This window comes from Ferrimicrobium sp., assembly GCF_027364955.1.
Classification (GTDB): Bacteria; Actinomycetota; Acidimicrobiia; order Acidimicrobiales; family Acidimicrobiaceae; genus Ferrimicrobium.
Map to the genome: position 1 here is coordinate 1 of NZ_DAHXOI010000002.1, position 115,343 is coordinate 115,343.

At 57.9% G+C, this 115,343-nt stretch carries 114 protein-coding genes and 2 tRNA genes (1 of these 116 running past the window's edge); 30 read left to right on the forward strand and 86 right to left on the reverse strand.

Features of this window, described 5'->3' with window-relative positions:
- Window positions 1-228: 228 nt before the first annotated feature.
- Window positions 229-2,391 (reverse strand): ATP-dependent DNA helicase RecG, encoded by a 2,163-nt coding sequence (gene recG / locus M7Q83_RS01770; RefSeq protein WP_298334753.1) that lies wholly within the window; start codon window positions 2,389-2,391, stop codon window positions 229-231.
- A 324-nt stretch (window positions 2,392-2,715) separates the two neighbouring features.
- A complete protein-coding gene (locus M7Q83_RS01775; protein ID WP_298334755.1) occupies window positions 2,716-4,344 on the reverse strand; it encodes a DAK2 domain-containing protein in 1,629 nt (542 codons plus the stop codon).
- Window positions 4,345-4,417: 73 nt separating this feature from the next.
- Here M7Q83_RS01775 and rpmB point away from each other — a divergent pair, with 73 nt between their 5' ends.
- On the forward strand, window positions 4,418-4,606 hold the full coding sequence (gene rpmB, locus M7Q83_RS01780) for a 50S ribosomal protein L28 (protein WP_308464465.1): 189 nt from the start codon (window positions 4,418-4,420) through the stop codon (window positions 4,604-4,606).
- Between the two features lie 7 nt (window positions 4,607-4,613).
- Window positions 4,614-5,606: a ferrochelatase gene (locus M7Q83_RS01785; RefSeq protein WP_298334757.1), complete on the forward strand. Its 993-nt coding sequence runs from the start codon at window positions 4,614-4,616 to the stop codon at window positions 5,604-5,606.
- Between the two features lie 341 nt (window positions 5,607-5,947).
- Here M7Q83_RS01785 and M7Q83_RS01790 read toward each other — a convergent pair whose 3' ends face one another.
- Window positions 5,948-7,729, reverse strand: a complete 1,782-nt coding sequence (locus tag M7Q83_RS01790; RefSeq protein ID WP_298334759.1) for a phosphoenolpyruvate carboxykinase (GTP) — start codon at window positions 7,727-7,729, stop codon at window positions 5,948-5,950.
- A gap of 153 nt (window positions 7,730-7,882) precedes the next feature.
- Between M7Q83_RS01790 and thiL the strand changes: the two genes are divergently transcribed.
- The 3 genes from thiL (at window position 7,883) to M7Q83_RS01805 (ending at window position 9,950) form a co-directional block, all read left to right on the forward strand.
- Window positions 7,883-8,788, forward strand: coding sequence for a thiamine-phosphate kinase (gene thiL, locus M7Q83_RS01795; RefSeq protein ID WP_298334761.1), 906 nt, complete (start codon window positions 7,883-7,885; stop codon window positions 8,786-8,788).
- Window positions 8,789-8,895: 107 nt separating this feature from the next.
- Window positions 8,896-9,195, forward strand: a complete 300-nt coding sequence (locus M7Q83_RS01800; RefSeq protein WP_298334763.1) for a hypothetical protein — start codon at window positions 8,896-8,898, stop codon at window positions 9,193-9,195.
- Between the two features lie 134 nt (window positions 9,196-9,329).
- Window positions 9,330-9,950, forward strand: coding sequence for a hypothetical protein (locus tag M7Q83_RS01805; protein ID WP_298334765.1), 621 nt, complete (start codon window positions 9,330-9,332; stop codon window positions 9,948-9,950).
- Between the two features lie 110 nt (window positions 9,951-10,060).
- On the opposite strand, the gene M7Q83_RS01810 is transcribed toward M7Q83_RS01805, so the two are convergent.
- The 6 genes from M7Q83_RS01810 to M7Q83_RS01835 all read right to left on the reverse strand — a co-directional run bounded on the left by M7Q83_RS01810 (window position 10,061) and on the right by M7Q83_RS01835 (window position 14,924).
- Window positions 10,061-10,594, reverse strand: a complete 534-nt coding sequence (locus M7Q83_RS01810) for an HNH endonuclease (RefSeq protein ID WP_366525277.1) — start codon at window positions 10,592-10,594, stop codon at window positions 10,061-10,063.
- Window positions 10,595-11,007: 413 nt separating this feature from the next.
- Window positions 11,008-12,270 carry an acyl-CoA dehydrogenase family protein gene (locus tag M7Q83_RS01815; RefSeq protein WP_298334769.1) on the reverse strand — a complete coding sequence of 421 codons (1,263 nt, stop codon included), beginning with the start codon at window positions 12,268-12,270 and terminating at the stop codon, window positions 11,008-11,010.
- 66 nt (window positions 12,271-12,336) lie between these two features.
- The gene (locus M7Q83_RS01820) at window positions 12,337-12,693 is read right to left on the reverse strand and encodes a DUF3040 domain-containing protein (RefSeq protein ID WP_298334772.1); all 357 of its coding nucleotides are present in this window, start codon (window positions 12,691-12,693) and stop codon (window positions 12,337-12,339) included.
- Window positions 12,694-12,831: 138 nt separating this feature from the next.
- Entirely contained in the window at window positions 12,832-13,191 is a 360-nt protein-coding gene (locus M7Q83_RS01825; protein ID WP_298334774.1) for a hypothetical protein, read from the reverse strand.
- Window positions 13,192-13,896 carry a PIG-L deacetylase family protein gene (locus tag M7Q83_RS01830; RefSeq protein WP_298334776.1) on the reverse strand — a complete coding sequence of 235 codons (705 nt, stop codon included), beginning with the start codon at window positions 13,894-13,896 and terminating at the stop codon, window positions 13,192-13,194.
- Window positions 13,897-13,910: 14 nt separating this feature from the next.
- Window positions 13,911-14,924, reverse strand: a complete 1,014-nt coding sequence (locus tag M7Q83_RS01835) for a threonine aldolase family protein (RefSeq protein WP_298335161.1) — start codon at window positions 14,922-14,924, stop codon at window positions 13,911-13,913.
- A 59-nt stretch (window positions 14,925-14,983) separates the two neighbouring features.
- Here M7Q83_RS01835 and M7Q83_RS01840 point away from each other — a divergent pair, with 59 nt between their 5' ends.
- Window positions 14,984-15,769 carry an inositol monophosphatase family protein gene (locus M7Q83_RS01840; protein ID WP_298334778.1) on the forward strand — a complete coding sequence of 262 codons (786 nt, stop codon included), beginning with the start codon at window positions 14,984-14,986 and terminating at the stop codon, window positions 15,767-15,769.
- 243 nt (window positions 15,770-16,012) lie between these two features.
- On the opposite strand, the gene M7Q83_RS01845 is transcribed toward M7Q83_RS01840, so the two are convergent.
- Both M7Q83_RS01845 and nrdR read right to left on the reverse strand, forming a co-directional pair.
- Window positions 16,013-16,456 carry an SRPBCC family protein gene (locus M7Q83_RS01845; protein ID WP_298334780.1) on the reverse strand — a complete coding sequence of 148 codons (444 nt, stop codon included), beginning with the start codon at window positions 16,454-16,456 and terminating at the stop codon, window positions 16,013-16,015.
- Window positions 16,453-16,941 carry a transcriptional regulator NrdR gene (gene nrdR, locus M7Q83_RS01850; protein ID WP_298334782.1) on the reverse strand — a complete coding sequence of 163 codons (489 nt, stop codon included), beginning with the start codon at window positions 16,939-16,941 and terminating at the stop codon, window positions 16,453-16,455. Before nrdR ends, M7Q83_RS01845 begins: the two co-directional genes overlap by 4 nt.
- A 124-nt stretch (window positions 16,942-17,065) precedes the next feature.
- Here nrdR and lexA point away from each other — a divergent pair, with 124 nt between their 5' ends.
- A complete protein-coding gene (gene lexA / locus M7Q83_RS01855) occupies window positions 17,066-17,680 on the forward strand; it encodes a transcriptional repressor LexA (RefSeq protein ID WP_298334784.1) in 615 nt (204 codons plus the stop codon).
- Window positions 17,681-17,770: 90 nt separating this feature from the next.
- Here lexA and dapE read toward each other — a convergent pair whose 3' ends face one another.
- Genes dapE through miaA form a run of 5 tightly spaced genes read right to left on the reverse strand, consistent with a single transcriptional unit; the run spans window position 17,771 to window position 24,263 of the window.
- On the reverse strand, window positions 17,771-18,823 hold the full coding sequence (gene dapE, locus M7Q83_RS01860; RefSeq protein WP_298334786.1) for a succinyl-diaminopimelate desuccinylase: 1,053 nt from the start codon (window positions 18,821-18,823) through the stop codon (window positions 17,771-17,773).
- Window positions 18,820-19,644 carry a 2,3,4,5-tetrahydropyridine-2,6-dicarboxylate N-succinyltransferase gene (locus M7Q83_RS01865; protein WP_298334788.1) on the reverse strand — a complete coding sequence of 275 codons (825 nt, stop codon included), beginning with the start codon at window positions 19,642-19,644 and terminating at the stop codon, window positions 18,820-18,822. The genes dapE and M7Q83_RS01865 overlap by 4 nt, the downstream gene beginning before the upstream one ends.
- A 20-nt stretch (window positions 19,645-19,664) precedes the next feature.
- On the reverse strand, window positions 19,665-20,768 hold the full coding sequence (locus tag M7Q83_RS01870) for an aminotransferase class I/II-fold pyridoxal phosphate-dependent enzyme (RefSeq protein ID WP_298334790.1): 1,104 nt from the start codon (window positions 20,766-20,768) through the stop codon (window positions 19,665-19,667).
- A gap of 55 nt (window positions 20,769-20,823) precedes the next feature.
- Window positions 20,824-22,146 carry a GTPase HflX gene (hflX, locus tag M7Q83_RS01875; RefSeq protein ID WP_298334792.1) on the reverse strand — a complete coding sequence of 441 codons (1,323 nt, stop codon included), beginning with the start codon at window positions 22,144-22,146 and terminating at the stop codon, window positions 20,824-20,826.
- A complete protein-coding gene (gene miaA, locus M7Q83_RS01880; protein ID WP_298334794.1) occupies window positions 22,143-24,263 on the reverse strand; it encodes a tRNA (adenosine(37)-N6)-dimethylallyltransferase MiaA in 2,121 nt (706 codons plus the stop codon). Before miaA ends, hflX begins: the two co-directional genes overlap by 4 nt.
- Window positions 24,264-24,442: 179 nt before the next feature.
- Here miaA and M7Q83_RS01885 point away from each other — a divergent pair, with 179 nt between their 5' ends.
- Together M7Q83_RS01885 and menC are read left to right on the forward strand one after the other, a co-directional pair.
- Window positions 24,443-25,981: an aldehyde dehydrogenase family protein gene (locus tag M7Q83_RS01885; RefSeq protein ID WP_298334796.1), complete on the forward strand. Its 1,539-nt coding sequence runs from the start codon at window positions 24,443-24,445 to the stop codon at window positions 25,979-25,981.
- Window positions 25,978-27,090 carry an o-succinylbenzoate synthase gene (gene menC, locus M7Q83_RS01890; protein ID WP_298334798.1) on the forward strand — a complete coding sequence of 371 codons (1,113 nt, stop codon included), beginning with the start codon at window positions 25,978-25,980 and terminating at the stop codon, window positions 27,088-27,090. The genes M7Q83_RS01885 and menC overlap by 4 nt, the downstream gene beginning before the upstream one ends.
- Before the next feature lie 191 nt (window positions 27,091-27,281).
- Here menC and M7Q83_RS01895 read toward each other — a convergent pair whose 3' ends face one another.
- Both M7Q83_RS01895 and M7Q83_RS01900 read right to left on the reverse strand, forming a co-directional pair.
- Window positions 27,282-27,563: a 4a-hydroxytetrahydrobiopterin dehydratase gene (locus tag M7Q83_RS01895; protein ID WP_298334800.1), complete on the reverse strand. Its 282-nt coding sequence runs from the start codon at window positions 27,561-27,563 to the stop codon at window positions 27,282-27,284.
- A 68-nt stretch (window positions 27,564-27,631) separates the two neighbouring features.
- On the reverse strand, window positions 27,632-27,805 hold the full coding sequence (locus M7Q83_RS01900) for a hypothetical protein (RefSeq protein ID WP_298334802.1): 174 nt from the start codon (window positions 27,803-27,805) through the stop codon (window positions 27,632-27,634).
- Window positions 27,806-27,957: 152 nt separating this feature from the next.
- On the opposite strand from M7Q83_RS01900, the gene M7Q83_RS01905 reads away from it, so the two are divergent.
- Window positions 27,958-29,514, forward strand: a complete 1,557-nt coding sequence (locus M7Q83_RS01905) for a methyl-accepting chemotaxis protein (RefSeq protein ID WP_298334804.1) — start codon at window positions 27,958-27,960, stop codon at window positions 29,512-29,514.
- 60 nt (window positions 29,515-29,574) lie between these two features.
- Here the strand turns inward: M7Q83_RS01905 and M7Q83_RS01910 are convergent, their stop codons facing one another.
- The 30 genes from M7Q83_RS01910 to M7Q83_RS02050 all read right to left on the reverse strand — a co-directional run bounded on the left by M7Q83_RS01910 (window position 29,575) and on the right by M7Q83_RS02050 (window position 64,512).
- Window positions 29,575-30,993, reverse strand: coding sequence for a MiaB/RimO family radical SAM methylthiotransferase (locus M7Q83_RS01910; RefSeq protein ID WP_298334806.1), 1,419 nt, complete (start codon window positions 30,991-30,993; stop codon window positions 29,575-29,577).
- A gap of 421 nt (window positions 30,994-31,414) precedes the next feature.
- Window positions 31,415-32,467: a recombinase RecA gene (recA, locus tag M7Q83_RS01915; RefSeq protein ID WP_298334808.1), complete on the reverse strand. Its 1,053-nt coding sequence runs from the start codon at window positions 32,465-32,467 to the stop codon at window positions 31,415-31,417.
- Window positions 32,468-32,587: 120 nt separating this feature from the next.
- Entirely contained in the window at window positions 32,588-33,859 is a 1,272-nt protein-coding gene (locus M7Q83_RS01920; protein WP_298334810.1) for a competence/damage-inducible protein A, read from the reverse strand.
- Window positions 33,860-33,865: 6 nt separating this feature from the next.
- Complete coding sequence (locus M7Q83_RS01925; protein WP_298334812.1) at window positions 33,866-34,426, reverse strand: CDP-alcohol phosphatidyltransferase family protein; 561 nt, start codon at window positions 34,424-34,426, stop codon at window positions 33,866-33,868.
- Between the two features lie 50 nt (window positions 34,427-34,476).
- The gene (locus M7Q83_RS01930) at window positions 34,477-35,349 is read right to left on the reverse strand and encodes a hypothetical protein (protein WP_298334814.1); all 873 of its coding nucleotides are present in this window, start codon (window positions 35,347-35,349) and stop codon (window positions 34,477-34,479) included.
- A gap of 18 nt (window positions 35,350-35,367) precedes the next feature.
- Complete coding sequence (locus M7Q83_RS01935) at window positions 35,368-36,633, reverse strand: hypothetical protein (RefSeq protein ID WP_298334816.1); 1,266 nt, start codon at window positions 36,631-36,633, stop codon at window positions 35,368-35,370.
- A 169-nt stretch (window positions 36,634-36,802) separates the two neighbouring features.
- Window positions 36,803-39,061, reverse strand: a complete 2,259-nt coding sequence (locus M7Q83_RS01940; RefSeq protein ID WP_298334818.1) for a DNA translocase FtsK — start codon at window positions 39,059-39,061, stop codon at window positions 36,803-36,805.
- Complete coding sequence (locus M7Q83_RS01945) at window positions 39,062-40,729, reverse strand: ribonuclease J (protein WP_298334820.1); 1,668 nt, start codon at window positions 40,727-40,729, stop codon at window positions 39,062-39,064.
- A complete protein-coding gene (gene dapA / locus M7Q83_RS01950) occupies window positions 40,722-41,633 on the reverse strand; it encodes a 4-hydroxy-tetrahydrodipicolinate synthase (protein WP_298334822.1) in 912 nt (303 codons plus the stop codon). The genes M7Q83_RS01945 and dapA overlap by 8 nt, the downstream gene beginning before the upstream one ends.
- 69 nt (window positions 41,634-41,702) lie before the next feature.
- On the reverse strand, window positions 41,703-42,506 hold the full coding sequence (gene dapB, locus M7Q83_RS01955; protein WP_298334824.1) for a 4-hydroxy-tetrahydrodipicolinate reductase: 804 nt from the start codon (window positions 42,504-42,506) through the stop codon (window positions 41,703-41,705).
- A gap of 241 nt (window positions 42,507-42,747) precedes the next feature.
- Window positions 42,748-45,051 carry a polyribonucleotide nucleotidyltransferase gene (locus M7Q83_RS01960; RefSeq protein WP_298334826.1) on the reverse strand — a complete coding sequence of 768 codons (2,304 nt, stop codon included), beginning with the start codon at window positions 45,049-45,051 and terminating at the stop codon, window positions 42,748-42,750.
- Between the two features lie 42 nt (window positions 45,052-45,093).
- Window positions 45,094-45,351, reverse strand: coding sequence for a 30S ribosomal protein S15 (gene rpsO / locus M7Q83_RS01965; protein ID WP_298210495.1), 258 nt, complete (start codon window positions 45,349-45,351; stop codon window positions 45,094-45,096).
- Window positions 45,352-45,428: 77 nt separating this feature from the next.
- A complete protein-coding gene (gene ribF / locus M7Q83_RS01970; protein WP_298334828.1) occupies window positions 45,429-46,421 on the reverse strand; it encodes a riboflavin biosynthesis protein RibF in 993 nt (330 codons plus the stop codon).
- On the reverse strand, window positions 46,418-47,347 hold the full coding sequence (gene truB / locus M7Q83_RS01975; RefSeq protein ID WP_298334830.1) for a tRNA pseudouridine(55) synthase TruB: 930 nt from the start codon (window positions 47,345-47,347) through the stop codon (window positions 46,418-46,420). Before truB ends, ribF begins: the two co-directional genes overlap by 4 nt.
- On the reverse strand, window positions 47,328-47,684 hold the full coding sequence (locus tag M7Q83_RS01980) for a ribosome-binding factor A (protein WP_298334832.1): 357 nt from the start codon (window positions 47,682-47,684) through the stop codon (window positions 47,328-47,330). The genes truB and M7Q83_RS01980 overlap by 20 nt, the downstream gene beginning before the upstream one ends.
- Before the next feature lie 7 nt (window positions 47,685-47,691).
- Window positions 47,692-50,394 (reverse strand): translation initiation factor IF-2, encoded by a 2,703-nt coding sequence (gene infB / locus M7Q83_RS01985; RefSeq protein WP_298334834.1) that lies wholly within the window; start codon window positions 50,392-50,394, stop codon window positions 47,692-47,694.
- Between the two features lie 78 nt (window positions 50,395-50,472).
- On the reverse strand, window positions 50,473-50,730 hold the full coding sequence (locus M7Q83_RS14150) for a DUF448 domain-containing protein (protein WP_366526352.1): 258 nt from the start codon (window positions 50,728-50,730) through the stop codon (window positions 50,473-50,475).
- A 2-nt stretch (window positions 50,731-50,732) separates the two neighbouring features.
- Entirely contained in the window at window positions 50,733-51,908 is a 1,176-nt protein-coding gene (gene nusA / locus M7Q83_RS01990; RefSeq protein WP_298334836.1) for a transcription termination factor NusA, read from the reverse strand.
- Entirely contained in the window at window positions 51,898-52,389 is a 492-nt protein-coding gene (locus tag M7Q83_RS01995; protein ID WP_298334838.1) for a hypothetical protein, read from the reverse strand. Before M7Q83_RS01995 ends, nusA begins: the two co-directional genes overlap by 11 nt.
- 97 nt (window positions 52,390-52,486) lie before the next feature.
- Complete coding sequence (locus M7Q83_RS02000; RefSeq protein WP_298334840.1) at window positions 52,487-54,205, reverse strand: proline--tRNA ligase; 1,719 nt, start codon at window positions 54,203-54,205, stop codon at window positions 52,487-52,489.
- Between the two features lie 33 nt (window positions 54,206-54,238).
- Window positions 54,239-55,357, reverse strand: a complete 1,119-nt coding sequence (gene ispG, locus M7Q83_RS02005) for a flavodoxin-dependent (E)-4-hydroxy-3-methylbut-2-enyl-diphosphate synthase (protein WP_298334842.1) — start codon at window positions 55,355-55,357, stop codon at window positions 54,239-54,241.
- A gap of 23 nt (window positions 55,358-55,380) precedes the next feature.
- The gene (locus M7Q83_RS02010; protein ID WP_298334844.1) at window positions 55,381-56,703 is read right to left on the reverse strand and encodes a M50 family metallopeptidase; all 1,323 of its coding nucleotides are present in this window, start codon (window positions 56,701-56,703) and stop codon (window positions 55,381-55,383) included.
- Entirely contained in the window at window positions 56,696-57,850 is a 1,155-nt protein-coding gene (gene dxr / locus M7Q83_RS02015; protein WP_298334846.1) for a 1-deoxy-D-xylulose-5-phosphate reductoisomerase, read from the reverse strand. The genes M7Q83_RS02010 and dxr overlap by 8 nt, the downstream gene beginning before the upstream one ends.
- Before the next feature lie 17 nt (window positions 57,851-57,867).
- Window positions 57,868-59,652: a phosphatidate cytidylyltransferase gene (locus M7Q83_RS02020; protein WP_298334848.1), complete on the reverse strand. Its 1,785-nt coding sequence runs from the start codon at window positions 59,650-59,652 to the stop codon at window positions 57,868-57,870.
- A 14-nt stretch (window positions 59,653-59,666) separates the two neighbouring features.
- Window positions 59,667-60,239 carry a ribosome recycling factor gene (frr, locus tag M7Q83_RS02025; protein WP_298334850.1) on the reverse strand — a complete coding sequence of 191 codons (573 nt, stop codon included), beginning with the start codon at window positions 60,237-60,239 and terminating at the stop codon, window positions 59,667-59,669.
- Window positions 60,239-60,961 (reverse strand): UMP kinase, encoded by a 723-nt coding sequence (pyrH, locus tag M7Q83_RS02030; protein ID WP_366526361.1) that lies wholly within the window; start codon window positions 60,959-60,961, stop codon window positions 60,239-60,241. The genes frr and pyrH overlap by 1 nt, the downstream gene beginning before the upstream one ends.
- Window positions 60,962-60,974: 13 nt before the next feature.
- Window positions 60,975-61,772 (reverse strand): translation elongation factor Ts, encoded by a 798-nt coding sequence (gene tsf, locus M7Q83_RS02035; protein WP_298334853.1) that lies wholly within the window; start codon window positions 61,770-61,772, stop codon window positions 60,975-60,977.
- Between the two features lie 47 nt (window positions 61,773-61,819).
- Window positions 61,820-62,557, reverse strand: coding sequence for a 30S ribosomal protein S2 (gene rpsB, locus M7Q83_RS02040; RefSeq protein ID WP_298334855.1), 738 nt, complete (start codon window positions 62,555-62,557; stop codon window positions 61,820-61,822).
- Between the two features lie 318 nt (window positions 62,558-62,875).
- Entirely contained in the window at window positions 62,876-63,637 is a 762-nt protein-coding gene (gene whiG, locus M7Q83_RS02045; RefSeq protein WP_298334857.1) for an RNA polymerase sigma factor WhiG, read from the reverse strand.
- Between the two features lie 8 nt (window positions 63,638-63,645).
- A complete protein-coding gene (locus tag M7Q83_RS02050; RefSeq protein WP_298334859.1) occupies window positions 63,646-64,512 on the reverse strand; it encodes a tyrosine-type recombinase/integrase in 867 nt (288 codons plus the stop codon).
- A gap of 115 nt (window positions 64,513-64,627) precedes the next feature.
- On the opposite strand from M7Q83_RS02050, the gene M7Q83_RS02055 reads away from it, so the two are divergent.
- The gene (locus M7Q83_RS02055) at window positions 64,628-65,395 is read left to right on the forward strand and encodes a hypothetical protein (protein ID WP_298334861.1); all 768 of its coding nucleotides are present in this window, start codon (window positions 64,628-64,630) and stop codon (window positions 65,393-65,395) included.
- An 85-nt stretch (window positions 65,396-65,480) separates the two neighbouring features.
- On the opposite strand, the gene M7Q83_RS02060 is transcribed toward M7Q83_RS02055, so the two are convergent.
- A complete protein-coding gene (locus tag M7Q83_RS02060) occupies window positions 65,481-66,860 on the reverse strand; it encodes an NAD-dependent malic enzyme (RefSeq protein ID WP_366526353.1) in 1,380 nt (459 codons plus the stop codon).
- 115 nt (window positions 66,861-66,975) lie between these two features.
- Here M7Q83_RS02060 and M7Q83_RS02065 point away from each other — a divergent pair, with 115 nt between their 5' ends.
- Window positions 66,976-68,139: a DMT family transporter gene (locus tag M7Q83_RS02065; RefSeq protein WP_298334865.1), complete on the forward strand. Its 1,164-nt coding sequence runs from the start codon at window positions 66,976-66,978 to the stop codon at window positions 68,137-68,139.
- Window positions 68,140-68,189: 50 nt separating this feature from the next.
- Here M7Q83_RS02065 and M7Q83_RS02070 read toward each other — a convergent pair whose 3' ends face one another.
- From M7Q83_RS02070 to M7Q83_RS02105, 8 genes are all read right to left on the reverse strand, one after another.
- Window positions 68,190-68,618 (reverse strand): PaaI family thioesterase, encoded by a 429-nt coding sequence (locus tag M7Q83_RS02070; RefSeq protein WP_298334867.1) that lies wholly within the window; start codon window positions 68,616-68,618, stop codon window positions 68,190-68,192.
- 234 nt (window positions 68,619-68,852) lie between these two features.
- The gene (locus tag M7Q83_RS02075; protein ID WP_298334869.1) at window positions 68,853-70,370 is read right to left on the reverse strand and encodes an MFS transporter; all 1,518 of its coding nucleotides are present in this window, start codon (window positions 70,368-70,370) and stop codon (window positions 68,853-68,855) included.
- Between the two features lie 4 nt (window positions 70,371-70,374).
- Window positions 70,375-70,845: a hypothetical protein gene (locus M7Q83_RS02080; protein ID WP_298334871.1), complete on the reverse strand. Its 471-nt coding sequence runs from the start codon at window positions 70,843-70,845 to the stop codon at window positions 70,375-70,377.
- Between the two features lie 575 nt (window positions 70,846-71,420).
- Window positions 71,421-72,206, reverse strand: a complete 786-nt coding sequence (locus M7Q83_RS02085) for an SDR family NAD(P)-dependent oxidoreductase (RefSeq protein ID WP_298334873.1) — start codon at window positions 72,204-72,206, stop codon at window positions 71,421-71,423.
- A gap of 693 nt (window positions 72,207-72,899) precedes the next feature.
- On the reverse strand, window positions 72,900-74,507 hold the full coding sequence (locus M7Q83_RS02090) for a peptide chain release factor 3 (protein ID WP_298334875.1): 1,608 nt from the start codon (window positions 74,505-74,507) through the stop codon (window positions 72,900-72,902).
- A 287-nt stretch (window positions 74,508-74,794) separates the two neighbouring features.
- The gene (locus M7Q83_RS02095; protein WP_298334877.1) at window positions 74,795-76,441 is read right to left on the reverse strand and encodes an APC family permease; all 1,647 of its coding nucleotides are present in this window, start codon (window positions 76,439-76,441) and stop codon (window positions 74,795-74,797) included.
- 536 nt (window positions 76,442-76,977) lie between these two features.
- Window positions 76,978-77,664 (reverse strand): nucleotidyl transferase AbiEii/AbiGii toxin family protein, encoded by a 687-nt coding sequence (locus tag M7Q83_RS02100; RefSeq protein ID WP_298334879.1) that lies wholly within the window; start codon window positions 77,662-77,664, stop codon window positions 76,978-76,980.
- Window positions 77,657-77,962 (reverse strand): hypothetical protein, encoded by a 306-nt coding sequence (locus M7Q83_RS02105; RefSeq protein ID WP_298334881.1) that lies wholly within the window; start codon window positions 77,960-77,962, stop codon window positions 77,657-77,659. Before M7Q83_RS02105 ends, M7Q83_RS02100 begins: the two co-directional genes overlap by 8 nt.
- Before the next feature lie 922 nt (window positions 77,963-78,884).
- Between M7Q83_RS02105 and M7Q83_RS02110 the strand changes: the two genes are divergently transcribed.
- From M7Q83_RS02110 to M7Q83_RS14160, 4 genes are all read left to right on the forward strand, one after another.
- Window positions 78,885-79,163, forward strand: a complete 279-nt coding sequence (locus M7Q83_RS02110; protein ID WP_298334883.1) for a type II toxin-antitoxin system prevent-host-death family antitoxin — start codon at window positions 78,885-78,887, stop codon at window positions 79,161-79,163.
- The gene (locus M7Q83_RS02115) at window positions 79,160-79,552 is read left to right on the forward strand and encodes a type II toxin-antitoxin system VapC family toxin (RefSeq protein WP_298334885.1); all 393 of its coding nucleotides are present in this window, start codon (window positions 79,160-79,162) and stop codon (window positions 79,550-79,552) included. Before M7Q83_RS02110 ends, M7Q83_RS02115 begins: the two co-directional genes overlap by 4 nt.
- Before the next feature lie 568 nt (window positions 79,553-80,120).
- Window positions 80,121-80,453 (forward strand): type II toxin-antitoxin system PemK/MazF family toxin, encoded by a 333-nt coding sequence (locus tag M7Q83_RS14155; RefSeq protein WP_366526354.1) that lies wholly within the window; start codon window positions 80,121-80,123, stop codon window positions 80,451-80,453.
- 504 nt (window positions 80,454-80,957) lie between these two features.
- Window positions 80,958-81,206 carry a DUF1778 domain-containing protein gene (locus tag M7Q83_RS14160; protein WP_366526355.1) on the forward strand — a complete coding sequence of 83 codons (249 nt, stop codon included), beginning with the start codon at window positions 80,958-80,960 and terminating at the stop codon, window positions 81,204-81,206.
- 266 nt (window positions 81,207-81,472) lie between these two features.
- On the opposite strand, the gene M7Q83_RS02120 is transcribed toward M7Q83_RS14160, so the two are convergent.
- Together M7Q83_RS02120 and M7Q83_RS02125 are read right to left on the reverse strand one after the other, a co-directional pair.
- Complete coding sequence (locus tag M7Q83_RS02120) at window positions 81,473-81,676, reverse strand: hypothetical protein (protein WP_298334886.1); 204 nt, start codon at window positions 81,674-81,676, stop codon at window positions 81,473-81,475.
- A 637-nt stretch (window positions 81,677-82,313) separates the two neighbouring features.
- A tRNA-Val gene (locus M7Q83_RS02125) sits at window positions 82,314-82,396 on the reverse strand.
- Between the two features lie 298 nt (window positions 82,397-82,694).
- On the opposite strand from M7Q83_RS02125, the gene M7Q83_RS02130 reads away from it, so the two are divergent.
- The 4 genes from M7Q83_RS02130 (at window position 82,695) to M7Q83_RS02140 (ending at window position 84,656) form a co-directional block, all read left to right on the forward strand.
- Window positions 82,695-82,946, forward strand: a complete 252-nt coding sequence (locus M7Q83_RS02130) for a DUF433 domain-containing protein (protein WP_298334887.1) — start codon at window positions 82,695-82,697, stop codon at window positions 82,944-82,946.
- Window positions 82,946-83,320 (forward strand): DUF5615 family PIN-like protein, encoded by a 375-nt coding sequence (locus tag M7Q83_RS14165; RefSeq protein ID WP_366526356.1) that lies wholly within the window; start codon window positions 82,946-82,948, stop codon window positions 83,318-83,320. The genes M7Q83_RS02130 and M7Q83_RS14165 overlap by 1 nt, the downstream gene beginning before the upstream one ends.
- A 668-nt stretch (window positions 83,321-83,988) precedes the next feature.
- Window positions 83,989-84,267, forward strand: a complete 279-nt coding sequence (locus M7Q83_RS02135; protein WP_298334883.1) for a type II toxin-antitoxin system prevent-host-death family antitoxin — start codon at window positions 83,989-83,991, stop codon at window positions 84,265-84,267.
- On the forward strand, window positions 84,264-84,656 hold the full coding sequence (locus M7Q83_RS02140; protein WP_298334888.1) for a type II toxin-antitoxin system VapC family toxin: 393 nt from the start codon (window positions 84,264-84,266) through the stop codon (window positions 84,654-84,656). Before M7Q83_RS02135 ends, M7Q83_RS02140 begins: the two co-directional genes overlap by 4 nt.
- A 323-nt stretch (window positions 84,657-84,979) precedes the next feature.
- On the opposite strand, the gene M7Q83_RS02145 is transcribed toward M7Q83_RS02140, so the two are convergent.
- On the reverse strand, window positions 84,980-85,150 hold the full coding sequence (locus M7Q83_RS02145; RefSeq protein WP_298334889.1) for a hypothetical protein: 171 nt from the start codon (window positions 85,148-85,150) through the stop codon (window positions 84,980-84,982).
- A 157-nt stretch (window positions 85,151-85,307) separates the two neighbouring features.
- Here M7Q83_RS02145 and M7Q83_RS02150 point away from each other — a divergent pair, with 157 nt between their 5' ends.
- Entirely contained in the window at window positions 85,308-85,511 is a 204-nt protein-coding gene (locus M7Q83_RS02150) for a hypothetical protein (protein WP_298334891.1), read from the forward strand.
- The gene (locus tag M7Q83_RS02155) at window positions 85,504-85,917 is read left to right on the forward strand and encodes a type II toxin-antitoxin system VapC family toxin (protein WP_298334893.1); all 414 of its coding nucleotides are present in this window, start codon (window positions 85,504-85,506) and stop codon (window positions 85,915-85,917) included. Before M7Q83_RS02150 ends, M7Q83_RS02155 begins: the two co-directional genes overlap by 8 nt.
- A gap of 482 nt (window positions 85,918-86,399) precedes the next feature.
- On the opposite strand, the gene M7Q83_RS14170 is transcribed toward M7Q83_RS02155, so the two are convergent.
- The 8 genes from M7Q83_RS14170 to M7Q83_RS02190 form a co-directional block, all read right to left on the reverse strand.
- Window positions 86,400-86,741, reverse strand: coding sequence for a DUF5615 family PIN-like protein (locus tag M7Q83_RS14170; RefSeq protein ID WP_366526357.1), 342 nt, complete (start codon window positions 86,739-86,741; stop codon window positions 86,400-86,402).
- Window positions 86,738-86,962, reverse strand: a complete 225-nt coding sequence (locus tag M7Q83_RS02160) for a DUF433 domain-containing protein (RefSeq protein WP_366526362.1) — start codon at window positions 86,960-86,962, stop codon at window positions 86,738-86,740. Before M7Q83_RS02160 ends, M7Q83_RS14170 begins: the two co-directional genes overlap by 4 nt.
- A 221-nt stretch (window positions 86,963-87,183) precedes the next feature.
- On the reverse strand, window positions 87,184-87,429 hold the full coding sequence (locus tag M7Q83_RS02165) for a hypothetical protein (protein WP_298334895.1): 246 nt from the start codon (window positions 87,427-87,429) through the stop codon (window positions 87,184-87,186).
- Window positions 87,430-87,509: 80 nt separating this feature from the next.
- Window positions 87,510-87,586 (reverse strand) — tRNA-Val (locus M7Q83_RS02170).
- Window positions 87,587-87,602: 16 nt separating this feature from the next.
- Window positions 87,603-88,361, reverse strand: coding sequence for an inositol monophosphatase (locus tag M7Q83_RS02175; protein ID WP_298334898.1), 759 nt, complete (start codon window positions 88,359-88,361; stop codon window positions 87,603-87,605).
- A gap of 37 nt (window positions 88,362-88,398) precedes the next feature.
- A complete protein-coding gene (locus M7Q83_RS02180; protein ID WP_298334900.1) occupies window positions 88,399-89,058 on the reverse strand; it encodes a hypothetical protein in 660 nt (219 codons plus the stop codon).
- A gap of 166 nt (window positions 89,059-89,224) precedes the next feature.
- Window positions 89,225-90,046 (reverse strand): HAD family hydrolase, encoded by an 822-nt coding sequence (locus tag M7Q83_RS02185; RefSeq protein ID WP_298334902.1) that lies wholly within the window; start codon window positions 90,044-90,046, stop codon window positions 89,225-89,227.
- Entirely contained in the window at window positions 90,027-90,824 is a 798-nt protein-coding gene (locus M7Q83_RS02190; RefSeq protein ID WP_298334904.1) for an oxygenase MpaB family protein, read from the reverse strand. The genes M7Q83_RS02185 and M7Q83_RS02190 overlap by 20 nt, the downstream gene beginning before the upstream one ends.
- Before the next feature lie 68 nt (window positions 90,825-90,892).
- Between M7Q83_RS02190 and M7Q83_RS02195 the strand changes: the two genes are divergently transcribed.
- Genes M7Q83_RS02195 through M7Q83_RS02205 form a run of 3 tightly spaced genes read left to right on the forward strand, consistent with a single transcriptional unit; the run spans window position 90,893 to window position 94,200 of the window.
- Window positions 90,893-91,321, forward strand: coding sequence for a hypothetical protein (locus M7Q83_RS02195; protein ID WP_298334906.1), 429 nt, complete (start codon window positions 90,893-90,895; stop codon window positions 91,319-91,321).
- Between the two features lie 57 nt (window positions 91,322-91,378).
- A complete protein-coding gene (locus M7Q83_RS02200) occupies window positions 91,379-93,844 on the forward strand; it encodes a penicillin acylase family protein (RefSeq protein ID WP_298334908.1) in 2,466 nt (821 codons plus the stop codon).
- Window positions 93,841-94,200 (forward strand): hypothetical protein, encoded by a 360-nt coding sequence (locus M7Q83_RS02205; RefSeq protein WP_298334910.1) that lies wholly within the window; start codon window positions 93,841-93,843, stop codon window positions 94,198-94,200. Before M7Q83_RS02200 ends, M7Q83_RS02205 begins: the two co-directional genes overlap by 4 nt.
- Window positions 94,201-94,212: 12 nt before the next feature.
- On the opposite strand, the gene M7Q83_RS02210 is transcribed toward M7Q83_RS02205, so the two are convergent.
- The 6 genes from M7Q83_RS02210 to M7Q83_RS02235 all read right to left on the reverse strand — a co-directional run bounded on the left by M7Q83_RS02210 (window position 94,213) and on the right by M7Q83_RS02235 (window position 98,878).
- Window positions 94,213-95,067: a YihY/virulence factor BrkB family protein gene (locus M7Q83_RS02210; protein WP_298334912.1), complete on the reverse strand. Its 855-nt coding sequence runs from the start codon at window positions 95,065-95,067 to the stop codon at window positions 94,213-94,215.
- Window positions 95,068-95,092: 25 nt separating this feature from the next.
- The gene (locus M7Q83_RS02215; RefSeq protein WP_298334914.1) at window positions 95,093-95,329 is read right to left on the reverse strand and encodes a hypothetical protein; all 237 of its coding nucleotides are present in this window, start codon (window positions 95,327-95,329) and stop codon (window positions 95,093-95,095) included.
- A 12-nt stretch (window positions 95,330-95,341) separates the two neighbouring features.
- On the reverse strand, window positions 95,342-96,055 hold the full coding sequence (locus M7Q83_RS02220; RefSeq protein WP_298334916.1) for a hypothetical protein: 714 nt from the start codon (window positions 96,053-96,055) through the stop codon (window positions 95,342-95,344).
- A gap of 11 nt (window positions 96,056-96,066) precedes the next feature.
- Entirely contained in the window at window positions 96,067-96,819 is a 753-nt protein-coding gene (locus M7Q83_RS02225) for an HAD family hydrolase (protein WP_298334919.1), read from the reverse strand.
- Window positions 96,820-96,848: 29 nt separating this feature from the next.
- Window positions 96,849-98,024, reverse strand: a complete 1,176-nt coding sequence (locus M7Q83_RS02230) for a DEAD/DEAH box helicase (RefSeq protein ID WP_298334921.1) — start codon at window positions 98,022-98,024, stop codon at window positions 96,849-96,851.
- Between the two features lie 161 nt (window positions 98,025-98,185).
- Window positions 98,186-98,878, reverse strand: coding sequence for a gamma-glutamyl-gamma-aminobutyrate hydrolase family protein (locus M7Q83_RS02235; protein ID WP_298334923.1), 693 nt, complete (start codon window positions 98,876-98,878; stop codon window positions 98,186-98,188).
- A gap of 396 nt (window positions 98,879-99,274) precedes the next feature.
- Here M7Q83_RS02235 and M7Q83_RS02240 point away from each other — a divergent pair, with 396 nt between their 5' ends.
- The 3 genes from M7Q83_RS02240 to M7Q83_RS02250 all read left to right on the forward strand — a co-directional run bounded on the left by M7Q83_RS02240 (window position 99,275) and on the right by M7Q83_RS02250 (window position 103,002).
- The gene (locus M7Q83_RS02240; protein WP_298334925.1) at window positions 99,275-100,045 is read left to right on the forward strand and encodes a DedA family protein; all 771 of its coding nucleotides are present in this window, start codon (window positions 99,275-99,277) and stop codon (window positions 100,043-100,045) included.
- Between the two features lie 503 nt (window positions 100,046-100,548).
- Window positions 100,549-102,174, forward strand: a complete 1,626-nt coding sequence (locus M7Q83_RS02245) for a N,N-dimethylformamidase beta subunit family domain-containing protein (RefSeq protein WP_298334928.1) — start codon at window positions 100,549-100,551, stop codon at window positions 102,172-102,174.
- A gap of 48 nt (window positions 102,175-102,222) precedes the next feature.
- Entirely contained in the window at window positions 102,223-103,002 is a 780-nt protein-coding gene (locus M7Q83_RS02250) for a methyltransferase domain-containing protein (protein ID WP_298334930.1), read from the forward strand.
- Here the strand turns inward: M7Q83_RS02250 and M7Q83_RS02255 are convergent.
- The 10 genes from M7Q83_RS02255 to M7Q83_RS02300 form a co-directional block, all read right to left on the reverse strand.
- Window positions 102,999-103,967: a potassium channel protein gene (locus tag M7Q83_RS02255; protein ID WP_298334932.1), complete on the reverse strand. Its 969-nt coding sequence runs from the start codon at window positions 103,965-103,967 to the stop codon at window positions 102,999-103,001. The two genes, M7Q83_RS02250 and M7Q83_RS02255, sit on opposite strands and share 4 nt — an antisense overlap.
- A 58-nt stretch (window positions 103,968-104,025) precedes the next feature.
- The gene (locus tag M7Q83_RS02260) at window positions 104,026-105,240 is read right to left on the reverse strand and encodes a TraM recognition domain-containing protein (protein ID WP_298334934.1); all 1,215 of its coding nucleotides are present in this window, start codon (window positions 105,238-105,240) and stop codon (window positions 104,026-104,028) included.
- A 6-nt stretch (window positions 105,241-105,246) separates the two neighbouring features.
- Window positions 105,247-106,377 (reverse strand): CaiB/BaiF CoA-transferase family protein, encoded by a 1,131-nt coding sequence (locus M7Q83_RS02265; RefSeq protein WP_298334935.1) that lies wholly within the window; start codon window positions 106,375-106,377, stop codon window positions 105,247-105,249.
- Window positions 106,378-106,380: 3 nt separating this feature from the next.
- Complete coding sequence (locus tag M7Q83_RS02270) at window positions 106,381-107,223, reverse strand: alpha/beta hydrolase (protein ID WP_298334938.1); 843 nt, start codon at window positions 107,221-107,223, stop codon at window positions 106,381-106,383.
- Between the two features lie 10 nt (window positions 107,224-107,233).
- Complete coding sequence (locus M7Q83_RS02275; protein WP_298334940.1) at window positions 107,234-108,037, reverse strand: class I SAM-dependent methyltransferase; 804 nt, start codon at window positions 108,035-108,037, stop codon at window positions 107,234-107,236.
- Window positions 108,037-108,729, reverse strand: coding sequence for a PH domain-containing protein (locus tag M7Q83_RS02280; protein ID WP_298334942.1), 693 nt, complete (start codon window positions 108,727-108,729; stop codon window positions 108,037-108,039). Before M7Q83_RS02280 ends, M7Q83_RS02275 begins: the two co-directional genes overlap by 1 nt.
- A 10-nt stretch (window positions 108,730-108,739) precedes the next feature.
- Window positions 108,740-109,849, reverse strand: coding sequence for a hypothetical protein (locus M7Q83_RS02285; protein WP_298334944.1), 1,110 nt, complete (start codon window positions 109,847-109,849; stop codon window positions 108,740-108,742).
- 237 nt (window positions 109,850-110,086) lie between these two features.
- Window positions 110,087-111,676 carry a Mur ligase family protein gene (locus M7Q83_RS02290; RefSeq protein WP_298334946.1) on the reverse strand — a complete coding sequence of 530 codons (1,590 nt, stop codon included), beginning with the start codon at window positions 111,674-111,676 and terminating at the stop codon, window positions 110,087-110,089.
- A gap of 21 nt (window positions 111,677-111,697) precedes the next feature.
- Window positions 111,698-112,480, reverse strand: a complete 783-nt coding sequence (locus M7Q83_RS02295) for an alpha/beta hydrolase (protein ID WP_298334948.1) — start codon at window positions 112,478-112,480, stop codon at window positions 111,698-111,700.
- 15 nt (window positions 112,481-112,495) lie between these two features.
- Window positions 112,496-112,693, reverse strand: coding sequence for a hypothetical protein (locus M7Q83_RS02300; RefSeq protein ID WP_298334950.1), 198 nt, complete (start codon window positions 112,691-112,693; stop codon window positions 112,496-112,498).
- A gap of 262 nt (window positions 112,694-112,955) precedes the next feature.
- On the opposite strand from M7Q83_RS02300, the gene M7Q83_RS02305 reads away from it, so the two are divergent.
- A complete protein-coding gene (locus M7Q83_RS02305; RefSeq protein WP_298334952.1) occupies window positions 112,956-113,180 on the forward strand; it encodes a hypothetical protein in 225 nt (74 codons plus the stop codon).
- A gap of 75 nt (window positions 113,181-113,255) precedes the next feature.
- The gene (locus M7Q83_RS02310) at window positions 113,256-113,588 is read left to right on the forward strand and encodes a hypothetical protein (protein ID WP_298334953.1); all 333 of its coding nucleotides are present in this window, start codon (window positions 113,256-113,258) and stop codon (window positions 113,586-113,588) included.
- A 173-nt stretch (window positions 113,589-113,761) separates the two neighbouring features.
- On the opposite strand, the gene M7Q83_RS02315 is transcribed toward M7Q83_RS02310, so the two are convergent.
- Window positions 113,762-115,012, reverse strand: a complete 1,251-nt coding sequence (locus M7Q83_RS02315; protein ID WP_298334955.1) for a ribonuclease D — start codon at window positions 115,010-115,012, stop codon at window positions 113,762-113,764.
- 20 nt (window positions 115,013-115,032) lie between these two features.
- A protein-coding gene (locus M7Q83_RS02320; protein ID WP_298334957.1) for a flavin reductase crosses the window boundary here: on the reverse strand, window positions 115,033-115,343 show its 3' portion. The gene runs 208 nt beyond the window's last position; only the last 311 of its 519 coding nucleotides appear in the window; the start codon falls outside the window, past its right edge; its stop codon occupies window positions 115,033-115,035.

Here is a 115,343-nt window from a genome sequence, read left to right on the forward strand (position 1 = left end):
ACTTGCCGGCTTTAAATCTATTCCAGGCCGCTCTGTACTTGATCCCATTCTTAGCGGCGTATTCCGAAAGTTTCATACTATCAGTATAGTACGGTTCGCCATAAACATTCCACAAATCGCCACATAATTATACTACTAGTTCAAACACACCTCGCCAGACCCAAACGCTCTGGCCGAAGTGACACGATATCTAGGGGTACATTCGGATGCTCAAAGACGGTGGGCCATCTAGCTCCTGAGCAGAAAATCAGCCTCGTCCTCTCCAAAAAGCGCCTGCATCATCGCGCGCAGGCGTGGGTGTCGTTCAAGTGTTCGATCCTCGGCGATGATCGCACGGGCATGCTGGCGCGCCTCGAGCACCAGCTCCCGATCCTGGCTTAGCGAGGCAACCTTCAGATCGGTCCGGCCAGCCTGTCGCCCACCCAACACCGTTCCCTCTCCCCGTAACGCAAGATCGACCTCCGCAAGGGCGAAACCATCCTCGCTTGCCACCAACGCACCAATCCTTGCTCGTGCCACCTCACTATCGGCCTCCGACAAGAGACAACAGAAAGACTGCTCGGCTCCGCGTCCCACGCGGCCCCGGAGCTGGTGAAGTTGGGCTATCCCAAACCGATCCGCATCCTCGATGATCATGACCGTAGCATTCGGGATATCGACGCCCACCTCGATCACCGTTGTCGCCACCAACACATCGATCTCTCGACCCCGGAAGGCGGTCATCACCTCCTCCTTGGCCTTGGAGGGCATCTTGCCATGGATCAACCCCAGCCGTAGGCCCGCGAGTTCCGCCTCTTGGAGGCGTTCAAATTCATCAGTTACGGCTCTGACCTGCAGCTTGGTACTCTCATCAACCACTGGGCACACAACGTACCCCTGGTGACCGAGATCCACCTGTTGTCGTAGGAGTGCGAAGGTCTCAGCCACCTCAAGCGGCGATCGCGCCCACCGTGTCTCGATCGGACGGCGCCCCGGAGGCAGCCCTTCGATGATGGAGACATCCAAGTCACCGTAGACGGTCATGGCGGCGGTACGAGGAATTGGTGTCGCCGTCATCACCAAGGTGTCGGGTGAGCTACCCTGTTGAGCGGTTACCCGATCAGTCAATGCTGAACGCTGCTCGACGCCGAAACGATGTTGTTCATCAACAACCACAAGCCCCAACGAAGCGAACTGGAGCTCATCGTTGAAAAGAGCATGCGTGCCGATCACGATATCAAGACTGCCATCACGAAGTTGACCAAGAAGTTTGCGGCGACGAGCAGCTGGCGTGGATCCGGTCAACAAGTCAATCGAGACTGGCCGAGGGATCCCCGCAAAGAGGCGACCGGTCGAGGCATCAGGAGTCTTGGTCTCGGCGATCAGCGACGTGATCGACCGGTAGTGTTGCTCAGCGAGTACCTCAGTCGGTGCAACGAGCACCGACTGGTGGCCACTCTGGACCGCAAAGAGCATCGCCACCACCGAGACCAGCGTCTTTCCTGACCCCACATCTCCCTGCAACAGGCGATGCATCGCCCGATCAGAGCTCATGTCCTTGGCAATCTCCCCAATGGCGCTCAACTGGCCCACGGTGAGCTCGTAGGGAAGACCGGCGAGGAACTCCTCGACGAGACGAGCCTCGCCCGGCACCAATGGATGCGCATCATGCACTGTCGCAACCGCAGCCGCTTCACGCTCCGCACGCATCTGCGCTAACTTGAGCTGCAGCAGAAAGAGTTCGTCAAAAGCCACGCGTCGGCGTGCTGCTTGTCGGGCAGCCTCGTTGGCGGGAAAGTGCAGCTGCCAAAAGGCTTGATAGACGTCATACATACCGAGATAGCCACGCAACGAAGGGGGGAGCACATCCACAAACTCTGAATAGGTCGAGAATACCTGTGCTATGGCGCGGGCGATATCGGCCGAGGTCAGGCCGGAGGCCTCTCGGAGCGAATACAGCCCAACAATCGCACCGGTCTTATCCCCGATCGGATCAACCAGCGGGTTTGTCATCTGTCGACGACGCCGAAACAGCTCAACTCGCCCGAATACCGCGACCTCACCGTCGATCGATGCAAGCTGCTTCGCCCGGTAGGGTTGGCCAAAGAAGGTGAGGGTGACTTTGCCCGACGTATCCACCAACTGCGCCTCCACCAGCACACGACCACCTCGTGTAGGAATCCGACGGGCGTCCATAATGCGCCCGACTAGAAGCACCTGTTCACCAGGGACTGCCTCACCAATCGCGACCTGGCGCGAACGATCGATATACCGACGCGGAAAGTAGGTGACGAGATCGTAGACGCTCTCGACCCCAAGCGCCTCCAAGGCGCGAGCACGACTAGGGCCGATGCCCGAGAGTTCCTGCACGCTCAGCCGAGTCAACTCGTCTAGCCGAACTACCGCACTCACGAGGGACTGAACCTCCACTTCTGACGTTGATCACAGGCTAGTACGGGCGCCATCCCAAGAGCGGGCAACGTCGCGCAACTAGGAGGGACGACCGCACGCCACGGCCAACCTCCACGCTTCGGTTGACACATCCGCGCCATACCACAACACGCTAGGAACTGAAGCGTACGCTAACGTCATGAGCTCCACCTTGCCTGACCCTGGATCTATCCCGCCACGCTCTTGGCCCCGCCAGACTCTTGGCCCCGCCGTGGCCGCTACGAAACGTTGCTGCCACAGACCCGTGGCTCACGGTCGCAACGAAGGCTCAGCAATATTCCCGCGTCACTCGACGCCAATCAAAAACGGGTACAGAGGTTGATCGCCATGGAGTACCTCCACTGTCAGTTCGCGATAGATCTCCTCTACGCTCCTCGCGATCGTGGTTGCAAGCCCAGGGTCCACACCCTCCCCGATCAGTAAGGTGACGATCTCGGACCCTTCATGCACCAGCGACGCGATCAACGCTAACACGACCTGCCCAAGGTCATCGGCGGCGGCGACAATTCCATCCGCACTCAGGCCGATAAAGGAGCCCACCGCGAAGGTCCCATGTTCGTACGTTCCAGCCCTCACCGCGGTCGTGACCTCTCCCCAAGAGACTCGGCGCGCAGCTTGGGTCATACGTTCGAGATTGACGGCACTCTCCGACTCAGGATCAAAGGCCATCAATGCTGCGAAACCCTCGAGCACATTCACGGTAGGGATGATCAAGACCTCTTTATCGACCAACGAAACCACTGACTGCGCAGCCGCCTGGATGTTGGAGTTGTTGGGGAGCAGCAACACCGAGTCGGAGTTCGCTGATTGCACCGAATCCAAGAGCTCCTTGATGGACGGGTTTCTGCCCTGCCCACCCATCACCACCGACTGGACACCGAACGACTTAAAGAGTCTCGCTACGCCAGCACCGGCCGCCACCGCAACCACGGCCGTGCGTTGGTCCAGCTGCGTAGCGGCCGGTGACGCAAGCCCCTCGCGCACCCACGTGAGTTCATCAACTTGATGGACGAGGTCGGTGACGCCGATGTCGGAGACCTTACCCGCCTGGATGCCTGCCTCGATCGCAGGACCGATCTCGTTGGTGTGCACGTGACACCGGTACACGCCCTCGGCACCGACCACCACGATTGAGTCACCGATCCCTGACCAAACCGTCTTCATGGCCGCAACCCGCTGATCGCTGGACTCAAGCGAGAACATCACTTCAAAGCGCATCGCAGATTCTCCAGCACTGTCGAGTTCAACCGACGAGAGGTCAGGCAGAACGGGGTCGGTGAGATCACCGGCGTGTTCAAGCCAGGGATACACTCCCGCGTCGGCGACCTCGATACCGAGCGCATCGGCGAACGCCTCAAGAACCACGATCAACCCCGCGCCGCCAGAGTCGACAACCCCAGCACGCTTGAGCACCTCCAGCTGTTCGGGGGTCTTCATCAGCGCTTCTCGCATGCGTACCAGACTCTCACTGATCGACTCAGTCGACGTCGCTGCGCCGGCAGCGATGACGCTTAAAATGGTGCCCGCCTTCGGATTCAAGACTGCATTGGTGGCAGCCTCAGAACCTTCGACCAGTGCGGTGTGCCAGGCCTCCACCAGGGGATTATCACTCGACAACCCCCGCAGCATCGCCTGAAGAATCTGCGAGAGAATCACACCCGAGTTTCCGCGAGCGCCAAGCAGGCTCGCCTTGGCAACCACGCGATACCAGTCGGTGCCCAGCTCGCCGCCTAATTCATCGAGGGCCTTGACGCCAGCGGCCAGCGTAGCGAGCATATTCGAACCGGTATCACCGTCAGGGACTGGGAACACATTCAACCGGTCAACAGCGGCGTAGTGCCGTTGCAAACCAACACGCGCCGCGCGCAAACCCTCTGCAACCTGATTGGAACGCCGAAACTGCCCTGACTCCACTCAGGGCATGATAGCCTAGAGGGTCGACTCTTGAGTCCAGTTGTTTAAAACCGTTTCCGAAGGGAGCCCCATCGTGGCAAGCGTGTGCGAAATTTGTGGCAAGAAGCCCGGCTTTGGAATGAGTCTGTCGCACTCTCACAAGCGCAACAAGCGTCGTTTCAATCCGAACATCCAGCGCATCCGTGTGCTTGAGAATGGAACCTCTCGACGAAGGAACGTCTGCACCTCCTGCATCCGGACAAACAGATTGGTAAAGCCCTAACCCGACGATGGCCGAAGCCAAGCGCGCCATTCTCTGGCAATCCTTCGGATCACCCGAAGCAGCTGATGACATCTGGCCCTTTCTGGAAAACGTCACTCGTGGACGTGGCGTACCAGAAGATCGCTTGCGTGTCGTAGCCCAACAGTACCTCGACACCGGTGGTGCAAGTCCTCTCAATGCGCTGAACCGTGAGTTAATACGACGCCTCGGCACATCGCTTAGCGAACGCGCAGTGGATCTCCCTATCTACTTTGGCAACCGTAACTGGCATCCCTACCTCGCTGATACCATCGAACAGATGGCGCACGACGGTGTCAATGAAGCGCTCATCATTCCAACCTCGGCCTACAGCTCGTACTCAGGCTGCCGCCAGTATCGCGAAGATCTCGAGGGGTGTGAGATTCAATTTCAAACCCACACCATCAAACCTTTCTCTCAACACCCGCTCTTCCTTGCTGGCGAGATCTCAATCCTCGCTGACTACCTAGCCACTCACCCGCTGGCCGAGCCTGGAGTGACTAAGATCTTTGCGACCGCCCACTCGATTCCGACCGCAATGGCACAGACATGCGAGTACCAACAGCAGCTGATCAACGTCTGTCACCATCTCGAATCTCTGCTCCCAGACGAGATCACCATCGAACTCGCCTACCAGAGTAGGTCCGGCAACCCTCGGACTCCCTGGCTGGTCCCCGATATCGGAGATGCCATCGATGATGCCTACACCAACAACCCAAACCTTCGCCAGATCATCGTTGTCCCCATTGGATTCATCAGCGATCACCAAGAGGTGCTCTATGACCTCGACATCCTTGCTCGCGATGGGGCAACTCGCTATGGCCTCAGCTTTGATCGGCTACCAACCGTTGGCACCACGCCAGCATTCATCGAGATGGTGACCCAGCTGGTGATGGCTTGGCTCAACGGAGATGACCCAAATGACAAGATCCCCGGCGCCGAACTCCTATGCCACCAAACCTGCTGCCTCTCCGGAGCCTAACTGATCGAGTTCCGCGGCGCAGTGCCCACCGGTCTACCAGCTGAACTTGTCTAAGCGCGAGGGTAGCGACTGGGCGCAGCACCTCCAAATGCCATACGGTCAAGACTCCTCCCGATTGGCAACATCGGTTCGCCCTCACCATCATCGTTCTCTGGTCAACGATGCGGTGCACCTATCGGACACAAGCGGCCTGTTGCACGGACCAGAACGGCCTATACCAACTTTTTTGTCGCCATCACTTGGCACCGGCACTTGGCCATCGGCACTTGGCCACCGGCACCTGCCATCAGCACCCTCACGAACGCTTGCCTCTATCGTCGCTCCAGCTGATACGCGCCGGCCTACCCCTTCGACCGAGCTTTGACGGCTTGATCGAACTCCTCCAGTTGGATGGCGAGTTCTTTAGGCAAGTGATCCCCAAAGCGGGCGTAGTGCTCCTGGATCAGCTCTACCTCTGTCACCAGTTCTTTCGTGTTCATCGCAAAAAGCTGATCGTAGCCTTCTGGTCCGAGCTCCAACCCTTCGACATTGAGGTCTCCCTCCGAAGGGATCGTGCCCAACGGGGTATCGACACCCGCAACTCGCCCCTCGAGACGATCGATGATCCAGGCCAGAACACGAACATTGTCTCCATAGCCCGGCCAGACAAAGCCCCCATCAGCATCGCGACGGAACCAGTTCACGAGATAGATCGTTGGCAACGCTTGCGCATCCGTCTCGGCCATGCTGAGCCAATGCGCAAAATAGTCACCCATGTGATAACCACAGAACGGCAACATGGCAAATGGATCGCGCCGCACCCTACCGATGGCACCTTCAGCTGCCGCCGTCGTCTCGGAGGCCATAATCGAACCCAAGAACACCCCATGTTCCCAGGTACGCGCCTCGGTCACGAGTGGGACCAAGCTGGAGCGCCGTCCTCCAAAGAGCATCGCCGATATCGGCACCCCATCACGCTCACTCGCGAGGTTGGGTGCTTCGTGGATGGAGACCGTGAAACGCGCGTTCGGATGGGCTGCGGGACCCTCGCCGGTATAGGGCTTGCCCTGCCAATCGATCAGCCCCTCAGGAGGCTCCTTGGTCATTCCTTCCCACCAGACATCACCATCTGCGGTGAGAGCGCAGTTGGTGAAGATGGTATTCTTTGCCACCGTCTCCATTGCGACCGGATTGGTCTTGGTCGACGTGCCCGGAGCAACGCCAAAGAACCCCATCTCAGGGTTGATCGCCCAAAGTCGTCCATCCTCACCCCGTCGCAACCAAGCGATATCGTCGCCCACCGTCTCGGCTCGCCACCCAGGTCGAGTCGGCACCAGCATCGCGAGATTGGTCTTCCCGCACGCACTAGGAAAGGCTCCGGTCACATAATAGACCTCATTCCTTGGCGAGGTCAGCTTAAGAATCAGCATGTGTTCGGCCAGCCACCCCTCATCACGCGCCGCCACAGAGGCGATCCGCAGCGCAAGACACTTTTTCCCGAGCAGAGCGTTGCCGCCATAGCCCGAGCCATACGACCAAATCTCTCGGGTCTCGGGGAAATGGGCAATGTAGGTGTCCTCGGGGTTGCACGGCCAGGCAACATCGCTGCGTCCAACCAGTGGATAACCAACCGAGTGCACCGCAGGGACAAATGTGCCGGCGGCATCGATCGCAGCCAAGACCCGATCATCAACGGTGGCCATCGTCATCATTGAAAGGGCAACATAGGCAGAATCGGTAATCTCAATCCCATAGAGCGTGAAGGGTGAGCCTACCTCACCCATGGAGAATGGGATGATATACATCGTTCGCCCTCGCATCGCTCCCGCGTAGAGGGTGCGCATCATCTCTTTCATCTCGGCCGGCGCACGCCAGTTGTTGGTCGGACCAGCGTCCTCTTCGCGTTCTGCGCAGATGAGGGTTCGGCTCTCAAGACGAGCCACATCCCGGGGATCTGAACGAGCCAGATAACTCCCAGGTCGCAGCCGCGGGTTAAGCGGCTCAATGGTGCCAAGCTCTACCAGTGTGGAGACGAGCATCTCTTTCGTCTCGGGATCTGCGTTCAACACTAGGCTGCGTTCGGGTTGCATCAATGCGATCCAATCATCGAGCCAGTTCACTACCTTTGGATTCGTAAACTCCATCAGTTCCTCACTCCTCCCTCGCTATACCTGACCGAGTCATCCAGACGGGCAAGGCAAACGATGCACCAACTTTATAGCGTGCTCAACACAGTAGATTGATTATGCCAAACTTATTGCGGCCAGAACAAGTTTTCAATCAATGATCGGAGTACGGTGACGGGTCAAGAGTGGGATGAACTCGCTCTCATCGAGGGTATTACCCAACGAGCCAAGTGGGATCCGACCCAGGAAGTTCTCGGTGATGATGCGGCCGTTATGCCAGCTCAAGGCACCTCGCTCGCCCTCTGTGCCGATGCATTGGTCCAAGGAATCCACTTCGATCTCGCCTATTGGACTCCGGCCCAGATTGGGGCCAAAGCGGTGACAGTCAATATCTCTGATCTTGCGGCGATGGCTGCTGCGCCACTCTGGATCCTCTCAACGATCGCTGCACCCAAAAACTTCGATGTCGAGGCACTCCTCCTCGGGATCGAGAGTCGGGCACAAAGCTACGGTGCCAAACTCATCGGAGGCGACCTCACAAGATCCGACTACGTGGTGGTCTCAGTCACCGCCATCGGGTCCCAACTCTTACCACCGCTGCGCCGTGGAGGCGCGCAACCAGGGGACACGATTTTTGTCACTAGACCCCTTGGCCTGGCATCGGTCGCCCTCTCACGCCTCTCACAAGCTGGCCAAGTCGATGATCGCACCCGGAGTGCACTCCTAGATCCTAGTGCACGCGTGGAGGAGGGCTTTGCCGCTGCTCGAGCTGGAGCAAACGCCGCCATCGACATCTCGGATGGATTGGCCCTCGATCTTCACCGACTTGCCAACGCCTCCGGTGTTGGCTTCCACTTGCACACGGTGCCAATCGCCCCAGGCGCGGGTATCGCCGATGCTCTTGGCGGAGGTGAGGACTTTGAGTTGCTCTTTACGGCTCCTGATCCACATCTCGTCTATGGCGAGTATGCCAAGGCACGCCTCGCACAGCCATTTGCTATTGGCACCATCGTCTCTAGTCCCACGGACCGTACGCTCAACAATGCCCCATTGGATCCAATGGGCTATCGACACTGAGTGGATGCAACGCATCCGTACTATCCGGCTCCGCCGGCAATGCAACCGACACGCTAGGCTAGATGTCGCTACACTGGAGAGATCCTACACGCATGAGGAGGAAGACAATGGGACTATTCGACAAGGTCAAGGAGCAAGCACAAACGCTTAGCCAAACCGCGACCGATGCTGCCCAAAAAGGTCAGGTGAAGCTCGATCAGCTCCAAGTGAAACGTCAACTCGATGCATTGTATCGCGAACTCGGTACCATCACTTACCGTGGTGTGAACGAAGAGATCACCCCAGAAGTGCAGAAATCCGAGACCGAGCGTCTTGTCACTGCTATTCATGCGCAGGAGGACCAGATCAAGCCGGCCGCTGATAGTGGTTCGGCAGCTGGTGAAGGCCAGGCCGCACCGGAGGCCTAGACCGTCCCCTCGTTCCTTGGGCGACCAGCACGAGGTACGACCAACACGAGATACAGAGTCGGCAATGGTCGCAACACCGGCAACAAAAGTCACCCCTCCGCCACTTCGACACTTAGGACTTCGACACTTAGGAGATGCGTCGTGGCGAAGGGGATAATCCTGTTGAGCGAACCGAGTTCGCCTTCGGTCCAATGAGGAGTCATATGACGGCCTATCGCCCCCCCTATCGTCGCGCATTCACGATCCCCGTCGTCTTGGCAGTTCTGTTCATCCTCGTTGGACTCATACTCGGACAGACACTCGGCAGCCACGAGCGGCTCGTCAATCAACGCAACGAGTGTCGTACTGGACAGGTGGCCGTCGCCGAGACAACCGTCGTCCAAGCCACTAGCCAACATGCCTCCTTTGCGATTCTTACCATCACGCCTCGAAGGGGTATCGCATGTACATTGGCGGGTTACCCAACGCTCGTAACACCTAGCTTGAGTGACATCGTCGTGACGCATCTCGGGCCACAATTCGGCCTGACTCCGGTCACGCTCACGGCAACGCCAAGCGCCCCCGACCGGGTGCTAATTTCCCCGGCGACGACACCGTACGGACTCCGACTCCCGAATACCGATGGCCTCGTCATCATCGGTCACCATGCCAAGCCCACAATCACCCGCTACTCGATTACCCCAATCTTTGCGAGCAAGGATACGACAACCATTCGCGCACTCGCCACCACGGACCTCAAACCATCCCGCTCGTAGGCGACGCTGGAGACATCGGTTGTAGATTCGTTAGCGTGGACCGTCAATGCACCCAACACCTCCCCCAGACACCGTCCAAGCCAATGGCGTTCTCTCAGCTCGCGTAACCGCTAACCGCTGAGCTCCTGGAACGGGCGCTCGGCTGCGGCAAATTCGTAGTCGAGATAGGGAATCCACTCGTCTCGAACGAGGCCGAGGAGTATGATGGCCGAGGTGCGGCCACGCGGAACCTGTGGCGGTCGGTGCAGCACGAAGTTTGTCTCAGACAACAGGCGATCACGTTTCCGCGAGTTGCAGGACCGGCATGAAGCAACCACGTTATCCCACCGGTGTGGTCCACCACGGCTACGAGGAATCACGTGATCGACGTTCTCGGCTGGTGCCCCGCAATACTGGCACCGATATTGATCACGAGCGAAGATAGCTCGTTTCGTGGGTGCGACTCTTCGCAGATGGGGAACACGCACAAAGTAGCGAAGCCGGATCACCGACGGCTCGGGGATCACCATGCGAGCCGAGTGCAAAAGCGTGGAGGTACCTAGCTCCACATCGGCCTTGCCAACAACAACCAGGCCAATAGCCCGATGGGTCGAAACAACACAGAGAGCCTCGTAGCTCGCATTCAGAACGAGGACCCCTGCCATGGCGTTACCTGACCAGCCTCGTCCCATCACCACAACAGCGATACTCAAAAGCGTATCCCCGCAGGGCAGGGGTCTTGGGCTCGAAAGAGATGCCGTAGGCGACATGGCGACCATCAACGCGACGCTGACACAGCTTGTGAGGGAAGAACTCCCCAACTAAGCGGCTATCGGCACCCGACCGATTATCACGCATGGAATCTACTCTCCATAGCGCTAGTCTAACCGCCTCCAACTAGCACGCTCCCTTGCAGACCAGCGAAGAAAACGCAGCACCTCGCTGTAGTCCATGGATCCTCCGTGGCCAGCGTAGGTCTCCATCCGAAATTTCAACCAAAGAAGCTGCCGCTTCACCGACCACGGACGACCACGTGAACCCAGCGTCAAGGCCCAAAGCTGGCGAAACGCCTCAAGAATCATCCCCGTGGCTCCCGTGGGAGACCGAGCAGACGCTCTCCGATGATTGAGCGCTGGATCTCAGAGGTCCCCGCATAGATCGTGCCTGCTCTCGCATGGAGGAAGACTTCATCCCATGACCGTGTGGAGTTCGGAGCACCCACATCATCAGTCCGAAAGGCGGAGGAGCTTGGGCGCCCTGTGGGCACGAGCGCCTCACCACCCAGCGCATCGACCGCGAGCTCGGTCACGAGTTGATGGTATTCGGACCAAAAGAGCTTAAAGACAGAGGATTGTGCCCCTTGCTCAGTTCCGGCGAGGACATTTGAGAGCCACCCGTAACCCATGCTCCGAAGTGCGAAGAGTCGGGTCTGGCAAAGGACAAACCGATCCAAGAGATCCGCATCGTCGAACGCACCACGAGCCGCAAGTAGCTCGCCTAGACGATCAAGCTCGAATTGGAATCGAATCGGCAGGGTTGCTGCGGCCTCACCCCGTTCGAACCCCAGCAGCGTCATGGCGACGGCCCAGCCCTGATGCAGGCCACCAACCACATGATCGAGCTTTGCGCGCGACCCAGTAAAGAACACCTCGTTGAACTCAGACTTACCGGAGATCATCCGGATCGGGCGGACCTCGACCCCATTGGCTTGGTACCCTACCGAGTTCCGGAGATCTCCCGCGCCGCCATCAACCTCGAGCGGTACCAGCACAAAGGAGATACCGCGGTGCTTTGGTGCCTCCGGGTCGGTTCGAGCCAGTACAAACATCCAGTTCGCCAAGTGTGCCTCTGAGGTCCAGATCTTTTGACCATCAAGGATTACCTCATCCCCGTCCACACGCCCACGCAGGGTAAGTGCAGCAAGATCTGACCCAGCGTTGGGCTCCGAATACCCCTGTGCAAACCGGTAACTGCCATCGATAATCCGGGGTAGAAAGTGTCTCCGCTGTTCCTCAGAACCATGAACGAGCAGGGTATTGCCTAACATCTGGATGCCAAAGTGGTCATTAGGCCCGCCAGTCGGAACCCCAACGGCGGCGCTCTCTTGAGCGATGACAATCTCGCTCTCTACCGTCAGTCCACGACCACCGTACTCTTTCGGCCACGATACGGCGAGAAAGCCTCCCTCGTAAAGGCGAAGCCTCCACCAGTTCACAAAATCGGGAACAGAGTCAATGGCGAGTGCGCCAACACCAGCGAATCCCGCGGGAAGTTCCTCGGCGAGGAAGGATCGAAACTGAAGACGAAACTCCTCAGCAACCTCAGAGAGGGAAAGATCCATCCCTATGCACCCAGAATCGCCGACTCATACCACAGCGGTCCTCGGTCGCGATGGTGCGGCAGCAATCTATTGATCCTCACCCCGAAGCTTCTTGCCCATGGACTTGAATCCACCCTGCTTGAACTGGCGCGACGAGAGATCTTGCAGCGAGGCCCTGCCAACCCTTCGAAGGTTACGCTCGAAGTAGACCGCCGACCCCAACATCACGAGAAAGCCAACAGCACCAAGGACAACAGATATCGTGAACGTAAGGATGGTAAAGGCAAGGCCGACGACAAAACCGAGCGTCGCCCATTTCAGGTTTCTGCCCGAGTGTTTGTAGACCGTCTCCGAGCGAACCCGGTCAGCGAACTCCGGGTCGTTCTCGTAGAAGGTCTTCTCAATCTCCTGGAGAATCCGCTGCTCGTCCTCATTTAGCGGCATGACTCCTCCTCTCCTAACATCCAACCTTCGTACGAAGTAGCGCTTTTAATTGTAGTCGTTTGGACTGTCACGAACTCTAAAACCATCACCGCTTCACCAGAATTCCATTATCTGTCCGTCCATCATCTTGCCGATCCTTCAGGAAACTCCATCGACCAGTACTCCCTGGCGTCGGAGCGCATCCATCTCTACGGTGGATAGCTCTCCAAGAGGGTCATAAAGGCCGAGGAGATCTCCAGTAGCGCGGAGCTCGATCAGCACCGCCTCTCTAGGTACTTCGTTGACGAAGTCCTCCCGGGATGCGATGCCATACATCCCCTCGCCAACGAGCAATACTCGTGACGCCCCCTCGTCGAGGACACCAGCGATATCAGCAGCGAGACGAGGCCGAAGATCCATGCGTACCCACACCTCGCGCCCTTGCGCCGACAGAACCCGTGCCACAAGGGCAGCGAGCTGACTCCGTTCATGATGGCCGGGACCTCGGATTTCGAGCATTCAAGCACCTCCCCGAACCATGCGAAATAACTCCGCCTCCCCGGAAACGCCAGCTTGGCGCGCCGCCTGCCGCGCTCGCTCCGCCACCACGCGATCAAGCGCATCCTGATATCTCGCCAACTGCGCTCGATGCGCCCTCATGGCTGCAACCTTCTTCTCCACCAGTCCATCGATCGAGACCGATGTGTTAGGCTCCAGCGAGGCTGCCAATAGCACCTCGAGCTCCTCGACCGGATCCCCAGCCTCAGGGAAGTAAGCGCGCTGGCGGGCCGCCGGAAACACCGCATCGAGCACCGCCCAACCGAGTTGCCGATGATCTCGATGGTTGTAGTAGAGATCCCCAAAGAAAACTGCAGTCGGATCTCCGGTGAGCACCACTTCCGGGCGGAAACTTCTGATGAGCGTCACCAACCGACGGCGCAGTTCCAACGAGTTCTCAAGCTCTCCGTCCAAATAGGCGAGTTGAATGACATCGTTAACCCCAAGCAGTCTTCCTGCTTCGAGCAGTTCGCGCGTGCGTTCCTCCGAGAGTCGACCAGGATCACCGCCATCACCGCCTTTGTCCCCTTGGGTCGCCACCGCAAGGATAACATGACAACGCTCCGCAGCCCATCGAGCAAGGGTGCCGCCACAGGCGATCTCTGCATCGTCAGGATGGGCAAAGATAGCCAGCGCCGTGTGGGGAATTTTTGTATAGGTGTGCATTGCGGATCTAGCAGCTACAGACTCGCAACGATGCGACTGGCGGCGAGCTCAATCGCACGATCATCGAGATCGCGATGGGTGACAAGGCGTAGGTCACCAGCGGGTAGAACGTTACAGAGGACGCCTTGGCCGGCCAGGCGCTGTTGGCTCTGGGTCGGATCCTTGACCTTCACAAGTACGATATTGGTGGGCACGGATTGAACATCGGCAGTCGTGGCTGGCAATTGAGTGCTGATCAGCGAGGCTAGACGCTGGGCGCGTCGGTGGTCCTCCTCGAGGCGGGTCATGTGGTGGTCGAGCGCGTAGAGGCCGCCGGCCGCCATGATACCCGCTTGACGAAGGCGTCCGCCGAGTCGCGCACGCTCCACTCGAGCACGGCTGATGAGCGCAGCCGAACCGGACAGAACCGAGCCCATCGGAGCTGCCAACCCCTTTGACAGGCAGGTACTCACCGCAACGGATCCCTGACAGAGAAGCGCTGGTGTGACATCGAGAGCAACCGCTGCATTCCACAGACGTGCGCCATCGATGTACACCGGGGTGCCGTCAGCGGCTGCAAAGAGCATCGTTAGTGCATCCCCATCGATCGGCGTTCCACCACTTGGCATATGGGTGTTCTCGATGGCAATGAGACGGATCGGATTCTGTAGACGACGATACTGGCGTACAAGATCAGCGACCTGTGATGGGTCAGGATACCCCATTCCATCGTCCACCGTGAGCAACTGAATACTCGCATTCTTGGCTGAGGCCCCCGCCTCAAACTGCAAGAGGTGCGCACGAGCTGCTACGATGACGGGATCACCCGGTTGGACCAGCGTGCGCAGCGCGACCTGGTTGCCCATGGTGCCGGAGGCGACAAAGAGGCCAGCTTCAAAGCCAGTCAGTTCAGCGACCCGACGCTCCAGTGCGGCAACGCTTGGATCCTCCCCATAGCCGTCATCACCCACCTCAGCCTCCATCATGAACGCTCGCATCGCCGTCGAAGGCTTGGTAACGGTATCAGAGCGGAGGTCGATCACTTCCATCTCTCTCACTTTAGGGCCTCCGGTCCCTACCAAGGTGACCTACACACTAACTTGGAGGGGTGAACCACGAACTCTTGCCCACTGCCCTCGATGCCCTTGCCAAGGCTCGCGCATCCCTGCCACAGCAATCCCGTCAGGTCATTGATACCAAATCCTCTAACACCGATCCCGTCACCGCGGCCGATCGAGCCCTCGAACGAGCCATCCGTGACACCATCGCCGAGCAACGTCCCAACGATACCTTTATCGGCGAGGAGTACGGCACCACCGATCATGCGGCTGGCACCACCCGTTGGATTGTCGACCCGATCGATGGAACCGTCAACTACAGCTACTCGATCCCCTCCTATGCAATCTCCATCGCGGCGGAGGTCAATGGCCAGGTTGAGGTCGGACTCGTCTTTGATGTCGGTCACAACGAACTCTTTCAAGCCGTCCGGGGCCAGGGAGCCACCTGCAACGGCATACCCCTGCAGGCGAGTCAAGAGACCGAATTAGCCAAGGCGCTTTGTGGCACTGGCTTTGGCTACAGCGCCGCAACTCGCAAACTCCAGGCGCAGATCCTACACGATGTCATCGACGAGATACGCGACATTCGGCGCTTTGGAGCTGCAGCCATCGACATCTGCTGGACAGGTGCAGGTAGAGTCGATGGGTACTTCGAGACAGGGCTAAAGGTTTGGGACTATGCAGCTGCGTCGCTCGTCGCCACCGAGGCAGGAGCCAGATTCGCAACCGATCTGCCGGGGATTGGCGATGATGGGCTTACCGTTGCCGCAGGATCGGGTCTTTTTGACGCTCTCGCCGATCGCATCGTCACGCTCTACCAAGGGCTAGCACGCTGAGGCTAACGGGTCAACGGCCTGGCCTCGAGGGACTAAAACGGACGCGCGAGCTATTCGCTCACAGCCCCCTGCGCAAATTGGGATCCAACTGATCCTTTGTTGCCGACATCACCACCTCAGCTCCGCGTCACCAAAGCAACCAACCCCACTGGAACGCAGGGTTACAGCATGCCGGTAGGTAACAGCGAGAAGTAAGCGCTCCGGGGCCAACCCAACGCGTGAGCACCCAGAAGGCCCCTCAGATCACTTTTGGACATCGACCTCAAAGTGCTTCTTCAGGTTGGCCAACGTATTGACCATGGCGGTGAGGTTGCGGCTAGGGACGCCGGTAAGTTCATAGACCAAGCGCAAAGGAGCCTTATCCCACTCAAAGGACTCTGTCACCTTTGTAGAACCATCACCAAGCTCCCGTAGCTGATACCGCCAAATATGTCGCCCCGAATGGCGCCAAGCGATCTCCGAATTCTCTGCAAAGGTCACGACCGTATTGGTGATGGTGTAGGGCACAAACATATGCATCTTCATACGAAACTTCGCGCCGGGATAGAGTCGCTCCGGCCCAACGAGGGCTTGGCGGACCGTATCTGACCCATCGACCGAGACATGATTCGCTGGTCGAGCGAGATAGTCAAAAATCTCCTCTGCCGGAGCGTGAATCGTTATTTCCGTACTTTTGACTCGATTCACTCGCGTCCTCCTTCATCCTCTTTCTTTCGCAACGTAAAACTCCGATCATCAATTTCCAAAACCTCGCGCCGAAAATCATCGACCCCATCGAAGTTCTTGTACACGCTAGCAAAGCGGAGGTAGCCGACCTCGTCTAACGTACGCAGTTGCTCTAGTATCCGCAGACCAATCTCCGTGGAGGTGACCTCGGCGAGGGATCGAAGTTGTTCCTCGAGGTCGACGACGATCCGATCGACCTCCGCAGGGGCCACCGGTCGATTCTTCAATGCGGCTAGCATGCCGCGAACAATCTTCTCGCGATCGAACTCCTCGTGTTCGCCAGTACGTTTGACCACCATGGTCTTCGCGCCGGCATAACGTTCAAAGGTCGTGAATCGTCGTGCACAGCTACCACATTCACGGCGACGACGAATCGCCTCACCATCTTCCACCACACGAGACTCAATGACTCGCGTGTCATCTGCATTGCAATAGGGGCATCGCACCTAATTCGGTTTCCTTTACTGGGGCTACGATGCCTAGCATAACCGCCAACGTGATAGTACGGCTGGTGGTAAACATATGTACGAGAACCTCTGCTATACTAGTGACAACGAAAGGGGTCTCGCCGTGCCAAGAACCAACAACGATGTGAGAACCGAAATCGTAAATTTCCTGAAAGAAACCCTCGACCAGCGTGGCTACCCACCCTCGATTCGAGAGATCGGCGTTCATGTTGGACTCTCATCCCCTGCCTCCGTACAGCATCATCTCCGGCGACTTGAATCCGATGGTCTGATTCATCGCGACCCTACCCGCTCGCGGGCGATCTCGCTTGCCAACGAACCGCCTCGAGCCATCGAGCTACCGCTCCTGGCTGATGTCGGCGCGGGTTACTCGGTAGTAGCCGAGGCAACGACCACCGAGACGCTTGCGGTCCCAGCATCGATGATCGGGAGCGGTGATCACTTTGCCCTACGGGTCCGCGGTGATTCCATGGTCGACATCGGGATCTTTGACGGTGATTACGCGATCGTACACCAGCAAGCCGACGCCCACGACGGTGAGATCGTGATCGCGACAATCGATGATCAATTCGGGACGATCAAGGTGTTGCGCAAGGTGGGCAATCGCGTGTTGCTAGAGGCTCGCAATCGGCGGGACCCAAACCTACAGATCCCAACGGAGATCACCAACCGAGGGCGAGTCCAAGGAAAGGTGATCGCCATCTGGCGTACCCTCTAATCCCAGGGGCAGATCATCAGCGACACCGGCACCAAGACCATACCGCTGCACGCTACGTCGGCTCTCCCTGATCAGCCGGGCCTGATTGGTTTAGCCTGCTTGGCTCAAGATCCATCCAGTTAGCGTCTCCAACGTCGACGCTAACGCTGACTTGGCCAATCGTTCATGTCCACTGTGCGCCAGGAGCGGTTCCCCTGGTCCATAGTTCACCGAAGGAAGGCCGAGGGATGCGAGAAAACTCACATCTGTCCAACCAAGTTTCGCTTTGGGCTGGCCAGCAGCATCGATCAGCCCCTCAAAGCCACTAGATACGGGCCTGGCTCCGTCCGCGCCATCCTCAAGGATAACGATATCGTTCTCACCGAGCACCGGCTTGAACCACGCGAGGAGTCGTGCCTGGGCCTCGGCAGTGGTGAGATCCGGCGCAAAACGGTAGTTGAACCATACTTTTGCCTCATCGGGCACCACGTTGTTGGCGACGAAACTCTCCACACGTACTGGTGATAATGACTCTTGGAAGCTCACTCCGGCAAGGACAGGACTCCGTCGTTCAAACTCCTGTGCCCGGTCCAGAACCACTCCCAGACGGTCAATCGCGTTCTGACCCATCCACGGTCGAGAGGTGTGTGCACGCGCACCCATCAGCTCAAAACGCATTCTCAGAGTGCCTTGGCATCCAAGTTCCACGACTCCATCGGTGGGCTCCAGCAAGACGGCAAGATCGTGATCAGCCACCATCGCCTCCCAGGAGGGACCGAGGGAGTGCAGACCGTTCTGGTCGAAGGCCACCTCCTCGCAGGGGTAAAACACCAGCGTCAGCGCGCCGGCATACTCCTGATCAGCAAGGGCTAGCATCACCGCCAAACCACCCTTCATATCACAGGAACCCAGGCCGTAGAACGCCTCGTCGTCCTCATCAATCCGCGGATCGCCAGGGACAGTGTCGAGATGTCCACAGAGAAGGATCCTCGCCCCGACCCTCCCATCGCGATGAGCGATGATCGTGTCACCGACCCGATCCAGTCGCCAGTTTGCCTTACTACTCAGCTGCGCCGCCACGTAATCGGCGATCGCCTTCTCCTCCCCCGAGACCGAGGGGATTGCCAGCAGGTCTCGAGCGTACGTGATCAGGAGGTCACTCACAGACCCGCACCGTGATCTCGCAGAATCGCGTTGAGTTCTGTCTTCTCGTGACGCCGCCCGGGGTCAAGCCGAGAAATGATCAGAATGCAGCTCATGCCGAAGGTCGCTCCCGCACTCTCACGCAGTCTCGTCCCTGTCACCGCAACCGACCACGGGGGAATCACTCCCCGTTCAAGCTCCTGGCCGGTGGCGAGATCAAAAATCGGGATCGTAGGAGTTACGATTGTCCCAGCGCCAATCACGGCACCCTCCCCCACGCGCGCACCCTCCACCACCATGGCACGAGAGCCCACAAAGGCATCATCACCGACAATGACCGGTATCGCTTGAGGGGGTTCAAGCACGCCACCGATGCCGACCCCCCCTGATAAGTGGACACGTTCGCCAATCTGGGCACAGGAGCCGACAGTAGCCCATGTGTCTACCATCGTCTCAGCTCCAACCCAAGCACCGATATTGACATAGCTCGGCATGAGGGTGACCCCTGGGCCGAGGTAGGATCCAAAGCGCGCCGAAGCCCCGGGGACGACACGCACACCTGCTTTGGCGTAATCGCGCTTCAGCGGCAGTCGATCCACAAACTCAAAAGGGCCAACCGTATGCGTCGATAGTCCACGCAGGCGGAAGGAGAGCAGGATCGCCTTCTTCAGCCACTCGTGAACGATGACCGTCCCAGTGGACTCGTCGAACTCTGCAACACGTAACCTGCCTTGGTCGAGTTCGGTAAGTACTTCAAACACCTGTCGCCTGGCATGCACGTCATCGGGTGACAGAGAGTTACGCCGCTCATAGAGCGTCTCGATCTCAGCAGAAACAACCATACCGGTCTAACCTACCCGGGTCACCCGAGCCGCGACGCTAATGTCTCCATCTGTTTGGTAGATATCGTCATGGAGACGCGTAGAAAACGAGCATCACCATAGTCGGCACCCGGCGCCGTGACCAATCCAAACTTTCTGGCCAGCATCACACCGAGTGTTGCTCCATCTTGATTGAACTCCTCAGGCGCGCGTACCCAAAGATAGATCCCGCCTTCGGGAAGCCGCACCGGAACACCAAGCAGGTTTTCCAGCCAGCCAGAGAGCAAACGAAGCCGTTCTGCGTACCGACGACGCTGCTCCACGACATGCTCTCGATCACCCAGGACTCCAGCCGCGACCGCCTGTACCGGACCTGGAGGCATGAATCCAAGTTCGCGTCTCGCAAAGGCGATCTCCTGGACGAGATCGCCATCACCAGCGTACATACCGATGCGAAGCCCAGCAAGATTTGAACGCTTTGACAACGAATAGAGCGCGAGGTGTCCCGAAGAGCCGAATCCGAGCAACGACTCAGGTTCGCGAGTCCAACCGAAATCGTGATAACACTCGTCGGAGGCGATGATCACACCATGTCGCTCTCCAAAGCGCGCCACCGGGGCAAGACTCTCGATCATCCCGGTCGGATTGTTTGGCGAATTGACCCAGAGCAGCAATGCCCGTCTTGCGACCTCCTCCGGAATCGCATCGAGATCCAGCGTTCCGTCCGTCTTCGCCGGCACACGGTAGGCCTCGAGTCCCGCCCACTTGGCACCCACCGCATAACTCGGATAGGCGATCGGTGGGATCAGTACGACGTCACGATCTGGGCGCCCCCTGGCGAGGAGCAGCGGCAAGGAGGAGATAAATTCCTTCGATCCGATCGTAGCGCCCACTTGATGGGCGTCGAGATCCACGCCGACTTCACTGGTCAGCCAGCCCAAGACCGCCTCTTTGAATGCAGTCGACCCATCAGATCGCGGATAGTGTCGCTCGGTTCCTGAAGAAGCGAGCAGTCGCGGAACGACCGCCGGCGGAGGATCGACGGGTGAACCAACGGCAGCGTCGACCACCTCAAGCCCACTCTCGTAGGCGATCTCGCGTAGCATCGCGACTGTCGGACTCCCAGTTGTTGCAAACTCCTTCACGGCCCCACCTTAACCGTCACCACACACAAATGTCTCTCCAAGACCTCATTGAATCTCACCATTGGCCGTCCGAATCGTTGGCAGCCTCTTTCCGAAGGCCGTCAATGGCACCATCACTGGCACCACCATCGGCACCATCAATATGACGGTGCAGGAGTGCACGTGCTGCATCATCAGCTCGCACCTTCAGCTCGACATAGCCATCGAGACTCTCCTCCGAAAGCACCTCAGCCTCTCGATGGATCTCTGCAAGAATGTCACCCCGATCAAAGGGGACGCGAAAGATCTCGACCCGGTTCAGCGCCCGCAGACGGTCTCCAATCACCCCGAGCAGTTCGGCAATGCCCTCTCCAGACGCGACCGAGATGGGAAATCCAGCTGGCAGATCGCTCGTGGCATACCCGAGGTCGATCTTGTTCAACACCACCAGTTCGGGTACCTGGTTAGCTCCGATCTCGGCCAAGGTCGCCCGCACCTCACGCATCTGGTCCAGTGCGTGCGCACTTGATGCATCAACGACATGGATCAGAAGGTCAGCCTCTGCCACCGCATCGAGGGTTGATCGGAAGGCTTCGATTAACTGGTGCGGGAGCTTGCGAATGAATCCAACGGTATCGGCGAGGAGGATCGTCTCTCCCCCTGGAAGCTTCAAACGTCTGGTCCGAGGGTCGAGCGTCGCAAAAAGACGATCTTCGACCACGACATCGGCACCGGTGAGCGCGTTGAGTAGGGATGACTTGCCCACGTTGGTGTAGCCAACCAACGCCACCTGTAAGTTACGACCGTAGAGCCGCGACTTGCGTTGCAGCCGCCGCTGTCGTTCAAGTGCCGCTAACTCACGACGCAGCTGACCGATGCGCTCCTGGATACGTCGACGATCTTCCTCGAGCTTTGTCTCACCAGGACCCCGTGTGCCAATACGCCCCACCTGCTGAGAGAGGTTCGTTCGTCGACCTACCAACCGAGGTAATCGGTAGCGCAATAACGCCAGCTCGACCTGCGCCTTACCCTCTTGACTCCTCGCATTTTGAGCGAAAACATCGAGAATCACGGCGGTACGGTCGATGGCTGTCCGGCCTAAAACCTTCTCAAGGTTGCGCTGCTGTCCAGGGGTCAGCTCATCATCAAAGACCACCGTATCGACATCGAAGCTCTCGGAAAGCGCTGCTAACTCGTCAACCTTACCTTTGCCGATATAGGTTGCCGGATCGGGCCGTTCGCGAACCTGTATCTCTCGATGCACCACCAGTGCTCCGGCGGTGTCGACCAGACTGGCGAGCTCGTCGAGCTGGTCGTTGACCATCTGCCGCTCTCGGCCACTCGCCGCCACCCCGACAAGTAGTATGCGTTCCTGAAAGCTCCGTTCAATGAGAGTCATGAGGAGAACAACCACCGAGCCGGGGTAATATCAGCGATCAGCAGTGACGGGCCCCGCAGCCACACCTCCGGGTCGGCCTGACCGGCACCGGCTGGCTCGTCGAGATCGGCAGCTGCGCGCAATCGTGCCGGCGCACCATGCTCGTCGCCGTTATCGGTGGCGAGTGCGTTCGTCGATGACGACCCAAAGTGGACGGCAAGCTCACCTCCCGGGTTCTCAACGACCGCCCGCTCTCGAATCCATCCAAGATGGCGAGCCACCCAGGCGGCCGCCACCGAACCAGTTCCACACGCCATCGTCGGTCCGACACCACGCTCAAAAACCCTCATCACGCAGCCGTCCTCACTGCGCACAATCCACTCCACGTTGATACCATCGGTCGCAAGCGCAAGCCCCTGATACTTGGCGCCTTCGGCGGCGATATCGAGGCCCTCGAGCTCGGCGAGTCCACCCATCACGATCACCCGATGAGGGTTCCCAACATCGACAAGAAAGCTCCCGTCAGGCTCGATAGTCATCTCCACCACACCCATGGTCGTCTCGCCAAGCCATGCCCAGTTACCCTGCTCGACAAGACGATAGTGGCGAAGCCCTGCGTCGGTCATGATCGAGAGTGCGGGTCCCAATCCATGTCGTTCCACAAGGTAATGACCGAGACAGCGCAGGCCATTCCCACTCATCTCAGCGCGCGATCCATCTTGGTTATAGAGGTGCATCCTTGGCTGAGCCCCTTTAGCTACCTCAACGAGGATCAGTCCGTCGGCACCCACCCCATGGCTTCGATCGAGCAACGCCGAGATCATGACGCTATCAGGGAGCTGACTCGGCATCTCCCCAATCAGAAAGTCATTACCTGCTCCTGTATATTTCACTACTTGCAACTCGCCATCTCTCCTCTCTACAATCTGTGGCCGGAACACCCCTCGGAGTGTTTCCCCCTCCCCAATGCTGTTATCCTGAGCGCGCGCCGGCTCCACTCGCTGCACATTGCGGCCACCGTATGGCTCTCCTGCCGTTGGGGCGGCACAAGCTGGATCGATCTCCCCCAAACCATTCTCGATCCGACTCTCTTCGGCCAATCCCTCTTCTGCAGGACCCTCTTCGACTGGGCCCTCTTCGAACAGCCCAGCAACCCTTCGAGTGCCATCGATTGCGTCTGGGTTCCAATGTCCGCTCACTATCTGGTCGAGAAGCCGATCAGCCTGGTCTAATCCTTCGTCGATGCTAGAGACCCACACGATCCGAGGATCTCGTCGGAGCCAACTCAACTGACGCTTGACAAGGCGGCGGGTTCGTCGCGCGATGAGCTCAATCGCCTCATCAAGGGAGGACTTGCCTGCGAGGTAGTCGCCGAGCTCGGTGACACCGATCGCGACACGCGCTGTTCGTGATGGGTCCATGGCGAGCACCCGTGCTATCTCATCAACCCATCCACGGGCGATCTGTTGCTCGATGCGCAGCGAGATTCGGCAGGCAAGCACCTCTGGTTCAAGCGCGAGTCCAATCTGTGGGTAGCGTTGAGGACCGTCGACACCCAACCGGTCACCAGCTACCGACTCAGCTCCGCCGCTGGCGAGCGCTACCTCGAGCGCTCGCAGGAGACGCCGACGATTACGGGGGTCGACCAACTCCCCAGCTCGTGGGTCGAGTTGGGCGAGAAGATGATAGGCAGATTGGTCGTCAGCGTCGTCACGTAGACGAGTCTCCAACCAACCCCGCAGGCCAGGGGCCCCTTTGGGCGGGGTGAAACCATTCACTACCGCGCGGATCCAGAGTGCCGTTCCTCCCACAAACAGGGGTCGTTGGCCCGCTTCGCTGAGTCGACACAGTTCACGATCAAGGTCCTGAAGGAACTGACCGAGCGAGTACTCCTTATCAACAGGCACATGCGCTACACATCGATAGCCGAGTTCCGCGATGGCCGTCGGTTCCGGCATCGCCGTGGTGATGGGTAGAGCCTCATAGACCGTCAGCGCATCCACAGCGATCGGCACAAGATCACGCCGTCTATGGGCAAGCGTATGGGCAAACTCGGTCTTGCCCGACGCCGTCGGCCCTACGACCGCCACACCCGTTAACTTTCGCGTTCGTCCTCCCTCACCAGCCCAATCGATCATGCACCTACCCCGTCCAGCCTAGCCACTAGGATGGAGGCAACGACGAAGACCCGATCCCGTAGCTCAATCCGTGCATCCCATCCGCTGCAATGGTGCATTGATACCAAGGTGTGTTGATACCAAGGTGCATTGACACCAAGGGGAGAGACTATTGAGATCGCTGGCCCTGGAAGGAATCTATGCAACTCAAGCCCGGAACAAGTTGGGAAGAACTCTACGCGCAGGCAGCTGCGATCGCCCCACAGGCCTTTACGAAATCAGGGGTAGCAAACTATTGGGGTGGTCAATGGAGGGAGGAAGGTGAGGTTCACCCTGCCACCACCCCCATCGACCAGACACGCATTCACGGCCCCCTTCTCCTCGAGACCCATCAGGCGGCCGCCGCTCTCGATAGCTGCGTCGCCGAGCACTTCCAGTGGATCAAGGTTCCACTAGCCGAGCGCAAGGCCCGGACAGAACGCGCCATCGCCAAGATCGTCCAACATCGCGAGCTCCTCGCACTCCTCCTCACCTGGGAGATCGGAAAACCCTATCGTCAAGCACTGGTCTCGGTCGATCGGACTACCTCAGGCGTCGAGTGGTATCTCGCTGAGATCGACCGCATGCTTGACGGACGTGGCCCGCTACCTGGCCCAGTCTCCAACATTGCCTCATGGAACTACCCTTTGTCAGTACTCGCACACGCCCTCTATGTCCAGATGCTCTCGGGCAATGCCGTCATCGCAAAGGCACCAACCGATGGCGGCGTCGTAGCACTCACGCTTGCCATGTCCTTCGCCATCGAGGAGGGTCTGCCTGTTACTCTCGTCAGTGGCCTAGGCGGTAAGCTCTCTTCTGTGCTGGTACGCTCACCCGAGATCGGCGCACTCGCCTTCGTCGGTGGGCGAGATACTGGTGGCAAGATCGCCTCTGACCTGGTTCGGACCGACAAGCGCCACATGCTTGAGCAGGAAGGACTCAACGCCTGGGGAATCTGGAACTTCTCCCAGTGGGATGTACTCGCCCCAATGATCAAAAAGGGCTTTGAGTACGCCAAGCAACGATGCACCGCCTATCCTCGCTACGTCATCCAGCGACAGCTCTTTGACGACTTCCTCGCGATGTATATCCCCGTCGTCTCCTCACTTACCGTCGGCCACCCACTCGCGGTCGCCGATCCCAACGACCCGATTCCCGATGTGGACTTTGGGCCCGTGATCAACGCCGCCAAGGCGGCCGACCTACGGGCTAACATCGATGATGCGATCGATCGTGGAGGCGTGCCCATCTATCGTGGCAAGCTTGATCCAGGGCGCTTCATCGAAGGCCAAGACTTGAGCGCCTACGTGGCTCCCGTCGCTATTCTTGATCCTCCACGCTCATCACCTCTTTACCATGCCGAGCCATTTGGACCAGTTGATACCTTGGTCATCGTCGACACGACCGCTGAACTCCTCGCCAAGATGAACGTATCCAACGGCGCCCTCGTCTCATCGATTGCCAGTGACGACCTCGAACTGGCGGGAACTCTCGCCGCGGAGGTCAATGCCTTCAAGGTGGGCATCAATCAACCCAAGTCTCGAGGGGATAAAGAGGAGCCCTTTGGAGGACGGGGAGCCTCGTGGAAGGGTGCCTTTGTCGGAGGTGAGTATCTGGTGCAGGCTGTCACCGAGGGGCCACCTGAGTCCCGCCTCTATGGCAACTTCCCGGAGTATCAACGGTATCCTGACCTAACGTGATCCGGCTGGCACGCCTCCGCCTCTACCCAGTTACTCTCGACCTGGTGGCTCCCTTCAGGTCAGCCGAGGGCATCCAACAAGCGAAGCGTACCTACCTGCTTGAACTGCTCTCCGATGAAGGCATGAGTGGCTGGTCTGAGATCAGTGCGCAAAATGATCCAAGCTACTGGCCAGAGACGGTCACCACCTGCCTTGAGATCATCGAACACCACTTGGTTCCCCTTCTGGCTAGCAAGTTCTCCTCACCCTTTGAGATCGCCGCCAGGATGACATCGGTCAAAGGCAATCAGATGGCTCGGGCAAGTGTCGAGATGGCCTTCTTCGATCTCTGGGCACGGTATGAGGGTATGAGCCTCTCCGAACTCCTCGGCATTCCGACCGACGGCACTCGCGTACCCGCCGGCGTCACACTATCGCTCAGCACCGACATCGAGGCTCTCGTTGGAGAACTCACCGATCTCCGGCAACAAGGGTACCGCTTCTTCAAAGCCAAAGTCGCACCCAATGCCGATTCGGCCATCCTCGAACTGGCGACGACCTCCTTCCGCATGGAGCAGTTAGTTCTCGATGCCAACGGGAGCTATGCGGGCACGGGTGAAACCCAACTCGACCGCATCGACACCACCGGGGTCGCGCTCATCGAGCAACCGCTCTCGGAGCGGGATTTTGTCGGTCATGCGGAGCTCGCCAAGCGACTGACCACCCCGATCGGACTTGATGAAACGATCAGCGGTGTCGACGACATCATCACCGCACTACGACTTGGGATGGCGCCTACGATCAATCTCAAACCGAGCCGCGTCGGTGGATACGTGGAGTCACTCAAGATCATCGACCGCTGTCAACACGAGGGATTGCACCTCAGAATCGGTGGCATGCTCGAGACCGGCATCGGTCGGGCCCACAATCTCGCCCTCGCGTCACACCCTGCCTTCGACCGTGTTGGCGACCTCGCCGCCAGCGATCACTATTTTGTGCGTGACATCACCAAGCCCTTTGTTCTCTCCGACGACGGGAGCATCGAGTGTCCCAGGGGGATAGGTCTTGGAAGGACACCAGATCCCACCTGGCTCCTGGATGCACCCTTCTTAGAGCTACGCGTCAACTAGGCGGGCGCAAGATCTCGCGGCACTGGCATACGTATTCGTCTCGGACGTATTCACACGACCTCCACACCACGGACTTGCCCGCCTTGGAGCGTAGGCTGCACTGGCAGGATCAGAATGGGCAGGATCAGAATGGGCAGGATCAGAATGGGCAGGATCAGAATCGAGCAGTCCACAGTGGCCCCACGGGCTCGTTAGCCGACTTGCCCGTCCTGGTCCATTAGGAGCGGCGGAATCACTCCGTTGATCAAACGCGCCAGCTCAAGGTCGCGGTCGGTGACCGCACCGACATCGTGACTGAAGAGTTCGACCACAAGACTTCGAAACTCCACGATGAGCGTCGGATGATGATCACGCCAGATCGCCAACAACGAGACCGCCAAGCTCGCGACGACGACTTTCCAGTAGTCATCAAGTTCAATGCGACGAACAAGCTTCGCCCCTTCAACGCTCCACCCTCTAGGAATGTGCTCCACGTTACCGAGGCTAGTCGATCTCACGAAGCACAGGAAGGTACGCACCGCGGCACCCAAGTGCCTACTCCTTAGATCACTCCTGCAAGATCACGCCCCCATCGCGCATCGCGTGGGCTCGTGCAGTTGCTGGAGGAAAGTGTCACGATCGCAACGATCAAGTACCGCCAGAGGACTGCGTAGACGACATTGCGTGTCCGATGCTGGGCCACCCTTCTCGCCTCAATAGCGCCAACGGGATTCATGGCCACGCTAATGCGACAAGCAGGCGCAAGCCAGACAAACAACTAAGGGTACTCGCTAGCGACCAACGGTGCCGGTCCAGACGACAAAACCTTAAGCGATGCCCTGGTCGTGACGAAACCAGCTAACGAGAGCTGGTTTGAGGAGGAGACGGATGGTTCGTAGTAGACACAGGCATTCCTCTTCGCGCCCCGCCTCGCCCGAGGTCAAAGAGATCACGACGGCGCAGGCAGCCACGATCGAGCAGATGGCCGACGAGATCGGAGAAACCGGTCTCCTCGTCGTCGAGGCAGCCACCAAGGTGGAGTCAATCGCCACCAACATCACCACCCAGGTCGACTTGTTCAAAGAACTGACCTTGGCCGCCCGCGATCTGCGTGATGGCAACCGTTCGCTTGCTGATGATGCCGAGGCCGCTGCCGATGCTACCCAGAAAATGAACCTCGAGCTTGAACAATCGAGCAACGAGATGGCAGCGTCGCTCTCAGAGGTCAACTACATGATCCAATGGGTAGCCAGTACTAGTACCCAACTTGAGACGCTCCAGCAGGAGATGGAAGATGTCGGCCGTATCGCCCACCACCTCGACTCCATCGCTCAGCAAACCCACGTGTTAGCCCTCAATGCTCACATCGAGGCCGCACGCGCAGGCACTGGTGCGACTGGTTTCACCGTCATCGCCAACGCGATACGAGACTTAGCGGACCAAGCGATCGATGCAGCTGCGTCGATCTCGAGCACGCTTGATCCACTGATCGAATCGGTCAATGAGTTGGGAGGTACGACAAAGGGTGCGCGCCGCGGGGCCGAACGTGCACGCAATGCGATCGACATCGTCGCCACATCCATCAAACGCTCTCAAGAGGAGGGTCAGGTCCTCGATCATCGGGTTGAGGCGATCGCGACCTTCTCAAGGACGATCAATGAGAAGGTCGGCCTCTTTTCGAACTCGCTACTCTCGCTCTTCGATGGCGTTGAGCACTCCGAAAACGACCTCAACGCCGCGACGGCGAGCCTTGAACACCTGATGCAGAGGACGAACTCGCTCGTTCAACTCAGCGCAAAGGTTGGAGTGGCAACAAGCGATACCCCCTTGGTGATGGAGGTGGTGCGCTGTGCTCACATCATCGAGGAACGGATGGAGCGTGCGCTTGCCGCAGGTGAAGTGAGCATCGAGACACTCTTTGACGAGGAGTACGAGGAGGTTCCGGGCACCAATCCCCAACAACACCTCACTCGTTTCACTGCATTCGTCGATCGTAGTGTACAAGATCTCCTTGAAGCCTTCCTCGACTACTCACCAACAGTCGTCTTTGCGGCTGTCGTCGATCGCAACGGTTACCTCTCAACCCATAACCTCAAGTACTCACTCCCTCCCACGCCCGGGGACCCCGTTTGGAACGCCGCCCACTGCCGCAATCATCGCTTCTTCACCGACCCGACAGGGATCCACGCTGCGCGCAGTCGTGACGAGTTTCTCCTCCAAACCTACCGGAGAGACATGGGAGGAGGCAACTTCCTCTTAATGAAGGATGCCTCCGCGCCTATCTACGTAGCAGGACTCCATTGGGGAGCACTGCGCTTGGGCTATGCACCCCTTGCGAGCACGTTCGAAGAGGCTAGGCAGGTACAACGATCGGAACGACCCTCGTCACCCAACAAACCCAGATCGGAACGCAGGGAACTCGACGAGCTCCTGTCACCTTGGTGATCACGCCTGCGCCAACCTAGACCCGTCGTAAGAACGTGACCACCGAGGAAGGCGCACTACTCAGCGGTACGCTTCAAGGATCTCACCATGGAGGAAATGGGCACCAGCATCGACAATACGGGCCTGCACGTAGCATCCCCGATTGCGTTCGCCATCAACCCCAGCCAAATGGACCAACTTGTTTTGCCGTGTCCGCCCCGAGGCGACCGAAGCATCCCGTTTCGAAGGACCGTCGATGAGGATCTCCTCGATACGACCGACACGATCCCGATGTTTAGCCGAGGCACTGCGTTCTGTCACGAGCTTGAGCTGCGCGAATCGTTGAGCGATTACCTCCGGGTCGACGAAACGATCCGTCCAGGCACCGGCCTCGGTGCCAGGACGCGGCGAATAGATAAACGTGAAGGCGGAATCAAACTCACACCGAGCTACCAACTCTAGCGTAGCCTCGAAATCCTCATCAGTCTCACCAGGAAAACCAACAATGATATCCGTGGTCACAGCAAGGTCAGGTATGATCTCCCTTGCTTGGGCAAGCTTTTCGGCAAAGCGTGCACCTCGGTACCCTCGATGCATCGCCGCAAGCACACGGTCGCTGCCAGACTGTAACGGGAAATGTAGGCTCTCACACACCGCTGGCGAATCCGCCATCGCCCGAAACGTCTCCTCACGCATGTCCTTGGGGTGCGGTGAGGTGAATCGCACCCGACGTATGCCCTCAACCGCGCCGACGGCTCGGAGGAGATCGGCAAAAAGGGGGCGTATCCTTGCGATGGAGCCGCTGACATAGACGTGTCCAGCCAAGTAACCTCGATCATTTGCACCAGCCTGTTCGGTGCGCAATCGTCGAGTAAGGTCGCGTCCATAGGAATTGACATTCTGCCCCAGTAGCGTGACCTCGGTCACCCCTTGCGATGCAAGGCTGCGCACCTCATCCACGACTGCCTGGAAGGGACGGCTGACCTCACCCCCTCGCACCTGGGGAACGATGCAGAAGGCGCAGTTGTTGTCGCATCCGGTTTGAATGGTCACCCAAGCTTTGTGCCCCTCCGTCGGCTCGGCACCAAGATCAGCCAACGGATCGGGTCCTTGGGTTATCTCCCTGACGTCGATCACCCGGCGCTCTTGATCGCTGCGTTCGAGCAACTCCACGATCGAAGCCAACGCATGCGTACCAACCACGACGTCGACATGGGGAGCCCGATCAAAGATCGCCTCTTGTTCACCCTGCGCCAAGCATCCTGCCACCACAATCCGCAGATCGGAATCGGCCGCACGCCGCTCCCGCAACTTATTGACCTGTCCAAAGAACCTATTATCAGCGTTCTCCCGTATGGTGCAGGTGTTAAAGACCACCACATCAGCAACCTCTTCTGAGGTCGCTGGCGTCATGCCCTGACGGCGCAGCAACGCCACAATCCGCTCAGAATCATTCTCATTCATCTGGCATCCAAATGTCTTGACGTAAAAGCTCTTCATCTACCCCAGGAGTCTAGTGGCCCACGCAAGGCCGCCTGAGAAAGGGCAACCGTACGCGATCGGTTCATCAAGGAACCAGGAGCTGCCCGGGTGCCACGGCCGTTCACATTGAGCTCAAATCGTACACCGACAGCTCAACTGTGTGCACGGAGCGCATCGCGGTACCATGTGCATCGCGGTACCATGTGCATCGCGGTACCATGTGCATCGAGGTAAGGTCACGCAATCTCCTACTCCCATCTACCCCAACCCGCCACGCCATTCGCACAATGCCCACGAACCGCCACGTGCAACCTCTGACCGATAGGAGCATGACGAGAAGAGAGATCGCCAAAAGCACAAGCGGCCGACGAGCCGGATGGCACCGGACCCGTCGACCACTCTCACCGTTAGCGAATACAGCCCACTGCTGGGCTGCGAACTAGTTTGCCGTCTCGGAAAATGCCTCCTCATCATCGGCCGGGAGCATCCCATGGGTCAAACCCTCAACGACCGTACCACTGACCTTTTCACGAATCTTCTGATCCAGCTCTGCCATGAGTTGTGGGTTGGCGGCAAGAAACGTCTTTACGTTCTCACGTCCTTGGCCTAGCTGCTCACCCTCATAGGTGTACCACGAACCCGACTTTTTAATCAGACCCAGCTCCACTCCCACATCGAGGATCGAGCCCTCTCGCGAGATGCCATGACCATACATGATATCGAACTCTGCCTGCCGAAATGGCGGCGCACACTTGTTCTTGACGACCTTCACCCTGGTGCGCGAACCGACCATCTCTGTACCGTCCTTGATGATCTCGACTTTTCGGATATCGAGCCTCACCGACGAGTAGAACTTGAGTGCGCGGCCACCCGGGGTAACCTCCGGCGATCCATACATCACCCCAATCTTCTCTCGTAGCTGGTTGATAAAGATAGCGAGTGTATTGGTATGATTCAAATTCGCCGTCAGCCGACGCATCGCCTGCGACATCAGCCGAGCCTGGAGCCCCACATGGGCATCCCCAATATCCCCCTCGATCTCAGCGCGAGGGGTGAGCGCCGCCACCGAGTCGATGACGACCACATCGATGGAACCAGACCTGATGAGAACGTCACAGATCTCCAGCGCCTGCTCGCCGTAGTCTGGCTGTGAGATCAAAAGACCATCGATATCCACACCGATCGCCTGTGCGTACACAGGGTCGAGCGCATGCTCTGCATCGATATAGGCACAATTACCGCCAATACGTTGCGCCTCAGCGACCACGTGAAGGGCGAGGGTGGACTTCCCTGAACTCTCCGGACCAAATATCTCGACAACACGCCCTCGCGGAAGTCCGCCAACGCCGAGAGCAAGATCCAGTGCCATCGCTCCAGTCGAGACCGACTCGATCGTCATCTGCGGAGCCTCGCCCATACGCATGATCGAACCCTTGCCAAACTGCTTTTCGATCTGGGCGATCGCTATATCAAGTGCCTTATCCCGTTCCACCGTTCCTCCTCATCAACTCTTACCATAGACTAGATCGAAGCTCGGACAATTCGTACATCTGATCGAATATAATTGTCACACTCGCCACAGAGAAACTCGCTCCGGCGGCAGCCGATCATCTCAGCGTCTCACACCCGTCTCAACGAGCTCGAATCCACGTGCCGATCCACTCAGGGTCAATCGCACCAGATCGAGCGCGGTGGCAGTAGCATACGTGCGGATTCGCTCACGATCTCCTAGGAGTTGCACCTTGCGTGCAGAAGAATGGCCATGCAGGCTCATCCCAATCCACACCGTGCCGACTGCCTGGCCCTCCATCATCTCAGGACCAGCCACTCCGGTCGTTGCGACTCCGAGCTCACTCCCTAACAGCCGAGCCACACCTTCAGCCATCGAACAGGCAGCCCCCTCGGATATCACCGCGGCCGTCTTGACACCGAGCAGCTCCTCTTTGACGGCCGTAGCGTAGCTAACGACTCCACCACGGAACCATCGAGAGGCTCCAGGAACACGCACCAGTTGCGAGGCCACCATTCCTCCGGTGAGCGACTCCGCAACCGCGATCGAGATACCCTGAGTCAGAGCGAGCTGGGCCACCACGGATTCCAGGGTATCGTCGTCTACTCCAAAGATGGCATCCCCGAGGAGCTGACGCGCTCGACCCTCCTCACGATCGAGTAGGATAGCGGCCTCGTCCTCGCTCATGGTGTTGACCGTAAAGCGTACCTTTACCCCTTCGATCCCCGATGCGAGAAAAGCAATGGTGACATTCGAACCCTCAAGTTCTTCGAAACGCGGCGCCATCAATTCAGCAAGGCGTGACTCACCAAGCCCCCAGGTTCGCAGCACCCTAGATCGAATCACGGCAGCGTCGTTGCGTCTTGCACGTAACTCGGCGAGCACCTCGTCAGCGAGCATATCGTCGAGTTCATACGGGACCCCAGGCAAAGCGAAGATGACTTTGTCTCCAACGGGAACGATCAACCCAGGTGCCGTACCCTTGCGCTGAGCGATGACCGTCGCCCCATCGGGTACCAGGGCCTGTCGATAGTTATTGGCCGACATCGGCCGACCTCGCTGGGCAAAAAGCTCCTCGATGACCGCACGAACCTGGGCATCCTCGCGCAGTGGTCGCCGAGCGACCTCCGCAATCGCCTCTCGCGTGATATCGTCCTGGGTCGGCCCGAGGCCTCCACTGGTGATCACCGCATCTGCATCTCGAAGCGCTAGCTCCAACGCCGCAACGATGCGTTCGTGATTATCACCAACTTTGAGCTGAAGGTGCGAGGAGAATCCATTGGCCGCCAACATCTGTCCAATGCGCGCCGAATTCGAGTCGACAATCTGCCCGAGCAACAGTTCGGTCCCGATGGCGACGACGGCTACCTCCAACGAACGTTAGGCCTTGATGCTCTTGGAGTCAAAGAAGTACTGCACCGCGCTCACCAACGCCAACACTACGGCGATCCACACTCCGACGTTAATCAGCGAATGGTCGTGTTGGCCAACAAACGGAATCAGGGCGAAGCCAATCACGAGAATCTGCACCAGCATCTTGAGCTTACCCGGCAGGCGCGCGGGCAGACTCTTACCCGAAGCAAGCACCTGTGTGCGGTAGACAGAGACCGCGACCTCCCGCAGCCCCATAATCAGCACAGGAAGACCATCGATACGGTGCAGGACAAATAAGGCACCAAACGCCGCGAAGACAAGAATTTTGTCAGCAAGGGGGTCGAGGAAGGCACCCGAGCGGGTGACACCCTGGCGTCGCGCGATGTAACCGTCTGCCTTGTCGGAGAGCGCAAGCCCCGCCCACAGCCAAAACGGAACAATCGAGGTAGGCGATGACAGCAACAACAGCACAAAAACCGGCGCAAAGCAGATACGCAACACCGTGATAGCGTTTGCTGGTGTAGCTATGGCTGAGGGGCCATAGATGAGGCGCTGTGGAGTAGACATCTGCGACCAGTTTACTCCATTTGCGGTGCCGCGATTACACAATCCGCGCTTCAGCTCTCGCCTGGCTCCTTCAGGGTCGTCAAACCTTCAAGATCAACGGCGAGAGAACGCACCTCGTAGCCCAAGCCACTCGCACGCATCGCCCGATCGACGTGCTGATGCACCCGCTCAACTCCATCGACATCAGTAAACCCGACACAGATCGTGCCAGCACCTGACCAGGAGGCCCCCAAACAACCCGCCTCCAATAGCATGTCGAGTAGCCGCTTTGCCGCAGGGAAGGCCGCCGTGCGCGCCTCCTGATGCAGACGGTCCTCAAAGAGCTCAGGCACCAGATCTTCGACATGACCGAGCGAAGCAGCCAACACCACTGCGTGAGAGAGGTTAAAGACCGCATCGCCAAAGGGTACCGTCGGCGGAAGGAGCCGTCGCGCCACCTCCGTCGCCAATCGATCAGGAGGAATAATGACTACCAACCGCAACAAAGGATCCACGGGGAATCGTCGAATGACAGGACCACCAGGAGCGACCAGCGCCGCAACACCACCGCCGTAATAGGAGGCGGCGACGTTCTCCGGGTGGCTCTCAAAATCAAGTGCAACCCCAAGAGGATCAGGATGCCCGAGAGCACCGGCAACCCCCAGAGCTACCGCGGCCGACGAGCCAAGGCCCCTTGCCAAGGGAATCTCCGAGTCGATGACCAACCCGACGTGATCATGGCCAAGAACCTCGATCACCAGCTGATGGATCAGATGGTTCCCGGTCACCACCTCAGTGGCACCCTCTCCATGCAGCTCGACAACAAACGAGTCCGACGGGTAGGCGGCGGCGGTGAGAAACAGGGGCACCGCGATCGCCAGCGTATCGAACCCAGGTCCTAAGTTCGCCGAGGAACCTGGGACCCGGACACTCTTGAAACCCATCACGTCACATCCTCTGTCCTAGAAGTGGGTCAACCTCCACACGATCGACGGGTGCACGACGGCGTTAGCGACCTTTAACGGAACTATCTTAAGCTGCTCACCAACGGTCAGCGTCGCCGTGCCAACTTTAGCTCCTGCCGGGAGGCCATAGAGTGACGTATCGATCGTCGGTGTAAAGGACTCGGTCAGTCCGGGCCATCCGATCTCCGTTACCGACTCACTAGCCACCACTGGGTCCGGATTGGACCCGGGTACATCGAGGTAACCAACCACCTGCCCCTTATGTAAGACCGTCAACTCTCGCGGGATCGTCTGCAGTGATTTTGCCATCACCTCGCCATCGTGGAGTGCGTTGATCAGCGGTTCCACGCCACCGACATCGAGAATGGTACCAAGACCGTAGAGATCGGACTGTCCCATTTTGATCTGCGTCGCCATCGCGAAGCTACCGGTCAAAATAGAGCCTGTCTTGGCACCGACGATATTGTCGTGTCCAAGGGCATAGTTGACGTTATAGACCGTGCCCGCAACCGGCAGCGTCGCCTGCGGCATCGCTGCGATATTAGCAAGGACTGGGTTTGACATAAACAGCGCCTCGATCTTGAGCTGGTCACGCGGGATCGATAATGTCGATGGGGTCACGCCACTTGGATCACCGTAGTGGGTATGGTGGAGACCTAAACTCTGTGCATAGCTGTTCATTTCTGAGACAAAGCGGCTGACCGAGCCAGCATCCCACTTGGCCAAGACCGTCGCAATATTGTCGGCCGAGGGGATCAGCAGGAGCTCTAGGAGCTGTTCCTCCGAGAGCACCTCCCCCTCCTTGATGGCACCGACCGAGTCATTGGCGTTCTTGTCGTTGACATAGATCTGGTAGTCCTGGGGGGTCATGGTGAGGCTCGGTCCACTCTCACCAAGCGAGATCGGATGTGCCTTGAGCGTCAACAGCGCGGTGGTCATCTTGGTCACTGAAGCGATCTCCGTCTCATGCAGATTGCCGTGTTGGCCAAGGAGACCAACGCCAAGAATCTCTGCTGCCGCCTCAGCGTGCGCTGGCCAAGCAACGCTAGGTGGGGTACCTGGGATCTTCGAAGAGGCCGCTAGCGACGCGGCGTAGTTTGGGTTCGGTACTCCGCGCACCAGCTGGATAATCGAACCGAGTCCCAGGATGAGAATCAGTACCAGTACTACAACAAGCAAACGCCTCGCCAGCATCGTGGAATTGCGCCCGGAATAACTCCGTCGACTGCCCTTTGCCGCCACCCACTGGTCACCGCGCGCCATTCACGTCCTCCATTTTTCACTACCTGTACGCGACTTGTCCGTACCTGTCAAGCCCATCATCATAACCGGCGAGAGAGACAGTTTGGTGAGAGGAACATGAATCCGCCAAACCCCGTCGTCGACAGAGTATCGCTGACATCGCGCGTACCCAAGATAGGAGTAACGATTCTCAGATATCGAGCTCTTCAAGTTCCTCTGGAGATACCAGGACCTGCCGTTGCTTTGAACCATCAGCTGGCCCAACGATCCCTCGGTCCTCAAGGAGGTCCATCAGTCGTCCTGCTCGTGCGAAACCAACTTTGAGCCGCCGCTGCAACATCGACGTGGACCCCGCACCAGTCTCAACGATCAGTCGTGCGGCTGTCGCAAAAAGGGGATCTACCTCAGTAGCTAAATCACTCTTAGGCTTGGCAGCATCCTCTACTTTGTCGAGTTCCTCGAGGTAGGAGGGAGTACCCTGACGGCGCCAATAGCCAACCACCGCAGCCACCTCATGTTCGGAGACCCACGGCGCCTGCAACCGTCGAGGTTGGGAACTCGTAGCCGTGACCATCAAGAGATCACCTTTCCCCACAAGCTTCTCGGCCCCGAGCTGATCCAAAATCACCCTTGAGTCGGTCTGTGAGGCGACCGCAAAGGCGATTCTTGAAGGTACATTGGTCTTGATCACCCCAGTGATCACATCGACCGAGGGCCTCTGGGTCGCGATCACAAGATGGACCCCAACCGCACGTGCCTTCTGAGCGATCCGACAGATTGAGTCCTCAACATCGCGTGGTGCCGCCATCATGAGATCGTTCAACTCATCAATGACCACCAAGATATAGGGCAGCTCTTCAGGTGGTCCCTCATCTGGATCTTCCCTGCCTGCCGAGAGCGCAATCAGTTCGCGGTAACCGACAATGTCGCGTACTCCCCAATGGGCAAGGATATCGTAACGACGCTCCATCTCTACCACCGCCCAGTTCAGCGCGTGCGCTGCCTTTTTGGGATCGACTACGACGCTCGTGAGTAGGTGGGGCAATGCATTGTACTGCGAGAGCTCAACCCGCTTGGGATCCACAAGGATGAGACGTAACTCTCTTGGTGTGTTGCGTACCAACAGGCTGGTCAGAAGCGAGTTGATCAACGATGACTTCCCCGAGCCCGTCGAACCAGCCACCAGGACATGGGGCATCGCCGCGATATCAAAAACAGCCGCCGTACCGGAGATGTCTCGACCGAGTGGCACCTCAAGCACCTTGTTAGCTCGCTCCATCTGTGGGCTCGCCAGCACGTCTCCTAGGGTCACGACCTCACGAACCCGATTCGGAACCTCGACCCCAATCGCACTCTTCCCAGGAATCGGCGCAAGGATTCGCACATCGGTCGCGGCCATCGCGTACGCGATATCGCGCTGGAGCGCGAGCACGCGTGCAACCTTGACCCCCTCAGCCAACTCCAGTTCGTAGCGTGTTACGGTCGGGCCAACGGTCATGTTGACGACCTTGACGGTCACCCCATGTGAGCCCAATGCACTCTCGAGCACCCGGCCTCTGCGCTCAAGGTCCGCTCGGTCGATCTTGGCGCGGCTCCCCCGCTTCAATAGCGATTGTGGTGGTAGTCGCCACGGGCCATCCTCCCGCGCGGGCGGCATCAGTGTCTCCACGAGCGCCGGCTCCTCGATCGGTATCGGCTCCTCAAGGGGTATTGGCGTCCCACCAACTGCCTCAGTGCCATCGGGCGTAGCCGCTGCAACCTCCTTGGAGGTGGTCTCCTCAGAGGACGACACACGCCGTCCTTTGCGGGTCCGCCGCGGGCTGGACTCCTCTTTGGCCTGTGACTCCCGTGCCTCGGACGGTGATGGCGCAGGTGATCGTGCCAGTTGCGCAACGAGCCAGTTCATCGATTCCCGGGGCCTGAGTCCAACCAGTCCAAGCAGGCAAACCACCCCAATCAGCATGAGCAAGATCGTTCCCCCGATCGATCCCGCTACGGTGGTTGCTCCAAAACCGATAAGGTCGCCGACGACACCACCATCGCGTGTTCCAGGAAGTACAAGATGGGCTGTGGTCCCCAACTCAATCGCCGCATCGATCGCGGCGATCGCCATCACAAACACGCCCGCGATGATGAACGCATGACGCGGCAAGCGTGGGTACCTTATCAAAACCGCAAAACCAATGACGGCAGCGACCAGGTAGAGCACCCATGCTGGATCTCCCAAGAGGTCATGGCTCAGCCCTAACAGTACCCTCCCCAGACCTCCAAATAGCCCCGAGTACGCCACGAGTCCGAGCAGCAACGCCCCGACCATCCAGACAAGACCGGTCGCCTCGCGTGACCAGTGCACCGGTGTCGGCGCCGTCGCCGGTCGGGTGCCTGACTTGCGCTTGGTGGGAGTGGGCTTCCTTGGGGCACCTTGCTTTCCGCGAGAAGATGTCGCCACTTACACCTCGATCACGAGTGGAACGATCAGCGGTCGCCGTTTGGTCTGTTCCCGAATGTACTTACCGACCCTGCGCTTGAGCTGGTCCTTCAAATGGCTCACACCCTGGTCTGGATTCAAACTCATCACAGTGGCCGAGACCACGTCACGGATCGCGAGCAAAAGCCCCTCTTCACGTTCATCATGGACCCATCCGAACGAGAAAATCTCCGGCTCCCCAACGAGTTGGCGTCCTTTGGCCATCGTGAGTGCGGCCACGACAATACCATCCGCGGAAAGGCTGCGACGATCCCTTAACACACTGGCGTTGATATCACCGACCTTGCCGTCGACATAGAGATAATCACCGGACCGTGACACTCCAGCGGCCATCCCTGAGGAGGTGAGCAGCACCTCATCACCGTCGTTGCAGATGCGTGCCGCTCCGCTGACCACACCAGTTTCGATGGCCAACTGCTGATGAGCAGCCAAATGACGATACTCGCCATGCACGGGTATAAAGAATTGCGGCCGCACCAAGGTGATGAGGAGTGAGAGTTCGTCCCGACGCGCGTGCCCAGAGGAGTGGACCCGCCGGACCGAGGGGTAGATCGCACGGACGCCAAGCCGTGCGAGTTGATTGATGACCCGGTAGACCGCAGATTCGTTCCCAGGTATCGTATCCGACGAGAAGATCACCGTGTCGCGATCGCCCATCGTGAACCAAGGGTCCTTGGCGAACGCCAACCGATGGAGCGCGGACGAGTGCTCGCCCTGGGAACCAGTGGCGATGATGCAGACTGACGCTGGATCGAGCTCATCGATCTCCTCGACATCGATGAGTCCACTCAGCGCACCATCTGGAAAGAGGCCAAGCTGCTGGCCCAGCTTCGTATTGCGTTGCAGCGAACGTCCGACGAGGCAAATGCGCCGACCAGAGGCTTGGCATGCAGCAATAATTTGTTGAATACGATGCAGATGTGACGCAAAACACACCACCGTCAACCTTCTATCGCGATTCTCAGCAAAGACCTCGGTGAGGACTCCCCCAACGGAACTCTCTGAATTCGACGAGCCCGGTTCGTCCGCATTCGTCGAATCTGAGAGCAACAGCCGCACTCCGTTGGCACCCAGGGTGGCCATGCGATCGAGCCCAAAGGCTCGAGCATCAACCGGGGTGCGATCGATCTTGAAGTCACCAGTGTGCAGAATCAAACCCTGAGCCGTCGAGACCGCGACCGCAGTCGCGCCTGGAATGGAGTGGGTAACGGGAATAAACTCCACCTGGAACGGGCCAACATTGACCGATTCATAATCGGCAATCTCCCGATAGCGGATACCCGAAACTCCCGATTGTTCAAGCCGTGAACGGGCAAACGCCATCGTCACCGCCGAACCATAGATCGGCATCGGAACCTCTCGTAGCAGGTGCGGCAGCGCACCGATGTGATCCTCATGCCCATGGGTGACCAGCACCCCGTGAAGATCAAGATCTGCCTCAACAAGATACCGATAATCGGGCAGCACGACGTCCACACCAGGCATGTCTGCCTTTGGGAACATCACCCCACAGTCGATCACCACCGCATCGCGGCCCTGGGAGATGACCAGCGAGTTGCGTCCAATCTCACCTAACCCACCAAGAAATCGAACTGAAACGGTCTCCTCGGCGCCAACAACATTACTCATGGATGAGCTCCACTCCTTCATTCGCTAGGGCCATACGTAGTTGGGCGTAGAGCTTGACCGCCTCGTTGCGCAATTCCTCAGGGGGATCAATCAATGGTGATCGAGTAAACCCTTGACACACCCCGAGCTCTGCCATCATCGCTTTGGTTGGGATCGGGTTCGGATACAACTCACTACTCTCAAAGTCATAACTCGGAATCAACACCCGGTTCAGTCTCGCCGCCCGCTCAAGATCTCCACGCAAAGTGGCATCGATCAGGGCCTGGAGACCCACTCCGGCCCAGTGGGAAGCTACGGAGACGATACCAACCGCTCCAAGACTCAAGAAGGGCAACAGCAAGGCATCATCACCACAGTACACCTGGGCACGACCCTCCAGGGCCGCGACAAGCTTCGCAAGGCGGGCCACATCTCCTGAGGCATCTTTGATCGCGACGATATTGGCGTGGCGTTCCATCAGTGCGAGGAACGTGGGCAACTCGATGCGACGTCCGGTGCGCGCAGGGATGTCATAGAGCATCACCGGCAGCTCCGTCGCCGCCGCAATCGCCGAGAAATGGCGGATCAGTCCAGCTTGTGGTGGACGATTATAATAAGGTGTCACTGCGAGGATCCCGTCAGCTCCCACCTCCTCAGCATCGTCAATCAGACGGAGCGAGTGAGCAGTATCATTGGTAGTTGCACCGGCCAACACCGGGCAATCCACAGCCTCGCGGACCAGCAACCATAACAATCGCCGCTCAGCGTCGGAGAGCGTACCCGATTCTCCCGTGGAACCGGTGATCACCAGCGCATCGGAACCATTGCCAACCAGCCAACGCGCAAGAGCAACGACCCCGTCCTCATCGATACGTCCATCAGCCATAAAAGGCGTGCCCATTGCGGTGACAACTGCTCCAAACATCGGTGTCATCCTCCCCTCATCTGCTCTGCCAACCACGGGCAACCTGCCTTCATCACGACTCTCGTCGTCTCAATCTCCTCCGAGCAAACCATCGATCCCGATCACGAGCCCATCAAGACCCCTTACCCGATCCACCGCCAAGAGCACACCGGGGACAAAGGATGCACGATCATGTGAATCATGCCGAATCGTCAATGTCTGGCCCGCCGCACCAAAAACCACCTCGTGATGGGCAACCGCTCCGCGAAGCCGGAGCGAATGAATCCGTATCTCGTCATCGACGACACCACCACGTACCCCTTCAACCTTTAGGTTACTCGTTCGATCACCGAGAAAACCACCCTCACCCGCTCCCTGACGGGCTTCGGCGATCCACTTCGCCGTCTCAAGGGAGGTTCCCGATGGGGCATCCACCTTCTGGTCGTGGTGCGTCTCAACGATCTCCACACTCTCAAAGTATGGGGCACACAGCGCCGCACAACGCATCAGCAAGATAGCGCCGATCGAGAAGTTTGAGGCGATCACACACCCCACTCCGGCAAAAGCCTGTGCAAGGTGGTCGAGCTCCTCTTGGGTATATCCAGTCGTGCCAACCACCGCTGGGACTCCAGCTTCGGCCAACTTGAGCAGATTGCGGTAGGATCCGCGGGCTTCAGTGAAGTCGATGACCACCTCCGGCCTTTCGGCGATCAACGCCTCAACATCACGACGCGCTATTAGGCCAGCCGCCTGGCGTCCAAGCATCTGTCCAAGATCGATACCCGCGAGTTTGGGGTCCACTGCAGCAACCAACTCATACTCCGGGTCTTCGAGAATCACTCGACACACGCTTGAGCCGACCTTGCCACCTGCACCCAACACACCAATTCGCATGTGAGCTATGCTAGTGGGCGGTATGCCCTTGGCCACGATTCGTTGGTTTCGTTCACTCCCGGCCACATTGCGATCGCAGCACAATGGCCACGACACATCACTTCACCCGCACGCCGAGCATCGGATTACCGACGCCGAAGAGCTCAACGAGCACCAGTCCCACCACACAAAAAACGAGAGCCAACCAAGCACGGTGCTTGGTTGGCTCTACCGCGACTACCCAAGAGGGACGAGCGGGGTACTAGCCCAGGTCGCCGATCTCTCGTGCAAGCTCAGACTCAAACGAATCCTCGAATGAGACACGGTTCGTCGGTTCGGGCACCGCCGCTGGGGCATGCTTCCTCTCCGAGGGCACATGTTCGGACTCTCGAGGCTCGGACTGGGAGCCTTCGTCAACCAGGGACAGCGCCAACTTGCCCGAGGGATCGATCTCATCGACCCTCACCGAGAGCTCCTGATTGAGCTCGAGCACATCTTCGACGCGCTCGACGCGCTTTCCACGTCCCAACTTGGAGATATGCACCAATCCATCACGTCCAGGAAGGATGTTGACGAATGCACCAAATTTCGTGATTCCAACGACCTTACCCAGGTAGACAGCACCAAGCGTGGCCTCCGGTGGGTTGAGGATCAACTCGATGCGGCGTTGGACCTCTTTGACCATCTCGCCATCTTTCGAGCCGATAACGACCCGTCCGACCGTGCCATCATCATCGACCGAGATATCACAACCGGTGTCGAGTTGTAGTGCGTTGATATTCTTACCCTTTGGACCGATGATCTCACCGATCTTGTCCATCGGAATCTGGATGGTCACAATACGCGGAGCTGTCGCTGCCACCTCAGAACGCGGAGCCGGGAGCGTCTGTTCGATGACATCGATAATCTGCATCCTCGCGGTGTGGGCTTGCTTGAGCGCCGATGCCAACACCTCTGCTGGGATGCCATCGATCTTGGTGTCCAGCTGGAGTGCCGTCACAAACTCACGTGTCCCCGCTACCTTGAAGTCCATGTCACCAAAAGCATCCTCGGCACCCAGAATATCGGTGAGTGTGACGTACTTGCCATCCTCGTAGATGAGACCCATGGCAATGCCGCCGACAGGCGCCTTGATCGGCACCCCAGCGTCCATCAACGAGAGGGTCGATCCGCAGACCGAAGCCATCGAGGTCGATCCATTGGAGCTTAAGACCTCGGAGACGAGACGGAGCGCATAACTGAACTCCTCCTCACTTGGCACCACTGGAAGAAGCGCTCGCTCAGCGAGCAACCCATGACCAATCTCTCGACGCTTGGGACCACGCATAAAGCCTGGCTCACCGGAGGCGAACGGGGGCATATTGTAGTGGTGCATGTAGCGCTTGGTGTCCTCGACACCCAAGGTGTCGAGTAGCTGATTCATGCGTGGCATGCCCAGCGTGCAGATATTGAGCACCTGGGTCTCGCCTCGCTGGAAAAGACCAGAGCCGTGTGCCGTAGGAATCAGCCCCACCGCCGCAGAGAGGGGACGAATGGTGGAGGTATCACGACCATCGATACGTACGCCCTCATGCACAATTCGATCGCGCACGACCGCCTTGAGGAGGGACCGCAATGCTGCTTTGATGGCTCCACTTTGATCCTCGAAACGGGCGGCAAGCTCCTCTTGCACCTGAGCATTGACGGACTCAATCGCGGCTGCTCGCTCCAGCTTGTCAGCGATGGCATTGGCAGCAACGAGCTTTGCTCGACCACTCGTAGCGACCGCTTCGGCGATCTCATCGCTATAGTCCTTGACAGGGATCCACACCATCGGCTCCCGTGGGGTCGACTTGGCGAGAAGCTCCTGCTGAAGCGCGATCGACTCGGCGATCCAACGCTTCGCCTCCACCAGACCAGCGGCGACGACCTCTTCGGTCGGTATCGCGGCCTTGGCTTCGTAGGCCTTCCAGGTGAACTCAGTGCCACCAGCCTCGACCATCATGACGGCGACATCAGAGCCATCGCTGGTCATCCGTCCAGCAACGACGAGCTCGAAGGAGCTCTCATCACCCTCTTGATACGTCGGGAACGGTATCCACCGACCATCCGCTGCCAATGCAATGCGAACCGCACCGATGGGACCCTCGAAGGGAATACCCGACATCATCAACGCCGCCGACGATGCATTGATCGCGAGGACGTCATGGGGGTTGATCAGATCGGCACCAAGGATCGTGACCACCACATGGACATCATTACGAAACCCATCGGGAAAACACGGACGGAGTGGACGGTCGATCAACCGGCAGGTCAGGATGGCCTGGTCGCTTGCGCGTCCCTCACGCCGGAAGAACGAACCCGGAATCTTCCCAGCGGCATACATCCGCTCCTCTACGTCAACCGTCAACGGGAAGAAATCGATCCCATCCTTTGGTTGCTTGTTGGTCGTGGCCGTCGCAAGCACCATCGTGTTGCCGAGCTGGGCCACCACCGCTCCATGAGCCTGCGGAGCAAGAAGTCCGGTTTCAAAACGAATCAGGGTATCCATACCCGTGAACTGACGCTCGACACTGATTGCCGACATATTTCTCCTTATTTACGATTGCTTGTTCTGGAGCAAACGCGACTAGCGTCGCAAACCAAGACGGGATATCAAAGTACGGTAGCGCTCAACGTCTTGGTTGCGCAGGTAGTCGAGAAGTCGTCGGCGTCGGCCGATCATCATCATGAGGCCACGGCGCGAATGGTGATCGCCCTTGTGCACCTTGAGATGCTCGGTGAGCTGAGCTATCCGATCCGTAAGGATGGCGACCTGAACCTCTGGGGAACCGGTATCACCCTCACGAGTCTGGTAGCTCGCAATGACCTCTTGCTTAGTCGACATACGTAGTCATTCCTCTTCTAGATCTGGACCCACCAGATTGACGTTTCACTTACGAGTACGGCGTTCATCATAGCGCCTCAAGGAAGGAAAGACGGCCAGGACCTGACCGCTTCGATTGCGTCCTGCACATCACGCCCCATCTGTTGACGAAAGTCTTCCTCTGAATCAAAGACCTGCTGTTCTCGCAGCTTTCGCAGAAAATAGACGCACAACACCCTCCCATAGAGGTCTTCGTCCGCTCCGATGACGAAGACCTCCAGCAGTCGAGCCCCACCCTCTGGATAGTACATCGGGCGAGTGCCGAGTGAGATCGCTAACGTATGGCGCCGACCATCAAGGTAGGTATATCCGGCGTAGACGGCATCCGGTGGCTTCACAAACTCCTCGCCGACCACGAGGTTAGCCGTAGGAAAACCAAGGGTGCGTCCTCGTCGATCCCCAGACACCACGACTCCTTCGACCCCAAAAGGGTGACCCAAAAGCTCGTTGGCAAGATCCAGTTGACCCTCTTGCACCAGAGATCGGATCAGCGTAGCCGACACCACTCGGTCGGTTCCTAGCTGTTCAATCACCTCGGGGTTCTCGACCAACTCCCCGACGGTCAGCAGCCTCGATGCATGCACCGAAAATCCTCGGAGTACCCCCTGTTCGACAAGGTCGGCAATCGATCCTGCACCCTTGGCTCCATAGGTGAAGTTCTCCCCCACATACACCCCTGTAGCACCCAAGATGCGGACGAGCACCTCATCGACAAAGTCGATCGGAGCCTGGGCAGCACGTGCTGCATCAAAGTGGAGGAGATAGAGCACGTCCACACCCAGGGCACGCAACAGGTGGTGGCGCAACCTTGGACCCATGAGAAGACGAGGGGCGCGCTCGGGAGCGAACACCTTCATCGGATGCTGGTCAAACGTGACAACTACCAGTGGTAATGATCGCCGAACAGCCTCCTCACGCGCAGCCCCGATCAGGCCGAGATGACCAAGATGGAAACCGTCGAAGGCCCCGACGGTCACGACCGACTGATCCAACGAATAGGTCGGAGATTCAGAGCTGAGCACCTCGATCATCTTGCCCCCTCTGGCGGCACCACCCGCAATGGGACCAGCTTATCGCCTTGGACACCGTAGACCCCAACGAGTCGTTGATACTCGGGCTCATCACCTTGGGCCAGAACCAACACTTCCTTACCATCGCCCAGCGCTCGCGGGCAGGCAAGCGCATGACCATTGCGAGCTTGGGTCAACAATTCCCCCTCAATCGCATAGGATGGTGCGTCGGGAAAGACCGCCGACAAAGGGAGGCGATCGTCTGACACCAGCGAGGCGGGATCCTTCGCAGACGCTAGCGTCACTGAACCGATCGATTCCCGACGTAGCGCATGTAACGTCGCACCCGTACCAAGAAGCTCGCCAAGATCCCGGGCGAGCGATCGGATGTAGGTGCCCGAAGAGCAGTGAACGCGAATCACCACATCCAAAAATGGACCTGAACGAACGAGATCAAGAAGATCGATGGCATAGACCGTCACCGCCCGCTGCGCCAGGGTGACCTCCTCGCCAGCGCGCGCAAGGGCATAGGCCCGTACGCCGTTCACCTTAAGAGCGCTATAGGCTGGCGGTAGCTGATCAATTGTGCCGAGAAAACTCGCCAGTCCCGCCTGTACGGCCTCGGCTCCCAGGGCGGAGGGAACGGCTTGAAAGCCCTCGACCGCTCCAGTGATATCGAGCGTATCGGTGCGCAGTCCACAGCGGACCGTCGCACGGTACACCTTGTCAGCACCCAACACAAAGGCCAACAATCGCGACCAAGAACCAACCGCCACCACCAAGAGACCAGAGGCGAGCGGGTCAAGTGTGCCGCTATGCCCGGCTTTCTTGATCTTCAATTGCCGTTTCGCAATGGTAAGCGCCCGCTGGGACGTGATGCCAACCGGCTTGTCGAGAGCGTAAAAGCCCCCTGCCTCCATCGCTTGCTTAGCCAAGGTTTTGATCATGGCGGCGCAAAACCACCTCAATCGCCTCCGAGGTTGCCAGCACATCGTCGACAACAAACTGCAACTGAGGCGTACGTTTCATACGGACCTGCCGAGCGATCGCGGCCTGGAGCTCGATGCGGTGCGCCTCAAGCGCGATCTCAGCCTCCTCTGTGAGCGAAGCGAAGAAGACCAGAGCAGAGCGCAAATCAGGGCGCACCCGCACGTCGGTGATCGTCAACAACGCCACCCGATCATCGATATCTCCGATACGCTCAAGCTCCCAGGCCACCACCTCTTGTAGCAGCCGTGAAACCCGATCAACCCTCTCGTACCCATGCGAACCTCGACTGGCCATGCTCGGTTTACTCCCTGGCGATCTCGCGGAGTTCAAAGGTCTCGATCAGATCACCGCCATGGAGATCCTGGAAATCGGAGAGCCCAACACCACACTCGAAACCAGCGCTCACCTCACGAACATCGTCCTTAAATCGTCGCAGCGATACCACGGTACCCTTCCAAAGGATCACTCCCTCACGCAGGAATCGTACATGCGATCCTCGGGTGATCACACCCGATCGCACATAACAACCAGCGATCGCACCGACCCGAGGAATCCTAAAGACCTCGCGAACCTCAGCTTCACCGGTGACCACCTCTTCATACTCAGGCTTGAGCATGCCGACGACGGCAGACTCGATGTCTTCGATGACCTTGTAGATGATCTCATAGGTGCGAACCTCGACGTGGGCGAGCTCGGCCGCCTCACGAGCGCGTCGGTCTGGACGCACATTGAACCCGATGACAAGCGCATCTGACGCAGCAGCGAGTGCCACATCGTTCTCAGTGACGCCGCCTACTGCCTTGTGGATAATCGCAAGACCAACCTCATCACGGGCGAGTTTCGCAAGCGCGTCAGCGAGTGCCTCAAGACTACCCTGGACATCTGCCTTCAAGATGATATTAAGCATCGGCACGTCGCCCTTTTGGATCTGTTCAAAGAGATCCTCGAGTTTGATACCCGAACTACCGATCGCCCGATTGGCGTTAGCGGCGAGACGTAACCGCTGCTCACGCGATTCCGCCACCTCTCTCGCACTGGCGATCTCATTGGTCACACGGAACAGATCTCCGGCACTGGGAACCTCAGAGAAGCCCAATACCTGTACCGGAACCGACGGTCCGGCTAGATCTACCTTGTTGCCTCGATCATCGACAAGGGCCTTCGCCTTCCCCCATGCCTGCCCAGCAACCATCGAGTCACCGACCCGTAACGTCCCCGACTGCACCAACACCGTCGCCACTGGGCCACGGCCCACATCGAGGTGACCCTCAAGGACCGTGCCTCTGGCATGGCCCGTCGGGTTCGCATCGAGTTCTAACACCTCGGCCAACACCAGGATCTGCTCAAGCAGGTCGTCAATGCCTAAATTCTGTAGCGCCGAGATCTCGACCACGATCGTGTCGCCACCCCACTTCTCTGGGACAAGGTTGTACTCAGAAAGTTGTTGGAGGACACGGTTCGGATCGGCATCGGCCCGGTCAATCTTGTTGAGAGCCACGATGATTGGGACTCCAGCCGCCTTTGCATGGTTGATCGCCTCAACGGTCTGGGGCATAACACCATCATCGGCAGCAACGACCAAGACAACGATGTCCGTCACCCCAGCACCACGTGCGCGCATTGCCGTAAAGGCCTCGTGGCCTGGCGTATCAATAAAGGTCACACGACCACCTGGCAGCTCGACCTGATAGGCACCTATGTGCTGAGTGATGCCGCCAGCCTCACCCGCAACCACGTTGGAGTTGCGAATGCGGTCGAGCAACAGCGTCTTACCATGATCGACATGTCCCATGACGGTGACGACTGGCGGACGAGATGCGATCGCATGCTCGTCTTCTGTCTCGTCAACGTCGAGGTAGCGAGCGGCGAGCATCGCCTCCTGCTCCTGTCCAGCATCCACCATGCGAATTTGCGCACCGAGCTCAGCAGCGTACAGCTCAATCATCTCGTCAGAGAGCGACTGTGTTGCCGTGACCATCTCGCCCTGTAACAACAGGAAGCGAATCAGATCACCGGCTGAACGATTGAGTTTGGGCCCGACCTCTTGTGCGGTCGATCCGCGCTCGATGATGACTTCGTGATCTGGTATCGGCGCACTCGAGGGGACGTAACTCGATACCGTCGTCGGCTCGAGCTCTTCGTACTCCTTCCTCGATACCCGCTTCTTCGACTTCGGTCCACCACGGCTACGGCCACGAGGAGCTGGCATTGGTCCACCCGGACCTCGCGCTGGAGCACCTCGACTACCACCTCGTGGCGGCGGAGATCCTCGAAATCCACCTGTGGAAGGTCCCGTGCCCACCCCTGGACGCGCACCGGTCTGATCAGTGCGAGGAGGACGATCGTTCGGTCCCGCAGGACGTGGCGGTCGATCATCGGGTCGACCCGTACGGGGAGGCAGTGGAGCTCGGCTTCCGTCACGCGGGGGACGGGCTGGCCTACGACCACGGGGGTCGGGATTCGCGGAAGGACGCGGGGGTGGTGGGATTGGTCGCCCGGAAAAGGAGGTGAGGGGCTGTTGTTTACGCGCTGGTGGTGGAGGAATTGGTTGACCGGAGGGAGATACCGGTGATGACCTCGGTCGCGGTGGAGCCTGGGGTTCCGCGGTCTCACGGGCAAGCTTGCCTGCATTAGCGATCGCCACACGTTCAGCCTCTTCACGCTTGGCGGATTCCTGTGCAATCACGGCCGCTAAGTCGTGCTTATCCTCGTCCTCTGCTTGCTTTACCGCCGGACGCTCCTCGGGAACCGCCTCCACTGCTGGCGCAACACTCGGCTCAACAACTGCCTCCTCAGGCTGGTCTTGCGTCGGTGCAACCTTTGAACCATAGATGCCGATACCTTCGCGTTGTGCACGTCGACGCGCACGGTCAGCATGCGCCTCCTCAACGCTTGAGGAGTGTGACTTCACGTCTATTCCAAGGGCGAGACACAGATCAAGCGCCTCCTTATTGGAGAGGTTTAACTCCTTCGCAATCTCATAAACTCGTAACTTCTTAGCCAACGACGAAACCTGACCTCCACTGTACCGACTCGACGCCTACGCCATCTGAGTCCATTGCAACCTCTACCTTGCGCTCGCTCAGACACCAAAGGAGTCCTTTAACCTAGCCAGTCTAGCCGGGGGGATAGGAATTCTTAGTGCCTTCGACAAACGTCCGCCTCTGAATGTCTCTTCGGCGCACCGTCGAGAGTCAGAGCACAACCATGCGCCCCTGCCGTATCCTACCCGCAGGCAGACATCGCCATCATAGGCCGCGAGCCGAATCAACTCCGATGTTGGCCGTCGACGTCGACAACCCACGCACATTCGTATCACGACCCGCTGACTGCGAGTCATCGTCACCCCTCGGAAGGATCACCAGTCGGGGCATCCACCGTCTCAATCGCCATATCGGAGACCCCTCGATCCTCATCGACCTCATCCGCCCCACCCTCTGGTGCGGAATTTTGCCCATCGCTGGGCGGGCTGTCTTGGCCCGTTACAGCTGAAGCGATATCTTCGAGGTAATCTTCTTCGGCCGCCGCCTCACGATCGAGCGCGGCCACCTCACTCTCGGCGCGGACATCGATATGCAGCCCACTAAGGCGCGCTGCGAGTCGAGCGTTTTGACCCTCTCGACCGATAGCGAGTGAGAGCTGATCATCTCCGACGACGATGAGTGCGGAGCCAGCAGCCTCATCAATACGCACTTCAAGGGCATAGGCGGGCTGAATCGCCCGTTCGAGATACTCGATGACATCGTCTGAAAATGGCACGATATCAAGTTTCTCGCCCATCAACTCATTGGTGACCATACGCACACGGGATCCGCGCGACCCCACACAAGCACCCACCGGGTCGACCCCGTCATCGTTGGACCAGACGGCCACCTTGCTGCGATGACCCGGTTCGCGCGCAATCGCCTTGATCTCGACGACCCCAGAGGCGATCTCGGGAACCTCGAGTTCGAAGAGTCGCTTGACCAAACCGGGGTGCGTGCGTGAAACAACGATCTGAGGGCCTTTCGCTGTCTTGCGTACCTCAACAATATAGGCCTTGATCCGCTGCCCAATAGAGTAGCGCTCATTCGGTGGGCACTCAGTATGGGGCATGATGGCCTCGATTTTTCCGAGGTCTAGCAGCGTAAACCGGGTATCCATCTGGGAGACAACACCGGTCACCACATCACCCTCACGGCCCGCATACTCTTCGTATTTGAGATCGCGTTCAGCATCACGAATCTTTTGAAACATCACCTGCTTCGCCGTTTGCGCCGCTATGCGACCAAAATCCTTTGGGGTGTCCTCCCACTCGCGCACGACATTGCCGTCATCGTCAAGCTCCTGTCCAAAGACCCGGATCTCGCCGTTATCCGGATCAATCTCCACGTAGGCCTCATCGGCGGCCCCAGGCATGCGCTTATAGGCAGCCACCAATGCGTTCGCCAACGACTCAAGTAGTGTCTCTACCGTCAGGCCCTTCTCTCGAGCAATTACCTCAAGGGCATCCATAAAATCCTGGTTGTCACGCGCCATCGACCTGCCTCCTTCCATCGTTGTTTCTGTTCTTGGTACCCCACTGGAAGACGGTCATCGCCTGATCGATCTCGCGCAGTGCATAGAGTCGTGATTCGCCCTCCACGATGACCTCAATCCTTGGTTCGCTCTCATCGAAGACGCGAGCCAGCACGCCTGCAACGACCCCATCCGCCGAAGTGAACTGTATATCTCGCCCGGTCGCCCACTGAAAATGTGCCAATCGCAGCAGTGGGCGCTCAAGCCCTGGACTCGACACCTCAAGCGTGTAGGTGCCATCTCCTTGTCCATCGGCATCATCAAGCGCCGCCGAGACGGCCTTCGATGCTTGCGCAATCTCATCAAGTGAGGGAGCTGACGCGTCATAGTGCTCGAGTCGGAGGTCTAAAACCCGAGCATGCCAGGTCGCTGATAGCACGCGCAAGTCAAGCGGCTCGATCACCGGGTCGAGGAGATCGATGAGCGTCTGACTCGAGAGCATACCTCCTCCTCTCACCTATCCACTTGAACAAAAAACGTGGGCTCACGCCCACGCAGTTCCCATACTACGAATTATCCTCCACCAGTATAGCGCATCGCTATCGTCGTTCAGATGCGAGTGCCCGGGTGAGCGACTGGATCGTTGCAGTGACCGCGTCGATCGGAACTTCGACCGTCTGTTCTCGAATGCGGTCTCGCAGCTCGACGACCCCCTTGGCCAATGAACGGGCACCCACGATACAAAAGAGGGGGGACCCAATCAGTTCGAGATCACGCATCGCCACCCCAGTCGAGATGCTCCGATCTTCGAGTAGCGCTGCAATGCCAGACTGCACCATCGATTGGTGTAACTGCGCGGCTACCGCCGCCACCTCATTGGTCTTGGTGGCACCCACCCCCACGATACTCACGACGTAGGGAGCGACCTCTATCGGCCAAACCACAGCGTCACCATCCGCTGAGCCATACTGTTGAGCGATTACCGCCGGCACCCTCGTCACCCCAATTCCGTAGCAACCCATCCAGTAGGGCAGCTCCTCGCCGTCAACGGAGCGATAGCGGGCATGGGACAAGACTCCGGAATAGGTCAACCCGAGCTGGAAGGTATGGCCGACCTCGACCGAACGAACCAGCGACAGAACCCCGCCGCATCGAGGACATGGATCCCCATCTTCGACCACTACCAGATCAACAAATTGATCGACCTGGAAATCGACACCAACGCGTAGACCGACGCAATGATGACCCGCTTCATTGGCTCCAGACGCCCAACTAGGACGCGTACGGACCAAGGGGTCCGCGATCACTCGAACCTCGGAACCGTGACCTTGGGGCCCAATATAGCCCTTCGCGAACCCCGTCATCTCGGCATCGGTGGCCAAACGCATGCCACCAGGAACATTGAGTGTGCGATCACCAGGTATGAGCGCGATGACCCGATCACCCAGGTCGTCAATCAACAACATCGACTTGAGCATGCTCCCAACCTCTACCTCTGCACCGAGATCACGCAGCGCCTTCACTGCGATCTCAATCCCCGGCGCATTCGGCGTCGCATACGTCACCGGCTCACTCTCTGCGTCAACCTCGACCGTTGGCCGCTCGCCAGCGCGGGCAGCCTCGATATTGGCTTGATAACCGCAGTCACTACAGTGAGCAAAGTGATCCTCTCCAATGCTGGAGGCGACCATAAACTCATGATTCACATCCCCACCGATAGAACCAGCATCGGCTTCAACCGGTTCCGCCCGAAGACCGAGCCGCGCAAAGATGGCGAGGTAGGCGTCATAGAACCTTCGATATGAGTCGCGCATCGCGTCACGATCGACGTCGAAGGAGTAGCCATCGGCCATGATAAACTCGCGTGTCCTCATCAATCCAAAACGTGCCCGAGGCTCATCCCGGAACTTGGTTTGGATCTGGTAGACCAGTTTGGGCAGATCACGGTAGCTCTCGATGTCGGGGCTCATCGCCTCGATTACCGCCTCCTCATGGGTCGGTCCAAGCACAAATGCACCTGATTTACCGTCAACGCGAAAAAGAACATCCGCCATCTTGTCGATGCGACCGGTCGCTCTCCAGATATCCACCGGCTGGAGTGCCGGCAACAGAAGTTGGGATGCCCCCGCACGATCCAGCTCCTCCTCAACGATGCGTTCCACATTGCGAAGCACTCGAAAGCCCAGCGGAAGAAAGCTATAGACACCACTGGTGAGCCGACGAATGTAGTTCCCACGAATCAGGACCTTATGTGAGGCCGCCTCAGCATCCTGAGGAACCTCCCGTCGACTCCTAAAGACGAGTTCAGATGTTCGCATGGGAACAAAGGCTAGCACGACCCCAACGATCGCTCAGCGACGCTTCTTGTTAAGCCTCGCTTCAACGCCCTCAACCATGATCGCCTGCGCCTCCTCCACCAAGGCCGCGACCATGTTCGCCTCAGGAACGACCTCGACGATCTTTCCCTTGATAAAGAGATGGCCCTTCCCTTTGCCAGCAGCGATGCCAATATCAGCCTCACGTGCCTCGCCTGGACCGTTAACGTTACACCCCATAACCGCAACTTGGAGGGGAAGGCCGAGCTTCTCAAGCTCTCGTTGCGCCTCGGTGGCGACCGCCACCACATCGATCTCTGCTCGTCCACAACTTGGGCATGCGATGAAGTCGAGTCCTTTGCGCTCGCGAAGTCCCAACGACTCAAGGAGCTGTCGTCCGGCTCGCGCCTCCTCGATCGGGTCTGCGGTCAGCGAGTAACGAATGGTATCCCCGATCCCTTCAGCGAGCAAAGTGGCGATACCAGCCGTGGCCTTGATGAGACCACCGGGCAACGGCCCTGCCTCGGTGACCCCGAGGTGGAGCGGGTGATCGACCTTTTGGGCGAGCAAACGATAGGCAGCGATCATCAGTGCCACGTTCGAAGCCTTGACCGAAAAGGCGACATCGTCAAAACCCACCTCATGGAAGAGATCGAGTTCATGAAGTGCAGAGGCAACCATCGCCTCCGCGGTGATCCCTCCATATTGCTTGGCAAAATCCGGGTGCAGAGAACCAGCGTTCACGCCGATCCGGATAGGAACGCCACGCGCCCCTGCCTCACGTGCCACCAGTTTGATCTCTTCAGGCTTGCGCAGATTGCCCGGATTCAGTCGAAGTGCAGCGACCCCAGACTCCAGTGCTGCGAGCGCCATCTCCACATGGAAGTGGATATCCGCCACAATCGGCACAGGGGATCGCGGAACGATCTGGCGAAGTCCATCAGCTGCATCCTGGGAGTTGCAGGTACAGCGGACAATCTCCGTACCGGCGGCAGCCAAAGAGTAGATCTGGACGAGCGTGCCCTCGACATCGGCGGTCTTGGTGGTCGTCATCGATTGTACGGAGATCGGACTATCCCCGCCGACGGTGACCTTGCCAACCTGCACCGCTCGTGCAACGCGGCGCTTTGCTAGTACTACCTGTTCACGTGTCATTGTAACTCACTTTCATTCCTAGCCTAGCGAAATGGATTCGCGATTGGATGAACGATATCCAGATAGAGTGCCGTCACTCCTATAAGCAAAATGATGGTCAGCACTGCGTAGGTGACAGGCATCAGCTTCATGACATCGGCGTGATAGGGACGGTTCTTACGCGAGCGTAGGCGCTCATAGATGGCGATCACAACGTGACCACCGTCGAGCGGCAGGAAGGGGAAGAGATTGAAGACCCCCACGAAAACATTGATTAAGAACAGGAGCTCAAGGACCGCAGAGATACCTGAGTGCACTGCGTCGTTGGCCAAGTAGACGATGCCGACTGGTGACTCAAAGCGTGATTGCGCCCGTGCTGAGGTCGGATTTGATGACGGATGGATCACCTCGCGGGCGTAGGTCGCGATGCCATGAGGTGAAAAGTGGGAAAGGATCCCCGTCACCGACTGCCAAGCAAAGGAACCCAGGCCCGTCACGGCATGGCCGGCACCACTGAGGAACGAATCGGTGACCGTTTTCGAGGTCGCCTCGATGCTCACACCGATCACCCCAGCTTGGCCAAGCGGCTTGTACGCCGGATCCGTACGCGCCAAAACTGCAGCGCTGACTGGAATCACGGTTCGATGGATCACCTTATGCCCAACCTCGAGCGTAAGGCGTACCGGCTTGCCCGAATTCTCTTCGATGATCTTACCAAAGGTCGTCGTGTTCGGATGGGTAGTGCCGTTCGCTGCCAGGACGGTAGATCCGGCAGGAATGTGCGCCTGAATCGCTGGCGACTCGACGTGGGGAGTCTTGGCGACCGCGGCGATCACGGTCCCACCACTTGAGACGGCAAAGCCAACGCTCGAGAGCAGGATCCAAAGGATCGCAAAAGCCATGATGAAGTGCATCAACGAACCCGCTACGCTCACGAGGATTCGGCGCGGAAAGGTGGCCTGACGATAGGTCTTCTCCTCATCCTCTGGCGGAACCTCTTCGACGTTAGTCATCCCGGAGATTCTGACGTAGCCGCCAACGATCAACGCCTTGATGCCGTACTCGATCCCGCCTATCTTGATCGACCAGATTCGAGGACCAAAGCCAATAAAGAACTCCGTCACCTTCATACCCGATAACCGAGCGGTGATGTAGTGACCAAACTCATGCAAGATAATCATCGCCGCGATGGCCGCGACGACCACCAACGTGGAGAGCGCATGAATGTGGGCGGCAAAGGCAATGATGGCCGCGATGGCGATCAAGAACTCGATCAGTCGGCGTCCAGAGAAGGAGCGCGCCTCCGCAAGTGTCGGTGCCCGGTTTTCTCGACTGTCGGCATCGTTGAGGGTCTCGACGTTAGGCACTGGCAAGCACCTGCACCATTTCGGTGGCGACCACCCGCGCCTGCCGATCCAGCTCGACCACCTCATCGATACTCATTGGTGAACCTACCTCGTAGCTCTCCATGGTCCGGGCGACCACCTCATAAATTTGCAACCAACCGATGCTGGAGTTCAAGAAAGCCTCTACCGCGACCTCATTGGCCGCATTCATCCAACAAGGAGCGCCACCGCCGAGCCTCCCTGCCTCGTACGCTAACGCAAGTGCTGGGAAACGGATCCGATCGACCTCTTCGAAGGTCAGCGTCATGGGTCGCGACCAGTCCAACGCACCGTGAGCGAGATCGCTTCGAAGTGGCGAATAAAGTGCCAAGGAGATTGGGAGCCTCATGTCGGGCATGGAGAGCTGTGCCAGTGTGGAACCATCAGTGAATTCAACCATTGAATGGACCAAAGATTCCGGATGGACCACCACCGAGATCGCGTCGTACGCGACCCCAAAAAGGTAGTGAGCCTCAATGACCTCAAGTCCCTTGTTAAACAATGTCGATGAGTCCACGCTAATTTTTGGTCCCATCGACCACGTCGGATGTGCTAGCGCATCCTCGATGGTTACCGTGCGAAGGGATTGGGCGGGAAGTTGCCGGAAGGGTCCACCTGACGCCGTGATGACCAAACGGGCAAAGCCAGCCGGAACTTGCCGTGACTGCCCCATCGCCTGAAAGATTGCAGAATGTTCGGAATCGACTGGAATGAGCTCTCCACCCATCGACAACAGTGCGAGCACAAGGTCTCCGGCAGCGATCAGCGACTCCTTATTCGCCAGTCCGAGACGCAAACCGGCTCGCAGTGCGCGCTCAGTGATGCGGATTCCAGCAAAACCCATCACGCCGTTGATCACGATCTCCGCAGCGGTCACAGCGTCTACCAGCTCCTCCCCCGTCACGACGGCGACACTGGCATCCACCTGACTCCGCAGTTCCTTGGCCGCGAGCTCATCGTAGACTCCCACGACCAGCGGATGAAACTCCTGCACTTGCTCGAGAAGGCGTTCGATATTCGAGTGCGCCGCTAACACAGTGACCGTGAAGGTCCCTGGATCCTGCCGCACAAGATCAAGTGTCTGGCAACCGATCGAACCGGTCGAACCCATAACGGCAAGTGATTTCATGGTAAACCTTTAATGCATCACCTTAAGTGGAGACTCAGAAACAGATAAAAAGCGACTGGTAGTACGATTAGTATCCCGTCAATACGGTCCAGCATACCCCCATGACCTGGGAGTAACCGTGAAGAATCCTTAGCCGATACCGAGCGCTTCAGCGCGGACTCGGCCAAGTCGCCTACCGGGGCGATAATCGCTGACGCCACACCAATCAACACCCCCGCCTCAAGGGTAAACGGGTGAATCAACGGGAGCGCGAAGGCGCCAACCAAAATTGCCGCCACGCCACCGATAAGAACCCCCTCGACGGTCTTCCCCGGTGAAATCGCAGGAGCAAGCTTATGCTTCCCCAGGAGCGAGCCACCGAAAAACGCGAAGACATCGGCGGTCGTGGCACAGAGTAATGCCCCAATCAGGAGCCCCAGCCCACCGTCCCCAAACAGCGCATGTCGAAGTAGGAGTCCAGCGAACGCCCCAAATAGTCCAACCCACACCACAATGACCATCGTGGTGGTTACACCGACCACAAACTGCTCACCACGGTGCTGAACCATAAACCAGACCAGGGAGACCAGGATCGCCCCAAAAATAACCAGAACGATGGCATCTTCTCCTGCCACATACGCACCAACCACCAACCCGATGACGGCGAGAAGCCCAACCAATGCAGCGGGCCGATAACCACCTCGACGCAGGAGATTGTAGCCCTCAGCTGCGGCGGTAGTGACCGCCACGACCACGACCACTAGCGTCGAGACTGTTCCAAGTTTGAGCGCGCCGATAAAGACAAGGGCGAGTACGATCCCAGTGATGGTTCGCACCACCTTAATGCGGCGAAGTGGATCTGTCCCTGAAGAAACTCTATCATCTCTTTCCGGAGCTGGGACGTCTCTCTCCGGCGTCGAGACCGCCTCGCCTTGGTGATCGCGCGGTGGAGGCGACCCTTTGCTCTCAGCAGAACCTCTACCCCACCGTGGCGATCTTCCTCGAGCACGTATGACTTCGTGGCGCGTGCGACCCAACACCGTACCCTGCGGCGGGTCGTCCATCCTGGTACTCACCACCCCCTGGGCATCGTCGCCGGCGACTGCTGGTCTTGGAGTGCTCGCCGCCGACCCCCTGCGCTCGTCGAGCATCCGCTGGAGATCCGCGCCATCGTCGCCAGCTGGTGGCAAGGAGGAACTCCCCGACGCATCACGCTCGGATACTCGTGGGAGCGTTGACGACTCCTGAGACGTCCTCTCCTGAGTAGTTGGCCTCGCTGTTTCAGTAGGCCCCACTGTTTCAGTAGGCCTCGCTGTCTCATAAGGACTCGCTGTCTCAGTAGGCCTCGCTGTCTCATTGGAAACAGAGGGGCCAGCGACAGTCCGATCTGGGGAGAGGCGCTCAACAGGTACTAAGAAATCGTCGTTGGTATCACTGGCGGAGGTATCGGATCGGTCCTCCCTATCCTCAAGCGCATCAAAATTGGTCGGAGCCTCCTCGTGCACACGAGGAAGAGGTTCGCCAGCCAACTCCTCGATGATTCGAGGGATCTCGCCTGTAGGCGGATCTCGCCAACCCGGCAATTCCACCGTTGCATCCTCCCCAGAACGACCGTTGATCTGCCGCTCAGGGGTGGCTGAGATACTATAGGGGGCGTCAAGACTCAGCGTCCGATCAGGATCTTCCGCGGCTTCCGACCCAGGCACCTCGTCGTAGAACAGCGTAGGATCGTCGTCCTGTGGAGGCTCACCTTGCCCACTAAATAACGGGCCCTCTGACTGCCTGTTGGGCCCTCGCCGGTGGCGTTCCTCGCCCTCACCCATCGATATGGCCCCTCTCAGACCTCAAGTAAATCGCGCTCTTTGGTCTCCAACGCCTTGTCAAGTTCCGCGATATACTGCGACGTTAATTGTTCGAGCTGTTTCTCAAGATCCCCAAGGTCGTCCGTCGTCAGTGAACCCTGCTTCTGCCAAACCTCAAACTGGTGGCGTGCGCTGCGGCGTATAGCTCGAACCGCAACTCTCCCCTCCTCAGAGCGTGCACGAACAACCTTGATAAGTTCTTTGCGCCGTTCTTCCGTAGGGGGTTGCAGGGTGATGCGAATCGCCGCACCATCGTTGCTGGGGTTCACGCCGAGATCCGCATTACGAATAGCCGTCTCGATAGCACCAAGGCTCCCGCGATCGTAAGGATTGATAACCAAGGTACGCGCATCGGAGACACCGATACCAGCAATGGTCATCAGAGGAGTGGGCGAGCCATAGTAGTCAACGAGGAGATGCTCGACTAACGCCGGTGCCGCACGACCCGTGCGTACCGAAGCAAACTCCTCTTCAGTATGTTCGACGGCTTTGGCCATCTTGGTCTTGGTTTCAGCGATAACCAGATCCGTATTTACTTCTTCAGCCATCAGTCAACCACCGTTCCAATCTCGCCACGCCAGGCGCGAGCGATATTACCAGGGCTGGTCACGTCAAACACGATCACTCGAATATCGTGATCCTTGCAGAAAGTGACGGCAGTCATATCCATAACATTGAGATCGCGCGAGATGACATCCATATACCCAACATGATCATACTTCGTAGCGCTGGGGTCAAGGCGCGGGTCGGCGGAGTAGATTCCATTAACCCCTGAGTGTGTACCCTTCATCATCGTCTGCGCACCGATCTCCGCAGCTCGAAGTGCAGCTGCGGTGTCCGTCGTGAAAAACGGATTACCGGTGCCAGCAGCGAAGATGACGATCCTACCCTTCTCGAGATGGCGCACCGCTCTGCGCCGGATGTAAGGCTCAGCAAGCTCGGACATCTGGATGGCACTCTGGAGGCGAACTGGCTGGCCGAGCGCCTCAATGGCGCTTTGCAGTGCGAGCGCATTCATCACCGTCGCAAGCATCCCAATGTTGTCCGATGTTGGAGCATCAATACCGATATCCACGCCGTAGGTGCCACGCCAAATATTCCCGCCACCGACAACTAAGGCGATCTCAACGTCGAGTTCCGACCGGAGCCCAACGAGTTCTTGCGCCAGTTGGGTCAGCACCTTCGCGTCAAGTGGCCCCTTGGCTGCATCTCCAAGCGCTTCGCCCGAAATTTTGAGTAGAATTCGGCATCGATCAACCGATGACTGCAACGTCGTCAACAAGCTACTCGCCAACGACGAGTTGCGCAAACGCGACGAGCGTTGCTTGTCCTAGCACCTCTCGAACTCGATGTTTCTCATCCTTTACAAAGGGCTGTTCCAACAAGCAGATCGATTTGTAAAACCCATCAAGGCGACCTGCTACGATCTTTTCGACTGCCGCCTCTGGCTTGCCCTCATTTCTCGTCATCGTCTCAAGCGTCTCGCGCTCCTGCGCCACTACCGATTCAGGAACGTCCTCGATTCGCAGATACGTTGGACGAGCAAATGCAATGTGTAGCGCGAGGTCGTGGGCGAGCTCATTCGACCCATTCTTCAGTTGCACAAGCACTCCATTGACCCCTCGATCAGCCTGAACGTGGAGATAACCCGACACCTCATCACCTTCACCGGCCTCAAGTCGAACGACCCGCCCGAGCGAGATGTTCTCCTTCAACGAGATGATGAGCGAGGAGATCATCTCCTCATACTCCGTGACGGCCTGCTCTCCTCGTTCCGCGACAGCAGCAGCTATCTCGTTCACGGTGTTGACGAAGTCAGTTGACTTCGCGACAAAGTCAGTCTCGCACTTGAGTTCAACGAGTGCACCAACTTGAGTACCAACCATGGAGATCGCTACTGCTCCCTCACTGTTTTCACGCTCAGCTCGCTTCGCCGCGGAGACGACGCCCCGCTCCCGAAGCAACTGTGCCGCGCGCTCGGCGTCACCACCTGTCTCTTCAAGCGTCTTCTTCGCGTCGAGAATCCCCGCACCGGTGAGCTTACGCAGCGCCTGTACATCCGCAGCCTTGATATCAGCCACCCTCGGCCTTCCTTTCTGATTGTATCAATAAATAAAACAGATTGTTGTTACACTGGCGCCGGCGCCGGCACCGGAACGGGTTCTGCTGCCCCAGCTCTGGACTTTCCTTCGATAATCGCCGTCGCAATCAGCCGAGTGAAGAGCTCACACGACCGAATGGCATCGTCATTACCTGGCATGATATGATCCACGAGCTCTGGGTCGCAGTTGGTGTCGACGACGGCTATCACTGGGATGCCGAGACGAGCTGCCTCAGTGAGCGCGAGATGCTCCTTGACGGTGTCGATGACGAACAGAGCATCCGGCAACCTGTTCATGTTACGAACACCGCCGAGGTTGAGGTCCAGCTTGGTGAGTTCTCGCTGCAACAACAGCGCCTCCTTCTTCGGCATGGCGTCGAAGTCTCCCTGCACCTTCATCTGCTCGTACTCTTGCAGCTTGCGCACTCGCGAGGCAATCGTGGGGAAGTTAGTTAACATACCGCCTAGCCACCGGTGGCTTACGTAGGGCATGCTGGCCATCTTGGCGTACTGCGTAATGGCATCTTGGGCTTGCTTTTTCGTACCGACGAAGAGCACACTGCCACCTCGAGCTGACAACGACCGAACGAAGCGAAAAGACTCGTCGATACCCTGGAGCGTCTGGCGAAGATCGAGCAAGTAGATGCCGTTGCGCTTATCGAAAATGTAGGGCTTCATCTTTGGGTTCCATCGCTTGGCTTGGTGACCAAAATGGACTCCCGCCTCAAGAAGCTGAGACATGGTTACTAGTGGTTTATCTGGCATGATCCTCCCATCGGTTGAACTAAGAAGTGTCCTCGCGACAAACGCCGACCGTGGGTCGAACACTCCCGTTACTTACTCAAATTTGAGCCTAAGGTAGCCTAGCAGCAACCACCATCGGGATCAGCCTTCTTAGACGAGGTGGTCGGCGTTGCAATCGGCGCCTACGGCTGGCTACGCACCCTTCTTCAAACTCGGCGGGAGGTCCGCACTTCATCAAATCAAAGCTGCCAGAAAAAGGTAACTGCTCGAAGAAGCCAAGCACTGCATCGAGGAACGCATGCACGCTCCACTCCGTAGAAAGTTGACCCACCAGCGGCGTTAACCGACGTCGCCGAGCTTACCACGGAGTTGCAATACTGCTTTCGAGTGAATCTGGCAGACCCGACTTTCGGTCACACCAAGGATTTCGCCGATCTCGGCAAGGGTAAAGCCTTCGTAGTAGTAAAGGGTCAGCACCATCTTTTCTCGGTCACCAAGTCGATTGATGGCATCAACAAGCATGCGCCGTGTCTCTTCTTGCTCAAAGGAGCCGTTGGCGCTCTCTTTACGATCAGCAATAGTATCGCCTAGCGTCATACCCTCGTTGCGCTCCCCGCCAAGGACCACCTCATCAAGCGCGGCAATGCCTAAGAAAGAGATCTTGGAGAAGATCGCCTGCAATTCGGACTCATCAATCTCTAGCTCGGCGGCGACTTCTTTGTCGGTTGGACTCCGATGAAGCTTGCCTTCCAGTTTTGCATAGGCCTGTTCAACTGCTTTTGCCTTCGCGCGGACCGATCGCGGCACCCAGTCGATTGCTCGGAGTTCATCGATAATAGCGCCCTTGATGCGGGTAATTGCATAGGTTTCAAACTTGATATTGCGCTCAAGGTCAAACTTCTCGATGGCGTCGATCAGACCGAAGGTCCCGTAGCTTGCGAGGTCAGCCTGTTCAACCGAGTTCGGCAGACCGATAGCGACTCTTGAGGCAACAAAGCGTACCAGCGGCGAATAGGCCACTAAAAGACGGTCCCGCAAACCCTGGTCGCCAGTCTCTTTGTATCTATGCCATAACTTATCTAAGTCGGCATCACCTTGCATCGCAGCCCCTACTTGCCCCGTGGATGTAACTCCCGATAGACCCTTGCTAACCGTTCGTGACTCACATGAGTATAAATTTCCGTTGTGGATAGTCTAGCGTGTCCGAGAAGCTCCTGAAGGCTTCGCAAATCGGCACCGTTTTCTAGCAGATGGGTTGCATAACTGTGGCGCAAGGAGTGAGGGTGCGCACCAGGAAAATACCGATCAACGATGCGTCGCACGGATCGAACACCGAGTCGGGAGCCGCGAGGACCCAGAAAGAGCGCGGTTGCACAGTCAGATCGGGTTCCCAGGTAGTGTTGCATCGCCTCAAGGGCGCATCGAGCAACGGGCACGACCCGCGGTCTCCCGCCTTTACCGTTGCGCACCGAGATCCGGCAGCCTGTGAAATCCACATCCCCACGATCGAGTTGCACCAACTCACCAACGCGTAAACCGGTGTCATACAGCGTCTCAAGCACGGCATAGTGCAGAGGGTTCGTGTCTGGAAGCGAACGAAGGCTATCGAGAGTTACACGAACGCTTGCCGTATCCAACGTTCGAGGAAGCTTCCGTTGCGTCGATGTTCCAGGCTTCACGAGCGCCAGACGCAGCGGAGCAAGATCAAGGTCATCACGAAAGCGCAGATAAGACGAGAACGCCGCGAGATCAGTTCGAATCGTCGATCGGGCAACCCCACTCGCCTGTCGTTGCGAGATCACCCGCCGCACAAGGCGAACATTCAGATCTGCGGGGTCGAGCACACCAAGCTCAGCAGAGGCGCGAATCATCCAATCCAAACCCGTTCGATATCGGTGTTGGGTCGCTGGTGAGAGATAACTCAACGAGGCGCAGTACTCCTCCAGCCGCCAACAACCCTCATTACCCACACCCATCACAATACTCTCTGCCAGTCACGTCTAGCCAGCTAGCCATCTAAAAACCGAAGCACGGGAGAACCTGAAACATCAGTGGCTACTGATCAGGCAGCCACAGGTTAGCCTTTGAGAAGTGCCCCGAAGAATACCTACTCTAGTCCTCGTCACATCAGCGCTCATTCTGAGTGCGATACTCTTGACGAGTTGTGGGTCCGCAAACGCCAAACCCGTGGCCGCTCATCCCAGCGGTGTGCTGAAACCAACTCCCACCACCGCGACGGATCGAGCTGATGCCAAGGCGTTTAGCGACGTCAACTGGTCTACGGTGACCTATCCGAGCCTTCTCCCCCACTGCCACGTAAACCCGGGGGCAAAAGTTGTCGAACACGGATCCGTCGTCGGCTATCTCGTGGGGTCCCACGCACCTATCGCGATCGTGACCGCAAGCTGTGGCATCAATGCGTCATCCTTACCGAACGGGCTTTGGGCATTCGGTCCTCCCACCAGTGCGAGCAGCACCCGGCCACAGCTACTCTCCACGCTGGTCTCCCTTCCGCCAAGCCCACTGCAGCACGATTCTGCGACAAGCGTCCTCTACTTCTCAAACCTGCTCCAAGGCGACCAACAGGCAAGAGCGGTCCCAAGCCCACCTGGAACCACGCAGAGCTCAGACTACAAAGCGGCAGGTCCGGTGCTCTCGACCGTCAACTGTTACACGAGCGGTCCGCAATTTGTCCACGGGAACGCGTTCACCGTCGTAGGACTTACCGGCATCGACTACTCCGTCCCCGACCAACCGCCGGCTGCCATGGAATCGCTAGAGTTCACCTTCACCCACAGTACCTTCCGGCTCGTCAAGCGATTTATCACCGCTACCGCTCGCTACAGCTGCCCCAGCTAACTGGCAACCCGCCTAGCGAGATGACTCCTCGACGATCACCATTGGGTAACAACTATTTCTCCTGAAGCACCAGCGCAGGGGAGTTTTACTTTGCCGCTGCCTCCACCGCCTGGGCGATCGTGGGTGCCACCGCTGGATTAAAGACCGTTGGAACGATGTAGGCCGGTGATAACTCGTCTTCGGTAACGATCGCTGCCAGTGCACGGGCTGCCGCCAGCTCCATCGCCTCAGTAATTTTTGTCGCACCCGCGTCCAGAAGACCTCGGAAAAACCCCGGGAAAACCAGCACATTATTGATCTGATTTGGTTCATCACTGCGACCGGTCGCAACGACAGGCGCAACACGACGAGCCACAGAGGGCTCGACTTCGGGATCAGGGTTCGCAAGAGCGAAGACAATCGGATCTGGCGCCATGTGACGCAGATCACCCTCGGTCAACAGGTTTGGCCCGGAGACTCCGATAACCACATCAGCCCCCTGGAGCGCGGTACGTAGATCCCCTCGAACGCCATCAGGGTTCGAGTGCTTTGCCACCCACAGGCGATTCTCGTCCAGCGAGCTCGACTGGGGATCAAGAACTCCGTCGCGGTCAACGGCGATCAGGTTACCAACACCCTCATTGATGAGCAACTTGGCGATTGCCACGCCAGCTGCTCCCACCCCGAGGACGACCACCTTTGCCGTGTCCAAACGCTTCTCCACGACCCGAAGGGCATTGAGCAGGGCTGCCAGAACGACAATCGCCGTACCATGTTGGTCGTCATGAAATACCGGGATATCGAGGTGCTCTCGGAGGCGTCGCTCGACCTCGAAACAGCGCGGTGCGGAAATATCCTCAAGGTTGATACCTCCAAAGACGGGTGCAATCATGCGAACCGCCTGCACAATCTCGTCAACATCTTGAGATGCCAGGCACACTGGCCAGGCATCAACATCACCAAAACGCTTGAACAGCACCGCCTTGCCCTCCATCACTGGCAAGGCCGCCTCAGGACCAAGATTGCCGAGTCCGAGCACCGCCGATCCATCGGTCACCACCGCCACACTGTTGCGCTTGATAGTCAGATTTCTCGCCGCCCCATGATCGCGTGCAATCGCTAGTGATACCCGCGCAACTCCTGGCGTATAGGCCATCGAGAGATCATCGCGTGTCTTCAGCGGGACCTTGGACTCCGTCGCCAATACACCTCCTAGGTGCAACAGAAGCGTGCGATCGCTCATGGCACGCACGGCGACGCCTTCGATGGCCTCGACCTCCGAACGCAACCGGGATGCATGCTCTTCATCGACAGCGTTGCAGGTGATGTCGACCACAAGCCGTTCTCCCCGGGACTCCACTGTATCGAGGGCGGTAATAGCACCACCAGCTTCAGCTAACACCGTCGTGATCGCGCCGACCAAGCGCGAGTCGGAGATCTCCACTCGCAAAGTCACCGAAAACGAAGCACTCGGATTGCCCACCATTCCACCTTTCGCTCCACACCTGTGTCTATGTAGCTGCACCCACAATAGGGCATAAGTCCATCTACCTTCAAGTCTTCACGGATGCGACCCCCTCCAGCACCAACACGTTCATGCATTGCGTACTGAACAGCCCCAGTCCGATCTTCTCTCTGGCCGAGATCTCCGAAATGGCACGCATCCAACCGGCGATGATGGGGATCGCACCCAGTGGTGCGCTACCGTGGACCGGGCGAGCATCCACGGACACGCCAGCGCCACCACCGTGATGAGCGCCACCACAGGGGAACTATCTACCGTTGAAGTTGTCAACGTCGCATCCCTTGGGATCTACAATCAGAACATGCATCCCCACCACATTCGCCAACGCCCAGGCATCATCGGGATCGTCACTGCTGCCATTCTGTGGGGATTTTCTGGCATTGCGGCACAACAACTTTTCCAGCATTATCACCTCGAGCCAACCTGGCTCGCCGCGGTACGAGTCACTGGGGCTGGAGTGCTCCTCGCCCTTTGGGCTGGACCCAGAGGGCGAGGAGCCGGTTTCAAGCGTTTCAGCGCCGACCGACGACGACTAGCCACCATCATCGTCTTTGGAGTTGTGGCCCTCGATGGCGTTCAACTCACCTTCTTTCTCGCTATCGCCCACGGCACCGCGGTGTCCGCCACGCTTCTCCAGTTCACAAGTCCCGTTCTTATCCTTGGCTGGATCTCGCTACGGCATTTCAAGGTACCAAAGCCCTTACTGATACTCCTGACAGCAGGTGCATTAGCTGGTGTCTTTCTCGTCGTCACCGACGGCTCCACCTCTGGACTGGCGATACCATTAGCGGGAGTCGCATGGGGACTGACCTCTGCACTCTTCACGGCGCTCTACAACCTGTTACCTACTGAACTCTTGGCACAACACAACGCGGAGGTCGTCGTCGCAGGTGCCTTCCTGATCGGGTCTGTGGTCCTGTTGCCATGGCTCGTACTCGATGCACCAACCACCATGACCATGCCCGAGATCCTGCTCGTCCTCTTCATCATCGTCGGAGGCACCGCGGTTCCGTTTCTGCTCTACCTCAGTGCCCTCGCCAACATTGCTCCACTGCTCGCCAATGTGGTAGGTACGCTTGAGCCGCTCACCGCAGCCGTCGCATCGATCTTTCTCTTCAACTTGCGAGTGAGCTTTACGCTCATCGCAGGAGTGGTACTCGTCCTTGGTTCAGTCATCGGCCTCTCACTCCTCGACGATGGATCCCGCCGCTCGGATGAACTGCCGACACCTCCCTCCTGAGGACGGACACTAGTATCCCTCTCCATGCTATCGACCAACCAGCCATCACATCAGAGCAGATCGCCAGCCCCCGGCCCACCAGCACTACGCTCCCCAAGAATCATCAACTTCGCCGCAGCACTCGCCCTTACGACTCCTTGTTCATCACGGATCTCTGACTCCGCATCGACGACTCGACGCCGCCGACCGAGAAATCGACCCTCGATCGCGAGTAGCTCATCAACGCGAATAGGCAAGGAGTACCTCACCTCGAGACGAGCCGTGACAGTCACAAAGCCCATCGAATAGGGAACGTAGCTCGCAGCCTCGTCCAGCATCGTCGCGGTAATCCCTCCGTGCAGGACGTCATCCCATCCTACAAAACGCCGCTCAGCCCGATATTCCGCTCGAACCACGCCATCGGAGCCACTGAACTCCAGATGAAGGCCGATCGGGTTCTTTCTGCCACACGCAAAACAGTTCTCTTCGCCCAAGTCCATCTACCTTTCCCGTTGCTCATCCAGTCACAGATCCGTACCAACACCAAGCCTATTAGCACATCGCTGCCCAGTACGGACTCGGATAGAAGACCTCGCTGGTCTCCACAAGGACGTCCATGTGGTCCCTCGCTCCACCGATTATCAACGAGCACCAATGATCGGGCTCGCTCAAAGATCGGCGTCCGGACCGCGAGGGGCCATCGTCGCCTCTACGACACCACGACATGCGATGGCCTATCTCGCGTGACCCGCCCGCGTCACGAGCGACACGGCACCACCGAGCACAATCAGAGATCCAGCGACGATCAACGACACCGAGAGTCCAGCATGAAACGAGCTGTAGGCAGCACCGATGACCTTACCCACAATAGGTCCATAGATCTTGGCAGCACCTCCTTCGTGACCAGCGACACCACCGGTTTCGACCGCGTTGATAACGACCTGACGAAACGCTGGGGGCACCCCCAATCGCGCGAGTCGACTCGATAGACCACCCGTTAATTCGCCGTTCAAGAAGCTACCCAAAATCGCTACACTCAAGGTAACCCCGAGGGCTCGCATCGTGTTGGTCGATGCGGCCGCCATGCCAGAATGCTCTGGAGGAACGGTTGATAGGGCGATACTTGTCACTGGCACGACCACCAATCCAAAACCAATCCCCGCGATAGCAAGGGTCGCAGCCAGCAAGAGCGGATGCGTTGGCCCCGAAAGTGCAAGGTCCGACAGTCCAATTCCCGCCGCTGCGAGAAGTGCGCCAAACCCAGTCGCCAACCTGGTACCCACCTGTGTTGTCCAACGTCCGGCAACGATTGAGGCAACGATCATCGTGATCATCATCGCAGCGAAGACACCCGCTACTTGATAAGAACTGTCACCCTCGACAACCTCCAAATACAGGGCAACGAAGAAAAAGATGGCAAATATCGAGAAGTAGATACTAAAGGCCAACATCAGCGCCCCGCTGAACCGAGCATTGCGCAAAAACCTCAGCCGTAAGAGTGGATTCGAGGCTCGATGCTCCGCGAAAATGAAGCCGACCGCACCCAGTAGAGCAAGCGCGAAACATATGACGATGATGGGCGAAGCGTAACCTCGCACCTCGCCCTCGACGATGCCTACAACGAGAACCCCTAGTGCGAATGGGCCAGTCAACGAACCCAAAACGTCCACTGATCCAATCGATCGATCAGCACTCTCTGGTAAAACTCGGATCGCCATCACGATGATCACCATGCCAGCGACACAATTGAACCAAAATATGGTTGGCCAACCATCGAGTCCGACGAGGATGCCACCGAGCACCGGGCCAATCGCAAGCGCAAAGCCTGCGACTGCCGCCCACGTCCCGAGCGCCTTAGTCCGATCTGACTCCTCGGGATAGAGATGACGGATCAGCGATAGCGTGCCGGGCTCGGAGGCCGCCGCACCGATACCCATCACGACCCTGGCAACGATCAAGAGAATGGCTGAGGGGGCAAGCGCGGCGACCACCGACCCGATGACGAAGAGTCCCAAACCAGCCACCATCATCCGGCGTCGACCGTACCTATCACCAATCGCACCAAACACCAAGATGAGTGCGGCAAAGGCCACCGCGTACCCACCGATCACCCACTGCAGCTCATCGACACCCGCATGGAGATGGCTCTGGATAGGTGCTAGCGCCACCGCTACGATCGTGGTATCGAGAAAGGTGAGAAATAGCACACCGCTCAGGACCGCTAGGGCGAGGCGGCGCCGTGACTGCCCCACAAACTTAGGAGTTCTTCTCGAATGTAGCGCAGGCGGGTACCTTGGTACCCTCCAGCGAGATCAGGCTACAGAAGCTGGCGTCCCCCACCTTCCATGTTCCATCCACCTTCACCGCCTCGCCATGCTGGTCCTTGAGGGCGGGCTGTCCGCCGAGATAGATGGTATAGGTTACTGTCGCCGCCACAGGTGACACCAAGGTGACGTTGGAGACCTTTGCGCTGGTACCCTTTGCGATGCTCGAGCTCGCCTGTGCCTTGATCACTGGGGAGAATGCACTCCCATTCTGTAGGAGTCTGATCTTGGTAGCTGCCGCGGAGGAACCGTCAAAGAACGTCTGAAATGTCTTTGTGATCGTGACCTTGGTCGACGGTACCTTGGCAGGAGTTGCTGACGAACTACTCGTTCCACAGGCAGCCAACACGGCACTCGCCGTCATCATCGCCACCGCCATAAGCGCCATCTGCCTTCGTTCCATTTGGCATCCTTTCTTCATGGTGCAAGCCCTCAACGGACACCTCACACCTACCGCTAGTTAGCATCCTATCGACTTGAAACGAAATTACTTGGTACTGCCAACTAAGGGGACTATTGTCACTTCTTTCTGAGTCAAAGAGCATAAATAAGCAAGTACCATCGATGGGAAGTTCCACATTGTTGGTCACGCACGATGAAGCTTGACTTCCCAGACCGTGCACGGGAATCAAATCGTTCACCACTATTGGGTGAATCTCCTCCAGCGGTTGTTCTATCGAGAATTACAAACCTTCACGAAGCACCTCCAGCTGACCGCTTCGTCGAGAAGGTGGTTGATGTGCCTGTCACCGATCTCGCAACCATGTGCAGCTCTGGCTCCCCCATGGTTGTATTCGTCGGGGAGGAGCATCTCCGCCAGGATAGTACACCGTTACATCGAACAGTAGCACCGGCTCAACACCGAACACGCCAGTACCAACCACGCTGTAGGCTGCCGTCCTCTTGCTGCCGTCGCGTCTCTTCCCCGGCGCAGATGCGCGCCGATTCGCCTACGACGGCGGTCTCCAACTCACCACGCTAGGTCGTACGAGCCTCAAGAATCGAATTCGCTCCGTCTACCACAATGACTTGCCCGGTGAGGTAAGACAGGCCTGGCAGACAAAGGGAGGCGATCACCGCTGCCACCTCTTCAGGTGATCCGGACCGACCGATGGGACTGGCCGTTCCATAGCGCAGCTCGTCATCGCTCGCTGAGCCGCTCGCGATCCAGCCGGGCGCCACTGCATTGACGGTGATCCCCAGAGAACCGACCTCGAGCGCAAGGGACCGCGTGAGCCCCACCATCGCCGCCTTTGCGGTGGCGTACACGGTATGACCTGGCATCGCATTAACGGGCCCCGTCGTGGAAGCAACCATCACCACCCGACCCCAACCGTTCGCTTTCATGTCGCCAAGAAACGCTCGGCACACCAAGAATGCCGTATCAAGATTCCGGGAGAGCCCCAGATGCCACTCATCCAATGACAACGCCTCAACCACACCGACCGCATCCGAGCCATATTGCACAGAGGTCATGCCAGCATTGTTGACCACAAGATCGACACCCCCGTAAGCATCCACACAACGCTCCCGAAGCTGTTGCACCTCATGGTCCAAGGTGAGATCAGCCACCACTCCACGTGCATCGATCCCCCGATCCATGAGCTCAGACGCTCGATCTTCTACACGTGCTGTCGTGGAGGTGAGAACGACCGATGCACCGAGCTCTCCAAGTGCAACCGACGTGGCAAACCCGATACCAGTGGGTGAGCCCGCCCCGGTCACGAGTGCCACTTTGCCCGTTAAGTCTCCCAAAATACTCATGAAACTCTCTCCTATCCTGCGGAGCTGCCCAGTACGCATTACCCCGATTGTTCAATGTTGCTACAGTGCCGATGTGGCTACCGTCTCAACCGATCGCCTGACAGCAAACTGTCTTCGTCTCCATCTGATCTCATGCTGTTCCGATCCAACCTACCACCCCTCCACAGGCACTCTCCTTCGTCTCGATCACGAACCACTTCCGCCCTCCGTCCCCGCAACGGAGATGAAACGACACTCGTCGATCGTTGCCCCTAGAAGGCCCCTCGCGCATGTGGATGTTCGTAGACCCATCATCGACGACACCACCGCTGCAACATGCAACCCAGGGCTCCGAATCGGGAGAGGAGGGACGCAACTGCACGGATGCGGCCAATTGTCTACACGGTGGAAGCCGCCATAACTGCAAGGCATGAGCGAAGTAACCTAGCCCCTCGGTCCCCGACGCTCCGCGGAACTCTTAGCCTTGCGGTGAAGACCAAAAAGAGACCCTGATCAACCTATATTCTGCTTTTCCACTCCACGCAACAATAGCCGAACCGCCACAGGCAGGAGCAAGACTAGTACAGTGAACGCAGACAACTTGCCTACACCAGCCAGCTTCGTCGTTACCCCGCCTGCGAGGAGGATCGAAGGCGATAGCGAATGCAGCTATTTGCCACGCCTTGTGCACAGGGCCTTACTTCGTCGAGCAGGCTAACTCAGAACGCTGAAACCTGAGCCAAGCAACGCACCAAAATCGATCTCTGGATGGTCCCGCATCACCGTCTCCAACCTGATGACGCTCTCGAAAAGTGCCAACATGGTGCCATCTGTCCTGTGAAGTACTCGTACTCCCGGAACCCGTCCCATCTGCGTAACCCCTTCAGCCGTGATCGTTCTCGCCACGCGGTACGGCGTCGACAGGTATTCGATCAGCGCGCCGAACTCGTGTTCCATGCGGTATTGGAACACCTCAAACTGCATCTGACCAACTGCGGCAAGTACAGGTAGCGGATCCCCGTCACCCTCGTAGAGCACCTGCAACACTCCCTCACGCTCCAGTTGATCGACGCCCCGACGAAACTGCTTCGCACGACCAGGGTCCTTCACTCGAACTCGTCGGAACATCTCTGGCGCGAACTGCGGAAAAGATGGGAAGACAACCGGGGTTCCCGCGTACAGCGCATCGCCGATGCGCAGCTCACCTGCGTTGACGAGACCGACCACATCGCCTGGAAACGCGACATCGACTGTCGATCGATCAGCACCGAACAGCGTGCTCGCATACTTCGTAGAGAGGGTGCGTCCCGTATCAGCATGCGTGAGATTCACACCCCGCACAAATTTACCCGAACAGAGCCGAACGAACGCCACATGGTCGCGATGCGATGGGTCCATATTCGCTTGGATCTTGAAGACAAAACCTGAAATTGGTGCCTCCAACGGCCGCAGCTTTCCATCAACAGCCTGCCGCGGTCCCGGCGAAGGTACAAATTCAACCACTGCGTCCAGTAAGGCGCGCACGCCAAAATTATTCATCGCAGAACCGACGAAGAGGGGACTCGTCTTGCCTTCGAGAAAGTTCACCTGCTCGTGTGTAGCACCCACCGCGTCTAACAAGGTGCACTCTTCAACGGCGTTGACCCAATCTGAACCCGCTTCGGCCTCCGCAACCGAGGCGTCGAGCTCGACTTCAACCGCAAGCGTCTTGCCACGAACACTCCGTTCAAAGCGAGTAAAGCGGTTGTTTCGTCGATCAATAACCCCGCGAAACTCCCCAGGGATACCAACCGGCCACGTCACTGGGGTTGGTCGAACCCCAATCTTGTCCTCGATCTCGTCGAGAAGCTCCAACGGCGACTTACCTGGGCGATCCAATTTATTGAGAAAGGTCAGCATCGGTAGACCCAGGGAACGACAGACCTCGAATAATTTAAGCGTCTGCGCCTCAACACCCTTGGCTACGTCAAGGACCATCACCACCGCATCTACCGCAGTCAACACCCGATAGGTATCCTCTGAGAAATCACGGTGACCAGGAGTGTCCAACAGATTGATCAGGCAATCACGATACTCGAACTGCAGCGCGGTAGAGGTAACCGAGATACCACGTTCCTGCTCCATCGCCATCCAATCGGAACGGGTGTCACGTCTTCCAGCCCGTGCTTTCACAGCGCCAGCCTCAGCAATCACCCCAGCGTAGAGCAGAAACTTCTCCGTTAACGTCGTCTTCCCAGCATCAGGATGGCTGATAATAGCAAACGTTCGCCGCTTAGAAGCTTCCTCGATAATCTCTCGTCCCTCGGCATCCGCTATCGCCATATCACCGCCATATCACCCTCTATCCCAGAGAGTCCACGCTTCCCACGCACTCCCATGGAACATTCTACAAGCAGACAACCTTAACCAACGAAGCGGAGAGCACCAATGGTTTAGCGGCCAGCGGTATATCATCAGTCGAGGTGATGCGGCAGATCGATCCATGAGCACCAACGAAGCCAGCAATCCCGGTCATCATATGAGCGCGCCGCACAACAAAGGTCCGGTACCTCTCGATACCGGACCTTTGGCTTGGGACTAGCTCAACCTACCTCGTAGGCAAACGAGACTCAATCAGTAGACGCCGGCCTCTCAAGCTGGCTCGCACGTTCGATCGCGTCCTCTGTCTCTTGGCTCCCCGATCCGGAGGCGACACCCCAATAGTAGAAACCAATCGCGACGACGACTACAACCACAAGATCCCACGGATAATGAATCAGACCATGCAGGTGATTGTACTGCCCACCGAAACGCTTGGACCCAAAGTACGTCTCTACCAGCGAGACAGCAATGAAGGCAATCAACCAAATGCCCTGTTTCCAGGCCTTCGCATTGATTTTCGCAAGATCACCACGCACAGCAGAGACGATGAGATAGGCAATGATGCCAATGGCATAACCCACCGTGAGCTTCCAGACAGTCTCCCAACCGCTGAAGTAGATAATCAGCGCACCCATCACATAGGCGATAGGACTGATGACGCTAGCGCCACCAAGTCGGTAGGGACGATGCGCAGAATCATGATGGCGTCGGAAAACAGCGAGTGACACTGGTCCCATGATGTAGGTGAACACAGTTGCCGCGGAGATGACGCCAACCAACGACTGCCATGTCGGGAACGGAAGCAGAAAGATCGCAGATGCGATGAGTGTCGTGACCATGGCGTACATCGGAATACCAGTCTTGTCTGAAATCTTTCTCCAAACCTGTCCAAGGTAGCCGTTGCGCGCACTACCGAGGATGACACGAGGAGTGGATGCGAAGTAGACGAGTCCAGTACCGGATGGAGACAGCACCGCATCAGCATAGAGAATCGTTGCCAGCCAGCCCAGACCCAACGCCGAGGCAACCTGGGCAAACGGCGATGTCAGGCTCAGCGACGCCCAGCCGTGTGCGAGCTCACTCTTCGGAATGGCAGCAATAAAGACCACCTGCAAAAGAACATAAACGATCATACCCACAACGAGTGCGGTAATGATCGCACGGGGTGCATCGCGCTGGGGATGCTTTGCCTCCGCAGCCATCTCAACAGCCTGCCTGAACCCCAAGAATGAGAAGACGATTCCTGCAGTTGACACCGCTACCAACACCCCCGCAGTCCCATATGGCGCGAAACCGTGGGTGGCAGGGGCCGAATAGTTCGACCAGTCTTTGGCCACAAACAGCACGACCAGGATGGTCAGTGTCGGAGTCAAGAACTTCAGAAATGTAATGAAACTATTAACCTTCGCGTAGAGCTTCACGCCGTAGATATTGATCACGAAGAACAGCACGAGCAAGATGGCCTCGACGATGTAGTCGATGGGCTGCTTGCCATTGAAGGCACCGTTCACGGTCGAACCAAATCCCTTGATGTAGTGCGATGCGTACTGAACCACTGCTTCAGCCTCGATGGCCGGCACTGAGGCGTAGGCAATAAAGGCTGCCCAACTCACAATAAAGCCGACTAGTGGACCGTGCGAATATTGCGGATACCGTGTAGCCCCACCCGCCTCAGGGAGAAACCCTGAGAGTTCAGCGTAGACAAGAGCGATAAAAAGACACGCTATGCCACCCAATACCCAAGAGATAATTGCTGCGGGTCCTGCGGTCTGCGCGGCATAGAGCACCGCGAACAGCCACCCCGATCCGATGATTGCACCGAGCCCAGCAAAGCTCAGATCTAAGTAGGACATCTCCCTGCGGAGTCGTCCCGTCTGTCGTTGACCAGTCTGCACATGTCCCCCTTGCATATCCTGCAGCCCACCCCTTTAGAGGAGGAACCGTGCACAAAAAATACCATAACTGCCTAAACTTGTCTAATCGTCACAGCAGCAGTGCTACGCGATCGTCCGGTCGGCCCTCGGCATGCATCCAACCGTACAAGACGAGAAGCAGTGTTCATTCGCATAAAGATACAGCGCCTTTCCATAGTTCTTCCCACATCAATAGGGTCCGCAAACGTGCATCCCCAGCAGTCAGCATCGACCTTTAGAATCATTCCAGCCTGTCCACGGTGGAAACGCTGATATCGCAGGCATCCACCTCGCTGGTGCTTGGTGCTGCGAACGAGGGTTATCGGCCAAGATCCACGCCAAAACCACGACGGCAGTGGGTTGCGGCACGCCCCTTCCGCGAGAAGTCCGATGCCGTCACGGGCCAACTCGTATTCTCCACGACGACATTTATATATACATATTGCTGTTGCACCCAGTGCTATGGGAGTAAGGCGCGACAGTGATGCAGACACTCATCGAGTCGGGGCATCGCGAAACTACCGACCAGAGGATGATCCTCGTCCAGTTTGCCCTGGCGACTCGGTGTCGGCCGACCATGGTCTACCAGCGTCGCGCTGAACGATCTGGCCCACGCTAGCGCGCAGCCGAGCCCTTGTTGGCGCGTCAACACTTGCCAGATCGCCATCACCAAAATAGGTGAGTGCTTTCAAAGACTCTGCTGGTTGAAAGGAGTTCCCGAAGAGCGTTTGCGCTCCCGCGAGACCGGCTCGTAGCGAAACGCCGTGTAGTAGCAGTGCGTCGACGTCCTGGTAGTCCTTGGCCTCAATTCGCTGCAGGATCACCTTGAGCTTGTGGGCCAAAAGGTCCACCGGTGATGCCACGAGGAGAACCCCGTCATTCGTACGTTCTGGTGGAGCGAGAGAGGTGAACCCGACCCCAAAGAACGATAGCTTGACCCCTGAGGTCATAACGGTGAGAGTATCAACCTCGTCTTGGAGAACCACCCCCTCTTGCACAATCGGCATCACCTGCCGCAGGGAGTCCTTGTCGAGGGGTTTTGGTCCGAAGAAATCAAAGTCTACCGACGAACGATTGCCGCATCGGAGCGCGACAGCAGTTCCGCCATATAGCACCAGGCCAAGATCTTGCGCGGGCCGGAGCAGAGGCCAAAGTGCCTGTTGAGGAGGAGGCAAGATAGACAGACGCGGCTCAAAGTTAGGCACTAAGGCTCCGATGTGGCATCATAGGTGGCTCGGCATCGAACGGTACGACTTTAAGCCGATAGTTCCAGAAGGACCACGACTTCGGGCGGAACCAGCCTGGTTCAGCGTTGACCAAAATATTACGCAGTAACTCCTCGCCAAGCATGTCTTCAAGGTCGCATTCATCCACCCAATCTCCGATATCCATAATCTGGGCGATGAGCCGCTCTGGACGGGCAAGTGACTCCTCGGGACTTTGCCACCAGATGTAGTGCGTGAGACGACTCAGTACGTCTCGCTGTTCTGCGGTGAGATCCACGCAGACAATTCTACCTGGGCTGTCGAACTGCTGGTGACCGTACGAAGTCCTGGGTAACCGATGAACGCGAGCTGACTCCTATAACCACACACCTTGATTACCATTCATCTTTGTCTCATATTGGTAGCTGACATCATCTAGCCGCAGGGGCCTTCCAGGCCCAATTCGGTAGTGCTCGCAATCAGTACGATCGGCATGTTTAAAAACCAGCAGGGGACGTGTGTCAAGGTTGCGCTAACTACGTTCGTACCAGCAATACATAATCAACCAGGATTGGTTTGTACTCATGGGATCGTTCTTAGTTAAAAGGTGAATACCTAATATCCGGCGAGAGCAACAGTACTCCTAACGGAAAGCCCACCGTACTTGCCCAGATGTCGCTTTGTGGCACTAACTGACTTCGCACACCGTCGTAATACCATCCAATGAAACCCATCTGGAAGCAGGCTGATGGGCAGGGTGATCCAAGATGTCAGCAACTTGTGTCCGGCAAGCGATCTCACTGTGAAAGGCCTTTGCACTCATGATCCGCCAAGCCTCAAGCGATCCGCTGTGCATACTCTGACCTGCGGGCGCTAAGGGACTCGAACCCCTGACCTGCTGGTTGTAAGCCAGTACGAAGTTGTCCAAGTGCGTGGTTCTAGTGTCCGAGGCTGTCGCATTTTTGCAGTTCGTTAGGGTGTTTTTGCAAGCGCCGCGAGACGGGGTGGGGCGTTCTCGGACGCAACTGTTGGGTCAAAAGTTGAGTATCCCAGTGCGCAACCAGCGCGACATTGACGCGGCCCATGATTGGCGGAAGCATCGAAAGACAAAAAGTGGCGTAGCCAACTCGCTTACGAAGCGGACCGGGCGCTAACGCCTGTCCAAGGCAAGCTAGACAGACGAAGCTATTTTGTAGCACTCATTGTGCCACACTCAAAGCATGACCAGGATAGGGATACGAGAGCTCCGCCAGCACGCCAGCCGCTACCTCGAGCAAGTGAAGGCGGGCGAAACGATCGAAGTTACTGAACGTGGAAGACTGATTGCCCTGTTGGTGGCGCCGACTCCAGCTGTCACCTCGCGAGATCGACTCATCGCCTCGGGTCGGTTGACTCCAGCGAAGGGTCCGCTGCAGTTGCCCAGCCAACGACACGTCACCCGCACTGCAAACTCCGCATCTCAGCAACTGGATGAGTTGCGCGATGATCGGTTTGTATGATCTACATCGACTCTTCGGCACTCGCGAAGTTGCTGTTCGAAGAGCCTGAGAGCTCCGCTCTGTCGCACTGGCTAGCCGAAGAATACGAGACCCCTAAGGTCAGCAGTGATTTTGCAAGCGTAGAACTGCTCCGCACGTGCTATCGAATCGGAGAATCACTGGTCCATGACGCTAGGCAACTCCTAGAAGGAATTGACCTCGTGCCCATTAGTCACGCAATCGTCGAGGTGGCCACAATTTTGATCCCACGCAAGCTAGGCAGTCTGGATGCCATCCACCTCGCAAGCGCGTTATCGCTGAAAGAAGACCTCACGGATTTTGTCGCCTACGATGCTGGCCTCTGCCAGGCCGCCGCAGATGCTGAGTTACCAGTGGTATCGCCAAGGTAGGTTGCAGACTCGCCAAGCTTACCGTGGGTCAAGCAAACACGTAGACACTCGCCTTGACTCTCTCACCGCGAGCAATACGACTCCTTGCGCCAACGGCCTCCCCAAGATGCCGGTCGGCACTCATCCTGGAGTGTTCCACATCAGCAAATGGCAGGGTCGCTATGTACGTAAATCTAGCAAGCGACTATTGCGACCCATGGTGTTGGAGGCTTGTCGTAGGGTCTCTGTATCGACAAATCGTGAGTGATCCCTAGCTGTACGCCACGGGGAGGATTTCTCGCACCAGATCAACGTGAAGGACTCAGGAAGCTACACAATTGTATACTCTAGGAATGAGCACCACGATTAGGGTCAGGAATGAAACCAGAGATCGGTTTGCGCGTCTCGCTGCCTCTACTGGCCGCCCCATGACTGTTCTTCTTGACGAGGCAGCCGATGCCCTGGAACGACGAGTTTTCTTCTCGCAGCTGGCAAGCAGATACTCGGAGCTTCGCAATGACCCAGAAGCTTGGTCTGGTATGCAGGAGGAACGCACCATTGAAGGTATCTCCCTGCACGATCAATCTAAGTGAGCGCGCTTAGAGGCGAAGTCTGGCTGATCGACTTCGGAGATCCTGTAGGGAGAGAACAGGTAAGGCAACGTCCAGGAGTTGTGATCTCAGTTGACGCACTCAACGAAAGTCGGGCGGGCGTGATCATCGTTGTGCCGACTACTACGCGGCACCGAGGCCTCCCTTCACATATCGAACTAGACCCCGCAAGTTCGGGTCTTAGCGCAATTAGCTACGCCAAATGCGAAGATATCAAATCGATCTCAGAAGAACGCCTGATCGCGCGCCTTGGCCTGATAGGTCAAGAGCCGCTATTCGAGACCGGGGGGGGTGCTAAGGTTCTTGTTTGATATCTGACCCCAACAGTGGGTGCCGCCTCTGCGGCAAGTGTGCAGTTGTGGCGTCCGCTGCAGCGCACTTGATGGCCTGCTCTCATACATCGCTGCGTGGGCGCTGACAAACCCTTAACCGGCGGGTTGTAAGCCAGCGCGAAGCTGTCCGAGTACATGGTGATAGTGTCCGAGATTGTCTCAATTTCGCAGCTCATTGGGGTGTTTTGGCAAGGCCCCTGAGACAGACTCGGACTGGATGGGACGTTCTTGAACGCAGCTGTTGGGTGAAGCGTTGGGTATCAGTATTCGCCAACGACACGGGATTGGTGCGATTCTTAGTTGGTGGCATCAGTGATTTAACCCTGCCACCATATCTCCTTCTCAGTGCGGTGGGCTCTGGAGTATCGTAAAATTGCCGCTCTTCGAGCAGTGATCGTTCATGCGCCCAGTTACTGGTAGTACAATGGACGTACAGAGAGGAGATAGACAGTGTCCACAACATCGAGACGCCGTAGCAGGAGAATGGACCTTCGGACTACTCCAGAGGAGAGACATCTAATCGACCGTGCGGTCGAAGCGTGTTCTACCGATCTTACTGACTTTGTCATCTCACATGCCTGCGAGGCTGCGCAACGCGTGCTAGCCAATCGGGACAGTTTTGCCCTTGACACAGCAGCACTTGAAGAGTGGAACAGAATGAATGCTAGGCCAGCACGAGATCTCCCAGGTCTTCACCAATTCCTTCAGCGCTCGTCTCCCTTTAGCGAGTGACCCCAAGATATAAGCCACCAGAGCTCCTCTCGCCCAGTCATGATCTAAGCCAGTTCCATTGTCGTTCATCGGAACAAACTGACTGGCTGCGCCGGCACGCCCTTCAATCTACCGCTAGCGGCACAACGCGAGTCTTTGTGGTCACACAACAGCCCGGCAACTCGGTTGTAGCCTACTATGCGTGGTGCATGGCACAGATCCGCTTTGACGCTGCACCCATAAGAGTTCAGCAGGGTGCAGGACACTATCCCCAACCAATTGCCCTCCTAGCGCGTCTTGGAGTTGACATTAGGCATGAGAAGCAAGGGCTTGGAGCCGCCCTTCTGCGAGACGCAGTTATGCGACTCCTCGAGCTGTCTGACAAGATCGGTTGCCGCGGGCTTCTTGTTCATGCTGAATCCGGCGAGGCCCGAGACTTTTATCTCCACCTCATCCCCGAATTCGAAGAAAGTCCAACGGATGACCTTCATCTAGTTTTGTTAATGAAGGACATTCGTCGCACTTTACAGGCCTGAAACATCACTCACAGAATTCCGCCTATATTAAAACTGATCTACCTCAAAGCGCCGGTGGTCCAGCGCACACCACAATTCAAATGCGCGTATTGGTTGTGGGGAGGTCGTCGCATACGTCATCGAACGTATCTAGAACGAAAGCACTTCCCTGCCCCGTATGAATTCACGCCTTAGCCTGCCCGAGATCCGACTGTTCAGCGAAAATATCGGCCTCAGAAGTCATGGTAAGGCCGAACTGTCGTTGGGTCAGGATCATCCCAGCCGATCTTGCACCATGCGGCGATCGCATCGTTGATAGAGCGATGAGGAGTTCCAAGCAAGCTCCGACTCGATCAGCGGTGCAAGTTCATCCTCTTGATCAATCACAAGCCGTGCAAGCTCACGCTCAGCCTGTCGCTTTGTGTTCCGGAAACGGACGTAGCGATGTTTTACTCTGCCGAGGCTGTCTCATCCGATGAAAACTCGGAGCTCACAGGTGTTTGACTGACCACGAGGCGCATGTCTCCTGCCATAAACCCCTTGGACTCCATACCCCTTGTTGGGTTTTTCGGCGGGTATTAGCGTTGTCAGTTTTACGAGACATGCTCTGAACTGGTGGGCGCTAAGGGACTCGAACCCCTGACCTGCTAGTTGTAACCCAGCACGAAACTGTCCGAGTACGTAGTGGTAGCGTCCGAGTACGTCTCATTTTTCCAGCTCGTCGAGGTGCTTTGGCGAGGGCAATGAGACAGCCTCGGACGGGGCGCGACGTTCTCGGACGCAACTGTTGGGTGAAAAGTTGGGTGAACGGCGGGCGGGAGATCGAGTCCCCGCAGTTGAAGACTACCGAAACGTGGACAAGGAGTCGAGCACCCTAGCACAACGCACACTAGCCGCTCACGCGCCGATGGACCTCTTGGGAACCGAAGTCACAGAACACACCCATTGCCAGGACATGGTAAAGCTGTACTGTCGCGGCAAAGCATCAGTTAGAATGGGGTTAAGTAGAAAGGTCGCAGTCAGCGTGGCGTCGGATCGTATCACAATTGACCCTTCGCAAGGTAATGGTCGTCCATGCATTCGTGGCATGCGGATTCGAGTGCAAGATATCCTCGAACTGCTCGTATCTGGAGCCTCCAACGAGGAGATTCTAGAGGAATACCCCTATCTTGAACTAGACGACATTAAGGCCGCTCTCCATTATGCCGCAGTACAGCTAGATCATCCGGTCCTCTTCGTTGCATAATGCAATTTGTCGTAGATGCGCAGCTTCTACCCATCCTGGCTCATTGGATCAGCTCTCAGGGTTACGACGCACGACACTTGATCGATCTTCACATGCTTGGAGCCAAGGATCAAGAGATTTGGGCACTCGGGCACCACGAAGGCTCAATCATTGTCAGCAAAGATCGAGACTTCGCAGCGTTAAGCCTTTCCGACAACCGTGGCTCATCTGTCGTATGGCTACGTTTGGCCAATTGTCGCACCCCAGAACTGATAAGGATCCTCACACCACTATGGCCATTAGCCATAGCTCGACTGGCAGATGGCGAAAAACTCGTGGAGCAAGGGGGAAATCACAACTCATCAAATCAATGCCCAATCGTCGAAGCACGGTAGACCTTCAGCCGGGTAGTGACATATGAGATCACGCCCGGTGTCTGTGCGACTCCGGCTTTCCAATACGGTTGAGAACAGCTAGGTCTTAACGAACTCGCTGTCATGGGGCACTAGGAACGGAGCAACTACGAGAGCTAACATCGTCGATTTTCAGTGGATTGGCACCTCGGTAGGCTAGAACCTCGCAGCTCCCAGGTGTCTGCTGGGCCACAAGGCGCATGGTTCCTGCCATCGAATCCTTCAACTTCAAAACATTTGTTGGGTGTTTCAGTGGGTAGGAGCCTTGTTAGCTTCGGGAAATATGCTCTGACCAGGTGGGCGCTAAGGGACTCGAACCCCTGACCTGCTGGTTGTAAGCCAGTACGAAGTTGTCCAAGTGCGTGGTTCTAGTGTCCGAGGCTGTCGCATTTTTGCAGTTCGTTAGGGTGTTTTTGCAAGCGCCGCGAGACGGGGTGGGGCGTTCTCGGACGCAACTGTTGGGTCAAAAGTTGAGTATCCCAGTGCGCAACCAGCGCGACATTGACGCGGCCCATGATTGGCGGAAGCATCGAAAGACAAAAAGTGGCGTAGCCAACTCGCTTACGAAGCGGACCGGGCGCTAACGCCTGTCCAAGGCAAGCTAGACAGACGAAGCTATTTTGTAGCACTCATTGTGCCACACTCAAAGCATGACCAGGATAGGGATACGAGAGCTCCGCCAGCACGCCAGCCGCTACCTCGAGCAAGTGAAGGCGGGCGAAACGATCGAAGTTACTGAACGTGGAAGACTGATTGCCCTGTTGGTGGCGCCGACTCCAGCTGTCACCTCGCGAGATCGACTCATCGCCTCGGGTCGGTTGACTCCAGCGAAGGGTCCGCTGCAGTTGCCCAGCCAACGACACGTCACCCGCACTGCAAACTCCGCATCTCAGCAACTGGATGAGTTGCGCGATGATCGGTTTGTATGATCTACATCGACTCTTCGGCACTCGCGAAGTTGCTGTTCGAAGAGCCTGAGAGCTCCGCTCTGTCGCACTGGCTAGCCGAAGAATACGAGACCCCTAAGGTCAGCAGTGATTTTGCAAGCGTAGAACTGCTCCGCACGTGCTATCGAATCGGAGAATCACTGGTCCATGACGCTAGGCAACTCCTAGAAGGAATTGACCTCGTGCCCATTAGTCACGCAATCGTCGAGGTGGCCACAATTTTGATCCCACGCAAGCTAGGCAGTCTGGATGCCATCCACCTCGCAAGCGCGTTATCGCTGAAAGAAGACCTCACGGATTTTGTCGCCTACGATGCTGACCTCTGCCTGGCCGCCGCAGATGCTGAGTTACCAGTGGTATCGCCAAGGTAGGTTGCAGACCTACTCAACCTACAATGCGTCGAGTAAACACACTCGAACTTCACTTTGCCACGCGTGGTCGAAAGCCTTGGCTCCCGCACCGTCCGGATCACGAGTTTATCCTACGTGAGCGCCAACGGACCCCTGACGATGCTTTGCTAGTGCAAAGGAGCACAAGAGCTCGGTGATCTCCTCGTCCACGCTGCCATCTTTGCATCGTCGGGCCGTTCTCTGGGTTGGCCGCGGCTAACCCGTGAACTTACAGGCACATGACTCTGAGACTCCCAACCGCCGGCGTAACAGCTCGACCGCGCTGTGGGCCCGCGGCTTAAGGGCTAGCGTTTTCCTAAAGCCTTCGCCTTGCCCGCGGCCCTGTCAACGCTGAGCTCAGCCACCACGATCTTGAACTTGCGCCTCTCTGCCTTGAGCTCTTTGAGGCGCTTGACGTCAGGACCTTTCATACCGCCGTAGCTGTTCTTCCACCTATGCCAGGTGGTCTCGATCACCCGTGCGTCTGGGCCAAGTGTACCCTTTACGACCGTTACACCCCCTTTTGGCAACGTATCGCCCGTTGACCGATCGGCCCGTAGCACGGAGTGCTATAGTGACAATATGGCAAGAGACGTCACGCAACGGGAGCTTCGAAACGAGAGCGGTCAGATCATGAGGGCGTTAGACCAGGGTGAGAGTTTCGTTGTTACCCGAAACGGCGTCCCCGTAGGCGAACTAACTCCGCTGCGACGCCATCGATTCGTGAGTGCCGACACCGCCATCGCGATGTTCCGCAATGCTCCAAGCATTGACCTAGACCGACTTCGCGCGGACCTTGATCGCGTGGCATCCCAGGACACCGAACCTCGTGCCTGAATCTCGACGTGTCAAACGAGGAATCCTCGACACCTCCGTGGTGATCGACCTGGAACGACTTGAGGCAGAACAGCTCCCGATTGAGGTCGCGGTCAGCGCAGTTACCATGGCGGAACTCGCAGCTGGCCCTCACGCGACCCAAGACGTGAGAGAGCGCGCACGCCGACAGGACCGATTGCAGCGGGCAGAAGCGACCTTCGATTCACTCCCGTTCGACGCAGAGGTAGCTCGCGCTTATGGCCGGGTCTACGCCGCAGAGATGGCGAGTGGACGCAAAGCACGCGGGACTCGAGCCCTGGATCTCATGATTGCCGCGACCGCCTGTGCCGCAAAGCTGCCGCTCTATACACGCAACCCGGAGGACTTCCGAAGTCTGCACGGTTTGGTCGAAATCATCACGATTTGAGCCACCGCCCGAGGGGCAACGCCAGTGGACTAATTCTAGCAGCTCACCCCACCCCACACCGACCGTCTGTCATTACGCAACTCGCAGATGGGGAAAACTCGTAGGGTTCGGAAAATAATCAGCAAATTTAATGCTTGAGCGATGAACCGCTATCTGCCTAGAGCTCTGCCGAACAACCCGCCCCCAAAATGAGGAGAAAATGAGAGGGGCCTTCCACTGGGGATCCTTGGCAGTGGAAGGCCCCTCGTACCCCTGAACTGCTGGTTGTAAGCCAGCGCGAAATTGTCCGAGTACGTAGTGATAGTGATCGAGTACGTCTCATTTTTGCAGCTCATTCATGTCCTTTACAAAAATGGTAAGACGTTCCCGAACGCAACTGTTGGGTGAAAAGTTGGGTGCGACGCATCGAGACTGCTGCGGTACGGGTGGCCATGACCTCGTATACCACAATCTGTAGTCAGCCAATCAGACCAGTCCCATCATCAACTTGACTCCCGCAGTTCCACAACTGCTACATCTGGCTGTCCCAAATATGTCGCCAACTCTTTATGCTTCTTAATGATTGGAGAGGCCATATCCCGCCAGCGGCAATTAGATATCTGTAAGACAATCACCTTGGGTGGTGGACCGTGCAATGCGGCAAGTTCGCTAAAGTCACTATCTCTAGTTACTATGACAAAATTACTTTCACCAGCGAACGACCAAATCTCACTGTCCTTTGCACCTTCGAGTCCGACGAGGCTAACGTGAGAACTTTCCGGAAAATAGGGCTCCAGGATCCCGAGCATCCGACGCGATAGATTTTCATCTAGAAGAAGCTTCAAGCAGTGACACTCACGCTGCGATGTTCCCGTTCAGCAGCATATGCCAGGCACGCAAGAATGTCTTCTTGCTCCAGTTCCGGATAGTCTTCGAGGATCTCCCCCTGTGCCATACCTGAAGCCAACATGGCCAGAACATCATAGACTGTAATACGTAGTCCGCGGACGCAGGGTTTTCCGCTCCGCTTCCCGGGTTCTATAGTGATGCGTCCGCCGGTATCGATTTCGATTCCTCATTTCACTGGCTAGGGACATTCCCTACGTACTACTGTACCTACTTCACTTCCACCGTGCGACACTTACCCCAACAGGAGCTGTCCTCAAAACTAGCATTACCTTTTCTGAAGAAACCCAGCCCACAATCAGAGATGTCAAGCCGATCGTGTCGATCCCAGACCTCTTGGCAGTGTCGAACCTTGGTTGGGCTAAGGTCACCCCAGCCGTACTAGCGACATGTCACGATCGCGTCGTTAATGGTAGTTGAGGAGTTCCAAGCAAGCTCCGACTCGATCAGCGGTGCAAGCTTGTCCTCTTGCTCAATCACAAGCCGTGCAAGTTCACGCTCAGCCTGCCCCCTTGTGCCGCGAAAACGAACGTAGCGATGCTTGACCCTCCCGAGGCTGTCTCGTCCGATGAAAACTCGGAGCTCCCAGGTGTCTGGCCGGGCCACAAGGCGCATGCTTCCTGCCATCAAATCCTCCAACTTCGAAACCCCTGTTGGGTTATTTGCTGGGCTTTGGTCTATTGTGATTTAGGAAACATGCTCTGACCTGGTGGGCGCTAAGGGACTCGAACCCCTGACCTGCTGGTTGTAAGCCAGCCGCTCTAACCAACTGAGCTAAGCGCCCTCACGGTTGCTACAGTCTACCCCCGTTGAGTAGGATCGTCAGGCTGACCCAGAAGGGCGGACAAAATAAGGGAATTGCAGGCGGCCGCAACCTTACGGCGTGTCCGGTCCAATGGAGGCATCATCAGTTCCACGTCCTGAACGCGAACCACACCGCCAGCTTCTATCAAAATCAGAGCAGCTGCCAAGTAATCCCAGACAGCAAGTCCATCCGAGCAGTCAATAAACCCGTCACCACTTCCCCTTGCCAACAATGAGATCTCGAGCGCTGCGGAACCAAGAGAGCGCATTTGTGCCCAACCTAGATGTTGACGCGGATAACCGTTGACGAATATCACCGAACGATTCAACGAATCAGCCAATGATGGAACAACATGTTGACCATTGAAAGTAGCACCTTGGCCAACCTTAGCCGCGAAAACTCCCTCAGAACCAGACAGTCTCACTACCCCTACCACTGGACTGCCGTGGTGCAAGAGGCAGATAGCGCTGGTCCAGTACGGAAGTCCTCGCGCCGCATTTGTCGAGCCATCGATCGGATCCAGCACCGCTGTGACCGAGGAGCCCTGGTCCAAGAGGCCAGACTCCTCCGAGAACACATTGACTCCAGCATTGACGAGAAGCTGTAGGCCCGCCTCGTCGGCGACGACATCACCGACATGTTGCCCTCTTGCCTGCCCAGTCGCCGACCAGTCCGAGGAACTATTGACCGTTGCAAGGCAAGCTTCCGTCACCCGCAACCCAAGGTCTAGCAGCTGATCCGGTTTCCACTCCAAGATCACCATCCTAGCAACACCTCCACCGGTTCTCTAATTAGCGAGTGGGGTGTACTGAGAAAAAACTCGACCAATGAGCAACGGCAGGAAAGACTGCCCACGCCAGGAGCCCACCGATGATCACTGCAAGCACGATACTGATAAGACGCCCCTGACGTCCGATCAACGAGTGATAACGGCTGTAGCGAAGATCGTAACTTGACGTACCTACGGCCCTACGCACATAGGCGAGCACATGAAAGACCATCAGCGCAAACCACGCCACGAAATCATCCCGGTGGATGTTGAGCCAAAGCGCGGCTGTTGGCGTATTCGGGCGTGCGTAGACCAGGATGATGCCACTCACCATCAGGATCACCGTCGTGACCACCAGCAGTGGTCCGATAACCCGCAGAACCAACTCAGGGGGTCCGGCGTGTTTGAAGTCAGGGGCGCCGAGGTAGTACATCGCGAACCGATAGGTCGCCACAATGATCTTGTAGGCCATGATTGGGAGCAGAATCAGTCCGAGTACGACATGGAGTGCGATCAGCTGACCGATAAAAACAACGGTCACCCCTTCTATGGCCAGGCCAATGAAGAGCACTGAGCCGAGCAGGGCCAGCAACCTGGCGACCGCACGCACGCGTCGCGACGACGAGAGTTCTTCAGCAGGAACAGTTTCAGTGAAGACCGTATCAAAAACGCGTTGCAGCAACGAGAACCTCAACCTTTTCGATTGCAAACGAAACTATCAGCACCATTGTAACAAGGACCATGCCTGCAGAAGTCACAGATCCCCCGGCGACACCAACTCGCACATACGCATCCCTTAAGGGTGCTTCATGTGCTAATCTCGACACAACAAAGGCGACGCGGTGACGCTACTCGCGATACCTGTCAGCAGTGCTCAAGAGTCCCATCTTGCTGACCAGCTCGCCAACTCCTCCTTGATCATTCGATGACACCACATCGGCTGCCACCGCCAGCACCGATGGATGTGCATTTGCTACGGCAACCGGATGGCCAACGCTCATCAACATTGGTAGATCATTGAGGTGATCTCCAATAGCCACTGCGTCTTCGAGCTCCACCCCCAGCACCTCTGCCGCCAGGCCAACACCAAAGCCCTTGCTCACTCCCTTTGGAACGATCTCGACCCAGTCAGTCGACCCGCTAATGAGCTGTACTCCCGAGACCTCTTGCGCAAGGAGATCAATGAGTGCAGTGGCAGGATGATCCTTATGTCGAACGATCACCTTGACCACCGAATCGAGTTCAAAAAGCCCCGCTAACTCCCACTCGAGCTCGGTCATGGTCGGATCCTTCAAAAACGCCCGTTGGGGACGAAACTCGATCGGGGAGGAGGCTGCGAAGAAAAAGCCATCGTCTAGCTTGACGAGGCTCTCGATCGTGGCGCGTACAAACTCGCGAGACAGCTCCCTCACCCACAGCAACGACCCTCGCTCAAGATGGTAACCAACTGCACCGTTGTGGCAGACCGCAACGGGACCGAGATTAACGAGCTGCGCCACCTGCAGCACGCCTCTCACACCACGCGCAGTCGCCGGCACCACGGAAACGCCACGACTGCGGGCACCCTGTATTTGGCTCACCACGCTCGAATGGATGGTTGCGTTCGTCGTGAGGAGCGTCCCATCGAGATCAGTAAAGAGGAGTGAAAGCCTATCGAGTTGCGTCGGCATCCTCCTGAGCGTACTGGGATTGGGCGCGGAGCCGGCGAGGCGATGGAGCGGTAATCCCCATAGAGAGCTCTCCTCCAATTTTGAGCCCCACCCAAATCAGCGACTCCTCCAGCGTTGAAACCGGTCGATCGAGTTGGAGCGTCACCCAGCTCGGCAGCGATGCATACAGCCACCTCATGACGAAGGGATAAACCTGCCCCACAAAACCGACTGGTCGAAGCCGCTCCAAGATCGTAAACGCTTCCATCGTTGCTGCATTGACGACGAGGCTGGGTTGGCGCCAAACCCACTGGTTGAGGTCTGCATAGCGCAAGGGAACTTCAGTCATCTCACAACCCATCAATTCGGCAAATCGTGTCATCTCTGTGACATAACGGTCATAGAGCGCACGGTCAACTTCGGGGTGGAACCGCTCGTAGGCGAAACAGATAGACTCGACCATCGCATTATGGACCCATGCCAAGAGGAACGGGTCGTTAGCCGAAAACGCTGCCCCACCGTCAGGGACAACCCCTTCCACAGGTTCGTGAAGCCTACGAACTGCGGCAATCGCCGATCTCACCTCGTCCATGTCTCCGTAGGTAATCGTGTCGATGAAGTCGATCGTCTCGCGTAGGCGCTCATCTGGACGGTCGCCAAATCGCGAGAATTGACGCACTCCTGCAAGCGCTCGTGGTTCAAGCGACTGCACCGCCAGGGCACGCAAACCACCGACAAGTCCTGAGAAGTCGCTGTGTAACTGCCAAACCGCCGAATCGGGGCCAAAGAGGGTATCCATGTCCAAAGCCTACCAAACACCATGCGCTACCGTTAGCCTGGAATCGTGGACGAGCAAGGTACAACAGAGTGAATCATGCCAACGGATGGCCCCTGCACGTGCGTTCCCTTCCGAGCAAGAGAAGAGCCGTGCTTCTTGGATCGATCGCACTGACAGGTGCGCTGCTCTCCTCCTGCGGCGCAAGTGCCACCACAGAGGCTGACCAGGCCTGCACGCTCGTTCACCAATCGATTCGCCTGTATGACGCCTCACAAACCGCTGATGCCTCAAGGGCCCGCACAGACCTTGCCCGGGCGGAACTGCTGCTCGCACAGGCCGTCTCTCCTGCCAACCTCGCAGCATCAACAGACTCCTATTGGCAACCACTAGCCGGAACGCTCGCTGAGACAGAGCAGCTCCCTGAGTCACGCCTCGTCATTGCCTTACGGGCGCAATGTGCTCCTTCGGCCACCAACCAGGGTGAGTACGTTGTGCCCTACAAGTCCCAGGGACAGTGACCACTCCAGCGATCAATTGTCTGCTAGGATCTGGCGAACAACGGAAGAAAGGAATCCATGGCTCGGCGCCCTCTCCTCGGCACTCTGGGCATTATTGTCGCGCTTCTCGCGCTAGCTGTCCTTCAGCTTCGGGGCATCGCCACCGTGCCGCCGCTCGGCTCGACGTTGGACCCAACCACCGGCGCGTTCAATCTCGGTGCGCGAGCAGCCCTGCCGACATCGGCCACCATACACCCCGCCGGCATACCTGCTGCCGTCACAATCTCCTATTCAACTCAGGGTATCCCCGATCTTCACGCAAGCAATGAACGTGCCCTTTGGTACGCAATGGGATATCTCGAGGCGCGCAATCGGCTTTTCGAGATGGACCTCATCCGCCGTGAGGCCGGAGGCCAACTGTCAGCTGTTCTCGGACCAAGCTACCTGACCTCCGACCTCTTCGAACTTCGGCTCGGACTCATTCGAACCGCCGAGGCGAACTTCCAAGCGCTACCATCAGCTGACAAAGAGATTCTAGAGATTTTCTCGAACGGTGTGAATGCGGCACGTGCCTACGATATCAGCCACCATCAACTCCCCGTAGAGTTCCGTCTCCTCAACTACACCCCTGCTCCTTGGACACCCGTCGACTCGATGTTGGTCCAAGGGTACTTGACGCAGACCCTCGATTACTCGCAGAATCCCGTCGATTACTCGATCCTGGTTGGGCACCTTGGCTTCCAACGGACCATGGACCTGTTCCCGGTGATCGCGAAGAACCAGCAGGAACCATATGATCCCGGACCGTATCACTTTCACCACACCACCCCCACCGACCCACCCACCACCGTCACACCCTCGCTGCTTGACTCGCTCCAGTCGCTTGCCAACATGAGCACCAAACTCCCACCAGGAGCCATCCACTCGTTCTCAAACTCCAACAACTGGGCTATCGCGGGAGATAAATCAACCACCGGTAACGCTATTGTGGCAGGCGATCCGCATCTCAACCAGACACTTCCCGCCGTGTGGTACTGGGTCAACGCGCACGCCCCTGGGGTAAGCTTTGCTGGCGTTACCGTTCCCGGTCTGCCCATCATCCTGATCGGGAGAAATCACTGGATTGCCTGGAGCGAGACTGACGTCCAGAACCAATCGACCTTCTTCTACCAGGAGACCACCAGTAAGGCCCATCCTGGCGACTACCTGCTGCGAGGGAGATGGGTGCCGTTTACAGATTACGACTATACCGTCCAGGTGAAAGGGGGCACCAGTCAGCATCTCGTCGTACAGACAACGACCAATGGCCCCATCATCACGATCCACGGCGTCAAGGTAGCTGTTGACTGGATGGGGGCCGCTGTCTCCAAGGATTTTGCCTCACTGATGGGTATCCTCCACGCCACGAACTGGAGACAGTTTACGGCTGCGCTCTCGATCTGGCGCGCTCCATCACAAAACTTCGTCTTCGGTGACCGCCACGGCAATATCGGCCTCATCTCAGCTGGCGACTACCCGATTCTGCGCGCACGTGATCCGTGGTTGGTGATGAACGGTAACGATGGTACCCGCATTGTCGGATCGATTCCCAATAGCGAGATCCCGCAAAGCTACGATCCAAGATCAGGTTTTGTCTTCAGTGCAAACCAACGACCGGTCAGTGCGGACTACCCATACTACCTCGGGACCTCTTTTAACTTCTTCTCTAATGGTTATCGAGCTGACGAGATCCACTCCTTCCTCACTGCTCACCAGCGAGTGACCCCCACTGAGGTCGCTCACCTTCAGAACTCGGTGACTGACTACCTCGCCACCCAACTCGTCCCATGGCTCGTGCGCCAGTTCAATGGGGTCCATTCCACACCCGCGGTTGAGGAGGCTGTCACGACCTTGCGTCATTGGAATGGCTCCATGGGCACCACCTCAACGGCGGCGAGCATCTGGTGGACCTTTCTCGGCGACGACATCAGCGACACCTTCGAACCTTGGTTCCGTTACTACCACGTTCCCGAACCTTCCGGTAGCTCACTCGTCGTCAATCAACTCAATGCCCCACTGGTCGAGGACCTCCAATACCTGGATATCAACGACCCAGCAAATCCATTCTTCACCCCACCAACCAGCCGTTTTCATCGTGATGCTGGTACTGTTGCGCGAGAGGCACTGACACAAGCCGTCGCGAGCCTCGCCCGCAGACTCGGCGATCAAGAGACGACATGGCACTGGGATCGGCTCCACTTTCGCGAGTTTCCCTCCCTGAGCGGCGTGGCCGGTCTGGGTTATGGACCCCGGGGATCATCCGGGGATGCCTGGACGGTGGATGCCGCCGACGGAGGTCTGCTCTCAGAGGCCGGTCCGAGTTGGCGGATGATCGTGGCATTCGGCGATCGGGGTGTGGCCATCTATCCCGGAGGGCAGTCCGAGAATCCCTTGTCGAGCTGGTATGAGAATCAGATACCCGATTGGTTCGATGGGCACTATTTGCCGTTTGGGCTCGGCCCTCAGCCCAGCATCGCCACCTGGAGATTGGAGCCAAGCAGATGACAACGACACGGCGATCGATCCTGCTAGTACTCCTTGGTGCTGTGATCGCCTTCCTCGGCAATAGCGTCGGTCTCTGGTGGCTTGGCTATCTCGTCGGTGCAGGATTGGCGTTCGCGATCCGTCCAAGCCTCGCCGGCTGTTCTGTTGCCCTCGGGTGGATCGCTGGCTTCGTGCAGAGCGCAATGAGTGCACATCTTGCACAAGCCGCGCGTGTCGTCGCCCTACTCGCAGGTCTTCCGGCGACCCTCGGACTCCTTCTCGTTCTCTTTGCCCTCGTCCTTGCTTTTCTCGAGGGCTGGCTCCCAGCACTCGTCGTCGCTCGCCTCCGAGGAAACCAGCACGCGAACGCCAGGTGACCCAACCGCGTGTTACTGCGTCATGGCTCTGCGGTGAGTCGCGATGGAGTGGTCGATTTCAGCACCCATGAGCACCACAACAAAGGTGAGGTAGAGCCACAGCAGGAGCACTGCCACACCCGCTAGCGGTCCATAGGTCGCCGACTCGCCCGCTGAGTGGGTGAGGTAAAGGCTATAGCCAAGCGATGCGAGTACCCAGCCCACTGTTGCTATCGCGCTCCCCAGGGATAGCACCCTCCACCTCTTCCACGACCTTCCCTGTGCGGCCCCGTAGTAGATCGACAGCAACAACGTCATAGCGATCAACGAACCGACGATCCGTACCACCCATGCACCGACATCAAGAACGCCATGCAGCCCTAACGGCAACTGATCCGCGACCAACTTTTCGATTGCTCCACCAAAGACGAGCAACGCAACGGCGATGCCAGCAAGCACGATCGTAACTGCGAGCAATGGCAGCGCACGGACCCGGCGAAGGATAAAGCCATGCGGCTTGGCGACATCGAAGGCGACATCAAGTGCTTGCTGCAGTGCGGAGATGGCTTCGATCGCAGACCAGGCGGCTACCGCCAAGCCTGCCACGACGGCGATCAAATCCGCGCGCCTCGATCCGCTACTCTTGAGTGCTGCCGTCAAGATCGCCGCGACGGAGGTTGGCAGTAAGACCGACAGGTCATGCACGACCGTACCGAGCGTAGCAGGCGTCAACCCAATGAGCCTTGCCAACCCGACCGCTGCAATAATCGCTGGAAAAATAGCGAGGAATCCGTGAAATGCGAGCCCAGCGGCGGCCAAGGTTAGTCGATTGCGGCCGGTGGCTTTGGCGGCATCTACGGCGATGTCAACCGCCGTATCATCGACCAAGCGTTCCCGGAGAATCGTTAGAGGTTTAACGACCCTTCCCCCCAAAGCGACGATGGCCCAAGCGACCCAGTCCAACGTCGCCCAAGAGCACCAATGTCAATACGACCGCGACCACAATCGGCACTGCCAACCAACCCCCACTGTCATGGCGCACCCCTAGTGCCACTACCCCGGCGACGACGGCACCAAGTGCCAACCAGGGCTGGTCCCCAACGATGAAGTTCCAGAGGAACACAAAGGGACCTACGACTATCCGCATCATTGCCGGCCGATCTCATGCATCTGCAGCCGTCCTTCGCCGTCCGAACGCCACCAATAGCAGCGCAGTGAGTGCAAACCATCCCACCATTGGCAGTAGAAAGATGTCCCCTCCCGGCCAGTGCAGACCTAATCCCTGGGCCATCCAGAACGTCCCAAAACTGGTCAACATCACACCCACCACCATCTTGAGCTTGTTCTCTGGCACCTCCGTCAAGGCCCGGGCCAACACGATGCCAAGGGCGGCGACGACGAGCACCGCCACCAAAGCCGCGAGCGAAGCCTGACCAAGCGCACGGGCGCTCGACCCCAGCGATATCACAATAACCGCCACCTCGAGCCCTTCGAGCAAAACACCTTTGAATGCGATCACAAAGCCCTGGCGATCCGCCTCGTGTTTGAGTCGAGTCACCTGCCGCTCAAAGATCGCAGCCTCATCATGCATCGCCTTGGCCCCGATCGAGCGCAGCACCGCTTTGTGAAGCCACTGTAGGCCAAAGACCAGCAGCACAAACCCAACCACGGTGCGCAAAAGCGCAAGTGGGACATAGTGCACCATCGCCGTCCCTAGGACCACTACGGTGAGGACGAGGATACCAATCGCTAGCACCGCACCGCGGAGTGCAATACGCCAGCCATGGGTAAAACCGACCGCGAGAACGATCGTCAGTGCCTCAACAGCCTCCACTGCGCTTGCAAAAAAGACCGGAAGAACAAGCGCCCAATCCATACGTGGCGCCACTATCTCGAAACGAGCTTCTCGAGGAATTCAACGTCAATGAGGCCACTACCCTCCGCTCCTGAGGCCAACCGCCAGTGGGCTGGCTCGCCGGGGTCACCGAGACTCGAGGCCACACAGGCCGCCTCGGAGAAATCCTGGTCTTGGGTGTAGTCACTCGGGGTGATCAAGGTGGGAATACCTGCACCGACACTGGCCAACAGTCCAGCGCGTGTATCCTCAAGCGTCACCACGTGGTGTGCAGCTGCACGGTGCCGCTCAAGCAACCAAAGATAGATGCCCGGATCAGGCTTCTTGCGTGGGACGATATCACCAATGCCGAGATGTTGGAAACGGTCCTGCCAATCGTCGCCGAGACTCCTGCGCAACAGGGCATCAAGCCCCTCAAAGGTGATCGTCGAAGCGATAGAGATCGGAATGCGTCGGGAAGCGAGTTCATCCAGCAGGCGTCGTACGCCCACGCGAAGTTCAATACCACCTTCGTCGACCAGTTCACGAAAGTAACGTGCCTTGACATCATGGATCTGCTCAACCTGCGCATCACTCAAGGTCCCTAGCTCAGGGTGTTGGCTCCAATAGAAACGGATTCGCTCCTTACCACCCATAATGGCAAGGAGCTCACCATAGAGTTGGGGATCCCAGTCAACGGGATAACCCAGCTCACGAAAGGCGGAGTTGTAGGCCACGCGATGACCTCCACGCTCCGTCTCCGCTATCGTTCCATCGACATCAAAGAAAACCGCCTCAAGTGTCATCGTTGACCTTTCTACTCTCGTGACGGAGGTTAGCGAGACCTCCGCGAGTACTGTGCTGGCCGACGTGGTCGCCTGGAGCCACCACCACGACCTCCGCCATAGGACCCACCATCGCTACCCGGCACACCAGTCTGTAGCTGTTGTTCAATCGAGCGTGCCTTGGAGCGATCTCGATCAGAGACCAGCGAGATGACTACACCAGTATTTCCCGCCCGTCCAGTGCGGCCAGACCGGTGAAGATAATCGGTGAAGTTGTTCGGAAGATCATAGTGAAGGACAAGTGCCACCTCATCGACGTGGATACCACGAGCGGCGACATCCGTCGCGATCAACACCTGTGTCCGCTTGGTCAGGAAACGCCGCAGGGCTGCATCGCGTTGGCGCTGCGAGAGACCGCCATGTACTGCAGAGGCGTCCATGCCCAAATCGGCTAGCTCGTCATCGAGTCGATCAACCTGATCACGGGTGTTGCAAAAAACGATGGTCGGACCATGACCAAGTGCGTAATCCGAAACCAGACCCGCCTTCTCGTAGCGGCCAGCAGGTACGAAACGATGCTCAAGTTTTGGTTCATCAGCCTCAATCGTGATGAATGTCGGGTCCGTCAGGTACCGTTGTACTAGCGATCTTACTGGATTGTCAAGGGTAGCCGAGAAGAAAGCTGTCTGCCGACGAGCGGTTAAGGAGCCAAGAATCTCTGCAACCGCCGGGCCAAACCCCATATCAGCCATGCGATCAACCTCATCAAGAACGACATGGGTTACCGCATCCAGCGAGACGGCCCGCCGATCTACCAGATCCATCAAACGTCCAGGAGTGGCGACAAGAACGTCGACCCCACGCTTGAGCTGTTGGATCTGCTTTCCGTAGGGTGTTCCTCCGTACACGGCCATCACCCAGAAGTCCCTCGGAGCCAAGCTCACAAGCGCTTTTTGCACCTGTTGTGCCAACTCACGTGTCGGCACCAAAATAAGACCGAGTGGTCCGGTCGCGCGGCCACGAACCCCCTCGAGCAGTGAGACCAAAGGAACACCGAAGGCAAAGGTCTTTCCAGATCCCGTTGGTGCTTGTGCGATCAGATCATGGCCAGCAAGCGAAGCAGGAATTGCCTGGGCTTGGACCGCAGTGGGTTCAGTAATTCCAATCGCAGTCAAGCGCGCTTGAATTTGGGCGTCAACGCCCAAGGTATCGAATATATTCGACAAAGAAGTCTCCTCTACATACACGCGGAACTCCCACGTGCGTAGAAACTCCACATTCTTCGTGCCCGAATGGGCAGGCGCCGTTCGACAATCGAACAGGCCTTCACTAGCCTAGCAGGTCGCCACGTTCCCTCAGGCACTCGTTGCGTAACAAGAAAGGGCTCTCAACTCACCAACCAGCGGAAGAGGTTCAACTGTGTCGGGTCGAGATCGATCAATCGCTCTGGATGCCACTGTACCGCGACGAGTCCTGGCCGTTCCATCGCCTCGACGACACCATCCTCTGACACCGCCGTCACCACCAGATCTCCCCCTGGCACATCGACTGCCTGGTGATGGAGCGAGTTCGCCTGCTCGATACCTGGCAGCAGCCGGGCGAGCTCCGAGTCATCGGAGACGCTGATGCTATGGGCGTACTCGTACTCGTGTTCTGTGAGGGAATGCCGGTTTTTACCGCTCGTCTCAAGATCCTGAATAAGCGTTCCACCGAAGAAGACATTGACGACCTGTATGCCACGACAGATCGCGAGAATCTTACGATCCTGATGGAGTGCCTCATCCAGTAAGGCTCGCTCAATCCGGTCACGATTGACCTCAATCCCATAGACCTTGTCAGAGTTCACCGTCTGTCCATAGAGAGCGGGATCGACGTCACCACCTCCAGTAAGCATGAGTGCATCGGTAGAGGCGATCAGCTCCTTGGCTATCCTCTTGATCTCCGACTCAGCGAGATCACCGATCTGCGCCGGTGCCATCATCCCGTAGGATCCAAGACGAGCAAGAGCATCCAGATAGCCTTCGTGGGCCCCAGTACGCCTCCCCGATAATTGCCCCGCAGTTACTACAACCCGTGCCATTACAAAACCTCCCCGTCCCTATCGCAGTCGACATCGCTAGCTGTCAACGTTCTTACCGTCGACTCTGCAGCTGTCAACGTTCTTACCGTCGACTCTGCAGCTGTTCGCGTTCTTATTGTCGACGTAATCGTTGCCGAGCACACCAAAAGGCAAAACCCTCAACTGCCAGCCTATCTGTCAACACATCGCCAGCCGCACCACCTCACCATCTGACGCGTATCGTCTGTCCCATATCGTTGGTAGTACCGGTGTCTTAGCTCCTCGCGATGTATGAGCGGCGTGGGTGGGAGTTCTCCACCAACACCTACGATGACGATTAAGCCGTGCCAACGCGGCAAAGATTGGACAACGGACCGACAGCGATCAACTTGTGGAGGTGCTAGTGTCTAGGTAACTATGGAGCACCTCATCTCAACATGGGGCTACCTGGCAATCTTCCTTCTTTCAATTGCCCAGTCGGCCTGCGTTCCCACCTCGTCAGAGCTCACCTTCGGTTTTGCTGGTTTTCTCGCCTACACCGGTCACTTCAATATCGTTGAGGTCGTCGTCGTTGGTGCCCTCGGTGAACTGATCGGCGCCTACATTGCTTGGGCCTTTGGCATGACCGGTGGTCGCGCGCTCGTACTCCGCTACGGCAAATACATTCGTGTCGACCACGAACAGCTCGATCGCCTGCAAGCATGGTACGAGCGTCACCCTCGTTGGGGTGTCTTTGCCAGCCGTCTCCTACCGGTGGTTCGCAACTTCGTGGCCCTTGCCGCTGGACTCGCCGAGGTCCCGCCCCTCGCTTTTGGAGTCCTCACGTTGCTCGGATCGCTCGTGTGGGATGGTGGGCTTACCTTGCTCGGCTACTCCGTTGGATCAGCCTGGCAGCATATGGTCCACACCGTCTCCGACGCGGGCTATGCGGTGGTCCTCCTCGTTGTGATCGTCGTCGCATTCCTCTTCATGGCCCATCGCAAAGCGTCAGGGTCGCGCCGTCGAGCGGGTGACCAGCGGGTACCGTCGTCACCAGAGCCAGTCCGCTCCTCCGATGAGGTGGCACTCACACCGACTGCCTCCTCCACTCGAGCTGACTACAGCGACCCTACCGGCTATCTCTCGGCGCTCTCAAAACTTGCTCGCGCCAAAGCCGTTGTCCAAGACCCCGATACACCTACCCCATAGCTCATCCGCGCCCGCTGCCGAGTAGGTCGTCGTGGCGAAGACTCGGCCCTCCCTGGGGTGTCCATGCGCCAAAGCCGCCGCCCCGTGGGGCGCAATGGCCGGTAGCTGCGAAGCAAGTTGTTCGTGATTGCGTCCTACCTCTTTCCACAATCGTTGCACCACAACGGACGCCGACGACCCAACCGCCGCAGACCCCGGTCGACAATGCACAATATCCACTCCCGTAGACCAGTTGGGGAGCGCAAATCTGCGGCCAGTCGCTGAATTCCAGCGATGAAACTCACACAATGACCGTCAGCGAATCCTCCCCCCATAGGGTAGGGTGTCGTGATATCGATGGCCACAACCAGGTATCGGAGCATACCCAGACGGCATGATACTCCCGGCCACCTGGCGCTGTCGCTTTGGGTATCTGCTGTGCAAAAGGATGTCTACATCTTTTGGCTCCGCGTCGGTGGCAACGACCGTCGGCGCCGGCTCGACCATTGGACAAAGGAGAGAGGTTGGCAGGACAACATCAACGAATAACCGCGAAACAACGAGGGCGCCGGCTCCTCATCGTCGTCATCGTGATCCTCGTCATCGGCGCCGGAACTTCGATCGCTTTTGCGACCTCCTCCTCAACGACTACCCACCCCACCAAGGTCGCCCCAACCAAGGCGTCTGGGACAAAACGACTCGCGGCTACCTTCAATGGTCCTGATGGTGTCGAAGCCCGGTGGGTTATCCAACAGAACAAACTGCCTGGGACCACCGCTTGGAAGATAACCGGATCACAAACTCCAGATGCCATCATGGGCTACACCAACCGTCCACAAGCGCGCCTGGGCCAAACGGTCAATGTCTACGTCTCGACCGTCGCTCCCACGTACCGTATCGAAGCCTTCCGAATGGGCTATTACCAAGGACTCGGCGCTCGGTTGGTCTGGACATCCAAGCAGCTCACTGGCGTGGTACAACCAAGCTGTCCAGCCTCTGCCCCCCTCTATATGGTGCAATGCAACTGGCAGCGCTCGACCTCCTTTCCCATCACAAAGGCGTTTGTCCAAGGTGACTATCTCTTGAAGCTGGTGGGCGCAGGTGGACAGCAAAGCTATATTCCCCTCACGGTCTGGGATCCCCACTCAACGGCGACCTATGTCGTCATGAACGCTGTCTTTACCTGGCAGGCCTTTAACCCCTTCGGTGGCTATGACCTCTATCAGGGTGCCACGCCTGAGCCAGGTTATCCACCTCCCAATCGGTCGCGCGTCCTCTCCTTCGACCGTCCCTATGGCTACGGCAATGGAGCAGCAAACTTCTTAACCAACGAATACCCGCTGGTACGCTACATGGAAAAGCATGGTCTCAATGTGACCTACTGGACCAACATTACCCTCACGGTCCATGGCAACCTCCTTACCAACCACCAGGCGCTACTCTCTCTCGGACATGACGAGGAGTGGTCGACGAGGATGCGTTCAAATGCAGTTGCTGCCAGCACCCACGGCGTCAATCTGGTCTTCTTCGGTGCGAGCCCGATCCTGCGCAAGGTCCGCCTCCAGTCCTCACCCCTTGGACCAAACCTGGAGGTCGTGAATTACCGCGACCCGCAGGCCGATCCACTCTATGGGGTCGACAATGCTCGCGTCACACAGAACTGGTGGGGTCAGCCCCCCGCCAACTTACCCGCCTCGTCCTTGGTGGGCGATACCTATATCGGCTACAACAACAACCTCAGCTTTCCGCTCGTGGTCACCGACGCGCGCACTTGGCTCTTTGCGGGTACCGGCCTCACCAACGGCTCGAAGATACCAGGTCTCTTGAAGTATGACTTTGACGGCTACGATCCCAGCCGCCCGAACCCTCCCAACGTCGAGATCCTCAGTCACTCGCCAGTTGTCATCGGCTTTGATAACCACAAAACTTACGCTGACACGACTTACGTCACCAACCCCACCAGCAAAGCCGGCATCTTCGAGAGCGGTACCAACAATTGGATCGCTGCCATGCAAGCTTGTCAACCGGGAACCACCGCCTGCCCGAGCCACCTTGTTCGCGTGATGACCGGCAATATTCTCCGACTCTTTGGAACTGGCCCGACTGGCTTCACGAACCCCTCCACCGCCAACTGGTCACAGTTTTATTAATCAGCATCCCGGCGAAGTACTTTCCATGCAGAGTTCTAGGAGGCATCGATGGCAGCTATCTATATTCACGGTCATGACCCATCGGTCCTTGCGTCACATCGTTGGCGGGGTGCCGAAAACTCCGCTGGCTACCTCGTACCCGTCCTGCAAGAGGACGACACCCTACTCGATGTTGGCTGTGGACCAGGAACCATCACGCGCGACTTTGCACAACTCCTCTCCAGAGGTCGTGTCATCGCCCTCGACCAAACCACGCCGATCGTCAAGGAAGCCGTTGGGGCCAGTCCGTACGGCTTTGGCATCGTTGGTGACGCCTACGCACTACCCTTTCAGAACAAGAGCTTTGACGTCGTCCATGCTCACCAGGTACTTCAACATCTTCGTGATCCACGACGAGCCGTGAGCGAGATGGCCAGGGTGGCCCGGCGCTACCTCGCCTTCGCCGACGCCGACTACGACCGGATGCTGTGGTGGCCCACCTCGGAGGGACTCGAGCGCTGGATGCAGGTGTACCAGGGCATCGCTTCGGCCAATCATGTCAATCCCAACATTGGCCGCGAACTCCCGTCGCTCGCGCTTGCCTGCGGGCTCGCACGCCACAGCGTCAACACCATCACCTGGACCTATGCCACACCCGAGCTGTGCCATTGGTGGGGAGGGTTATGGGCTGGCCGGGTGCGACACTCCACTTTTGCGAGCGAGGCACTGCGGCTTGGACTCGCCAACGCTGAGGAACTCGACTTCATTGCCCAAGGGTGGCAGAGCTGGGCAAACCAACCTGGAGCGATCTTTGTGATCACATCAGTAGCGATTCTGGCGGAAATTTAGCGCTTGGACTCCTGGGGGCGAGGGCGAAGTACGAGAATCGTGTCCCCAGATTCGATCACCGGATCCGTCGAGACACCCATGTGGATCTGACCCTGTTTGACGACGCCGAGCAACAGCCCCTGCTCGATCGAACGGGCCTGACTGAGCGTACGGCCGATCACCCCCGGTTCGGCGGGATATTCGCGAAACATCATCTCGGGGGAGCGCACCATCTCCAGCAGTAGATCACCAGCGTGGGGAGTCTCGATACTCTTGGCAAGTGTATGCCCCAACAGATCCTCGATCGAGACCGTCGTCTCCACCCCCAAATCCGTGAGTGCCGTCGCAATCCTCGAGGAGTTGGCGACGGCGATGAGCGGGACAGCCGGTGCAAGATGTCGGAGCATCACAGCGATCAGCAGTGCGTCCTTCTCATCCTCGACAGCGATGAGAAGCCGCGAGGCCCGCTCTGGCTCCGAGCGCCGGAGGACGGTCTCAAGGGTCGGATCCCCCTTGATCGTCTCGATCGTTGCCGGGAGACTCTCCAGATTGCTCTCCGCGACCACCACCACCCGCTCTCCCGTGGCGGCGACCTCACTCGCAATCTTGCGCACGGCATCGTGCATGCCATAGATCGCAACAAAACTTCCTTTGGGGGGTCCTTCTCGCATGTGCAAGAGCTTAGCGAGCCGAGTGGCGGTGAGCGATGCCGCCAGAAAGGCAAAGGCGGCGCCAAAGAGTGGAATTGTCGTCACCATCACAAGAATGGCGATCACTCGGCCGACGGTGTTGTGTGGTGTCACATCCCCATAGCCGACGGTTGTCGCTGTGGTGACCGCCCAGTAAAGACCGATGCCAACACTGACATGCTGGGTAAGGGCAAAGGCGATGGCGCCGATCACCAAACAGGTGATCGAAGCGACCAACAGCGTCACAATCTGGCTACGTTTGACCTTCGTCAACAGGACAGCAAACAACGTGGGCATGGCAGCCACAGCCTACCAGCGCAACACCCAACTCCACCAAGACCACCATGAGAAGCATTTACTGGCGAAAATCAGGAGTCAGCTGCACGGTTCCAGAACGACCCCGCAGATCCAGCACTGCCCCTTCGAAGGGGCCAAGGTTGCGAAGGTCGCCGCGACTCATCAGCGGTCGCGCCCGTCGATGGGTGCTCGTTGTGAGCCGCAAGAAACCTCCGCGCTGCCACCCCACCTCCTCTCGGTTCACATCCCCGAAGAGCTCCTCCAACATACGCAGGGTCTCGATGTCCCCGATCCCACCGAGGACCATCGTCGTGCCAAAGAGTGTCAAAAGGCCTCGCATGAGTTGTGGCCATCGAAGTCTCGCCTGTGAAAGATCTTGCAGGGCACCGAGTAGGTGGACACCTTGACTGACCCCTTCGGAGAGTAGCGAGCCAAGCGAAGGGAGCGGAGCTATGTTGGCCATCTCATCGAGCAGCAAGGCCACCATCGGCTGTATCCCCATGACGGTAGCGCGATAGGCGGCACGACGAATCTCGTCGATCAGCGCGACTACCACCGGAGCAACGACCGTCTGCACGAGGGACGGCGAGACAATGAGGAGCAGATCACGACTCACGACAAAACGTGAGGGTGCAAACTCCTCTCCCTGATCCTGGTCTCGGAAACGGTAGGCCCCAAGGGCACCCGAGGTCGAGGAGATGATCGCCGATCGCTCCCTCGCCTCGGTCCCTAAGATCCCCTGAAGTACGCCAAGGGCGCGTACCTCTCCGGCGAATTGGAGAGTATCGGTCGCCTCTCCAAATTCACGCCCGTCGACCCATTGGGCAATCACCGTCGCTGACACTCCGAGAAGATTGCCAGCCAGCAAAAGCGGAGCGAGAAGGGCCTTCGCTCGATCAATCCAGTGTCGATCCGATGAGCCCCCAACGCCGAGCGCTACGGCGACAAAACCCTCAGCCACCAGGACCGCCTCTTCGAAACTGGTTGCTGCCATGACAGGGGACCAGCTCGCGCGACGGACCCCCTCCATGAGTGGCACCTCTCCGCTCGGGTCAAAAACCCAAACCTTGCCGACCTCGAGACGGCGGGCCAAAATAGCGTCCAGGATATCATTCTTCGTCGAAGTGACGACGACAGCCCCAGGAAAAAGGCGTGCATTGGGAATGACCAACGAGGAGGTCTTCCCAGACCTTGGCGGACCTAACACCAGCAGATGTGACCGATCAGAGGTAAAGAACGGGGCACCACTGGCCTCTCTCCCCAGGTAGAACACCAAAACCTACTCGATAACGAGCTCTTGGTTTAACAGCGCGTCGATCTCGTCCCGGGCTACACCGATCTCGGCCAGGATGCCTGTCGAGTCGTAGACAAGCTCACGCCGGAGCCGTCGCTCCTCTTCGTCGTAGTTTCCAAAACGAGGAGCTGGCCCCGGTTGACGCAGTTCTCCCACCTTGACAAAACTCCCTCGCTCCTGATGAAGTGGGTGATCGAGTGCCTCAACCATGGTCAACACCGGCGTCACGCAGGCATCCGACGTTGCAAACACCGACTCCCACTCCGCTCGTGTGCGACGGAGGAACCGCTCCGTGAAGGCCCTACGCATCTCCGGCCAACGACCCTGATCATACTGATTCGCAGTAGTGAAGCGCTCCCCAAGGTCGAGCACCTCAACAAGCTCCTTAAAGAACTGGGGCTCGAGTGCCCCCACTGCCACCCAGCGACCATCCTTGGTGCCATAGGTGCAGTAGAAAGGGGCGCCGCCATCAAGGAGATTGCTTCCTGGCCCAGACGACCAACCTCCCTCCTGAAACATCGAGTAGATCATCGTCATGAGCAACAGTGAACCATCGACCATCGCCGCATCTACCACCTGGCCCTTTCCGGTCCGGTGGGATTCGATGAGCGCGGCGAGCACGCCAGCCACAAGCAACATGCCACCGCCGCCAAAATCTCCGACCAGATTCAGTGGAATAGATGGTCCGTGGACCTCGTCCCCGATGGAGCCCAATACGCCGGACATCGAAATATAGTTGATATCGTGTCCCGAACGCGCTGCTTTTGGTCCATCCTGACCCCATCCAGTCATCCGCCCGTAGATCAACCGTGGATTGACGACCATCAGTTCCGAGGGTCCAAGTCCTAACCGTTCCATAACGCCCGGGCGGAACCCCTCAATCAGGATCGACGAACGCTCCACAATCCGTCCTATCAACTCAGCAGCGCCGGGTTTCTTGGCATCGATGGCGATGGCGCGCTTTCCCCGACCCATCAGATCGGCACCGATTCCCGGTCGCTTGGGCGGATCGATTCGGATCACCGTCGCTCCAAGGTCAGCAAGGATCATGCCAGCAAATGGGGCAGGACCAATCCCCGCCATCTCAACGACCCGAATACCCTGTAGTGGCCCCACAACCTACCCCCCCGCTTCGGCGATTGTTTTTAGCATCTCTGCCGCCAGCCTATCCCAGCACCAAGCGGGTAGGTCATGCCCGAGATCGGCAAAGAGAAGGAGTCGCGAGCCCGCCAACACCCGAAAGGTATCGATGCCCCCAGATACGTTGACGAGCGGATCGATCACCCCGTGTACAACCAGCGAAGGCAAGGCCGCAAGCGTCGACAGTGCAGTAGAACGGTCAGGCGAAGCGAGCACGGCGCTCAACTGACGCACACTTGCCACCGGGTCATCAATGCCGGCCGCCGCCAACCGAGCGGCACCTCGATCGATGCGATCGAGGATCGCTTGTCGTTCTTGCGTTGAACGAGGCCGACCGACAACCAACTCTAAGGGTTCCTCGCGGTTCGGGTTCATGAGCGCTGCGAGGGCCATCTCGCTCGGCTGGCCAACACCGGTGCGTCCAGTGGAACCGAGCATGCTAATCAACGACAGAACACGTTTGGGCTCCTCGATGAGGAACTGCTGCGCCACCATCGCTCCCATCGAAACGCCAACGAGGTGGACTTGATCGATGCCGAGACGATCAAGTAACTCGAGCAGATCGTCTGCCATATCCGCCAACGTATAGGGAGCGAGGTCACGGCGTCCCATATAGATCGACAACAGATCGGGAATACCTACGCTCGTCAATCGGGTCGAAAGCCCACTATCACGCTGGTCATAGGTCAAGACCTGATAACCAGCCCCAACAAAGCGCGCGATGGCAGGCCCTGGCCAGTCCGTTAACTGACCGCCAAGACCATGAATCAACACAACTACTGGGCGATCCGGTGGACCCGTACGTTCGTAGTGCAGCTGCACCTGGCCCACCTCACGCACTGGCACACTCACAGATGAGGGTCACCGTTGGATTGACAAGCATGCGACCCGCTTGGATGGCTGCCTGTATGGCCCGATCCTCCGTCGGCGCCAGGCAGAGCCTTTTCCTCGTGGAGATGATCTGTTGGGCAGGGTCCATGGAGCGTCGCAATCCAGGTCCGATCACCACCTTTGGGGAGACACCGAGCACCGTCAATGCCTCGATAACATCAGTTGCGCTGGGATCCGTCGGACGCTGGAGCTGATGGAACTCCTCCCAAAGCAAATTGAGGCCATAGTGTGGATGATGCAGGGTCATTTCAAGCACGACTCCTACCTCAGCATGGGCAAGGAGTCCCTCGAGAAAACCGAAGAGATCCGAGATGTTATAGATAACGTTCTGCGAGGTGACCACGTCAAAACGTCCAAGCTCCGGTTCAAGGTCGAAGAAGTCACCGACTCGCGTCTCGACTAACAGCTCAGGCGATGCTTCACTCTCAAGGGCGAGCACCTCAAGCATCTCCGCATTCTGATCGAGAGCCAGTAGAGAACGAATAGCGGAGCCAATCGGAAGAACTGCCGCACCAGCACCCGCCCCAACATCGAGAACACTGCGGTGCGCAGACCGAGCGAGCAGCTCGACAAGGGCCAACTGGGTCTGGTTCAGTGGCACGTCCCTGAGTGGGCGAAACCCATTGGGGTCAAAGGTCCATGGCGACTCCGGGGCCTTAGCGAGTAGCTCCTCGGGTATCGCCCAATCCTGGAGCTGTCGAGACCACCGCTGCGCTAGCGCGCTCCGAACTGCGTCATCAGGCATCAGTAGCGCGTTCCCTGTTCCCCATCGAGCTCACGCAACAAGGACGACTTCGCCCGCTCAAACTCCGTATCGCTCAAGAATCCTCCTGCCCGTAGGATCGTTAACCGCTCAAGCCGACTGAGCGAATCCGTGTTGGTGTTGACGGCCGAGGAAGCACCGCCAGACCCTGCCTGCTGGGCATCCTCCAGGCTGGCAAGGAGCTGACGCAATCGTATAGGATTCGGGACAAAGGTGATGAGTTCATCACCAAAGGCGTCACCTGAGTCGATGTGCAGGCGTCCAAAATGAAGAATTCTGCCGATAATTCCCTGTTGGGTGGTGATATCATTCACGTGGCGCAACGGAATCTCACTGGTCTTACGCAGCAGTACCCCTCGCGAAAACCGAACACGCCGATCGGTGATCACCAACATCTCAAAGTACCACTGCAAGCCGCGGAAGAGCATGTTCACCACGGCGGCCCCCAGGATGAGCAGACCGAAGAGGCTGAGCAGAGCATAGTTAAAGGTAGTCAAGACAACCGCGACGATGCTCGCCGCCACAAAGGTCGCCGCAGGTCCGAGCACCAACCACCAGTGTGGGTGGACGATGGCAACCACCCGCTCATCCGGATCAACCATCGCGCCGACGATGCGTTGTGTGCGACCCGACAGCTGTCCGAGACTTGGCGTCATTGGCTCGTGGGCGGTCATAAAGGTCACTCTAGGCTAGTTTTTGTGCGATCGTCGCCGCCGACTGCAAAACACTCCCATCCGCCCCTTGCGTCACTGGAGTGTAGGTGGGTCGCTCCCGAGCTTCGCGGATATCCTTGGCCAGCTGTTCTGCCAGCGTCTCCTTCGGTTCGATGAACAGATAGTGGGACAGAGAGCCGGGAATCGTGTTCACTTCGTTGAGAAAAAGATCGCCGTTCTCACTCGCGAGAAAATCAATCCGCGCCACTCCACGAGACCCGATGAGGGCCGCAGTCCTCGTGGCCACCTCACGAATCTGCTCCTCAGTTTCGGGTTTTAAGAGCGCCGGCAACTCTCTCGGCGCCGCCGCCATCCCGGTGCCCGGCCGATACTTATCTGAGTAGGTCAGGATCGCTGCCATACCGCCGGAACGGGTTGGCCGTTCAATGGCCGAAAGTTGGAGCTCAGGATAGCTTCTAATAGCGATCTGGAGATCATAGAGATCCTCCCGAAACGGCTCCACCACCGCTCCTGTGCGTAGATGCACGCTGTCACGAACCCGATCCCGGAGTGTCCCCCGATCACGAATGACCTCAATGCCGATGGATGAACCACCAAAACGTGGCTTCACGATGTACGGCCCCTCGAAGGGGATCTCCCCATCAGCAGCAACACGCGGCAGCGCCGGAAGTCCTGCTCCGACAGCCAGGGCGCCAAAGCTCAGTTTGTCCATCCCGATAGCGGCGGTGGCCGTCGAAGGACCGGTATACCGAAGACCCGCAAGATCCATAGCTGCCTGAATCGATCCATCCTCTCCAGGGCCACCATGACAACAATTGACAACCACATCGATGGAGATCATCTCTAGCTTTGGTCGCAAACCCGACGAAAGGCTACCAAATCCAGCGCGACTGCCCGTGATGAGCATCAACGGTTCAGCTCCTGATGGGACCCCTTGAGCGAAGGCCGGCGCCTCTAGGGTTGGTGCAACACGATAGAACTCACCCGTCTTGGACCAGTAGATGCCCGTCACCGCGCTCTCGGTTCCAAGCAACGCATGCGCCGCCTGCAACCCCGTCAGGATCGAGATGTCATGCTCGGGCGAAGGTCCTCCAAAGAGGACCGCAATCATCGCACTCATATACGCTCCACCACTTCAACGGCCATACTGGAGTTCCTTTCCACAGTTCAACTATAGGGCCCAAACAGAGAGCCCAAACAGAGGGCCCAAACAGAGGGCCCAACTCACAGCGTCACCGGCGGTGTCGCAGGCTGATCCAGGCTGCTACCCGCAACACGCTACCCGATCTGGGCTACGTCTCAACTCTATCGGATGCCAGTCGCCCAGAAGTCGGAGCGTATCGGGAGCGGCGCGCACCTACGGGTAATGATCAGGCAGATCGTTCTCGTAGAGAACAACGTCACCCGGCTTCGCCGTGCGCTTGACCTGCGCAATCGCAGCCGTTCGATCCTTGACGGTGAGCACTTTTCTGAGACGGCAGCCTTGGGCATCCGCCTGCGCCTCGGCGGCCCCTTCAATCAGTGCAGCTCGGTTCGTCTTGGCAACCACGATCAACTCGTCAGCGACGCGACCTACCGCCTTTCCAAGCGCGTAGTTCTCCGGGTATTGACGCGTACCAAGCTCCACCATGCCAGGAGTAACGACAAACTTGGTCGACGTTTCGCCACCGCGTCGGTCAAGAGCCGCGAGCGCGCGACGAGCTCCCGCAGGATTCGAGTTGTAGGTGTCATCGATGACCTCCACACCACTCTCGGGGACCACTGCCGTCACCAGTCGGTTCGCTGGTGAGGCGATGAAGGCGAGGCGAGCACAGATGGCCTCGCCGGTGACACCGCACTCAAGCGCAGCGGCGATCGCACAGGCTAAGTTCGTAGGAGCGATGTCGCCAGCATCAATCTTGTCAAGCTTCTGGCCCCCAAGATAGATGACCAACTCCCCCTCTTCATTGGGCTTGACCGTCACGTCTACGTCAAGCTGGACCGCCGAGACCTTAATGATCTTTCGCTCAGTCGCGCTGCCGGCAAGTGCCTTCGCAGCGAGAGCAAGGCGGGGGTAGTCCACATTGATGATCACGACCGATGCCTGCTCTGTGATCTCAAGTTTCGCCCGCAAAATTGATGCCTCGGACCCAAAGCGTTCGAGATGGACAGGGCCAAGCGCGGTCAGTACCGCGATCTGGGGTGGGATCCAAGAACAAAGTGCGGCAATCTCTCCCGGCCCAAAAGTACCCATCTCAGCGATGAAGACCTCAGTACCTGGCACCAGTCGTTCATTGATAGAACGGGCAAGACCTCCCCGGTTGTTGAAGGACGCTGGTGAGGCGATGGCACGCACAGATCCCTCGAGCAGGGTCGCCAGATAGTTCTTCGTCGTCGTCTTACCAAAGGAGCCAGTGATGCCAACCACCTTTGGACGGATGCGCAGGAGTCGCTCCGTCGCATCATCCACATAGCGCCCGAGTAGACGGTCCTCGAGCGGTTGGGTTGCGATGAGTCCAAGCTCGACCATCAAGGGTGCCAGGTAGCCACTTAACAAGGCAAACCCGAGAGGGGCCCCAATGAGCCAGCCGATGAGCGTCACCAGGGCATCGATAACTCCTACCGTCACCAGCAGGCGCCTCATCCGCGAGGTCAGTGCGAGTTTCGAGGTTCGGCCCCGAAACCCAAGACCGACTGGTGCGGCTAACAGACAGAGCACCAACAGCGCAGCGAGGCCGAGATGCGCGTCGGTCCCAAAGGAGCGAACAAAACTTCCGACCAGGAGTATCAAACCGACAACGAGCAACGCCTGGTTGATGAAGGAAGCTCTGAACCAAAGTGCGAAAAACCCACCGATACGCCCGGGAAGATAATGCTCCCGTTGGGCGACACGAACCCACTTCAGTGCCGGAAGCTGAGCGATCACACCGATTATGACGGCCGCTACAACAGCAAGCTCGTGACCCATTGCTTTGGTCAACCTCCCGGACTAGGACCCGATTACTCTAGTCGTAATCAGCTCCGCAATCGACTGAGGATCCTCAAGTGGGACCAGATGATGAACCCCATCGAGCACCTTGAGCGTTGCCCAGGAACTGGCGCTTGCCACCTGGCGTGCCAATGCAACTGGACACGCTTGATCAAGCGCACCCCAGAGCATCCAGATCGGCCGCTGAACCAAGAGGAGATGATCGAGATACTCCTCCTTCACCACCGCGACAAAGATCTGACGCATCACACCACGAGCCTGGCGGTAATCGTCCGAGCCGTAGCGTTGCCGCGCTCGTTCCAGGCGCTCCTCGGAGACCACCCCCAACCCCGCAAGCGATCGAATGAGTCGGTAGCCCAATGGTGACCTTGCCTGATTCGGCGGTCGGATAATGGGTACACCAATGAGTACAAGCGCATCGGTGAGCTCTGGGGCCACCACGCTGGCCAGTTCAATAGCGACCCGACCACCAAACGAATGGCCGACCACCACCACACGACCAACCCCTGCCTCGTGGCGCCACTCACGGATGACCTCTGCGACCGCCTGCGCATAGCCCACCGAGTTCAGGGCGGTCAGTGGCTCCGGTGAATCCCCAAAGCCGGGGAGATCGAGCGCAAGAATCGAGAGATCCTCACCCAGCAATTCGATCACCTTGGACCAATCATGCAGGTCACGGCGCCAACCATGAAGAAACACTACCCCGAGGCTACCCGCATCGCGCGAACGTCCCACCATGGAGGAGATGGCCGAAGAGGGTTGTGTGAACGAGATCGTAAACAATGCAGCGGCTACGACTCAATCCTCCGAATCTTCGTCACGCCCATAGGAGGATGGAGCAGCCTGGAGCTCTTCGTCATCGAGATAGGCCATACACCAATCGGCATGCCCATGGACCGAATCCCCTCCACACTCCTCACAGCGAATGAGTGGCATTGGAATACCTCGCTTTGCCTTTCGCGCCTCTTCGTATCGACGATGACGACCCTTCTTCACGCGCTACTCCCACTCACTCTGACGAGACCTATTCATTCCTCGCACGTCCAACAGCCAGTTTAGCGATTTTGCTCTCGCAGATCTCCAGCTACCAGGTCAAAACACCTTGAGGGTAGGATAGATTCCAACGACAACGGCTTGGCTAAGGGTGGTCGAGGGTCGGCCTTAGTCGGTGCGGTGAGGGCGTGCGAGCGCCACCGACGCACCAAGGCGACGCCAATCTTGTCCCCAAGGCACAAGCGCAAACGACAAGGGAGTGATCATGACAGATGCCTTCAATCCAGACGAGATGATCGAGCGATTCCAACGACGTGCCGCGGCTGTCAAATCTCGCCCGATACCTCCCGTAGAGGGTAGTGAACGAGCGAAGTTCGTTGAGCAAGCCTCCGTGGACTACTTCGATTATGCCGTCATTGGGGACGCAGTTGCCAAGCTTGAGGACGGTATCCTCACCCTTACCATCGATCTACGCCCACCAGAGAGCTGAGCGGGCAACGTCGCTTGAATTGGTGACAAACCGATGCTGCACGCCGTGACGGTACGAATCATGAGGGTGAGCAGCATGACGGTCGATCGCTCGTTGGGTCGTCAAGGAACGACCCACAAGCCTCATGGAGATGACGACTTCGCGCCATCAGGCCCACCAACGCGGCGGTGGCTCTGGGTATCGGTGATCACCATGTCACTGTGCCTGGCTCGTGATAGCGCCAGAGCACGATCGGATTGCCGCTGCTACGACCCACCGGTTGCGGGGACTGAGAACGCGCCGAGTTGTGCCTCGATCAGCGGCGCGGCGCCACCGAGCGCAGCGGCCAAGGATCGTCCTCTGCAACAGCTTGCCAATCGCTCAGCGGTCCTCGTCGGTATTCATCGGGCCACAACGCCAAGGAGATAGGCAACGATCTTTTAGTGAATGGTCCTGGGTTTGCCAAGAGAACTCCCGCCTACTTGTGGAGCCAATCAAGGTGTGAGAACACCCTTTGATCGGGAACATGCAGCTGATGGCGCACCTCAATGATCCACTGCGTGGGCGAATCATCCATTGCGTGGGCGCTCTGCCCATTGCTGCTATCGCAAACCTGGAGATGGATGGACCTGGAGACGATGATCCTCGACCACTTGGATGGTACGCTCACCAGTCAACAACGCCCCGACCTCACAGCCGCATACTTCGTAACGCCAACCACGCGAGAGTCCGCCACGCCGGCGGATCACAAAATCGACAATATCGTCTCGAGCGGCGATCAATGAAGGATCGATTCCAAGCTCCATGGCTTTGGCCTGCACGACCGCAGCGGTCAACAGCACAATCGGGGCCAACTCTGGTCGCATGGTCGCCGAGATCGCGAGCTCCGCGGTGACGGTACCAATCGGTTCATCGCTCGCCACCAACTCAAGCAGTTGACCGACCGCCTCAGCGTCAAGCCGTCGTGGGTCTACCCCACGCAGCCGAGTTAACTCCGAACGCGACGCAGGAGCGGCTCTGGCGATGGAGGAGATGGCAAGGTCCGACAAAATGGAACGTGCGGGAACATCGCGCACCCGAGCCTGCTCCTCTCGCCATGCGGCGACTCGCGCGGCGATTCGTCGATTCTGCTCATCATCGAGACTGCGGCATTCGCGAATGCGCGTCCAAGCTAGTTCCACCGGAGCCTCGAACCGACGGCGACGCACGACCGCCTGCATCTCTTCCATCGCCCAGCTCCGACGGTTTGTGGCTTCGAGCTCAGCGACAATCTTGCGTTCGAGCTCCTCCAGATAGAGGACATCTGTCGCCGCATAATCAATCTGCTCGGGAGTGAGGGGACGTGCCATCCAATCCGAGAGCCGAGCCCCCTTCGCAATCGTGACGTGGAGATACTGGTTGAGCAACGCACCGAGGGAGGCGTGACTCATGCCCAGAAAACCCGCCGCTACTTGTGTATCGAAAAGTTGGACCGGACGGGTGCCAACTGCGCGCTCAAGGATCTCAAGGTCCTGTTCGCTCGCGTGAAAGACGAACTTGATCTCCTCGTCGCCAAAGATTTCCCCCAGCGGGGCCAGATCGACGACAAGCGGATCGATGAGAAAGATAAGGTCGCCAACCCGCGCCTGCACCAGCGCTAACTTTGGATAATAGCTTCGCTCTCGATGGAACTCCGTGTCAACCGCCACCGAGCCCACCGTTTGGGCCTCTTTGACGACCTCCACCAGGTCGGCTTCGGTTGCCACCCAACGCAACCGAATCCCCTGTCGATGCACTTGTCCCGCCATGAGGTCAGGAGGGCCATCGTTGACCTGAACGCTATTGGTATCTTTCTCGCGACGGAAATACTCCAAACTACCTCTTTCCTGCTTCGTTAGCCGCCATAACGCATTCGAGTATCGGACATCGACAGCACTGATGACCACGCTTCAAGTGGTTGGCGTACTACCATGCTATCGACTGAACTCGTGATCAGCCAATGGCTACCTAGCTCGTCCATAGCTACAACCCTTCCTAGCACCATACCAAGGGCATCCCTTGGCAAGAGCAACCCCGACACCTCATCACGGACAACTGGTACACCGCTCGCAGTCATCGCTACAGCGTCGACAACTGGAGGTTTGGCGAACTTGCGGGCGAGGGGAACCTGTGCCACGTCGAGGAAGACCAACCCGACGGCTGCGC

Excerpts from the sequence above, each read along its gene's own strand:
- M7Q83_RS02165 (WP_298334895.1), bottom strand. The coding sequence starts at position 87,429 with ATGGCAGGAAGCATGCGCCTTGTGGCCCGGCCAGACACCTGGGAGCTC.
- M7Q83_RS02285 (WP_298334944.1), bottom strand. The coding sequence starts at position 109,849 with ATGAGTGCGATGATTGCGGTCCTCTTTGGAGGACCTTCGCCCGAGCAT.
- M7Q83_RS01800 (WP_298334763.1), top strand. The coding sequence starts at position 8,896 with ATGGGACTATTCGACAAGGTCAAGGAGCAAGCACAAACGCTTAGCCAA.
- M7Q83_RS02290 (WP_298334946.1), bottom strand. The coding sequence starts at position 111,676 with ATGGGTCACGAGCTTGCTGTTGTAGCGGCCGTCATAATCGGTGTGATC.
- M7Q83_RS02135 (WP_298334883.1), top strand. The coding sequence starts at position 83,989 with ATGACCAGGATAGGGATACGAGAGCTCCGCCAGCACGCCAGCCGCTAC.
- M7Q83_RS01960 (WP_298334826.1), bottom strand. The coding sequence starts at position 45,051 with ATGTCGGCAATCAGTGTCGAGCGTCAGTTCACGGGTATGGATACCCTG.
- ispG (WP_298334842.1), bottom strand. The coding sequence starts at position 55,357 with ATGACACGTGAACAGGTAGTACTAGCAAAGCGCCGCGTTGCACGAGCG.
- whiG (WP_298334857.1), bottom strand. The coding sequence starts at position 63,637 with ATGCAAGGTGATGCCGACTTAGATAAGTTATGGCATAGATACAAAGAG.
- M7Q83_RS01825 (WP_298334774.1), bottom strand. The coding sequence starts at position 13,191 with ATGCTCGAAATCCGAGGTCCCGGCCATCATGAACGGAGTCAGCTCGCT.
- M7Q83_RS01785 (WP_298334757.1), top strand. The coding sequence starts at position 4,614 with ATGGCCGAAGCCAAGCGCGCCATTCTCTGGCAATCCTTCGGATCACCC.
- M7Q83_RS01900 (WP_298334802.1), bottom strand. The coding sequence starts at position 27,805 with ATGAATCCCGTTGGCGCTATTGAGGCGAGAAGGGTGGCCCAGCATCGG.
- M7Q83_RS02305 (WP_298334952.1), top strand. The coding sequence starts at position 112,956 with ATGACAGATGCCTTCAATCCAGACGAGATGATCGAGCGATTCCAACGA.
- M7Q83_RS01885 (WP_298334796.1), top strand. The coding sequence starts at position 24,443 with ATGCAACTCAAGCCCGGAACAAGTTGGGAAGAACTCTACGCGCAGGCA.
- M7Q83_RS02240 (WP_298334925.1), top strand. The coding sequence starts at position 99,275 with ATGGAGCACCTCATCTCAACATGGGGCTACCTGGCAATCTTCCTTCTT.
- M7Q83_RS02235 (WP_298334923.1), bottom strand. The coding sequence starts at position 98,878 with ATGGCACGGGTTGTAGTAACTGCGGGGCAATTATCGGGGAGGCGTACT.
- M7Q83_RS01925 (WP_298334812.1), bottom strand. The coding sequence starts at position 34,426 with ATGTCTACTCCACAGCGCCTCATCTATGGCCCCTCAGCCATAGCTACA.
- M7Q83_RS02280 (WP_298334942.1), bottom strand. The coding sequence starts at position 108,729 with ATGACCGCCCACGAGCCAATGACGCCAAGTCTCGGACAGCTGTCGGGT.
- M7Q83_RS02110 (WP_298334883.1), top strand. The coding sequence starts at position 78,885 with ATGACCAGGATAGGGATACGAGAGCTCCGCCAGCACGCCAGCCGCTAC.
- nusA (WP_298334836.1), bottom strand. The coding sequence starts at position 51,908 with ATGGCGCGTGACAACCAGGATTTTATGGATGCCCTTGAGGTAATTGCT.
- M7Q83_RS02080 (WP_298334871.1), bottom strand. The coding sequence starts at position 70,845 with ATGGAACGAAGGCAGATGGCGCTTATGGCGGTGGCGATGATGACGGCG.
- M7Q83_RS01815 (WP_298334769.1), bottom strand. The coding sequence starts at position 12,270 with ATGGATCTTTCCCTCTCTGAGGTTGCTGAGGAGTTTCGTCTTCAGTTT.
- rpsO (WP_298210495.1), bottom strand. The coding sequence starts at position 45,351 with ATGTCGACTAAGCAAGAGGTCATTGCGAGCTACCAGACTCGTGAGGGT.
- M7Q83_RS01810 (WP_366525277.1), bottom strand. The coding sequence starts at position 10,594 with ATGGCAGGGGTCCTCGTTCTGAATGCGAGCTACGAGGCTCTCTGTGTT.
- dxr (WP_298334846.1), bottom strand. The coding sequence starts at position 57,850 with ATGAAATCACTTGCCGTTATGGGTTCGACCGGTTCGATCGGTTGCCAG.
- M7Q83_RS02140 (WP_298334888.1), top strand. The coding sequence starts at position 84,264 with ATGATCTACATCGACTCTTCGGCACTCGCGAAGTTGCTGTTCGAAGAG.
- M7Q83_RS02130 (WP_298334887.1), top strand. The coding sequence starts at position 82,695 with ATGGGGTTAAGTAGAAAGGTCGCAGTCAGCGTGGCGTCGGATCGTATC.
- M7Q83_RS01830 (WP_298334776.1), bottom strand. The coding sequence starts at position 13,896 with ATGCACACCTATACAAAAATTCCCCACACGGCGCTGGCTATCTTTGCC.
- dapA (WP_298334822.1), bottom strand. The coding sequence starts at position 41,633 with ATGTTTGGAGCAGTTGTCACCGCAATGGGCACGCCTTTTATGGCTGAT.
- M7Q83_RS02070 (WP_298334867.1), bottom strand. The coding sequence starts at position 68,618 with ATGGACTTGGGCGAAGAGAACTGTTTTGCGTGTGGCAGAAAGAACCCG.
- M7Q83_RS02275 (WP_298334940.1), bottom strand. The coding sequence starts at position 108,037 with ATGCCTGATGACGCAGTTCGGAGCGCGCTAGCGCAGCGGTGGTCTCGA.
- M7Q83_RS02200 (WP_298334908.1), top strand. The coding sequence starts at position 91,379 with ATGGCTCGGCGCCCTCTCCTCGGCACTCTGGGCATTATTGTCGCGCTT.
- M7Q83_RS01910 (WP_298334806.1), bottom strand. The coding sequence starts at position 30,993 with ATGAAGAGCTTTTACGTCAAGACATTTGGATGCCAGATGAATGAGAAT.
- M7Q83_RS01805 (WP_298334765.1), top strand. The coding sequence starts at position 9,330 with ATGCGTCGTGGCGAAGGGGATAATCCTGTTGAGCGAACCGAGTTCGCC.
- M7Q83_RS01980 (WP_298334832.1), bottom strand. The coding sequence starts at position 47,684 with ATGGCCAGTCGAGGTTCGCATGGGTACGAGAGGGTTGATCGGGTTTCA.
- M7Q83_RS02225 (WP_298334919.1), bottom strand. The coding sequence starts at position 96,819 with ATGACACTTGAGGCGGTTTTCTTTGATGTCGATGGAACGATAGCGGAG.
- M7Q83_RS02050 (WP_298334859.1), bottom strand. The coding sequence starts at position 64,512 with ATGGGTGTGGGTAATGAGGGTTGTTGGCGGCTGGAGGAGTACTGCGCC.
- truB (WP_298334830.1), bottom strand. The coding sequence starts at position 47,347 with ATGATCAAAACCTTGGCTAAGCAAGCGATGGAGGCAGGGGGCTTTTAC.
- M7Q83_RS02220 (WP_298334916.1), bottom strand. The coding sequence starts at position 96,055 with ATGGATTGGGCGCTTGTTCTTCCGGTCTTTTTTGCAAGCGCAGTGGAG.
- M7Q83_RS01835 (WP_298335161.1), bottom strand. The coding sequence starts at position 14,924 with ATGGAAGTGATCGACCTCCGCTCTGATACCGTTACCAAGCCTTCGACG.
- M7Q83_RS02215 (WP_298334914.1), bottom strand. The coding sequence starts at position 95,329 with ATGATGCGGATAGTCGTAGGTCCCTTTGTGTTCCTCTGGAACTTCATC.
- M7Q83_RS02310 (WP_298334953.1), top strand. The coding sequence starts at position 113,256 with ATGACGGTCGATCGCTCGTTGGGTCGTCAAGGAACGACCCACAAGCCT.
- M7Q83_RS01930 (WP_298334814.1), bottom strand. The coding sequence starts at position 35,349 with ATGGGTTTCAAGAGTGTCCGGGTCCCAGGTTCCTCGGCGAACTTAGGA.
- M7Q83_RS02115 (WP_298334885.1), top strand. The coding sequence starts at position 79,160 with ATGATCTACATCGACTCTTCGGCACTCGCGAAGTTGCTGTTCGAAGAG.
- M7Q83_RS14160 (WP_366526355.1), top strand. The coding sequence starts at position 80,958 with ATGGACCTTCGGACTACTCCAGAGGAGAGACATCTAATCGACCGTGCG.
- M7Q83_RS02250 (WP_298334930.1), top strand. The coding sequence starts at position 102,223 with ATGGCAGCTATCTATATTCACGGTCATGACCCATCGGTCCTTGCGTCA.
- M7Q83_RS02190 (WP_298334904.1), bottom strand. The coding sequence starts at position 90,824 with ATGGATACCCTCTTTGGCCCCGATTCGGCGGTTTGGCAGTTACACAGC.
- M7Q83_RS02000 (WP_298334840.1), bottom strand. The coding sequence starts at position 54,205 with ATGCGAACATCTGAACTCGTCTTTAGGAGTCGACGGGAGGTTCCTCAG.
- M7Q83_RS02090 (WP_298334875.1), bottom strand. The coding sequence starts at position 74,507 with ATGGCGATAGCGGATGCCGAGGGACGAGAGATTATCGAGGAAGCTTCT.
- ribF (WP_298334828.1), bottom strand. The coding sequence starts at position 46,421 with ATGATCGAGGTGCTCAGCTCTGAATCTCCGACCTATTCGTTGGATCAG.
- rpsB (WP_298334855.1), bottom strand. The coding sequence starts at position 62,557 with ATGCCAGATAAACCACTAGTAACCATGTCTCAGCTTCTTGAGGCGGGA.
- M7Q83_RS14150 (WP_366526352.1), bottom strand. The coding sequence starts at position 50,730 with ATGACTCGCAGTCAGCGGGTCGTGATACGAATGTGCGTGGGTTGTCGA.
- M7Q83_RS01995 (WP_298334838.1), bottom strand. The coding sequence starts at position 52,389 with ATGCTCTCGAGTCAGACGCTCATCGATCTCCTCGACCCGGTGATCGAG.
- miaA (WP_298334794.1), bottom strand. The coding sequence starts at position 24,263 with ATGATCGATTGGGCTGGTGAGGGAGGACGAACGCGAAAGTTAACGGGT.
- M7Q83_RS01865 (WP_298334788.1), bottom strand. The coding sequence starts at position 19,644 with ATGGTTGTTTCTGCTGAGATCGAGACGCTCTATGAGCGGCGTAACTCT.
- dapB (WP_298334824.1), bottom strand. The coding sequence starts at position 42,506 with ATGCGAATTGGTGTGTTGGGTGCAGGTGGCAAGGTCGGCTCAAGCGTG.
- M7Q83_RS02205 (WP_298334910.1), top strand. The coding sequence starts at position 93,841 with ATGACAACGACACGGCGATCGATCCTGCTAGTACTCCTTGGTGCTGTG.
- frr (WP_298334850.1), bottom strand. The coding sequence starts at position 60,239 with ATGGCTGAAGAAGTAAATACGGATCTGGTTATCGCTGAAACCAAGACC.
- M7Q83_RS02085 (WP_298334873.1), bottom strand. The coding sequence starts at position 72,206 with ATGAGTATTTTGGGAGACTTAACGGGCAAAGTGGCACTCGTGACCGGG.
- M7Q83_RS01905 (WP_298334804.1), top strand. The coding sequence starts at position 27,958 with ATGGTTCGTAGTAGACACAGGCATTCCTCTTCGCGCCCCGCCTCGCCC.
- M7Q83_RS02060 (WP_366526353.1), bottom strand. The coding sequence starts at position 66,860 with ATGGTGGGCAATCCGAGTGCTTCGTTTTCGGTGACTTTGCGAGTGGAG.
- M7Q83_RS02150 (WP_298334891.1), top strand. The coding sequence starts at position 85,308 with ATGAGGGCGTTAGACCAGGGTGAGAGTTTCGTTGTTACCCGAAACGGC.
- M7Q83_RS02120 (WP_298334886.1), bottom strand. The coding sequence starts at position 81,676 with ATGAAGGTCATCCGTTGGACTTTCTTCGAATTCGGGGATGAGGTGGAG.
- hflX (WP_298334792.1), bottom strand. The coding sequence starts at position 22,146 with ATGACTCTCATTGAACGGAGCTTTCAGGAACGCATACTACTTGTCGGG.
- M7Q83_RS02255 (WP_298334932.1), bottom strand. The coding sequence starts at position 103,967 with ATGCCCACGTTGTTTGCTGTCCTGTTGACGAAGGTCAAACGTAGCCAG.
- M7Q83_RS02185 (WP_298334902.1), bottom strand. The coding sequence starts at position 90,046 with ATGCCGACGCAACTCGATAGGCTTTCACTCCTCTTTACTGATCTCGAT.
- M7Q83_RS14165 (WP_366526356.1), top strand. The coding sequence starts at position 82,946 with ATGCAATTTGTCGTAGATGCGCAGCTTCTACCCATCCTGGCTCATTGG.
- M7Q83_RS01935 (WP_298334816.1), bottom strand. The coding sequence starts at position 36,633 with ATGGCGCGCGGTGACCAGTGGGTGGCGGCAAAGGGCAGTCGACGGAGT.
- M7Q83_RS02020 (WP_298334848.1), bottom strand. The coding sequence starts at position 59,652 with ATGGGTGAGGGCGAGGAACGCCACCGGCGAGGGCCCAACAGGCAGTCA.
- M7Q83_RS01820 (WP_298334772.1), bottom strand. The coding sequence starts at position 12,693 with ATGCCGCTAAATGAGGACGAGCAGCGGATTCTCCAGGAGATTGAGAAG.
- M7Q83_RS01790 (WP_298334759.1), bottom strand. The coding sequence starts at position 7,729 with ATGGAGTTTACGAATCCAAAGGTAGTGAACTGGCTCGATGATTGGATC.
- M7Q83_RS01945 (WP_298334820.1), bottom strand. The coding sequence starts at position 40,729 with ATGAGTAATGTTGTTGGCGCCGAGGAGACCGTTTCAGTTCGATTTCTT.